111 protein-coding genes, 1 tRNA gene and 3 pseudogenes (2 of these 115 only partly in view) are annotated in these 111,333 nt (G+C 70.3%); 58 read left to right on the top strand and 57 right to left on the bottom strand.

The genetic code is table 11. The features are described 5' to 3' along the window. The 3 genes from OG446_RS15845 to OG446_RS15835 form a co-directional block, all read left to right on the top strand. A protein-coding gene (locus tag OG446_RS15845; protein ID WP_328894659.1) for a menaquinone biosynthesis decarboxylase crosses the window boundary here: on the top strand, positions 1 to 1,370 show its 3' portion. The gene continues 88 nt to the left of window position 1, outside the view; only the last 1,370 of its 1,458 coding nucleotides appear in the window; the start codon falls outside the window, past its left edge; its stop codon occupies positions 1,368 to 1,370. 97 nt (positions 1,371 to 1,467) lie between these two features. After that, a complete protein-coding gene (mqnP, locus tag OG446_RS15840; protein ID WP_328894658.1) occupies positions 1,468 to 2,373 on the top strand; it encodes a menaquinone biosynthesis prenyltransferase MqnP in 906 nt (301 codons plus the stop codon). A gap of 82 nt (positions 2,374 to 2,455) precedes the next feature. After that, a complete protein-coding gene (locus OG446_RS15835) occupies positions 2,456 to 3,118 on the top strand; it encodes a UbiX family flavin prenyltransferase (protein ID WP_328894657.1) in 663 nt (220 codons plus the stop codon). Between the two features lie 11 nt (positions 3,119 to 3,129). Here the strand turns inward: OG446_RS15835 and OG446_RS15830 are convergent, their stop codons facing one another. Then, positions 3,130 to 3,264: a hypothetical protein gene (locus OG446_RS15830; protein WP_328894656.1), complete on the bottom strand. Its 135-nt coding sequence runs from the start codon at positions 3,262 to 3,264 to the stop codon at positions 3,130 to 3,132. Between the two features lie 132 nt (positions 3,265 to 3,396). Here OG446_RS15830 and OG446_RS15825 point away from each other — a divergent pair, with 132 nt between their 5' ends. The 5 genes from OG446_RS15825 (at position 3,397) to OG446_RS15805 (ending at position 8,026) form a co-directional block, all read left to right on the top strand. Then, complete coding sequence (locus tag OG446_RS15825; protein WP_148020139.1) at positions 3,397 to 3,852, top strand: Lrp/AsnC family transcriptional regulator; 456 nt, start codon at positions 3,397 to 3,399, stop codon at positions 3,850 to 3,852. A 210-nt stretch (positions 3,853 to 4,062) separates the two neighbouring features. Next, the gene (mqnE, locus tag OG446_RS15820) at positions 4,063 to 5,226 is read left to right on the top strand and encodes an aminofutalosine synthase MqnE (RefSeq protein ID WP_326740653.1); all 1,164 of its coding nucleotides are present in this window, start codon (positions 4,063 to 4,065) and stop codon (positions 5,224 to 5,226) included. Between the two features lie 124 nt (positions 5,227 to 5,350). Next, positions 5,351 to 5,875: a GNAT family N-acetyltransferase gene (locus tag OG446_RS15815; protein WP_328894655.1), complete on the top strand. Its 525-nt coding sequence runs from the start codon at positions 5,351 to 5,353 to the stop codon at positions 5,873 to 5,875. Between the two features lie 145 nt (positions 5,876 to 6,020). Further along, on the top strand, positions 6,021 to 6,275 hold the full coding sequence (locus tag OG446_RS15810) for a DUF4229 domain-containing protein (protein ID WP_148022106.1): 255 nt from the start codon (positions 6,021 to 6,023) through the stop codon (positions 6,273 to 6,275). A gap of 413 nt (positions 6,276 to 6,688) precedes the next feature. Then, complete coding sequence (locus OG446_RS15805) at positions 6,689 to 8,026, top strand: dicarboxylate/amino acid:cation symporter (protein ID WP_328894654.1); 1,338 nt, start codon at positions 6,689 to 6,691, stop codon at positions 8,024 to 8,026. 175 nt (positions 8,027 to 8,201) lie between these two features. On the opposite strand, the gene OG446_RS15800 is transcribed toward OG446_RS15805, so the two are convergent. Continuing rightward, positions 8,202 to 9,638: a recombinase family protein gene (locus OG446_RS15800; protein WP_328894653.1), complete on the bottom strand. Its 1,437-nt coding sequence runs from the start codon at positions 9,636 to 9,638 to the stop codon at positions 8,202 to 8,204. Positions 9,639 to 9,684: 46 nt separating this feature from the next. Here OG446_RS15800 and OG446_RS37200 point away from each other — a divergent pair. Both OG446_RS37200 and OG446_RS15795 read left to right on the top strand, forming a co-directional pair. Continuing rightward, positions 9,685 to 9,906, top strand: a pseudogene (locus OG446_RS37200) (hypothetical protein); the annotation flags it as partial. A gap of 50 nt (positions 9,907 to 9,956) precedes the next feature. Then, the gene (locus tag OG446_RS15795; protein WP_328898314.1) at positions 9,957 to 10,595 is read left to right on the top strand and encodes a TetR/AcrR family transcriptional regulator; all 639 of its coding nucleotides are present in this window, start codon (positions 9,957 to 9,959) and stop codon (positions 10,593 to 10,595) included. Here OG446_RS15795 and OG446_RS15790 read toward each other — a convergent pair. Next, the gene (locus OG446_RS15790) at positions 10,540 to 11,385 is read right to left on the bottom strand and encodes a MaoC family dehydratase (RefSeq protein ID WP_328894652.1); all 846 of its coding nucleotides are present in this window, start codon (positions 11,383 to 11,385) and stop codon (positions 10,540 to 10,542) included. The genes OG446_RS15795 and OG446_RS15790 overlap by 56 nt on opposite strands. Positions 11,386 to 11,390: 5 nt before the next feature. Continuing rightward, positions 11,391 to 12,710: a 3-oxoacyl-ACP reductase gene (locus OG446_RS15785; protein WP_328894651.1), complete on the bottom strand. Its 1,320-nt coding sequence runs from the start codon at positions 12,708 to 12,710 to the stop codon at positions 11,391 to 11,393. A 76-nt stretch (positions 12,711 to 12,786) separates the two neighbouring features. On the opposite strand from OG446_RS15785, the gene OG446_RS15780 reads away from it, so the two are divergent. From OG446_RS15780 to OG446_RS15740, 9 genes are all read left to right on the top strand, one after another. Continuing rightward, positions 12,787 to 14,064, top strand: a complete 1,278-nt coding sequence (locus OG446_RS15780) for an acetyl-CoA C-acetyltransferase (RefSeq protein WP_328894650.1) — start codon at positions 12,787 to 12,789, stop codon at positions 14,062 to 14,064. Between the two features lie 96 nt (positions 14,065 to 14,160). Continuing rightward, positions 14,161 to 16,074, top strand: coding sequence for an AMP-dependent synthetase/ligase (locus OG446_RS15775; RefSeq protein WP_328894649.1), 1,914 nt, complete (start codon positions 14,161 to 14,163; stop codon positions 16,072 to 16,074). Positions 16,075 to 16,195: 121 nt separating this feature from the next. Continuing rightward, positions 16,196 to 16,501: a hypothetical protein gene (locus OG446_RS15770; RefSeq protein WP_328894648.1), complete on the top strand. Its 306-nt coding sequence runs from the start codon at positions 16,196 to 16,198 to the stop codon at positions 16,499 to 16,501. Between the two features lie 201 nt (positions 16,502 to 16,702). Beyond that, positions 16,703 to 17,665 carry an LLM class F420-dependent oxidoreductase gene (locus OG446_RS15765; RefSeq protein ID WP_328894647.1) on the top strand — a complete coding sequence of 321 codons (963 nt, stop codon included), beginning with the start codon at positions 16,703 to 16,705 and terminating at the stop codon, positions 17,663 to 17,665. A gap of 10 nt (positions 17,666 to 17,675) precedes the next feature. Then, positions 17,676 to 18,461: an SDR family NAD(P)-dependent oxidoreductase gene (locus OG446_RS15760; protein ID WP_328894646.1), complete on the top strand. Its 786-nt coding sequence runs from the start codon at positions 17,676 to 17,678 to the stop codon at positions 18,459 to 18,461. 127 nt (positions 18,462 to 18,588) lie between these two features. Continuing rightward, entirely contained in the window at positions 18,589 to 19,710 is a 1,122-nt protein-coding gene (locus OG446_RS15755) for an LLM class flavin-dependent oxidoreductase (RefSeq protein ID WP_328894645.1), read from the top strand. A 161-nt stretch (positions 19,711 to 19,871) separates the two neighbouring features. Continuing rightward, positions 19,872 to 21,611, top strand: coding sequence for an N-acyl-D-amino-acid deacylase family protein (locus OG446_RS15750; RefSeq protein ID WP_328894644.1), 1,740 nt, complete (start codon positions 19,872 to 19,874; stop codon positions 21,609 to 21,611). Next, positions 21,608 to 23,071 (top strand): aldehyde dehydrogenase family protein, encoded by a 1,464-nt coding sequence (locus OG446_RS15745; protein ID WP_328894643.1) that lies wholly within the window; start codon positions 21,608 to 21,610, stop codon positions 23,069 to 23,071. The genes OG446_RS15750 and OG446_RS15745 overlap by 4 nt, the downstream gene beginning before the upstream one ends. A 108-nt stretch (positions 23,072 to 23,179) precedes the next feature. Next, the gene (locus OG446_RS15740) at positions 23,180 to 24,019 is read left to right on the top strand and encodes a hypothetical protein (RefSeq protein ID WP_328894642.1); all 840 of its coding nucleotides are present in this window, start codon (positions 23,180 to 23,182) and stop codon (positions 24,017 to 24,019) included. A gap of 42 nt (positions 24,020 to 24,061) precedes the next feature. Here OG446_RS15740 and OG446_RS15735 read toward each other — a convergent pair whose 3' ends face one another. Continuing rightward, positions 24,062 to 24,415, bottom strand: coding sequence for a hypothetical protein (locus OG446_RS15735; protein WP_328894641.1), 354 nt, complete (start codon positions 24,413 to 24,415; stop codon positions 24,062 to 24,064). Positions 24,416 to 24,513: 98 nt separating this feature from the next. Between OG446_RS15735 and OG446_RS15730 the strand changes: the two genes are divergently transcribed. After that, positions 24,514 to 25,359, top strand: coding sequence for an LLM class F420-dependent oxidoreductase (locus tag OG446_RS15730; RefSeq protein ID WP_328894640.1), 846 nt, complete (start codon positions 24,514 to 24,516; stop codon positions 25,357 to 25,359). 30 nt (positions 25,360 to 25,389) lie between these two features. Here the strand turns inward: OG446_RS15730 and OG446_RS15725 are convergent, their stop codons facing one another. Beyond that, positions 25,390 to 26,892 carry a hypothetical protein gene (locus OG446_RS15725; protein WP_328894639.1) on the bottom strand — a complete coding sequence of 501 codons (1,503 nt, stop codon included), beginning with the start codon at positions 26,890 to 26,892 and terminating at the stop codon, positions 25,390 to 25,392. A 147-nt stretch (positions 26,893 to 27,039) separates the two neighbouring features. On the opposite strand from OG446_RS15725, the gene OG446_RS15720 reads away from it, so the two are divergent. Beyond that, positions 27,040 to 27,801 (top strand): MerR family transcriptional regulator, encoded by a 762-nt coding sequence (locus tag OG446_RS15720; protein ID WP_328898313.1) that lies wholly within the window; start codon positions 27,040 to 27,042, stop codon positions 27,799 to 27,801. A 341-nt stretch (positions 27,802 to 28,142) separates the two neighbouring features. On the opposite strand, the gene OG446_RS15715 is transcribed toward OG446_RS15720, so the two are convergent. Both OG446_RS15715 and OG446_RS15710 read right to left on the bottom strand, forming a co-directional pair. After that, complete coding sequence (locus OG446_RS15715) at positions 28,143 to 28,931, bottom strand: hypothetical protein (RefSeq protein ID WP_328894638.1); 789 nt, start codon at positions 28,929 to 28,931, stop codon at positions 28,143 to 28,145. Positions 28,932 to 29,046: 115 nt separating this feature from the next. Further along, positions 29,047 to 30,093: a hypothetical protein gene (locus tag OG446_RS15710; protein WP_328894637.1), complete on the bottom strand. Its 1,047-nt coding sequence runs from the start codon at positions 30,091 to 30,093 to the stop codon at positions 29,047 to 29,049. A 234-nt stretch (positions 30,094 to 30,327) separates the two neighbouring features. Between OG446_RS15710 and OG446_RS15705 the strand changes: the two genes are divergently transcribed. Continuing rightward, positions 30,328 to 31,005 (top strand): hypothetical protein, encoded by a 678-nt coding sequence (locus OG446_RS15705; protein WP_328894636.1) that lies wholly within the window; start codon positions 30,328 to 30,330, stop codon positions 31,003 to 31,005. A 10-nt stretch (positions 31,006 to 31,015) separates the two neighbouring features. Here the strand turns inward: OG446_RS15705 and OG446_RS15700 are convergent, their stop codons facing one another. Next, positions 31,016 to 31,594 carry a hypothetical protein gene (locus OG446_RS15700; RefSeq protein ID WP_328894635.1) on the bottom strand — a complete coding sequence of 193 codons (579 nt, stop codon included), beginning with the start codon at positions 31,592 to 31,594 and terminating at the stop codon, positions 31,016 to 31,018. An 8-nt stretch (positions 31,595 to 31,602) separates the two neighbouring features. After that, entirely contained in the window at positions 31,603 to 31,875 is a 273-nt protein-coding gene (locus OG446_RS15695) for a hypothetical protein (RefSeq protein WP_328894634.1), read from the bottom strand. 1,108 nt (positions 31,876 to 32,983) lie between these two features. On the opposite strand from OG446_RS15695, the gene OG446_RS15690 reads away from it, so the two are divergent. Beyond that, positions 32,984 to 33,652 (top strand): DUF6461 domain-containing protein, encoded by a 669-nt coding sequence (locus tag OG446_RS15690; protein ID WP_328894633.1) that lies wholly within the window; start codon positions 32,984 to 32,986, stop codon positions 33,650 to 33,652. 128 nt (positions 33,653 to 33,780) lie between these two features. On the opposite strand, the gene OG446_RS15685 is transcribed toward OG446_RS15690, so the two are convergent. Both OG446_RS15685 and OG446_RS15680 read right to left on the bottom strand, forming a co-directional pair. Then, positions 33,781 to 34,026 carry a DUF397 domain-containing protein gene (locus OG446_RS15685; protein WP_328894632.1) on the bottom strand — a complete coding sequence of 82 codons (246 nt, stop codon included), beginning with the start codon at positions 34,024 to 34,026 and terminating at the stop codon, positions 33,781 to 33,783. Then, positions 34,023 to 34,889, bottom strand: a complete 867-nt coding sequence (locus OG446_RS15680; RefSeq protein WP_328894631.1) for a helix-turn-helix domain-containing protein — start codon at positions 34,887 to 34,889, stop codon at positions 34,023 to 34,025. Before OG446_RS15680 ends, OG446_RS15685 begins: the two co-directional genes overlap by 4 nt. 132 nt (positions 34,890 to 35,021) lie before the next feature. Here OG446_RS15680 and OG446_RS15675 point away from each other — a divergent pair, with 132 nt between their 5' ends. From OG446_RS15675 to OG446_RS15660, 4 genes are all read left to right on the top strand, one after another. Further along, positions 35,022 to 35,495 carry an ATP-binding protein gene (locus OG446_RS15675; protein WP_328894630.1) on the top strand — a complete coding sequence of 158 codons (474 nt, stop codon included), beginning with the start codon at positions 35,022 to 35,024 and terminating at the stop codon, positions 35,493 to 35,495. An 11-nt stretch (positions 35,496 to 35,506) separates the two neighbouring features. After that, entirely contained in the window at positions 35,507 to 36,139 is a 633-nt protein-coding gene (locus tag OG446_RS15670) for a DUF4333 domain-containing protein (protein ID WP_328894629.1), read from the top strand. Positions 36,140 to 36,279: 140 nt separating this feature from the next. Then, complete coding sequence (locus OG446_RS15665) at positions 36,280 to 36,648, top strand: VOC family protein (protein ID WP_328894628.1); 369 nt, start codon at positions 36,280 to 36,282, stop codon at positions 36,646 to 36,648. 125 nt (positions 36,649 to 36,773) lie between these two features. Next, positions 36,774 to 37,982, top strand: coding sequence for a serine/threonine-protein kinase (locus OG446_RS15660; protein ID WP_328898312.1), 1,209 nt, complete (start codon positions 36,774 to 36,776; stop codon positions 37,980 to 37,982). Here OG446_RS15660 and OG446_RS15655 read toward each other — a convergent pair. From OG446_RS15655 to OG446_RS15640, 4 genes are all read right to left on the bottom strand, one after another. Next, a complete protein-coding gene (locus tag OG446_RS15655; protein WP_328894627.1) occupies positions 37,975 to 38,385 on the bottom strand; it encodes a hypothetical protein in 411 nt (136 codons plus the stop codon). The genes OG446_RS15660 and OG446_RS15655 overlap by 8 nt on opposite strands. A gap of 100 nt (positions 38,386 to 38,485) precedes the next feature. Further along, on the bottom strand, positions 38,486 to 39,313 hold the full coding sequence (locus tag OG446_RS15650; RefSeq protein ID WP_328894626.1) for a hypothetical protein: 828 nt from the start codon (positions 39,311 to 39,313) through the stop codon (positions 38,486 to 38,488). A 199-nt stretch (positions 39,314 to 39,512) separates the two neighbouring features. Further along, positions 39,513 to 39,968: a VOC family protein gene (locus tag OG446_RS15645; protein WP_328894625.1), complete on the bottom strand. Its 456-nt coding sequence runs from the start codon at positions 39,966 to 39,968 to the stop codon at positions 39,513 to 39,515. Positions 39,969 to 40,042: 74 nt separating this feature from the next. After that, on the bottom strand, positions 40,043 to 40,621 hold the full coding sequence (locus OG446_RS15640; RefSeq protein WP_328894624.1) for a dienelactone hydrolase family protein: 579 nt from the start codon (positions 40,619 to 40,621) through the stop codon (positions 40,043 to 40,045). Positions 40,622 to 40,693: 72 nt separating this feature from the next. On the opposite strand from OG446_RS15640, the gene OG446_RS15635 reads away from it, so the two are divergent. Continuing rightward, the gene (locus OG446_RS15635; RefSeq protein ID WP_328894623.1) at positions 40,694 to 41,281 is read left to right on the top strand and encodes an ArsR/SmtB family transcription factor; all 588 of its coding nucleotides are present in this window, start codon (positions 40,694 to 40,696) and stop codon (positions 41,279 to 41,281) included. Between the two features lie 31 nt (positions 41,282 to 41,312). Here the strand turns inward: OG446_RS15635 and OG446_RS15630 are convergent, their stop codons facing one another. Genes OG446_RS15630 through OG446_RS15620 form a run of 3 tightly spaced genes read right to left on the bottom strand, consistent with a single transcriptional unit; the run spans position 41,313 to position 43,809 of the window. After that, a complete protein-coding gene (locus OG446_RS15630) occupies positions 41,313 to 42,407 on the bottom strand; it encodes a sensor histidine kinase (RefSeq protein WP_328894622.1) in 1,095 nt (364 codons plus the stop codon). Beyond that, positions 42,400 to 43,095, bottom strand: a complete 696-nt coding sequence (locus tag OG446_RS15625; protein WP_328894621.1) for a response regulator transcription factor — start codon at positions 43,093 to 43,095, stop codon at positions 42,400 to 42,402. The genes OG446_RS15630 and OG446_RS15625 overlap by 8 nt, the downstream gene beginning before the upstream one ends. Before the next feature lie 9 nt (positions 43,096 to 43,104). Then, positions 43,105 to 43,809, bottom strand: coding sequence for a VanZ family protein (locus tag OG446_RS15620; protein WP_328894620.1), 705 nt, complete (start codon positions 43,807 to 43,809; stop codon positions 43,105 to 43,107). A 119-nt stretch (positions 43,810 to 43,928) separates the two neighbouring features. Here OG446_RS15620 and OG446_RS15615 point away from each other — a divergent pair, with 119 nt between their 5' ends. Then, positions 43,929 to 44,585: a maleylpyruvate isomerase N-terminal domain-containing protein gene (locus tag OG446_RS15615; RefSeq protein WP_328894619.1), complete on the top strand. Its 657-nt coding sequence runs from the start codon at positions 43,929 to 43,931 to the stop codon at positions 44,583 to 44,585. A gap of 28 nt (positions 44,586 to 44,613) precedes the next feature. On the opposite strand, the gene OG446_RS15610 is transcribed toward OG446_RS15615, so the two are convergent. Continuing rightward, positions 44,614 to 44,865 (bottom strand): type II toxin-antitoxin system RelE family toxin, encoded by a 252-nt coding sequence (locus OG446_RS15610; RefSeq protein WP_328894618.1) that lies wholly within the window; start codon positions 44,863 to 44,865, stop codon positions 44,614 to 44,616. Further along, on the bottom strand, positions 44,862 to 45,116 hold the full coding sequence (locus OG446_RS15605; protein WP_328894617.1) for a type II toxin-antitoxin system Phd/YefM family antitoxin: 255 nt from the start codon (positions 45,114 to 45,116) through the stop codon (positions 44,862 to 44,864). The genes OG446_RS15610 and OG446_RS15605 overlap by 4 nt, the downstream gene beginning before the upstream one ends. A 139-nt stretch (positions 45,117 to 45,255) precedes the next feature. Between OG446_RS15605 and OG446_RS15600 the strand changes: the two genes are divergently transcribed. Both OG446_RS15600 and OG446_RS15595 read left to right on the top strand, forming a co-directional pair. Further along, positions 45,256 to 45,867, top strand: coding sequence for a TetR/AcrR family transcriptional regulator (locus tag OG446_RS15600; RefSeq protein ID WP_328894616.1), 612 nt, complete (start codon positions 45,256 to 45,258; stop codon positions 45,865 to 45,867). Positions 45,868 to 45,918: 51 nt separating this feature from the next. Then, a complete protein-coding gene (locus OG446_RS15595) occupies positions 45,919 to 46,524 on the top strand; it encodes an SRPBCC domain-containing protein (protein WP_328894615.1) in 606 nt (201 codons plus the stop codon). Positions 46,525 to 46,564: 40 nt separating this feature from the next. Here the strand turns inward: OG446_RS15595 and OG446_RS15590 are convergent, their stop codons facing one another. The 7 genes from OG446_RS15590 to OG446_RS15560 form a co-directional block, all read right to left on the bottom strand. Next, entirely contained in the window at positions 46,565 to 47,383 is an 819-nt protein-coding gene (locus tag OG446_RS15590; protein ID WP_328894614.1) for an HAD family hydrolase, read from the bottom strand. Then, the gene (locus tag OG446_RS15585) at positions 47,380 to 48,210 is read right to left on the bottom strand and encodes an inositol monophosphatase family protein (RefSeq protein WP_328894613.1); all 831 of its coding nucleotides are present in this window, start codon (positions 48,208 to 48,210) and stop codon (positions 47,380 to 47,382) included. Before OG446_RS15585 ends, OG446_RS15590 begins: the two co-directional genes overlap by 4 nt. A 124-nt stretch (positions 48,211 to 48,334) precedes the next feature. Then, the gene (locus OG446_RS15580) at positions 48,335 to 49,144 is read right to left on the bottom strand and encodes an HAD family hydrolase (RefSeq protein WP_328894612.1); all 810 of its coding nucleotides are present in this window, start codon (positions 49,142 to 49,144) and stop codon (positions 48,335 to 48,337) included. Next, a complete protein-coding gene (locus tag OG446_RS15575; protein ID WP_328894611.1) occupies positions 49,134 to 49,931 on the bottom strand; it encodes an HAD family hydrolase in 798 nt (265 codons plus the stop codon). Before OG446_RS15575 ends, OG446_RS15580 begins: the two co-directional genes overlap by 11 nt. Next, on the bottom strand, positions 49,928 to 51,079 hold the full coding sequence (locus OG446_RS15570) for an ABC transporter ATP-binding protein (protein ID WP_328894610.1): 1,152 nt from the start codon (positions 51,077 to 51,079) through the stop codon (positions 49,928 to 49,930). The genes OG446_RS15575 and OG446_RS15570 overlap by 4 nt, the downstream gene beginning before the upstream one ends. Before the next feature lie 4 nt (positions 51,080 to 51,083). Further along, the gene (locus OG446_RS15565) at positions 51,084 to 52,982 is read right to left on the bottom strand and encodes an ABC transporter permease (RefSeq protein ID WP_328894609.1); all 1,899 of its coding nucleotides are present in this window, start codon (positions 52,980 to 52,982) and stop codon (positions 51,084 to 51,086) included. A gap of 94 nt (positions 52,983 to 53,076) precedes the next feature. After that, a complete protein-coding gene (locus tag OG446_RS15560) occupies positions 53,077 to 54,291 on the bottom strand; it encodes an ABC transporter substrate-binding protein (protein WP_328894608.1) in 1,215 nt (404 codons plus the stop codon). Between the two features lie 260 nt (positions 54,292 to 54,551). Between OG446_RS15560 and OG446_RS15555 the strand changes: the two genes are divergently transcribed. The 3 genes from OG446_RS15555 (at position 54,552) to OG446_RS15545 (ending at position 57,540) form a co-directional block, all read left to right on the top strand. After that, the gene (locus OG446_RS15555) at positions 54,552 to 55,859 is read left to right on the top strand and encodes a phytase (protein WP_328894607.1); all 1,308 of its coding nucleotides are present in this window, start codon (positions 54,552 to 54,554) and stop codon (positions 55,857 to 55,859) included. 71 nt (positions 55,860 to 55,930) lie between these two features. Further along, positions 55,931 to 56,908 carry an inorganic phosphate transporter gene (locus OG446_RS15550; RefSeq protein ID WP_328894606.1) on the top strand — a complete coding sequence of 326 codons (978 nt, stop codon included), beginning with the start codon at positions 55,931 to 55,933 and terminating at the stop codon, positions 56,906 to 56,908. Further along, on the top strand, positions 56,905 to 57,540 hold the full coding sequence (locus tag OG446_RS15545; protein ID WP_328894605.1) for a DUF47 domain-containing protein: 636 nt from the start codon (positions 56,905 to 56,907) through the stop codon (positions 57,538 to 57,540). The genes OG446_RS15550 and OG446_RS15545 overlap by 4 nt, the downstream gene beginning before the upstream one ends. A gap of 36 nt (positions 57,541 to 57,576) precedes the next feature. On the opposite strand, the gene OG446_RS15540 is transcribed toward OG446_RS15545, so the two are convergent. After that, positions 57,577 to 58,320 carry a GntR family transcriptional regulator gene (locus OG446_RS15540; RefSeq protein ID WP_328894604.1) on the bottom strand — a complete coding sequence of 248 codons (744 nt, stop codon included), beginning with the start codon at positions 58,318 to 58,320 and terminating at the stop codon, positions 57,577 to 57,579. Between the two features lie 173 nt (positions 58,321 to 58,493). Between OG446_RS15540 and OG446_RS15535 the strand changes: the two genes are divergently transcribed. From OG446_RS15535 to iolD, 6 genes are read left to right on the top strand one after another with little or no spacing between them, the layout of a single operon-like run. Next, positions 58,494 to 59,492, top strand: a complete 999-nt coding sequence (locus OG446_RS15535) for a Gfo/Idh/MocA family protein (protein WP_328894603.1) — start codon at positions 58,494 to 58,496, stop codon at positions 59,490 to 59,492. Then, positions 59,489 to 60,349: a TIM barrel protein gene (locus tag OG446_RS15530; protein ID WP_443050136.1), complete on the top strand. Its 861-nt coding sequence runs from the start codon at positions 59,489 to 59,491 to the stop codon at positions 60,347 to 60,349. The genes OG446_RS15535 and OG446_RS15530 overlap by 4 nt, the downstream gene beginning before the upstream one ends. Then, on the top strand, positions 60,346 to 61,326 hold the full coding sequence (iolC, locus tag OG446_RS15525; protein ID WP_443050135.1) for a 5-dehydro-2-deoxygluconokinase: 981 nt from the start codon (positions 60,346 to 60,348) through the stop codon (positions 61,324 to 61,326). Before OG446_RS15530 ends, iolC begins: the two co-directional genes overlap by 4 nt. Continuing rightward, positions 61,319 to 62,194 (top strand): Cgl0159 family (beta/alpha)8-fold protein, encoded by an 876-nt coding sequence (locus tag OG446_RS15520; protein ID WP_328894602.1) that lies wholly within the window; start codon positions 61,319 to 61,321, stop codon positions 62,192 to 62,194. The genes iolC and OG446_RS15520 overlap by 8 nt, the downstream gene beginning before the upstream one ends. 11 nt (positions 62,195 to 62,205) lie before the next feature. Then, the gene (iolB, locus tag OG446_RS15515) at positions 62,206 to 63,036 is read left to right on the top strand and encodes a 5-deoxy-glucuronate isomerase (protein ID WP_328894601.1); all 831 of its coding nucleotides are present in this window, start codon (positions 62,206 to 62,208) and stop codon (positions 63,034 to 63,036) included. Next, positions 63,033 to 64,889, top strand: coding sequence for a 3D-(3,5/4)-trihydroxycyclohexane-1,2-dione acylhydrolase (decyclizing) (iolD, locus tag OG446_RS15510; RefSeq protein WP_328894600.1), 1,857 nt, complete (start codon positions 63,033 to 63,035; stop codon positions 64,887 to 64,889). The genes iolB and iolD overlap by 4 nt, the downstream gene beginning before the upstream one ends. Before the next feature lie 64 nt (positions 64,890 to 64,953). Here iolD and OG446_RS15505 read toward each other — a convergent pair whose 3' ends face one another. Then, the gene (locus tag OG446_RS15505; protein ID WP_328898309.1) at positions 64,954 to 65,640 is read right to left on the bottom strand and encodes an HAD family hydrolase; all 687 of its coding nucleotides are present in this window, start codon (positions 65,638 to 65,640) and stop codon (positions 64,954 to 64,956) included. 116 nt (positions 65,641 to 65,756) lie between these two features. On the opposite strand from OG446_RS15505, the gene OG446_RS15500 reads away from it, so the two are divergent. After that, a complete protein-coding gene (locus OG446_RS15500; RefSeq protein ID WP_328894599.1) occupies positions 65,757 to 68,339 on the top strand; it encodes a bifunctional FO biosynthesis protein CofGH in 2,583 nt (860 codons plus the stop codon). A gap of 207 nt (positions 68,340 to 68,546) precedes the next feature. Beyond that, positions 68,547 to 69,443 carry a hypothetical protein gene (locus OG446_RS15495; RefSeq protein WP_328894598.1) on the top strand — a complete coding sequence of 299 codons (897 nt, stop codon included), beginning with the start codon at positions 68,547 to 68,549 and terminating at the stop codon, positions 69,441 to 69,443. A gap of 50 nt (positions 69,444 to 69,493) precedes the next feature. Here the strand turns inward: OG446_RS15495 and OG446_RS15490 are convergent, their stop codons facing one another. The 3 genes from OG446_RS15490 to OG446_RS37195 all read right to left on the bottom strand — a co-directional run bounded on the left by OG446_RS15490 (position 69,494) and on the right by OG446_RS37195 (position 71,114). Further along, positions 69,494 to 70,450 (bottom strand): SDR family oxidoreductase, encoded by a 957-nt coding sequence (locus OG446_RS15490; protein WP_328894597.1) that lies wholly within the window; start codon positions 70,448 to 70,450, stop codon positions 69,494 to 69,496. 245 nt (positions 70,451 to 70,695) lie between these two features. Then, positions 70,696 to 70,896 carry a DUF397 domain-containing protein gene (locus OG446_RS15485; protein ID WP_328894596.1) on the bottom strand — a complete coding sequence of 67 codons (201 nt, stop codon included), beginning with the start codon at positions 70,894 to 70,896 and terminating at the stop codon, positions 70,696 to 70,698. Beyond that, positions 70,893 to 71,114 (bottom strand): Scr1 family TA system antitoxin-like transcriptional regulator, encoded by a 222-nt coding sequence (locus tag OG446_RS37195; RefSeq protein WP_389258539.1) that lies wholly within the window; start codon positions 71,112 to 71,114, stop codon positions 70,893 to 70,895. The genes OG446_RS15485 and OG446_RS37195 overlap by 4 nt, the downstream gene beginning before the upstream one ends. Positions 71,115 to 71,219: 105 nt before the next feature. Between OG446_RS37195 and OG446_RS15475 the strand changes: the two genes are divergently transcribed. Then, a complete protein-coding gene (locus OG446_RS15475; RefSeq protein ID WP_328894595.1) occupies positions 71,220 to 72,335 on the top strand; it encodes an ADP-ribosylglycohydrolase family protein in 1,116 nt (371 codons plus the stop codon). Between the two features lie 81 nt (positions 72,336 to 72,416). Here the strand turns inward: OG446_RS15475 and OG446_RS15470 are convergent, their stop codons facing one another. Together OG446_RS15470 and OG446_RS15465 are read right to left on the bottom strand one after the other, a co-directional pair. Further along, positions 72,417 to 73,988 (bottom strand): sodium:solute symporter family protein, encoded by a 1,572-nt coding sequence (locus OG446_RS15470; RefSeq protein WP_328894594.1) that lies wholly within the window; start codon positions 73,986 to 73,988, stop codon positions 72,417 to 72,419. 381 nt (positions 73,989 to 74,369) lie between these two features. After that, entirely contained in the window at positions 74,370 to 75,152 is a 783-nt protein-coding gene (locus OG446_RS15465; RefSeq protein ID WP_328894593.1) for an SDR family oxidoreductase, read from the bottom strand. Between the two features lie 79 nt (positions 75,153 to 75,231). Here OG446_RS15465 and OG446_RS15460 point away from each other — a divergent pair, with 79 nt between their 5' ends. After that, a complete protein-coding gene (locus OG446_RS15460) occupies positions 75,232 to 76,101 on the top strand; it encodes a hypothetical protein (RefSeq protein ID WP_328894592.1) in 870 nt (289 codons plus the stop codon). Positions 76,102 to 76,245: 144 nt separating this feature from the next. Here the strand turns inward: OG446_RS15460 and OG446_RS15455 are convergent, their stop codons facing one another. The 3 genes from OG446_RS15455 to OG446_RS15445 all read right to left on the bottom strand — a co-directional run bounded on the left by OG446_RS15455 (position 76,246) and on the right by OG446_RS15445 (position 78,554). Beyond that, entirely contained in the window at positions 76,246 to 76,452 is a 207-nt protein-coding gene (locus tag OG446_RS15455) for a DUF397 domain-containing protein (protein WP_328894591.1), read from the bottom strand. Between the two features lie 243 nt (positions 76,453 to 76,695). Beyond that, positions 76,696 to 77,565, bottom strand: coding sequence for a helix-turn-helix domain-containing protein (locus OG446_RS15450; RefSeq protein ID WP_328894590.1), 870 nt, complete (start codon positions 77,563 to 77,565; stop codon positions 76,696 to 76,698). Between the two features lie 266 nt (positions 77,566 to 77,831). Then, on the bottom strand, positions 77,832 to 78,554 hold the full coding sequence (locus OG446_RS15445) for a GOLPH3/VPS74 family protein (RefSeq protein WP_148019213.1): 723 nt from the start codon (positions 78,552 to 78,554) through the stop codon (positions 77,832 to 77,834). Between the two features lie 193 nt (positions 78,555 to 78,747). Here OG446_RS15445 and OG446_RS15440 point away from each other — a divergent pair, with 193 nt between their 5' ends. From OG446_RS15440 to OG446_RS15420, 5 genes are all read left to right on the top strand, one after another. Continuing rightward, complete coding sequence (locus OG446_RS15440) at positions 78,748 to 81,327, top strand: serine hydrolase (protein ID WP_328898308.1); 2,580 nt, start codon at positions 78,748 to 78,750, stop codon at positions 81,325 to 81,327. A gap of 262 nt (positions 81,328 to 81,589) precedes the next feature. After that, positions 81,590 to 83,425 (top strand): MFS transporter, encoded by a 1,836-nt coding sequence (locus OG446_RS15435; RefSeq protein WP_328894589.1) that lies wholly within the window; start codon positions 81,590 to 81,592, stop codon positions 83,423 to 83,425. Positions 83,426 to 83,572: 147 nt separating this feature from the next. Then, positions 83,573 to 84,415 carry an adhesin gene (locus OG446_RS15430; protein WP_328894588.1) on the top strand — a complete coding sequence of 281 codons (843 nt, stop codon included), beginning with the start codon at positions 83,573 to 83,575 and terminating at the stop codon, positions 84,413 to 84,415. A 113-nt stretch (positions 84,416 to 84,528) separates the two neighbouring features. Continuing rightward, positions 84,529 to 84,768: a hypothetical protein gene (locus OG446_RS15425; RefSeq protein WP_328894587.1), complete on the top strand. Its 240-nt coding sequence runs from the start codon at positions 84,529 to 84,531 to the stop codon at positions 84,766 to 84,768. A 61-nt stretch (positions 84,769 to 84,829) separates the two neighbouring features. Further along, positions 84,830 to 85,570: a class I SAM-dependent methyltransferase gene (locus OG446_RS15420; protein WP_328894586.1), complete on the top strand. Its 741-nt coding sequence runs from the start codon at positions 84,830 to 84,832 to the stop codon at positions 85,568 to 85,570. A 101-nt stretch (positions 85,571 to 85,671) separates the two neighbouring features. On the opposite strand, the gene OG446_RS15415 is transcribed toward OG446_RS15420, so the two are convergent. Next, a complete protein-coding gene (locus tag OG446_RS15415) occupies positions 85,672 to 86,751 on the bottom strand; it encodes a GDSL-type esterase/lipase family protein (RefSeq protein WP_328894585.1) in 1,080 nt (359 codons plus the stop codon). A 133-nt stretch (positions 86,752 to 86,884) separates the two neighbouring features. Next, positions 86,885 to 87,550, bottom strand: a complete 666-nt coding sequence (lepB, locus tag OG446_RS15410; protein ID WP_328894584.1) for a signal peptidase I — start codon at positions 87,548 to 87,550, stop codon at positions 86,885 to 86,887. A 380-nt stretch (positions 87,551 to 87,930) separates the two neighbouring features. Here lepB and OG446_RS15405 point away from each other — a divergent pair, with 380 nt between their 5' ends. The 3 genes and pseudogenes from OG446_RS15405 to OG446_RS15395 all read left to right on the top strand — a co-directional run bounded on the left by OG446_RS15405 (position 87,931) and on the right by OG446_RS15395 (position 90,948). Then, entirely contained in the window at positions 87,931 to 88,689 is a 759-nt protein-coding gene (locus OG446_RS15405; RefSeq protein ID WP_328894583.1) for a DUF6928 family protein, read from the top strand. After that, a pseudogene (locus tag OG446_RS15400) lies at positions 88,622 to 88,921 on the top strand (tyrosine-type recombinase/integrase); the annotation flags it as partial. The gene OG446_RS15405 and the pseudogene OG446_RS15400, both read left to right, overlap by 68 nt. Positions 88,922 to 90,501: 1,580 nt before the next feature. Continuing rightward, positions 90,502 to 90,948 (top strand): SRPBCC family protein, encoded by a 447-nt coding sequence (locus OG446_RS15395; protein ID WP_328894582.1) that lies wholly within the window; start codon positions 90,502 to 90,504, stop codon positions 90,946 to 90,948. Positions 90,949 to 90,980: 32 nt separating this feature from the next. On the opposite strand, the gene OG446_RS37190 is transcribed toward OG446_RS15395, so the two are convergent. Further along, positions 90,981 to 91,370, bottom strand: a complete 390-nt coding sequence (locus OG446_RS37190) for a transposase (RefSeq protein ID WP_443050273.1) — start codon at positions 91,368 to 91,370, stop codon at positions 90,981 to 90,983. Continuing rightward, positions 91,370 to 91,675: a transposase gene (locus OG446_RS37185; protein WP_389258556.1), complete on the bottom strand. Its 306-nt coding sequence runs from the start codon at positions 91,673 to 91,675 to the stop codon at positions 91,370 to 91,372. The genes OG446_RS37190 and OG446_RS37185 overlap by 1 nt, the downstream gene beginning before the upstream one ends. A 237-nt stretch (positions 91,676 to 91,912) precedes the next feature. On the opposite strand from OG446_RS37185, the gene OG446_RS15385 reads away from it, so the two are divergent. Further along, complete coding sequence (locus tag OG446_RS15385; RefSeq protein ID WP_328894581.1) at positions 91,913 to 92,998, top strand: hypothetical protein; 1,086 nt, start codon at positions 91,913 to 91,915, stop codon at positions 92,996 to 92,998. A 166-nt stretch (positions 92,999 to 93,164) separates the two neighbouring features. Further along, positions 93,165 to 93,877, top strand: a pseudogene (locus tag OG446_RS15380) (transposase family protein). A gap of 198 nt (positions 93,878 to 94,075) precedes the next feature. On the opposite strand, the gene OG446_RS15375 reads toward OG446_RS15380, so the two are convergent. From OG446_RS15375 to OG446_RS15315, 14 genes are all read right to left on the bottom strand, one after another. Beyond that, the gene (locus OG446_RS15375) at positions 94,076 to 94,984 is read right to left on the bottom strand and encodes an RNA polymerase sigma factor (protein ID WP_328894580.1); all 909 of its coding nucleotides are present in this window, start codon (positions 94,982 to 94,984) and stop codon (positions 94,076 to 94,078) included. A gap of 126 nt (positions 94,985 to 95,110) precedes the next feature. Beyond that, complete coding sequence (locus tag OG446_RS37180; protein WP_389258558.1) at positions 95,111 to 96,115, bottom strand: integrase core domain-containing protein; 1,005 nt, start codon at positions 96,113 to 96,115, stop codon at positions 95,111 to 95,113. 63 nt (positions 96,116 to 96,178) lie between these two features. Beyond that, positions 96,179 to 96,511, bottom strand: coding sequence for a hypothetical protein (locus OG446_RS15370; RefSeq protein WP_328894579.1), 333 nt, complete (start codon positions 96,509 to 96,511; stop codon positions 96,179 to 96,181). A gap of 112 nt (positions 96,512 to 96,623) precedes the next feature. Further along, positions 96,624 to 96,696: transfer RNA gene (locus OG446_RS15365), tRNA-Arg, on the bottom strand. A gap of 142 nt (positions 96,697 to 96,838) precedes the next feature. After that, the gene (locus tag OG446_RS15360; RefSeq protein WP_328894578.1) at positions 96,839 to 98,356 is read right to left on the bottom strand and encodes an AMP-binding protein; all 1,518 of its coding nucleotides are present in this window, start codon (positions 98,354 to 98,356) and stop codon (positions 96,839 to 96,841) included. Further along, positions 98,353 to 98,778, bottom strand: a complete 426-nt coding sequence (locus tag OG446_RS15355) for an acyl-CoA thioesterase (RefSeq protein WP_328894577.1) — start codon at positions 98,776 to 98,778, stop codon at positions 98,353 to 98,355. The genes OG446_RS15360 and OG446_RS15355 overlap by 4 nt, the downstream gene beginning before the upstream one ends. Next, the gene (locus OG446_RS15350; protein ID WP_328894576.1) at positions 98,775 to 99,113 is read right to left on the bottom strand and encodes a holo-ACP synthase; all 339 of its coding nucleotides are present in this window, start codon (positions 99,111 to 99,113) and stop codon (positions 98,775 to 98,777) included. The genes OG446_RS15355 and OG446_RS15350 overlap by 4 nt, the downstream gene beginning before the upstream one ends. After that, positions 99,103 to 100,068 (bottom strand): hypothetical protein, encoded by a 966-nt coding sequence (locus OG446_RS15345; RefSeq protein ID WP_328894575.1) that lies wholly within the window; start codon positions 100,066 to 100,068, stop codon positions 99,103 to 99,105. The genes OG446_RS15350 and OG446_RS15345 overlap by 11 nt, the downstream gene beginning before the upstream one ends. 26 nt (positions 100,069 to 100,094) lie before the next feature. Next, positions 100,095 to 100,355 carry a hypothetical protein gene (locus tag OG446_RS15340; protein WP_219575382.1) on the bottom strand — a complete coding sequence of 87 codons (261 nt, stop codon included), beginning with the start codon at positions 100,353 to 100,355 and terminating at the stop codon, positions 100,095 to 100,097. A 122-nt stretch (positions 100,356 to 100,477) separates the two neighbouring features. Further along, positions 100,478 to 101,080, bottom strand: a complete 603-nt coding sequence (locus OG446_RS15335; RefSeq protein WP_328894574.1) for a TIGR03086 family metal-binding protein — start codon at positions 101,078 to 101,080, stop codon at positions 100,478 to 100,480. Between the two features lie 300 nt (positions 101,081 to 101,380). Next, positions 101,381 to 102,847 (bottom strand): cytochrome P450, encoded by a 1,467-nt coding sequence (locus OG446_RS15330; RefSeq protein ID WP_328894573.1) that lies wholly within the window; start codon positions 102,845 to 102,847, stop codon positions 101,381 to 101,383. Positions 102,848 to 103,071: 224 nt separating this feature from the next. Further along, entirely contained in the window at positions 103,072 to 104,406 is a 1,335-nt protein-coding gene (locus OG446_RS15325; RefSeq protein WP_328894572.1) for an aminotransferase-like domain-containing protein, read from the bottom strand. 3 nt (positions 104,407 to 104,409) lie between these two features. Further along, positions 104,410 to 105,360: an alpha/beta hydrolase gene (locus OG446_RS15320; RefSeq protein WP_328894571.1), complete on the bottom strand. Its 951-nt coding sequence runs from the start codon at positions 105,358 to 105,360 to the stop codon at positions 104,410 to 104,412. Between the two features lie 46 nt (positions 105,361 to 105,406). Beyond that, positions 105,407 to 106,051 carry a TetR/AcrR family transcriptional regulator gene (locus OG446_RS15315; protein ID WP_328894570.1) on the bottom strand — a complete coding sequence of 215 codons (645 nt, stop codon included), beginning with the start codon at positions 106,049 to 106,051 and terminating at the stop codon, positions 105,407 to 105,409. 144 nt (positions 106,052 to 106,195) lie between these two features. Between OG446_RS15315 and OG446_RS15310 the strand changes: the two genes are divergently transcribed. Together OG446_RS15310 and OG446_RS15305 are read left to right on the top strand one after the other, a co-directional pair. Further along, positions 106,196 to 107,275, top strand: a complete 1,080-nt coding sequence (locus OG446_RS15310; protein WP_328894569.1) for an alpha-hydroxy acid oxidase — start codon at positions 106,196 to 106,198, stop codon at positions 107,273 to 107,275. Positions 107,276 to 107,682: 407 nt separating this feature from the next. Further along, positions 107,683 to 108,987: a class I adenylate-forming enzyme family protein gene (locus tag OG446_RS15305; RefSeq protein ID WP_328894568.1), complete on the top strand. Its 1,305-nt coding sequence runs from the start codon at positions 107,683 to 107,685 to the stop codon at positions 108,985 to 108,987. 5 nt (positions 108,988 to 108,992) lie between these two features. Here OG446_RS15305 and OG446_RS15300 read toward each other — a convergent pair whose 3' ends face one another. Continuing rightward, the gene (locus tag OG446_RS15300) at positions 108,993 to 109,661 is read right to left on the bottom strand and encodes a 4'-phosphopantetheinyl transferase family protein (RefSeq protein WP_328894567.1); all 669 of its coding nucleotides are present in this window, start codon (positions 109,659 to 109,661) and stop codon (positions 108,993 to 108,995) included. 17 nt (positions 109,662 to 109,678) lie between these two features. On the opposite strand from OG446_RS15300, the gene OG446_RS15295 reads away from it, so the two are divergent. After that, positions 109,679 to 109,942, top strand: coding sequence for an acyl carrier protein (locus OG446_RS15295; RefSeq protein WP_326661071.1), 264 nt, complete (start codon positions 109,679 to 109,681; stop codon positions 109,940 to 109,942). 338 nt (positions 109,943 to 110,280) lie between these two features. After that, positions 110,281 to 111,333, top strand: the 5' portion of a protein-coding gene (locus tag OG446_RS15290) for a class I adenylate-forming enzyme family protein (protein ID WP_328894566.1). It continues 597 nt past the right edge of the window; only the first 1,053 of its 1,650 coding nucleotides appear in the window; it begins with the start codon at positions 110,281 to 110,283; the stop codon falls past the right edge of the window.

The following is a 111,333-nucleotide window of genomic DNA, read 5'->3' as shown; positions in this document are numbered from 1 at the left end:
TGGAGGTCGGTGAGATCGTCGACCGGGTGAACAAGGCCGGCGGGCCCGCGCTGCTCTTCGAGAACGTCAAGGGCTCATCCATGCCCCTGGCCATGAACGTCTTCGGCACCGACAAGCGCCTCCTCAAGGCCCTCGGGCTGAAGTCCTACGCCGACATCAGCGACAAGATCGGCGGACTGCTCAAGCCCGAACTGCCGCACGGCTTCGTCGGCGTCCGGGAGGCCTTCGGCAAGCTCGGCACGATGGTGCACGTACCGCCGAAGAAGGTGAAGTCCGAGAACGCCCCCGTCCAGGAGGTCGTCCTCACGGGCGACGACGTGGACCTGGACCGGCTGCCCGCGCTGTTCACCTGGCCCAAGGACGGCGGCTCCTTCTTCAACCTGGGGCTCACCCACACCAAGCACCCCGAGACCGGCGTCCGGAACCTGGGGCTCTACCGCCTCCAGCGCCACGACCGCCGCACCATCGGCATGCACTGGCAGATCCACAAGGACAGCCGCAACCACTACCAGGTCGCCGCCAAGCGCGGCGAGCGGCTGCCGGTCGCCATCGCCTTCGGCGCACCGCCCGCGGTCACGTACGCCTCCACCGCCCCGCTGCCCGGGGACATCGACGAGTACCTCTTCGCCGGGTTCATCCAGGGCAAGCGCATCGAGATGGTCGACTGCAAGACCGTGCCGCTCCAGGTCCCGGCCAACGCCGAGGTCGTCATCGAAGGCTGGCTGGAGCCCGGCCAGATGCTCCCCGAGGGGCCGTTCGGCGACCACACCGGCTTCTACACGCCGCAGGAACCGTTCCCCGCACTGACCATCGACTGCGTCACCATGCGCAAGCGGCCGCTGCTCCAGTCCATCGTCGTCGGCCGGCCGCCGACCGAGGACGGTCCGCTGGGGCGGGCCACCGAGCGGTTCTTCCTGCCGCTGCTCAAGATCATCGTGCCGGACATCGTGGACTACCACCTGCCCGAGTCCGGTGGTTTCCACAACTGTGCGATCGTCTCGATCGACAAGAAGTACCCCAAGCACGCCCAGAAGGTGATGAGCGCGATCTGGGGTGCGCACATGATGTCGCTGACGAAGCTGATCGTCGTCGTGGACTCCGACTGCGACGTCCACGATCTGCACGAGGTGTCCTGGCGGGCGCTGGGCAACACCGACTACGCACGTGACCTCACCGTCGCCGAGGGACCGGTCGATCACCTCGACCACGCCTCGTACCAGCAGTTCTGGGGCGGCAAAGCGGGCATCGACGCGACGAAGAAGTGGCCCGAGGAGGGCTACACCCGGGACGGGGGCTGGCCGGACATGGTCGAGTCCGACCCGGAGACAGCCGATCGGGTGACGCGGCGCTGGAAGGAATACGGACTGTGACGGCCAGGCTGATGCTGGAAGAAGACACAGCGGTGGCGGGGATTCTCCGCCGCTGCGGAGGTGAGCCGGCCGATCGCCGCCGGAAGGGATACGGCCTGTGAGCGCCTCGGCCGCCGCTGTGCCGCAACCCCGCGGGAAGTCCCGCGCGTTCCTGCGGCTCGTGATGATCGAGCACTCGGTCTTCGCGCTGCCCTTCGCCTACATCGCCGCGCTGACCGCGATGTTCCTGGATGACGGGTCGGTCCAGTGGGTGACGCTGCTGCTCGTCACCGTCGCGATGGTCGGACTGCGCACGTTCGCCATGGCCGCGAACCGGATCATCGACCGCGAGATCGACGCCCGTAACCCGCGCACCGCCGGGCGTGAGCTGGTGACCGGCGCGGTGTCGGTGAAGTCGGCGTGGACCGGCGCGCTCGTCGCCGTCGTCGTGTTCCTCGGGGCGGCGGCCCTGCTGAACCCGCTCTGTCTGGTGCTGGCGCCGGTCGCCGTGATCCCGATGGTCGTCTACCCGTACGGCAAGCGGTTCACGAACTACCCGCACGCGATCCTGGGCCTCGCCCAGGCCATCGGGCCCGTCGGCGCCTGGCTTGCGGTGGCGGGCAGCTGGTCGTGGGACGCGGTGATCCTGGGCCTCGCCGTCGGTGTCTGGATCGGCGGCTTCGACCTGATCTTCGCCTGCCAGGACGTCCAGGCCGACCGCGCCCACGGGGTGCTGTCCGTCCCGGCGCGCTTCGGTGTCCCGGCGGCGCTGTGGGGCGCGCGCGTCTGTCACGTGGTGACGACGGGCCTGCTGGCCTGGTTCGGACTGGCCACGGAGGCCGGGCTCTTCTACTGGGTGGGCATGGTGATCGTCGCCGTGGCCTTCGTGTACGAGCACCGGGTGGTGCGGCCGCACGACCTCTCCCGGCTGAACCGGGCGTTCTTCCAGGTCAACGGCTTCATCGGGATCGCACTCTTCGCGTGCGCGCTGCTGGACCTGCTGGTGCGCGGCCTAACGGTGTAGTACCCGTCAGGGCCTCGAACTCCTGACACATCGCCGGACCGGGGTGCCGGATAGGCTCGGGGGTGTGGATTCCAGGACTTCAGTGAGTCAGCAGCAGCGAAAGCCTTGGATTGTCGGGGTTTCAGGCGCTTCGGGCACCCCATTCGCCGCCTCCGTGCTGCGCGGCCTGCTGGCCGCGGGGGAGAGCGTCGATCTGGTGGTGAGCCGGGCCTCGCGCCTCACGCTGCTGGACGAGACCGGGATCGCGTTCCGCGACGCGCACTGGCGGGAGGACCTGGCCGGCTGGCTGGCGCGGGGGGCGGACGGGAAGCCGCACACCTTCGACGTGGACGTGTCCGGCGTACGGCACTGGGCGGCCGGCGATCTGGCCGCGGGGCCGTCCTCGGGGTCGTACCCGGCGAAGGGGATGCTGATCGTGCCCGCGTCGACGGCCTGCGTGGCCGGGGTGGCGCTCGGGCTCTCGAAGGACCTGCTGCAGCGGGCCGCGAGCGTGACGCTCAAGGAGCGGCGGAAGCTGGTCGTCGCGGTGCGCGAGACGCCGCTGAACGGCCAGACGCTGCGGCACATGGTGGCCCTGGACGAGGCGGGCGCGGTCGTGCTGCCCGCCTCTCCGGCGTTCTACGCGGGGGCGACGCACATCCAGGATCTGGTGGATTTCGTCGCGGGGCGGGTGCTGGACGCGGCAGGGGTGCCGCACCAGCTGTACCGCCGCTGGGAGGGAGAGCTGGGTGGCTCTCGTGGCTGACCCGGGTGGGGTCAGCGCTTCTTGGGGGCGCGCAGCTTGCGCGTCCGGCCGGCCCGGTGGGCCGTGGTGGGCTGGTGGGCACGCGAGCGGTTGGCCAGGTCCTGCAGCTCGCGCATCCGGGCGTAGGCCATCTCGATCGTGTACACGGTGTATCCACTCCTGAAGATTCGAAAGCATTTTTTGGAAGTTCGGAAAGATTTGCAGGCCCTGAAGCCTGCATGCCTTAGATTCTACACGTAGACTCGCGAAACTGCTGAACAATGGAAGGTTTCAGTCACATGGACGCGGTGGACAGGCAGCTCATTCAGGCCCTCAGGGAGAACGGCAGGGCCTCGTACGCCGAGCTGGGACGGCTCGTCGGGCTCTCCGGGCCCAGCGTCACCGACCGCATCAACCGGCTGGAAACCGCCGGTGTCATCACCGGTTACCGCGCCACCGTCGACGCGGCCTCGCTCGGCCTGGGGGTCACGGCCCTGATCGGCATCTCGCTCTCGGACGCCGCCGACCACGAGGACGTGGCCCACCGGCTGAAGGACCTCGCCGAGATCGAGGACGCCTGGTTCATCGCGGGCGACGACTCCTACATGCTCAAGGTCCGGGTCGGAGACGTGGACGGCCTGGAGAAGACCATCCGCCGGCTCAGCGGTACCAAGGGTGTCTCGCGGACGCGTACGACGATCGTGCTCTCCACCAAGTGGGAGAACCGGGTCGGAGACCTTCCCGAGGAAGGCTAGGGCCTCTCGTTCGGATCAGGCCGGGCTCGCGGGGTCCGGCACGCGCATCTGCGGCGTTGTCGTCCATCACCATGGCTCCGCCATGCCTCAGTCCTCCGCCTTGCAGCTGCACGCACCACACCCCGCTCCCTGACCCGCCCTGATCCGAACGAGAGACCCTAGGCGTACGGTGATCTGAGTCGGTTACGGAGAGAAATGGGAGGTGCCCTAGTGGACGCGGGACTCAAGCGCGAGCTGGAGCAGAAGGTCCGGGACGGCGAACGGCTGTCCCGCGAGGACGGGATCGCGCTCTACGAGTCCGACGACCTGGCCTGGCTGGGCGGACTGGCCCACGAGGTGCGTACGCGCAAGAACGGCGACGTCGTCCACTTCAACGTCAACCGCCACCTCAACATGACCAACGTGTGCACCGCCTCGTGCGCGTACTGCTCCTTCCAGCGCAAGCCGGGGGAGAAGGACGCGTACACGATGCGCATCGAGGAGGCCGTCCGCCTCGCGAAGGCGATGGAGGGCGAGAGCCTCACCGAGCTGCACATCGTCAACGGGCTGCACCCCACCCTGCCGTGGCGCTACTACCCGCGTTCGCTGAGCGCGCTGAAGGAAGCGCTGCCGGAGGTCTCCCTCAAGGCGTTCACCGCCACCGAGATCCACCACTTCGAGACCATCTCCGGGCTCTCCGCCTCCGAGATCCTCGACGAGCTCATCGAGGCCGGTCTGGAGTCGCTGACCGGTGGCGGCGCGGAGATCTTCGACTGGGAGGTCCGCCAGCACATCGTCGACCACGCCACCCACTGGGAGGACTGGTCGCGCATCCACCGGCTCGCGCACGAGAAGGGTCTCAAGACCCCGGCGACGATGCTGTACGGGCACATCGAGGAGCCCCGTCACCGCGTCGACCACGTGCTGCGGCTGCGTGAGCTCCAGGACGAGACCGGCGGCTTCCAGGTCTTCATTCCGCTCCGCTACCAGCACGACTTCGTGGACATGAAGGACGGCAAGGTCCGCAACAAGCTCCAGGCGCGGACGACGATGGCGACCGGCGCCGAGGCACTGAAGACCTTCGCGGTCTCCCGGCTGCTCTTCGACAACGTTCCGCACGTCAAGGTCTTCTGGGTGATGCACGGCGTGCAGACCGCCCAGCTCGCCCTCCAGCACGGTGCCGACGACATGGACGGCTCGGTCGTCGAGTACAAGATCACGCACGACGCGGACAACTACGGCACGCCGAACAAGCTGGGCCGTGAGGATCTGCTGGACCTGATCCGCGACGCCGGCTTCCGGCCCGTGGAGCGCAACACCCGGTACGAGATCATCCGCGAGTACCCGGGCCCGGACGCGGACCGGCGCGAGTCGCCGCAGCCGATGCGGGTCTGAACCGGCGCGCGCCCCGTCGCGCGCGCAGCGCTGAACGAAAGCTCCGGCCGCCGTCCCCGGCCGGAGCTTTCTCGCGTTCCGGACGGTGGTTGAGCAGGCGGCGGGTAATGGTTAATCTGCACTCATGGCGCTTACATTTGAGCTGGATCCGAAGTTCGACCGGTCGGTCCGGGACGGCATAGCCGAGCTCTGGTCCGATGTGTCCAACGCGGGCGGCGCGGTGGGCTTCGTGCCGCCCGTGACGGCCGAGGACGTACGGCCCGCACTGGTCAAGCACCTCGTGTCCATGGCCGAGGGCCGCACCCGGATCCTCGTCGGCTACGACGAGGAGGGCGCCATCGCCGCCACGGCCTTCCTCACCCACAACACGCACCGCCTGATGGCGCACTGGCTCTGGATCTACACCGTCATGGTCCACCCCCGCCACCAGGGCCGCGGCTACGGCCGCGACCTGATGGCGGCGGCCGCCGACGCCGCCCGCTCCATCGACGGCATCGAGGCGATCCGCCTCACCTGCCGCGGCGGCACGGGCGCCGACCGCTTCTACAGCGCCTGCGGATACAAGGAGGTCGGGCGGGTGCCGGGGGCGATCCGGGTGGCCGAAGGCGACGACCGCGACGACGTCATCATGCTCCTGCCGCTCGGCTGAGCGCGCCCCGGCGCGGTGGTAGCCGCAGCCCTCCGAACTGATCGATTGTGGGGCATGCTTCACTGGTCGGGCAGGACTGTCGTACGTAGAGAGAAGGCCAGCTGTGTCCGCTGCCAAGCCGAGCGCAACCGTCCGGTACACCGCGATGCGTCTGAGCATCTTCGTCGGCTGCCTCGTCGTCGCCGCCATCGCCGTCAACTTCGGGCTCATCCCCTCCGGCGCCGGGGGATCCAACATCGTCTGGGTCGTCCTGCTCGCGCTGGTGCTCTCCGCGCCGCTCAGCTACGTACTCCTGCGCAAGCAGCGTGACGAGATGTCCGAGCAGATCGTGTCCTCGGTCGACCGCGCCAAGGCGCGTCTTGAGGCGAACCGCACCCGCGAGGACAGCGTCACCCAGTGATGAGCGAGTGAGGGCGACGTAAGGACTTTGTAAGCTTCCTCACACCCCTCGCCTTTCTTCTCGAAACCCCAGCACCGGAGCGAGCGCTCCTGTACTGGGGTTTTCGCGTTCCCCGGGACCGGGAAGCGGGTCGTGGCCCACCCTTCGGGCCCAAAGAAGACCTTTGAGGTTCTCAAAGTTCAAGTGTTAACGTGTTCGACATGAAGACAGCTGTGCGCCTCCGACCTGCCACGAGCATCCCGCTCGTGGAGCGCCTGCATGTCGATCTCTGCCGCTGTATGTCCGCGGTCTGTTGCCGCAACGTCTGATACCGGCATCATGCAGCGGCGCCGCCCCTGACGCGGGCGCCGCACCCCCGTCCCCTCCGCACACCGTCCCCGTGCGTCCCGATGCGTCACATCTGGAGTGTGTCCGTGTCCGCGAACCCCGCGTCCACCACCACCGATGAGCCCTCCGGCTCCGGTTTCCGCATACCCAGGATCCCCTTCTGGGCCCAGATCGTCGCCGGCCTCGTGCTCGGCGTCCTGCTCGGCTGGCTCGCCCGCAGCCAGGACATCGACTGGCTCTACACCACGCTCGACAAGGTCGGCCACATCTTCGTCCAGCTGCTGAAGCTGGCCGTCGCGCCCCTCGTCTTCTTCGCGATCCTGGTGTCGATCACCAACCTGCGGAAGGTCAACAACGCCGCCAGGCTGGCCACCCGCACCCTGCTCTGGTTCATGATCACCTCGCTCATCGCGGTCGCCATCGGCCTCGCGATCGGCCTGATCACCAACCCGGGCTCCGGCACCGGCCTCACGCCCAAGGACGGCAAGCTCCCGGAGCACGCAGGCTCCTGGCTCGACTTCCTGACCGGCATCATCCCGGACAACGTGATCACGCCGTTCACCGAGCTGAACGTCCTCCAGATCGTCTTCATGGCCGCCGTCGCCGGCATCGCCGCCCTCCAGCTCGGCGAGAAGGCCCAGCCGATCCTCACCCTCAGCGAAGCCGTCCTGGAGCTCCTCCAGAAGGCGCTGTGGTGGGTCATCCGCCTCGCCCCCCTCGGCACCGTCGGCCTCATCGGCTACGCCATCGCCGACTACGGCTGGGACCTGATCGGCAAGTACGCCACGTTCACCGCCGACGTCTACATCGGCTGCGCCCTGGTGATGTTCGGCGTCTACCCGCTGCTGCTCGCCACCGTCGCCAAGGTCAGCCCGCTCCAGTTCTTCAAGGGCGCCTGGCCCGCGATCCAGCTCGCCTTCGTCTCCCGCTCCTCCGTCGGCACGATGCCGGTCACCCAGAAGGTCACCGAGCGCCTCGGCGTCCCGAAGGAGTACGCCTCCTTCGCGGTCCCGTTCGGCGCGACGACCAAGATGGACGGCTGCGCCGCGATCTACCCGGCGCTCGCCGCGATCTTCATCGCGCAGATCTTCGACGTGCAGCTGGGTGTCGGTGACTACATCCTCATCGCGTTCGTCTCGGTGATCGGCTCGGCGGCCACCGCCGGTCTGACCGGCGCCACGGTCATGCTGACCCTCACCCTGTCGACGCTGGGCCTCCCGCTGGAGGGTGTCGGTCTGCTGATGGCCATCGACCCGATCCTGGACATGATGCGGACCGCCACGAACGTGGCCGGCCAGGTCGTATCACCGTTGATCGTGGCAGCACGAGAGGGCATCCTCGACCGCGACAAGCTCAACTCGGCCTCGGCCTCCCCGGTCGAGGAGCCGTCCGAGCCGCGCGAAAAGGTTGCGGTCGCCGCGTAACGTCGGCGCGGAACACCTCGTTTCAACGCTGAAGAATCCCTCTGCCGCGCTGGTGGGGGGATTCTTCGTGTCTCGTCGATCGCAGAGTGTGTCCAATGATCGAGGTTCTGGGCCTGTGCCCTTCGTGGCGTGCCTCGTCCGCAGCGAGGGCCCTGCGTGGATCGGGCCACGGAAACTACTCTGCCTCCTCATCGGAATCCCCGACGGGGGTCACCTTGATCGAATCCAGTTCGGGTGGCCTTCGGCGTCCGCGGCCGATGCTGAAGACTTCGACCGTCTCGATCACCTGCGCAACGATCGCCCGTCGTCGGTCAAGGTTCTCGGCCGAGTCGTTCCACACAGCCAATGCGTCAACCACGCGGCGCGACTGCCTGACGACCGTTGCCGCCTCGCGGGTGCGTAGGGCCTGCAATTCGCCGCGAATGTGGCCGAGCGAGTCGAAGTAGTCCTCGTCTGTCATGTTGTCGTCCTTCCACCGCTGGCGCAGGTTCCTGATCCGCTCCTCCTGCACTGCAATCGGCCCGGACAAGTCCATGGCAGGTACCTCCTGCGGCTGCGGCCGCCGCGATGCCAAGGCTGCTTCGACCACCTCGTTCAACTGCTCCTCGATCCAGGCGTACGACCGGCTCACCTTCCCGCAGCCCAGTTCACCGTTGTGGCCCACCTGGCCCGAGTGGCAGAGCGTCCGTCGGAACGTCCGGCCCTGGATCGTCGCCCACTGAACACGCATGATCGACTGGCAGTGTCCGCACTTGAGGAAGCCCGAGTACAGGTGCTTGCGCTTGCCGGACCCCTGCGCGGCGGGAGTTGCCCGACCGTTCAGAACCGTTTGGACGTTGTCCCACTGTGTGCGGGTGAGCGGGTGGGGATAGATGCTGTCTCCGATGTCCTGCCCCTTGTACGTGATGATCCCGCCGATCCGTTCGGACCGGTACACCCGCTTGACCTTCTGGATCGACCAGGCGGTTCCGCCGGGAGATCGGGCGCCCGCCTCGTTCCAGAGACGCGCCACGTCTCCGGGCGTCTTTGCCGGGACGCTCATGAGCATGTCGTACCCTCGCACGATCAACTCCGCCTCCTCGGGAACGACCTGCTGAAAGCCCGAGTCCGGGACGAACCCGAAGACGCGGGGACCGCCTGCGTGTGGCTTGCCCTTTTCGCGCCGCTGAAGCAATGAGCCGTTAATGCGCTCCGACATGCGTTCTGTCTCCTGCTGAGCGACGGCACCCTTGATCGTCAGAATCATGCGCCCGTTGGCCGTATCGGTGTCTTCGCCCTCGGTCGTGGCGAAGGCGAAGCCGTGCTCCTTCTGATCTTCGAGGAAACTGGTCAATTCGGAGATGCGACGAGTCAGGCGGTCGATGGAGTAGACGACGATCGCGTCCACCAGCCCGTCACGGGCGTCGCGCAGCATCTCCGTGTACGCGGGGCGCTTGCGCTTGCTGGTGGTGGAGGCGGATGTGTCGTTCTCGGAGTAAACCTTGTAGAGGGTCCACCCGAGGCGGGCGCACAACTCCCGGCACGCGTTCTCCTGGCGGTTGATGCCGAGTTCCTGACCCTTGCGGTCCTTGCTGATCCGGACATAGATGGCCACACGTTGCGGCTTGGACATGGAACCCTCCGACTGTCATACCGCGCTGTACAACATGCATACATGTCAAACAGTTACGAATGGTGCCGGTCAAGCTGTTGTGCCGGTGCTCGTCTCGGCTCGCGAGAAGGTCCTCGACCGTGACGCCTGCAACCGGTCTCGGCTCGTCCGCTGTGGGCCGGGGGCGCTTCCGTGCGTCGTGGGGTACGACTTCCGGCCGCCCGGGCCGGGTGAACCCCGCTCCGTACGACGGCGAGGCGCCCCGCGCCGTACGCTTACCGAGGAGTAGCGCATCGGGGGTGGGAGGAAGTCGACGTGGGTGCTGTGAAGAGCAAACGGATGCCGCGCGCGGTGCGTGAGCAGCAGATGATGGACGCCGCGGTGCAGATCTTCGGGCAGCGTGGATTCCGTGCGGCCTCGATGGACGAGATCGCGGAGCTGGCCGGCGTGTCCAAGCCGTTGGTCTATCTCTATCTGAATTCCAAGGACGAACTCTTCTCCGCCTGTATCGGGCGTGAGGCGAAAGCGCTGGTCGCAGCCGTGCAGGCGGGTGTTCAGCCGGGGCTTCCGGCGGACCGGCAACTCTGGGAGGGGCTGCGGGCGTTCTTCACGCACACCGCGGAGAACCCGGACGGCTGGGCGGTGCTCTACCGGCAGGCGCGGACGCACGGGGAGCCGTTCGCCGGTGAGGTGAACGTGATGCGTGAGGAGATCGTTGCGTTCGTGACGGGTCTCATCGGCGCCGCGGCGCGCGAGGCGCACCATGATCCGGCGCTCCCCGACCGCGATGTGACGGGGCTGGCGCAGGCGTTGGTGGGCGCCGCGGAGGCGCTCGCCGGATGGGCGAACGAGACTCCGGGTGTCTCGGCCAAGGAGGCGGCGGCCACCTTGATGAACTTCTCCTGGGCCGGCCTGGAGAACCTCATGAACGGCCGTCCCTGGCAGCCTCCGGGACAGTCCTCGCCGTCGTCCCGGTGAGGTGGACGCGCCCGCCGTCGCCGCGCAGCTGGAAGGCGGTGCCGTCCGAGGCGTAGGTGACGGTGCCGGGCAGCAGGACGGGGGCCCTGAAGTCGGCGCGTACCGAGTGGGCCCCGTGCGGCTGCGGGGCTTCGGCGAGGCAGCGGGCGACGGTCCACATGCCGTGGGCGATGGCGCGGGGGAAGCCGAACAGCCGGGCGGTCAGCGGGTACAGGTGGATCGGGTTGCGGTCGCCGGAGGCGGCCCCGTAGCGCCGTCCGAGGCCGGCGGGCAGCCGCCAGTCGGTGACGGCGGGGAGTGCCGGTTCGGGCGCGGGTGCGGAAGTGGTCTCGGTACGTGTCGCATGGCGGGACAGGTAGCCGCTGCGGGACTCCCACACCAGCTCGTCCGCCAGCCTCGCCTCCGTGACCACGGTGACCTCGGTGCCGCGCCGGTGCGGCGTCAACCGCTCTGCGTACACCGTGAGTTCAAGAAGGTCGGTGGGGTGCAGCACCCGGTGGGCGGTGATCTCGATCCAGGTGTGGACGAGTCCGGTGACCGGCAGGGGGAAGCGCCGCCCGGTCATCAGCCGCATGGCGAGCGGGAAGGCCAGGACGTGCGGGTAGGTGGCCGGGAGGGGGCCGGTCTCCGGGAAGGCGCAGATCCTGCGGTACGCGGCCAGGGGCCCGGGGGCGATCGGTGCGGCCGGCCGGTGGTGGCGGTCGGGCGGCAGGGTGGCGTCCGGCCTGCCCGCGCGCTTGAACGGGGAGGTGACGGCGCCGCGCGCCAGGGACAGCAGCAGGCTCGGCATCCGGGTCACGCTCCCAGCAGGCTCTGGCCGCAGACCCGGACGATCTGGCCGTTGACGGCACTCGACGCGGGCTGGGCGAACCACGCTGTCGTCTCGGCGACGTCGACCGGGAGGCCGCCCTGAGAGAGGGAGTTCATGCGGCGGCCCGCCTCGCGGATGAAGAGCGGGACGGCCGCGGTCATCTTCGTCTCGATGAAGCCGGGGGCCACCGCGTTGACCGTGACGCCGTGGTCGGCGGCGGCGCGCGGGGCGAGTGAGCGGACGAGGCCGATGATGCCGGCCTTGCTGGCCGCGTAGTTCGTCTGGCCGTTGTTGCCGGCGATGCCCGCGATGGAGGCCGTGGCGACGATCCGGCCGCCGCGGTTGACGGTTCCGGCCTTGAGCAGCGCGTCGGTGGTGCGCAGGACGCTGTCGAGGTTGACGTCGATGACCGGGGCCCAGCGGTCGGCGGGCATGTTGGCGAGGCGGCGGTCGCGGGTGATGCCGGCGTTGTGGACGAGGATGTCGAGGCCGTCCGGGGCCGCGGCGGCGATCCGTTCGGCCGCGTCGGCGGCGGTGATGTCCAGCGGCAGGGCGGTGGCGCCGAGCCGGTCGGCGGTGCGGACGAGGTCTTCCCGGGCCTGCGGGATGTCCAGGCAGATGACGTGGGCGCCGTCCCGGGCGAGGACGGAGGCGACCGAGGCGCCGATGCCGCGGGCGGCGCCGGTGACCAGTGCGGTGCGGCCGGTGAGGGGGGCCGCCCAGTCGGCGACGGGGTCGGGAGCGGCGTCGGTCACCTCGATGACCTGGCCGCTGATGTACGCGGACCGGGGTGAGAGCAGGAAGCGCAGGGTGGACCCGGCACCGGCGACCGAGCCGGGGGCGATGCGCACCAGTTGCACCGTGGCGCCCTTGCCTATCTCCTTGCCCAGGGAGCGCACGAACCCTTCGAGGGCCTGCTGGGCGGCGGCCTGGTGGTGGTCGTCCGGGGACGGGCGCACCCCGAGGACGACGATGCGGCCGCCGGGTGCGAGCGAGCGGACGACCGGGTGGAGTGCGGCGTGCACGGCTGCGAGGCCGGCGGCGGTGTCGACGGCGGTCGCGTCCAGGACGATTCCGGCGGGCCGTTCGGCGTGGGCCACGATCTCGGGACCGCAGGCGGCGAGGACGGTGCCGAGTGCGTCCGTGACGGCGGAGTCCCCGGCGGTGAGGTGGAGGACCGGGCCGGGCAGTGTCGGCGTCTCCAGGGTCCAGCGGCGCAGCCGTGCGGGCTGGGGCAGGCCGAGTCTCCGGGTCAGGAATCGGCCGGTTGTCGTGCTGGTGAGGTGCAGATAGCGGTCGGCCATTGTCCAGACTCCCTGCTCGGTCGTAGATTTACTCTGGAGTAAGGTTACTCAAGAGTCAGGAGTTGGTCGAGATGAGTTGGTCGAGTTGATCCCCCTCGCACTCCCGCAGCCCCGCAGGGTCGCGGTCATCGGTGGCAGCCGTATCCCCTTCGCACGCTCCGACGGGCCGTACGCGCAGGCCTCCAACCAGCAGATGCTCACCGCCGCGCTGGACGGTCTGGTCGAGCGCTTCGGGCTCCAGGGACAGCGGGTCGGCGAGTTCGCCGCGGGCGCGGTCCTCAAGCACAGCCGGGACTTCAACCTGGCCCGGGAGACCGTGCTCGGCTCACGGCTCGACCCGCGCACCCCCGCGTACGACGTCCAGCAGGCGTGCGGCACCGGCCTCCAGGCCGTGATCGCCGCCGCCAACAAGATCATGCTCGGCGCGATCGACTCCGCGATCGCGGGCGGCGCGGACACCACGAGCGACGCGCCGCTCGGCGTCAACGACGAGCTGCGCAGGCTGCTGCTGTCCGCCCGGCGTGCGAAGTCGACGGGCGGGAAGGCCAAGGCCCTTGCGGGCGTACGTCCCCGGCACCTCGTCCCGGACATCCCGCGCAACGCCGAACCCCGCACCGGCCTCTCGATGGGCGACCACGCGGCGGTCACCGCCCGGCAGTGGGACATCGGCCGCGCGGAGCAGGACCTGCTCGCCGCCACCAGCCACCAGCGGCTCGCCGCCGCGTACGACCGGGGTTTCCTGGACGACCTCGTCGTCCCGTACCTGGGCCTGGAACGCGACCAGAACCTGCGCCCGGGCTCCACCGTGGAGAAACTCGCCACGCTGAAGCCGGTGTTCGGCGCGGACCACCCGGACGCGACGATGACCGCGGGCAACTCGACGCCGCTCACGGACGGCGCCGCGACCGTACTCCTGGCGAGCGAGGAGTGGGCCGAGCGCCACGGTCTGGAGCCGCAGGCGTACCTCTCGCTGTACGAGACGGCCGCGGTCGACTACGTGGGCGGCGAGGACGGGCTGCTGATGGCGCCCGCGTACGCCGTGCCGCGGATGCTGGAGCGGGCCGGGCTCGGCGTCCGGGACTTCGACCTCTTCGAGGTCCACGAGGCCTTCGCCTCCCAGGTGCTGGCCACGCTGGCCGCCTGGGAGAAGCAGGGGCTGGCGCCCGTCGACCGGGAGAAGCTCAATGTGGCCGGGTCCTCCCTCGCCACCGGGCACCCGTTCGCCGCGACGGGCGCGCGGATCGTCGCCACCCTGGCCAAGCTCCTCGCGGAGCGCGATGCCCCGGGCCGCGGGCTGATCTCGGTCTGTGCGGCGGGCGGCCAGGGGGTCACGGCGATCCTCGAACGCGTCTGACCGGTAGAGAAGTTGAGCACGGTCCGGCGCGGGCATCAGGGCCCGCCGCCGGACGGACCAGGTGAACCGCCCGACCCCGATGCCGAGGAGCCTCACGTGTCCACGCGATCCGCCCCATCCACCGCCCCGTCCACCCCCGTCCTGGTCGAGCCGACGAAGGTCAGGGCCGCCGACGGCACCGTCCAGCAGGTGTCCGTCCCGGCGTTCGCCCAGCCGGTGCGCCGTGGCTCCCTCGCCGAGATCCCGTTCGACAACGCCCGCGAGGCTCCCTCGGACGCCGTCCTCAGCCGTAAGCAGCCGGACGGCAGCTGGCAGGACGTGACGGCGACGGAGTTCGCGGCCGAGGTCCTCGCCGTCGCCAAGGGCCTGATCGCGGAGGGCCTGCGGGGCGGCGACCGCATCGCGATCATGGCGCGTACGACGTACGAGTGGACGCTGCTCGACTTCGCGTCCTGGGCCGCCGGTCTGGTCACCGTCCCCATTTACCCGACCTCGTCCGCCTTCCAGGCCCGTTGGATACTCCAGGACTCCGGTGCGGTCGCCTGCGCCGTCGAGACGGCCGAACAGGGCCGCATCATCAGCCAGGAACGCAAACAGCTCGGCGACCTCACGCATCTCTGGCAGTTCGACACGGGCGCGCTGGGCCGGCTGAAGAAGCTCGGCGAGAACATCCCCGACGACGCCGTGGCCGCGCGCCGCGCCACCCTGGAGCCGGAGACCCCGGCCACGCTCATCTACACCTCGGGCACCACGGGCCGCCCCAAGGGCTGTGTCCTGACGCACGGGAATTTCTTCGCCGAGGTCGACAACGCCATCGAGCTGCTGCACCCGGTCTTCAAATCCGTCAGCAAGTACCCCGCCTCCACCCTCCTGTTCCTGCCGCTGTCGCACGTCTTCGGCCGGATGGTCGCGATCGGGTGTCTGCGCGCCCGGGTCCGCCTCGGTCACGCCCCGTCGATCCGGACCGAGGACCTGCTCGCCGACCTGGCCGGCTTCAAACCGTCGTTCCTGCTGGCGATCCCGTACGTCCTGGAGAAGGTCTACAACACCGGCCGGGCCACCGCCGAGAAGATGGGCCGCGCCTCGTCCTTCGACCGGGCCGCCCGGATCGCCCAGCGCTACGGCCAGGCCGTCGAGGCAGCCGAACACGGCACGGGCCCCGGCCCCGGCCTCGGCCTGCGGGCGGCCCGCGCGCTCTACGACCCGCTGGTCTACCGCCGCATCCGGGCGGCGCTGGGCGGCCATGTCCGCTACGCGATCTGCGGCGGCTCCCCGCTGGGCCGCCGGCTCGCCGCCTTCTACGCGGGCGCGGGCATCGAGATCTTCGAGGGCTACGGCCTGACGGAGACCACGGCCGCGGCCACCGTCACCCCGCCGCTCAAGCCCCGCCTGGGGACGGTGGGCTGGCCGATGCCGGGCACCGCCGTACGCATCGGGGAGGACGGCGAGGTACTGCTCAGCGGCGGCCAGGTGTTCCAGGGCTACTGGGACACCGAACGCGGCGCGGCCGTTCCGGCCCTGGACGGCGGCTGGTTCGCCACCGGCGACCTGGGCGCGCTCGACGAGGACGGCTACCTCACGATCACCGGCCGCAAGAAGGACATCATCATCACGTCGGGCGGCAAGAACGTCACCCCGGCCCCGCTGGAGGACTGGCTGCGCGCGCACCCGCTGGTCAGCCAGTGCATGGTGGTCGGCGACAACCGCTCGTTCATCACCGCCCTGATCACCCTGGAGCCGGACGGCCTGTCCCACTGGCGGCAGATGAAGAAGAAGCAGGACGTCCCGATGCGCGAACTCGTCCACGACGAGGACTTGCGCGCGGCGCTCCAGCGCGCGGTGGACGAGGCCAACCGTCTGGTCTCGCGTGCGGAGTCGATCCGTAAGTTCACGGTCCTGCCGGTGGACTTCACGGAGGACGGCGGGCACCTGACGCCGTCCCTGAAGCTGAAGAGGGACGCGATCGCGCGGGACTTCGCGGGGGAGATCGAGGAGTTGTACCGGAGGTAGGGCGGGGCGGCGGCCGGGGCGGTGACTGCTGCCCGTCCTCCGCCGCCCGCCCGGGCGCGGACCGGTGCGAGTGAGTACCGCTACTCAGGCGCGGCGCCGTGAGGGAGAGCACGCTTCCTGTATGAAGGTAACGGGGGAAGACGCGGCGCTGGCGTTCCTGACGGCCTTGGTGGTCTGGATCTTCGGGACTCTGGTGAGCTGGCGGGTGGTCGGGGCGAGCCTCTCCGGAGGTGACTTCCCCCGGACGAGCCCGGGGGAGTGGGCGGTGACCCTGGGGGCGACAACCCTGGTGGTTGCCGCGCCGGCCCTGGTCATCCGGCCCGCCTGGAAACTGCGGCTCTGGCTCACGGTGGCGGTCAACACGGTGCTGTTCCTCACCCTGTCCGGTCTGGCGCTGTGGTGGTTCGCCGTGGTGCTCCCCGCCTGACCGCCGGGTCGGGTTCCCGTCGGCCGAGTCGAACGCGGGCCTGGAGGTCGGCGGTCCTCCGGTGATCCCCTGAGCCCCTTCTCTCCGGAAGCCCTTGCCTGATGGAGCGTCACGTACGACGATGACCCCGCTCGCAATATGACGATCCGTCAGATTCGGGCGCCGTCATGCCAGGCCGTTCCAGGGGAAGGAGGCCGTTCGGTGCCGATATCGCCCGCCGGACCGCTGTCGTACGGGATGCAGCTCCCGATCCAGTCGCAGAGCGCCATCTACGCAGAGCCGTGGGAGGCCGGGGCCACCCCGGCCGACCTCGCCGAGATCGCCCGCACCGCCGACCGGGCCGGGTTCACCTACCTGGCGAGCTGTGACCACGTCGCCATCCCCCGCAGGCTCGCGGGGGCGATGAGCACCGTCTGGTACGACCCCGTCGCCACGCTCGCCTTCCTCGCGGGGATCACCGAGCGCGTGCTGCTCATGAGCCATGTGGCCGTCGTCGGGCTGCGGCATCCGCTGGCGACCGCCAAGCAGTACGCCACCCTCGACCACCTCAGCGGCGGCCGGCTGATCCTAGGGGTCGGCGCCGGGCACGTGCGGGAGGAGTTCGAGGCGCTCGGGGCGGACTTCGACGGGCGGGGCGGGGTGCTCGACGAGAGCATCGACGCGCTCAAGGCCGCGCTCGGGCCCGAGGAGTACCCGGAGTTCGAGGGGGAACGGTTCTCCTTCAGCGGGCTCGGGCAGCTGCCCCGGCCCGCCCAGGAGCGGGTGCCGGTCTGGGTGGGCGGGTCGTCGCCCGCGGCGGTGCGCCGGGCCGCCGTGCGGGGGGACGGCTGGCTGCCGCAGGGGGACCCCCGGGAGAAGCTGCCCGCGCAGATCGGGCGGCTGCACGCACTCCGCGAGGCGGCGGGGGTGGACAGGCCGATCGTCGTCGGGGCCATCACCGAGCCGCTGTACGTGGGGGAGCCGGGCTGGTCCGTGGGGCGGCGCACGCTCAGCGGGAAGCCGGAGGCCCTCGCGGAGTCGCTGCGGGAGTACGGCGCGATGGGGGTGCACCAGATCCAGGTGCGCTTCCGCAGCCGCAGCAGAAGTGAACTGACCGATCAGATGGCGGCGTTCGCCGCCGAAGTCGCACCGCACCTCGGAAACCTCGACAACCTCGACAGGTAGGAGTCAGGCCATGGGCAAGCTGGACGGGCGGACCGTACTGATCAGCGGCGCGGCGCGCGGGCAGGGTGAGCAGGAGGCGCGGCTCTTCGTCGCCGAGGGTGCGCGGGTGGTGATCGCCGACGTGCTCGACGAGCAGGGCGAGGCCCTCGCCAAGGAGCTGGGGGAGGATGCCGCGCTCTTCGTGCACCTGGACGTGAGCCGGGAGGAGGACTGGCAGTCCGCCGTCGTCGCCGCCAAGGACGCGTTCGGGAAGATCGACGGGCTGGTCAACAACGCGGGCATCCTGCGCTTCAACGAGCTGGTGTCCACGCCGTTGGAGGAGTTCCAGCAGGTGGTGCAGGTCAACCAGGTGGGGGCCTTCCTGGGGATCAGGAACGTCGCGCCCGAGATCGAGGCGGCCGGTGGCGGGACCATCGTCAACACCTCCTCGTACACCGGTCTGACCGGCATGGCGTTCGTCGGCGCGTACGCGGCGACCAAGCACGCGGTGCTGGGGCTGACCAAGGTGGCGGCCGTGGAGCTGGCCGCGAAGGGCATCCGGGTCAACGCCATGTGCCCCGGCGCCGTGGACACCCCGATGACCAATCCGGCGGCGCTGGACCCGGACGCCGACCCGGTGGAGACGGCGGAGGCCGTGGGGGCCCTGTACAAGAAGCTGGTGCCGCTCGGGCGGATCGGCCGGCCCGAGGAGGTGGCGGCGCTCGCGCTCTTCCTGACCTCGGACGACTCCTCGTACATCACCGGTCAGCCGTTCGTCATCGACGGCGGGTGGCTGGCGGGAGTGAGCCTGTTCTGACTGTTCCGGGACCCGGGGATCGATCCTGACGGGGCATCAGGTATTGACGGGTCGGGGTGTCGGTGGAACAGTCGGACGCATCAGAATCTGACGGTGTGTCAGAAACGATTGAGGACGGTGAACCCCCTTGGAATTCGGGCTCTTTGTACAGGGGTACGTGCCCGCCGCGCGGGCCAAGGCCGACCCCGGGGCAGAGCACAAGGCGCTGATCGAGGAGACCGAGTACGTCATCCAGGCGGACAAGTCCGGCTTCAAGTACGCCTGGGCCTCCGAGCACCACTTCCTGGAGGAGTACTCGCATCTCTCGGCCAACGACGTGTACCTGGGCTATCTCGCACACGCCACGGACCGCATCCACCTCGGATCCGGCATCTTCAACCCGCTCGCCCCGGTCAACCACCCGGTGAAGGTGGCCGAGAAGGTCGCCATGATGGACCACCTCTCGGAGGGCCGCTTCGAGTTCGGCTCCGGCCGCGGGGCGGGCACCCACGAGATCCTCGGCTTCATGCCGGGCATCACCGACATGAACCACACCAAGGAACTCTGGGAAGAGACCATCGCCGAGTTCCCCAAGATGTGGCTCCAGGACGAGTACGTCGGCTTCCAGGGCAAGAGCTGGTCGCTGCCGCCGCGCAAGATCCTGCCCAAGCCGTACGGGAAGTCGCACCCGGCGATGTGGTACGCGGCCGGCTCGCCGTCCTCGTACGCCATGGCCGGGAAGAAGGGCCTCGGCGTGCTGGGCTTCAGCGTGCAGAAGGTCTCCGACATGGAGTGGGTCGTCGAGTCCTACAAGAACGCGGTCAAGGACGCCGAGCCGATCGGTGACTTCGTCAACGACAACGTGATGGTCACCTCGACGGCGATCTGCGCCGAGACCCACAAGAAGGCCGTCGAGATCGCGGTGGGCGGCGGGCTGAACTACCTCCAGTCGCTGCTGTTCCGCTACCACGACACGTTCCCGCGGCCGGAGGGCATCCCGGAGTGGCCCGAGCTGCTGCCGGAGTACTCCGAGGAGATCATCGAGCTCCTGATCGCCGAGGAGCTGATGATCTGCGGCGACCCGGACGAGGTGCTGGGGCAGTGCCGTCGCTGGGAGCAGGCGGGAGCGGACCAGCTGAGCTTCGGGCTGCCGATCGGTCTCAGCCCCGAGGACACGCTGAACTCGATCAAGCTGATCGGTGAGCACGTGATCCCGAAGATCGACACGGATCCGGTCCACCGGACGACCCGGTTCCGCGACGCGGCATGAAATCAGGCCCCTCCGGCGATTGAGGAGCGGGGGTCCGGGGGCAGCGCCCCCGGCCACACGGGCGGCGTCTTCCCGGACCGCCGCTCCGCGAGCCGGGGTGCGTACCGCGGCCGTACGCACCCCGGCGCAACAGAACCGACCATGGAGAAAGGGACCCCGTCATGCTCGACCACCTCATCCGCGGAGCGACCGTCGTGGACGGCACCGGCGGACCCTCCTACCGTGCGGACCTCGGCATCCGGGCCGGCCGCATCGCCGTCATCGCGGAGCCCGGGACCGTCGCGGAGGAGGCCGTGACCTCCGAGGACGCCACCGGTCTCGTCCTCGCGCCCGGGTTCGTCGACCCGCACACCCACTACGACGCCCAGCTCTTCTGGGACCCGTACGCCACCCCGTCGATGAACCACGGCGTCACCACCGTCGCCGGCGGCAACTGCGGGTTCACCCTCGCCCCGCTCCACCCGGACCGGCCCGAGGACGCCGACTACACCCGGCGCATGATGTCGCGGGTCGAGGGCATGGCCCTCAAGGCCCTGGAGGAGGGCGTCGACTGGAGCTGGTCCAGCTTCCGCGAGTACCTCGACGCGCTCGACGGGCGGATCGCCGTGAACGCCGGGTTCATGGTCGGCCACTGCGCCCTGCGCCGCCACGTCATGGGCGCCGACGCGGTCGGCGGCCAGCCCACACCCGCCCAACTCGACGCCATGCTGGCCCTGTTCCACGACGCGATGGACGCCGGGGCATGGGGCCTGTCCACCACCCAGTCCTCCACCCACTCCGACGGCAACGGACAGCCGGTCGCCTCCCGCCACGCACTCCCCGAAGAGCTCCTCGCGCTGTCCCGGGCCGTCGGCGAGCACGAGGGCACGCAGATCGAGGCGATCGTCGCCGGCTGCCTCGACCAGTTCTCCGACGACGAGATCGAGCTGTTCGTCGACATGACGGCCGCCGCCGGGCGCCCGCTCAACTGGAACGTCCTGACCATCGACGCCGCCGTCCCCGAACGCGTACCGCGCCAGCTGATCCCCAGCGAGCGCGCCCGTCGCGCGGGCGGCCGCATCGTGGCGCTGACGATGCCGATCCTCACCCCGATGAACATGTCGCTCGGCACGTTCTGCGCCCTCAACCTGATCCCCGGCTGGGGCGACATCCTCGCCCTGCCCGTCCCCGAACGCATCGAGCGGCTCCGGGACGCGGACACCCGTGCCGAGATGCTGCGCCGCGCCGACAGCAAGGAGGCGGGCGTCTTCCGCCGCCTCGCGAACTTCGGCCGGTACGTCATCGGTGACACGTACAGCGAGGCGAACGAGGGCCTCAGCGGCCGGGTCGTCAGGGACATCGCGGCCGAACGCGGCCAGGACGCCTTCCACTGCCTGGTCGAGATCTGCGCGGCCGACGGCCTGCGTACGGTGCTGTGGCCGATGCCCACCGACAACGACCCCGAATCCTGGGCGCTGCGGCAGCGCACCTGGGAGCACGAGGACGTCATGCTCGGCGGCTCCGACGCGGGCGCCCACCTGGACCGGATGTGCGGCGCCCCGTACACGACGCGCTTCCTCGGCGACTGCCTGCGCGGCCGCAGGCTCATGCCGCTGGAACGGGCCGTGAAGATGCTGACCGACGACCCGGCCCGCCTCTTCGGCCTCCGCGACCGCGGCCGCGTCGAGGAGGGCTTCCACGCCGACCTCGTGCTCTTCGACCCCGAACGCATCGACGCGGGCCCCGCCACCCTCGTCCACGACCTGCCCGGCGACAGCCCCCGGCTCGACTCCAAGGCCCTCGGCATCGTGTCGGTCCGCGTCAACGGGGTGGAGACCCTGCGCGACGACAAGGTGACCGGCGCGGTCCCCGGGACGGTGCTCCGTTCCGGCCGCGACACCCGGACGGTGAGCACGGTATGACCCCGACCCCGCAGCGCCTCTTCATCAACGGCGAGTGGACCGAACCCGCCGACGGCCACTACGAGGTGGTCGACCCGGCCACCGAGGAGACCGTCGGCCTCGCCCCCGAGGCGAGCCGCGCCCAGGTGTACGAGGCTGCTACCGCGGCCCGCGACGCCTTCGCCACCTGGTCCCGCACTCGCCCCGAGGAGCGCGCCGCGATCCTCGACCGCGCCGCCGACCTGATGCAGCGCGACTTCCTCGCCAACGCCGCCCTCGCGCAGGCGGAGAGCGGCGCCACCACCGGTACGGCCCGCGGCATGCAGGTCGCCGTGGGCGCGGCGCGCTACCGGCGGTACGCGAAGGGCGCGCTGGAACCGGTCGAGGAGGCCATCGCGCCGCAGATCAACGAGGCGGGCCCGATGGGCCGGGCCGGGATCTTCGGGGCGCTCGCCGTCCGCCAGCCGGTCGGCGTCGTCACCTGCATCACCTCGTACAACAACCCCTGGGCCAACCCGGCCGGCAAGATCGCGCCCGCGCTCGCCATGGGCAACACGGTCGTCGTGAAACCGGCTCCGCAGGACCCGCTCTCCGTCTACCGGATGGCCGAGGCCCTCGCGGAGGCGGGCGTACCGGCCGGGGTCGTCAACGTCGTCAGCGGTTCGGCCCCCGGAGTGGGCGAGGCCGCCGTCGACTCGCCCGCTGTCGACATGGTCAGCTTCACCGGCTCCACCGCGGTCGGGCAGCGCATCGCGGAGGTCTGCGGCCGTTCGATGAAACGGCAGCTGATGGAGCTGGGCGGGAAGGGCGCCGCCGTCGTCCTCGACGACGCCGACCTCGACTCGGCGGTCGCGGGCATCGGGACGACGTTCTCGTTCTACAGCGGTCAGATCTGTACGGCTCCGACCCGCGTCCTGGTCCAACGGGCCGTGCACGACGCGCTGATCGAGAAGCTCACCGCGTACGCCGGGTATCTGACGGTGGGCGATCCGACGGCGAAGGGCACGGTCGTCGGCCCGGTCATCTCCGCCGCGCACCGCGACCGCATCGAGTCGTACGTGGAACTGGGCCGCAAGGAAGGGGCCCGCGTCGTCACGGGCGGCGAACGCCCCGACCCGACCGGCCGCGGCTTCTACGTCGCGCCGACACTGCTGGCCGACTGCACCAACGACATGCGGGTCGTAAGGGAGGAGATCTTCGGCCCGGTCGTGGTCGTCGTCCCCTTCGACGACGAGGAGGAGGGCATCGCGCTGGCCAACGACAGCGACTACGGACTGATCGACTACGTCTGGTCCGGCGACGTGGCCCGCGCCTTCCGCGTCGCCCGCCGGCTGCGCGCGGGCGGGGTCGGCGTGAACACCATCGGCCGCAACATGGAGGCCCCGTTCGGCGGGTTCAAGCGGAGCGGGGTCGGGCGGGACGTCGGCTCGTACGCGCTGCACGCGTACAGCGAACTCCAGTCGATCGTCTGGCCGGGCTGAGGGCTGCCGAGCGGCCCGGTCCCCGCACACGAGCCCCCTGGGGGCCGGTTCTACTCTGTGCCCACGCGTCCGCGCCGGATCCGGTGCGGACGGTGAGGAGGAGGGGACATGCGAAGACATGTGCTGTGGGGCACGGTGGCCGCTTCGGTGGTCATGGCCGTGCTGGGGGCGTCACCGGCGCACGCAGAGGGGCGGGGCGACATCAGGGTCGTCAAGGCGGTGGCCAACAACGGCAGGAGCGTCGTCGTCGGCATCCGCGGAGCGGTGACCTTCCCGGTCAAGCTGACGATCAAGGACAACTCGGGCGTCAAGGGGGTGGGGGATCTCGACGCGCACAGCGCGAACACCGCCTACGGCGCTCCGGCCGAGACGGTCGGGGTCACCTGCAAGAAGCTGAGCAGCACCACCTCGGACTGCACGGGGACGCTGCGCTTCGATCCCGCCTGGTTTCCCGGGTACAGCGAGCGCAATGCCAACGAGGGGGCCGGTGGCTGGGACGTCTACGGCATCGTCAACGCCAACGACAGGGACTACTGGATCTACGATGCGCTCGCCCCGTTCACGTTGAAGCGAGCGGCGACGCTGAAGGTGTCCGCGACGCGGCCCGACCTGTTCGGCACCAGCAAGCAGGTCAAGGTCACCGGAGCGCTGGCCCGCGCCGACTGGGAGGCGCTGAAGTACCGCGGCTACGGCGGCCAGAGCCTGAAGCTGCAGTTCAGGAAGGCCGGGGCCGCCTCGTACACGACGGTGAAGACGGTGAAGACGAACAGCGCGGGCCAGGTCAGTACGACGGTGACCGCGTCCGCTTCGGGCACCTGGCGCTGGTTCTACCCGGGCACGTCCACCACCGCGCAGACCGCGTCCGCGGGCGACACCGTCGCCTTCGGGCCCATGGTCATGCGCTCCAGTGCGGCCAAGTCGCCCCTGCACAACGTCTCGGCAGGGTGAGGGACCGCGCCGCTCGCCGCCCGGCCGGGGTGGCGAGCGGCGCTAGTTGCGCCGTGCGCGGGCGATGAGCACGAACGCGATGACGCCGACCACGATCACGGCCAGCACGATCCCCACGATCAGCCCGCCGCCGAACCCGCCGGAGCTGTGCTTCCGCTTGCTCCTGCTCTTGCCCTTTGTCTTGTTCTTGCTCTTGTACATGTGCACGGCCTGGCGCACACCGGTGTGCGCGGACGCCGCCCCGTCCACATGCCCCGGGGCCTGTACCGAAGCGGTACGGGAGGCGGCGGACACGGAAGCGGGCGTGGCGGCGGATGCCGCAACGGGTGCGCCGCCTACGAGCACGCCCGTCAGGAACAGAGCGGTGAGAGTGGCGCGGGTGCGGTTGCGGACCATGGTGAATGACCTCCCCCGAAGTCGCCGAAGTCTCGGCTTTGCGCACGGTACGGCATACGTTTGAGCCGCCACCAGACAACGACGGAGGTGTCTTTCGTATGCGGATCGCCACGACGATCTTCCTCACCGACGAAACGATCACACCGGTGCGGCTCGCGCACCAGCTTGAGCAGCGGGGATTCGCCGGGCTCTACCTTCCGGAGCACACACACATCCCGGTGAGCCGGGAAACTCTTTACCCGGGAGGCGGCGAGCTGCCGCCCGAGTACGGCCGCACCCTGGACCCGTTCGTCGCCCTCGCGCAGGCCGCCGCGGTGACCGAACGGCTGGAACTGGGCACCGGGATCACGCTGGTCACCCAGCACGACCCGATCGATCTGGCCAAGCAGATCGCGACCCTCGACCACGTCTCGGGCGGCCGCTTCACGCTGGGTCTCGGGTTCGGATGGAACGTGGAGGAGGCGGCGGACCACGGGGTGAACTGGTCGACGCGCCGGGAGCTCGGCCGTGACCGGATGGCACTGATGCGTGCGCTGTGGTCTGCCGAACCCACGGCGTACGAGGGCGAGTTCGGCTCGGTCCGGGCGAGCCATGCCTACCCGAAGCCGGTCCAGAAGCCGCGCGGTCCGGTCGTGGGCCCGCGCACCCTGATCGGCGGCGCGGCGGGCCCGAAGCTGTTCGCGCACATCGCGGAGTACGCGGACGGCTGGATGCCGATCGGCGGCCGGGGCCTCACGGAGTCGGTGCCCGTCCTCCGTACGGCCTGGGAGTCGGCGGGCCGCGACCCCAAGGACCTTCAGGTGATCCCGTACGCGGTCCTGCCGAGCCCGGGCAAGCTGGCGCACTACGCGGACCTGGGCATCGAGGAGGTCGTCCTCCAGTTGCCGCCTGCTGCCGAACCGGAGGTCCTGCGGACGCTCGACGCGTTCGCGGAGTACCTCTGAGAGCCGCGTACCTCTGAGAGCCGCGTACCTCTAGGGCACCGGCTCCCCGGCCGCGGCGATCAGCTCGTACATCGTCGCGACCGGCAGCGCCGGATTCGCGGCAGCCCGGTGGGCGAGCTCGGGGTCGTCGAGGAGCGCCGCGATGCGGTCCTGTGGCAGTCGCGGGTGGCGGGCCGCATCCTCGCGGACCTGCGGGTCGGGGTCACGGGTGAGCCGGTCGGCGGTCTCCGCCGGGATCGCCGGGTCGAGCAGGGCCAGCCGCCGGACCGCCGGATCCTCGTCGCCGGCGAAGCGGGTGAGCCCGGAACGGGGGAAGTTGCCGTCACGGGTCACATGCCACCGGTCGCGGCCGGTGTGCTCCAGGAAGCAGCGGAGCAACAGCGCGGCCGGGGCGTCCGGATGGTTCTGGCCGAGCAGGACCCGTACGCCGAGGTCGGTGTCGTCGGCCAGGAGCGCGACGAGATCGGCGGGGAGACGCGGCTCGCCGGCGGCCCGTCGACGCAGGAGCGGGTGTGCGGACAGCGCGTGGGCGCGGACGAGCTCCAGGTCGGGCACCGACTCCGGGTCGTACACCGGCCAGAGGCAGTACGCCTCGTCCTGTTCCACCTCGTAGTCGATCGCAGCCCGTTCCGCCTCACTCAGCGCCGGATGCACGGAGAGCGCGAGCCGCACCCCCGGGTCGGGGTCCACAGCGAGTGCGCGGCGCTCGGCCGTCCCCAGGTCGGACCGGACGGCGACCTGGGCACGCACCTCGGGGTCCGGGTGGGCGGCCAGCAGGGCCACGGTCTCCGGCGGCGTGCTGTCGTTGAAGGCGATCGACCACGCATTCTGCGACAGCGCCTCCGCCACGACATCCGGGGCGAGCGCTCCGTACAGCAACAGGTGAGTACGCGCATGGCAGTGGTGCGCGGGAAGGTCCTCCCGCACCGCGTCCGGATCGCGGAGCCGTTCGTGCGAGCGTCTGTTCGCCTCGGCTGCCTTCCGTACCCCCGGGTCCGGGTCGGCCAGCAGGGCGGCCCGGATGTTGGGTGTCAGGGACGTCCAGGAGAGGCGGCTGATCCCCATGCGGCGGACCTTCGGTGACGGGTGAGTGGTCATCGCACGTTGCAGACCGGGTGAGACCAGGCGGTTGAGCTCCCACAGGTGGTCGCTCTCGTACGTCTCGATGATCCGTACGACGGTCCGGTCCGGCAACGGCCGGGGCGCGCACACATCGTCGGCGGCCCGGGGCTCCCGGGCCAGCCGCCCCCGTACGTGATACTCCGGATCGTCCACCAGCCGGGCCCGCTGCTCCGGATCCGCGTACGGGTTCTCGGCGAAGTAGCCGCGCGTCCACTTGTCCGGGTGTGCCACGACCGCGTCCACCACGGGACCGGGCAGCGCCCGGTCCCGGCACAGCGCCGCCCGCACGGCAGCGGACTCGCTCGCGAGCAGCCGCAGCAGGACGTCGACGGGCGCGGCCGGGTTGAGTGCCAGGCCGGCCAGCCGCCGTTCGTCCGGTCCCGCTGATGCGGATATCTGTTCAGAAGTCACGGCGGAATGCTCGCATGTGCTTCCACTCAGGCGCGGCCTCTGTCGCGGGCCCTTTTCGGCCGCGTCCGGCTTGCGCTTTACGTTGCGTCAACTCCTACGGTCATGTGTGTGGCCGGAGGAACCGGCCCGGTGAAGGGAGTCGCGGCCATGGCCTGGTCGATCGCGGAGGTGGTGCGGATGTCCGGGGTGACGTCCCGGACGCTGCGGCACTACGACGAGATCGGCCTGCTGCCGCCCGCGGGGATCGGGAGCAACGGGCACCGCTACTACGAGGAGGCCGGACTGCTGCGCCTGCAGCGGATCCTGCTGATGCGGGAACTGGGCCTGGGGCTGCGGGAGATCCGTCGCGTACTGGACGAGCACACCGACCCGGTGAGCGCCCTGCGCGAGCACCACAGGCGGCTGCGCGAGGAGCGTGACCGGCTGGACACGCTCGTCCGCACGGTCGAGCGGACCATCGCCGAACTGGAGGAAGGAAAGGACGACGACATGGCGAAGATCAACAGGCCGGAGAACCTGTTCGAGGGCCTGGAGCACACCGCTGAGGAGGATTCCGAGGTACGCGAGCGCTGGCCGGAGGCGTGGGAGGAGTCCCGCCGGGCCAGGGACACGATGACCGATGCCGACCAGGAGGCGTGGCAGCGCGAGGCCACCGCGCAGATGATCCGGCTCGCGGAGTTCATGGTGGCGGGCACACCGGCCGACGACCCCGCGGTGCAGGCCGAGACGGAAGCGCACTACCGGGGCGTCTGCCGGTTCTGGACGCCGAACGCGGAGGCGTACAGGGGCCTGGCCCGGACCTACGTGGACGACCCGCGGATGCGCGCCAACTTCGACCGGATCGCCGAGGGCCTGGCCGCGTACCAGCACGACGCGATGGTGGCCTACGCCGCGGCCCGCCTGAGCTGACCGGCCAGCCGGCACGGCCGGGGCGACCCGGGGGGCTGCAGACCCCCGACGTCCTACTTGGCCCTCGCTCCGTCCCACGCCTCGCGCCCGGGGAGTAAGTGCCGTACACCTCCTGTGCCTCCCAGCGGTGGGAGTTCTCCGAGCGTTCGGCTCCCGGCGTGACGCGCTCCGATATCGGCTATCGGCCCGGCAACGGCAACGGCAACGGCAACGGCCCCGACAACGGCCCCGGTCCCGGCGTACCGCTCCCGTGGGGATCGCCTGCCCGGGCGACGATGCCCGTCCGCACCCGCTCAGCCGCTCACCCGCTCAGCCGCTCACCCGCTCAGCCGCTCACCCGCTCAGCCGGCCGAGGTGTTCCGTGTCGCCTCGCGTGCCTCGGCGAGGGCGCGCTGTCTGATGTTGACGAACAACCGCATCCTGGTGGCGGCCATGACGTCATCCCGGCCGACGGTCCGCCGGGGCCCACTGCGGACGGACAGGGCCCGGAGGGATTCATCGAGCAACGGGAGCGGGGGCGAGGTCTGTTCGCCCGGCATCACGAGGGCGACCGTGCCGAATCGTCTGGCCCCGTCCTCGCGGACGACCATGACCGCGTCCCGGGCGAGGTCAGTCAGGAACGCGCTCGCGATCCCGTCCAGGTCGCGCACCATCGCCGGGACGGCCGTCACCCCCTGGCTCCGCAGCAGCTTCCTGACCCCGGCCTCGAACCGGTGGGAGCCGGCCACGGCACTCGGTCGGCGCGACCTGCTGCGCCTGGGCACAGGCACGATGGCGCCCGTGGCGTCGTGCACGACACCGTTCAGGCCCTTGAACGTCGGGCTGTAGCCGAACCACACGCCACCCACCTCGAGCTCGACGTTCCGGTCGATCGCCGAGATGAAATCCCTGGGCAGCAACTTCTTCCGGACCTCCTCCGCCGCCGCCTTCCTCGCGGCGGCGATGATCTCCGACAGCACGGTCCGCGTCACCGCCCCGGCGGCTATCGCGGCCGACCGGGAGACGTGCATCGTGGTTACGTCCCTGAACACCGCTTTGACGAGAGAGGGCGTGAACGGCAAGTCGTTCACCGAGGCGGGTTCGCGATCGCTGCGCTCAGGGCGTGCAGGGCTTGCGGGCTGTGCGGGCATCGGTAGGGACGCTCCCTGTTGACGGAGTTGGCGGAGTTTCCGGGAGCCTGGCCGCGGCTGCACAGCCGCCTCTGGGAGCGAGACGGCGACACACTTCGCGGACGGCAGTGAGTGCTCACTGTGCGAGTTCGATGTGGGGGTGGGAAGGGTCGGCGGGGCAGGTGTGGAGTTGGAGGGTGGAGCCGTCGGCGATGTTGATCCTTGTGAAGTTCGCCGGGGGGTAGCCCGCGGGGAGAGGCGTGGGGTTGGTTCGTTCCTCCTCCGGGGCCCAGCTCTTGCTGCCGTGGTCCCATTCGGTCGTGGCGATCGACAGGAGCGGGAGTGCCTCGGTGCCGCATGCGGGGCAGGGACGGGGCCTGGGGTCGCTGAGGCCCCAGGTGGACCAGCCGCCGGTCTTCCAGCCAGGGGCGTAGGCGAGTTCGTTGCGGTAGAACTCCTGGAGGTCGGCCGCGTCCGAGGTGTCCAGGGCCCATCCGGCTGCGTGCCACTGGCCCGGGTCGCCCAGCTCCTGTCGCAGCTCCTCGTCCAGCTCCATGTAGTGGGGGTATTCCGTGATCCGCTCGGGTGCGAGCAGGCACGGCTCCGGAAGATAGCTCTGGGACCGGATCGCGGTCGGCTCGGGGGGCGTGTCGAGTACATCGGTGACGGCGGCGGCGGAGCGCCAAAAGAGGGCGGTGCGGGGGTCGGCAGGGTGGTTGAAGGGGCACCACAGGACCTGGAGGAGGTCGGCGCCGTCAGGACCGGCCGGAGAGTGGCCATCGCGGGCGTAGAGCTGGGCGACGGGGAGCAGGGGGATGGGGCCCTCGGGCCAGGGGCGGCCCTGGAGGACCCGCTCCGCGTCCGCCAGCTCCTCGGGCGTGGGACGAGAGGCCGGGCGGCCGAGGTGCCGCCGGGCCGCGATCGCTACGCGGTTGCGGCGGAGGAGGCGGACGTCGTCCGGTGAGAGGACTGCCGAATCCGTGTGCCTGTCGTGCGGTTCGTCGCAGTGGGGCCACGGCTCGTCGGCGGGCCACAGGAGCGGTCCGCCGACGGAGCTGTCGTGCACGGTCGGCGACCCGGGCCGCGGGTGCAGCCGGGTCGCCGTACGGGCCAGTGGGGCCAGTTGAGGAAAGAGCGCAGTCACGTCGAACGGCCGTGGCGGGGTGGTGAAGGTGGCGTCCATGGTGGTGATGCTGCCAGTGACGTCTGACAACGGGCAGGTCAGCCCGTCGCGGTTCGTTGTACTGCGCCAACCAGCAGCCGTGCCCGGCGTGGCAGTTTCTGGCGGGAGCGCCCGACCCCGAACGCAGCGTGCTGCGGCGAGACTTGACGCCTGAGTGATGCGAGTCAGCTCCTTCGTATCGAGAGGAGTACACGTACTCATGGGCGTGTCGGCGCGCGGCTCTACGTTGACGGCATGCCTCGAATCGCGCACGCCACAGCCGCCCTTGCCCTGGGCGCACTCACCCTCACCGCCTGCTCCAGCACCACCCAGGCCACCACCTTGAAGGCGGACAAGGCCGCCTCCGTGCCCGGGGGCACAGGCTCCGACGAGCCGTTGGTCGACTTCATGAAGCTGTCCCTGAGGATCACCGCCGCCTGCCCACCGCTGGACGAGAGCAAAGTCGGCGAGCCCCTCGGCCCCGACGACGTCCCCACCGATCCTCAAGGCTCCTCCAGCAGACCCACCGGTAAGCCCGGCGACCGCCTTCCCGTGCCCGCCGATCCGCCCGCCACCGACGACTCTGCGGCGCCCACACCTGACGGGAACCTCCTGGAGCCCGTCACGCTCACCAAGCCCGAGAACTGCTACGCGGACAAGTTCGCCGCGCACGTCACCACCGCCCTCAAGGGCACGGGCGACAACGCCACCGAGGTGCGAACGGCACTCAACCGCGCCGGATACCCGGACGAGTTGATCGTGGGCATGAAGCCCGAGGGTGGCTCCCCCCGCGTGCGGATCGACCTGCGCGAATGGGACACCCGCGTCGCCCTCCAGGTGGTGCACGCAGGCACCGGGGGCACCGTCGTGGACAAGTTCGGTGCACAGTCCGGGGCGCCTCTCGCGGGCGTCCGGTACACCCCGCAGAGGTGATCCGCGCTCCTCAGGGGCGCAAGGCATCGAGTTCGGTCGCCCGGCGGAGATCCTTGGGGCGCCCGAGGGCCCGCCTCATACGGATCAGGTCGTCCAAGTCGACGTACCTGACATCGAATCCGGCCGGGTCACGGGTGCTCACGGCCCCCGCGAGGCAGGCCGTGACATCCATGTCGCCCCAGGGGAGAGCGGGCGTGCACAGATCGCCGCTGACACCGGGCACCCGGTAGGCCACCTGCGGTTGGTCCAGAGCGGGCAGGGCGGCCGTGCAGCCTGTGGCGGCCAGGGCGGCATGAAGGGCGCGCCCCTCTTCTGGCGAGCCGTCCCACAGGAGGTCGAGGTCGCCCGTCAGCTCGGTCGAGCCGTGCATGATCCCGGCGACCTGGCCGATGACCACCGCGTGCGAACCGGCCTCATGCAGGGCCCGCAGAAGAGGAAGCGGATCGAATCCGAGCGCACCGTCCGTGGAGTACGTGCCGGCGACGTCATCGGCATCCTCCGGACCGCGCCCCGTGGCCGCACGGTCACGGGTTCCCTCCTGAGTACGGCGGACGGCCTGGCGGAGGAGGAGCGCTGCGGTCTGGTTCACCGGCCCATTCAAGCGCAGCTGTTCGGCCGCTTCGCATGCGCGGCCTCATTGCACTCCTCGCAGTTGCCCGGCTCCGGCGCCCTGAACGCCCGGTCGCAGCCGTCGCAGTTCTGCATCGGCACGGGCCGGAAGGCGGCAGGCAGGGCGCGTCCGGAAGGCAGCGAGACGGTGAGCCGGTGCCTCACCAGCTGTGCCGGGAACCGTACGGGCCGGGGCAGGTCCTCGGTGAGCGCTTTGCGTACGGCGGCGGGCGACGCGTCCCGCTCGAACCATGCCGCCACACCGGGAGCGAGGAAGTCGATCTGCTCCTCGGTCAGGACGAGTTCGGCGTCTTGATTCTGGAGCCCGACGAGGAGGAGCGCGGCGGCCCGGAGAAGCTGCGGCCGGGGATGGACCGGCTGGGGCAGGGGTGGACGCGGGGGCTTCTTGGCGGTGGGCGCGGGGGAGGGGTGCGGGGTCGGGCTCGGGCTGTGCAGGGGGCGGGGGCGCCGGTGCGGGAGTGGGCGCCGGTGTCCGGGCCGGGCGGGGCTTGCGGGGCTTGGCGCCCTGCGGCCGGGCCCGCGTCTGCGTCCGCGCCTTGTCGAGGGCGGCCGGGTCCGGGTGGTTGTACGAGACCGTGCGCGTGTAGACCCTGCCCTCCGGCGAACGTACTCGCGTGCGCTTGAGGTACCCGTGCTCCTCCAGCTCCCGCAGGGCCTCGGCGATGCGGTGTTCGCTGTCGGCGGGCAGACGGGCGGCGAGGACCTTGATGCCGACTTTGGCGCCGGGCGGCAGCGACTGGATGTGGAGGGCGAGACCCCGTGCGGCAAGCGAGAGTTCGGGGTGCTGGCTGAGGTGATTGCCCACGACGGTGAAGCGTTCGGTGTGGCGGACGTTGACATGCTCGACGCCAGAGGGCGGGACGTAGGGGCCCGCGATATTCTGCGAGGTAGCCATCAGGAAGGGGTTCACTTCCGTGTTGGTCAGGCCCCCGCTCGGGATTGTCGTCCCGGCGGGGGCCGTCAAAGTCTGAAGTTTGGTGCGGCGAGCATATGCCACGCAACCGGGGGCAAATCCAGCCCAGTTGGCGAACCTCACCCGTGCGGGTGACGAGGGCTCCGGGCGGGTTGGGTGGGTATTTAGTCCTCTTCCAAGAGGCTTTAAAAGCCTTTACGTCGTGCGCCACCGGGACGCGGAAATCCACGACGTGGGTACCGGGTCGCGCATTCCCGCGACCCGGTGACCCACGTCGGGGCGAGCTGATTGCGTCGCTGTGGCCCAGGCCGCAAGCGCTGGGAGGCGACCAACGGAACGCCGAGCCATCGGCGCCGGTTGAGGACCCCCGGGGATGTCGGTGTCTGGTGACAGGATCACCGTGGCGATGACAGGTGTGAACGGCGGAGGTAGCTCATGGCGGCAGACGCGAACGCGGGTTCGCTGGACTGGGCGAGGGCCTGGATGTGCGTCACCTTCACCCGCGGTCTCGCCCCCGGGGAGGTGTTTGCCCGCTACGGGGCCGATCCGGAACAGGCGCGCCTGCTCGGCTGGGATGCAGCCTCGGATCTGACCTCGGGTGAGTCCGGTGACGGGACGGTCTCGCTGCTGCGGGCCGGCAGGATTGGTGAATGGGCCTTCTGCGTCGAGGAGGACGGCGGCATCGGCTTCGGGGAGCTCGCGGAGTTGTCTCGGGGAACCGAGACGTACAGCGTGGCGACGACCGAGGGGATCGACGTCTTCCAGCACTGGCGCGACGGCGGATGCATCGAGTACTTCGAGCCAGGCCTGGAGCACACCCGGTCCGAACCGCTCGGCCCCTGGTGGGATCGAGTGGAAGAGGCGCTCGCCGCACACGAGGGCGAGGGCGAGGGCGAGGGTGCCGGGATGGCGCCGGTGGTGGCCCTCGTCCTCGATCACCTCGGCATCACTCTGAGCGATGCAACTCTCGCGGGGCCTTGGCCCAGCCTGACGCTCGCCGAGGACGAGGCACCAGCGGCACCGCTGGGCAATACGTATGCGGGTGAGGGGCCACTCCCGCCCGCGGTCGTCCTGGACTTCGGACCTTCAGGCGGACCGTCCTGAATGGCGGCCGTGCAGGGTGAACGAGCAGGTGCTTGGTGCAGTGGTGGCGACGAGTTGAGAGCGAAGTGGGTGTGGTGCATGGGGCCAGGGGCCGCATGCTGCACCCACACCGCTCTCAACTCTCGCGATCAGGCCCGGGAGGCGTGGGCGACGAAGGCGGACCAGGCTGCGGGGGCCACGTCTACGTGGGGGGCCTGGAGGTTCTTGGAGTCGCGGATGTGGACGGTGGCGGGGGAGGTGGCTACCTCGACGCACTCGCCGCCGCCGCCGCTGCTGTAGCTGGACTTGCGCCAGTCGTAGGCGACCTCGACGCAGGTTCCGCCCTCGCCGCCGCTGTAGCTGCTCTTGAACCAGTGCAGTTGCTCGGTGTTCATAGCTCTCCCAGCATCTTCTCGATTGCGGCCAGCGACTCCGTCGGTGTGAGGGCTGCGGATTGGATGATCCCATAGCGCACAGACAGCACACGGACCTCCTCCAAGTCCGTGATCAGCCGTGGGTAGGTGTGGATCTCCAGGTACGCCACCTGCTGCCGCCCCTTGGGGGTTACCAGGGTGAATGGCCCGTCCAGGCTCGGCTGTTCCGTCCGGTTCAGGGGCATCAGTTGAAGCTGAACCGTTCGGAGGCCACCGATGTGCAGGAGCTTCTGCAACTGCTCCCGGTGCACGTCGCGTCCGCCGATAGGGCGGAGCAGGACACTCTCGTCCAGGATGAAGTGGAACGTGGGTGACGGCCAAGGGGCGAAGATCTGCTGGCGGGCGAGCCTGTCGGCAATCCTCTTGTCGATGGTCCCCTCGCCCAGGAGCGGCTGCCATTGGGTGAACAGCGCGCGTGCGTAGGCCTCGGTCTGAAGCAGCCCAGGGACGGACTGGTTGGTGTAGACGTAGATCTGAACCGCTTCTGCCTCCAGTCGCGCATAGTCGCGATACCACTTCGGATGTCGAGTGCGAGCCGCCTTTTGCGCCTCAAGGACATCGGGAATGGCCGCTTTGAGTACTCCCTTTGCGTCCAGAATCTCGTCCACACGCTCAAGGAAGTCCGGCTGAGGCGTCCGTACCCCCCGTTCCACCGCCGACACCAGGTCCTCGCCGCAATGCGTCGCGAGGCCCAGCTCCCGCTGGCTCATGCCTGCCCGCTCGCGCAGGACCTTGATCTGTCTGCCCAGCGCCCTGAACAGGTGCGCCGTACCGTCCGACTCGGCCGGCCGCTCGGGCCGTTCCTCGCGTTCTGCGTTCGCCATCTTCCCCGTACCGCCTCTGTCCGTCCGGTCGCGGCCCGACACACCCGTACAGCCGCCAGGGAGGACCCGTACAGCTTCACGGCGTCGTGGTGTCACTCCTGAGCGTACGAGTACGCGGACACGCTGAGTCACATGAACACCGAAATCACCCTTGCGGACGCCGAGTTCGTCCAACGCTTCAGCTCCACCCGCCGCGGCGCCCGGCTGGCACGTCGGCTCGCGGTGCATCAGCTGGACGCGTGGGGAGTTCCGTACGGGAGTGAGCTGTCCGACGACGTGGCGCTGATCGTGGCCGAGCTGGCGGCGAACGCGGTGGTGCACGGATACGTACCGGGGCGGGACTTCGAGCTGCGGTTGAAGGCCCTCGGCGCGGATGGGCTCCGGATCGAGGTGTCGGACGCGCGGGGGGAACGGTGGCCGGAACTGTGTGCGAAGGCGATCGACGCGGAGGCGGGGCGCGGACTCCGGATGGTCGAGGCGCTGGCGGCGAAGTGGGGCGTGGCCGAGCGGGTGGTCGGGAAGACGGTGTGGGCGGAGATTGCAATCGGGAACCGTCGCGACGCGTTCGTGCGTCCCGGTGGTTGCCGTGAACATTTCTTGACCTAGGGGGAGCCTCCATGAAGCAGTCCAGCGGAAGTCGGATCGTCGTGCGAGCAGCGGGGGCGTTGCTGGCGGTGGCGTTCGCGGCGGGTTGTTCGGCGAGCGTGGGCTCGAAGGAAGTGAAAAAGGACGAGGTCGCGAAGCAGGCGTCGACAGCCCTGGGCAAGCAGGTCGGGCGGGAGCCGGATGACGTCACGTGCGAGGACGACCTCAAGGCCGAGGTGGGCGCGACCGTTCGCTGCGAGCTCACCGCCGACGGCAAGAAGTACGGCGTGACGGTCACCGCGAAGTCGGTCGACGGCGACAAGGTCAACATGGACTTCAAGGTCGACGACGCCGCGGGTGCGGGTAGCTCCGCGGATCCGGAGCCGACCGACGCGGCGAGCACCGGCAGCGACACCGGTGCCGCCGGTCAGTCCGTGGGCAAGGCGGAGGTCGCCCGGCAGGGCAAGGCCGCGCTGACGGCCCAGGTCGGCAAGGCGCCCGACGCCTTCTCCTGCGCCGAGGACCTTCCGGCCGAGGTGGGTGCGACTGTCCGCTGCCAGCTGGCGTCGGAGGGCAAGCTGTACGGAGTGACGGTGACCGCGAAGTCGGTCGTCAACGGCAAGGTCAGCATGGACTTCAAGGTCGACGACACCGCGACCGGCTGATTCCGGGGCGTTCGCGCCGGTCGGGGGCGGCAGGCCGTGCCGCCCCCGACCGACCGACCAAGCGGCCGGGTGTTCCGCCGATGAGTTCACCGTCCTCGAACGGTCTACCCAGCGACACGACCGTTCTTGACAGGAGTGCCATGTCGACCATCCAGCCCGTGATCCTGACTGCCGACCAAGACGTTCTGCTCGGCTTCTACACGAAGTTGTTCGGCGCTGAGGAGATCTTCCGCGTACCGGCGAAGGGCCCGGCCTTCTACCGAGGCCTGCGCATCGGCGACACCGACCTCGGGCTGGTGACCAAGAAGGATGCGGGGGACGGGGCGGCTCCGCGGATCCTGCTCAGCATCGGTGTCGACGACGTCGACGAGACGCTCGCCCGGGTGGAGGCGCTCGGTGGCTCGGTCGGCGGAGGCGCCAACGACATGCCGTGGGGGCAGCGCGTCGCCCACATCAAGGACCCCGACGGCAACGCGGTGAACCTCACTCAGCCGATCCCGGCCCGGTGACGCGGGGTACCGTCGCGCCTGCCGTCGGCAGGGCATGCCTGACTCGGAGTGCGTGGTCCCGTCCCCTCCGTCCACCCGCGCCTGCGTCATACTGAGCCGCTGGAACACAGGGGGGCGTGCGGCGCATGGGGTACGGGGCGGACGGTGTGGACCTGCCGGCGAGTGTCGGCGGGTACGCCGTGGAGCGGCAGTTGGGCGCCGGCGGGATGGGCGTCGTCTATCTGGCGCGTTCACGCGGCGGGCGTGCGGTGGCCGTGAAGGTGGCGCGTCCCGAGCTCGCGACCGACCCCCACTTCCGGGAGCGGTTCCGCGCCGAGGTCGAGGCCGCGCGCAGCGTGGGCGGCTTCCACACGGCGCAGGTCGTGGACGCGGACCCGGCAGCGGCGGCGCCCTGGCTGGCCACGGCGTACATCCCCGGGCCCACGCTCGGCGCGCTGATCGAGGCCGAGGGGCCGATGGGTGAGGCGCGGCTGCGGCAGCTGGGTGCGGCGCTCGCCGAGGCGTTGGCGGCGATCCACGGTTGCGGGCTGGTCCACCGTGACCTGAAGCCCGGGAACATCATCATGGCCCCGGACGGGCCGAGGGTCCTGGACTTCGGCATCGCGCGGGCACTGGAGTCGACCCGCCTGACGGCCACCGGAGTCGCGTTCGGGACGCCTGGGTTCCTGGCGCCCGAGCAGGCGCAGGGTCTCGAAGTCGGGGGCACGGCCGATGTGTTCGCGCTGGGGTCCGTGCTCGTCGCGGCGGCGGGCGGCAGTGCGTTCGGGGCGGGTACGCCGATGGGGCTGATGTACCGGTCGGTGCACGAGGCGCCGGATCTGGCCGTGGTGCCGGAGGGCCTGCGGCCGATCGTGGCGTCGTGCCTGGCCAAGGAGCCCGGCGAACGGCCCACACCGGAAAGGCTGTTGGACCTGTTCGTGCCGGGTGGAGCGATGCACTCCCCGACGTACACCCCCACGGTGGCGGTACCGCCTCCACCCTCCTACGCGCCGGCCGCCGCCGTCCCCTTCCACCAGGCTCCGACCGGCTTCGGGCCGCCGAACTACGTGGAGCCCGACACCCGGGCCGACGTGGACTTCATGGCGGTCAGCGCGGACAGCTTCGTCCTGGTCGATGCCGTGGGGGTCGAGCTCGGGACGCCGCTCGGTGAAGTGCGGTTCACCTGGGCCGACATCAGTACGGTCGAGTACGCGGCCACGAGCCCGAAACACCTCGGGGTGACCGTGCGGCTGCGCAACGGTGCCGCCTATCCGTGCGTGATCGCCGCCCGGAAGCGGGCCCGGCTGCGTGAGTGGCTGGAGGACCTGCCGCTGGTCCTGGAGTGCTTCAGGTAGGGCGGAGAGCCTCGGTCACGTAGCGCATGTGCACGGGATCGCAGGCGATCAGGACGTCAGCCTGCCCGTCGCGGCATTCGGCGAGCTGCCAGTACGGGCGGATGGTGCGCGGATCCGTCCGTGCCCGGCCGCGTATCCGCTGTACGGCGATCCGCTCGGCCGGCAGCGCGCGGCGGCGGAGATCCTTCACCTCGGTGGGCGACACGTGCAGCGCGGTCCGGGAGGCGGAGAGGAAGACGGGTACGGGACGGCAGTACGGGCGGTCGCCCAGGACGTACGCCTCGAAGGTCACCTCGCCGCCGTCCGCGAAGGCGCGCTCCTGTGCCCGCTCCCGGCGTCGTCGGCCGGGGAGCGCCGGGGTCAGTAGCTGGTCGGCGAGGAACGAGGTCAGGAACGTGATCATTTCTGTGCGGGCTCCCACCCACGTAGGCAAGCGAGGTGTCTGAGCGTGCTCCCCGGCCGGTCCGGCCGGGGAGCACGCGTCGAGGAGCAGGCTCGGAGTTCTACATCGAGTGCATCACTCGCGGGAACGCCGAGTGCAGCACGCGGGGTTGAGTGGCGACATGGTCCCCGCCCGACGACGACGCCCCGGAGGTGGAGTTGCCGTAGTACGTCCACCGCCACGTCCCCGGCCCGGTGGCCTTGACCGTGGTCCTGAGGGACCCGGTCGTACTCGATACCGCGGTCCTGACCGTCTTGTACGAGGAGGCGCCCACCGGCTTGAACTGCAGGCTGACGGTACGGCCCGCGTACCCCTGGTACGTGTGGGTGTCCCAGTTCGCCCGGGTGAGACGGCCGGACACGGTGATCGTCTTCCCTGTCGCAACGGGCTCCGGCGAGGCGTTGACGGTGAGGCGTGTGGCGCGCTGGATCTGCACCGGGATATTCACGTCGTCGACGTCCTGGGAGTCGCCGGGGAAAGAGACTCGCCCAGCAGTTCGCCAGGTGCCTGCGTCCTCGTTCCCGACGTCGATGTGCCGCGGGTCGAAGTACAGCCACTCGTCGAAGTCGCAGATCCCCTTCGCCCTGTCCACGACCTTGCAGTCGCTGCCGATCATGGCGTTCTGCATGGTGTCCATATTCTCCGTCGTCCCCCGGTAGGGGAACACCCACACCCCGGAGTCGTATCGGAGCGTGGTCGTCATCCGGAAGGTCGCATGCACCTCCACCACGTCCTTGACCCCGATCACGATCGGCTTCCCGCCGTTCACGGAGACCCTGCTGAAGGCGACCCCGCCCTCCGCCGCCCCGGCCGGCACCGCGGCCATGCCCGTGAACACGAGCGCGGCTCCAGCGGCGACCACCGCTTTCCACATCGTTGTCCTGGCCATCCGTGAGCCCACCCCTTCCCCTGAGGCCCGGGCCGAACGCGTAGCGCACCGGCCGGAGGCCTGTCCTCTCGGCTGACTGTGGGACAAGAGAGGGCCGTGATCGGTTGTACGCGGTGCGGCAACGATTCGATCACCACCGGCTTCGCCGGGGGCTGCTGTCAGCCGGCCGTGACGCGTACCTCCGCCGGCCCAACTTCCGTCAGACGACGTCGAATTCGTTGCCCTCGGGATCCTGCAGGGCGGCGGCGTAGAGCCCCGTGCCCGGCTCGTTGCTGATCCGCAGCACGGTGGCACCGGCGGTGACCAGCCGCTCCACCGTGGCGTCGACCCGCTGGGCGCGGACGTCCAGCGGGACGTCACGGCCCCCGCCGACCTTGAGGTCGAAGTGCCAGCGGTTCTTGGCGGACTTCGCCTCCGGGACCTGCTGGAACCACACCCTCGGGCCCCGCCCCTCGGGATCGATGATCGACTCCGGGATGTCCCCGGCGCCGGCCGGCAACTCCGCCTCGGGCACGCCCATCGCGGCCCAGTAGGCGCGCCACGTGGTGTGCCCGGCCGGCGGAGGCTCGGGAACGTACCCCAGGGCCTCGGCCCAGAAGGTCACCATCCTCTGCGGATCGGAGCAGTCGATCGTCAGCTGTACGGTCATCTCCATGCGCGGAGCATCCCAGGCAGGTCTGACAGACGGTCCGCTTGCGCAGCCGGACCGGCCGAGTCAGGGCCCGCCGGCTACCGCACGCCGTTCAGGAACGCGATGACTCGCCCGGTCAGCAGCTCCGCCGCCGCCCGGTCGTAGGACGGCAGCGAGGAGTCCACGAACAGGTGCTGCTTGCCGGGGTAGAGGAACAGCTCGGCCCGGTCGGTGGCGGCGGTCAGCTCCCTGGCCGCGTCGAGGTCTCCGCCGTCGGCGAAGAACGGGTCCTCGTCCATTCCGTGCACCTGCGCCGGGACATCGGCCGGCCATGCCTCGCTGAACTCGGAGACCGGCATGCAGGCGTCGACGAGCAGCGCGCCCTTGGCGCCGGGACGGGTCTGGGCCAGGCGCTGGGCCGGTATGACGCCGAGGGAGAAGCCCGCGTAGACCACCTCGTCACCGAGCGACCGGGCAGCGGCGATCCCGCGCTCCGCGATGGTGCCGAAGCCCGTCTCGCTCGCGTAGCCGATGCCCTGATCCAGGGTCTCGAAGGTGCGCCCCTCGTAGAGGTCCGGCACGTGAACGGTGTGGCCTGCCCTGCGGAGTTCGGCCGCGAAGGCCTCGACTCCGAGGGTCAGTCCCTGAGCGTGATGGAACAGCACAACCTCGGCCATCGTCTGCCCGCCTTCATCTCGCTGAACGATCCAAAGTTTTGGAACAATCGGCGATGCTAGTCTAATCCAATTATGTCGAGCAATACTCCGGACTACGAACTCGACGAAACGATCGAGCTCACCACCGCCGAGCAGGTGCGGGCCATCGGCGACCCCCTGCGCACCACCCTCCTGGGTCTGCTGCACGAGCGCGCCGCGACGGTCACGGAGCTCGCCGCCGCGGTCAAGCGGCCGAAGAGCACCGTCGCGCATCATGTCGGGGTCCTGACCAAGGCAGGTCTGCTGCGCGTGGTGCGGACCCGCAAGGTGCGGGCGATCGAGGAGCGCTACTACGGCCGTACCGCGCGGATGTTCTTCGTCGGCCTCGGCCGGCAGGCGCCCGGCGGCGGAGCGCTGCCGCCCGACTTCAACGACTTCGAGGTGGCGGCGAGGGAGTCAGCCACGGCGTACGAGCTCGGTCAGCTGCGTGGGTTCATCCGGCGGGCCCGGATCTCCGAGGAACAGGCGGCCGCGTTCTGGGAGCGCATCGAGCAGGTGATCCACGAGTTCGACACGCTGCCGCGCACCGGTGACACGGTCCACGGCTTCGCCGTCGGTGTCTATCCGATCCCCGACTACCCGACCCTGCCGCCCACCCCGCCCGCCGGGGAACAGGACTGACGTCTCCGCTCGCCCCTCCCGTCGGATGCGATCAGGCGGCTGCCCGAGGCCCTGTGCCCGGGAGCCGGACCGTGACGAGGAGGCCGCCCGCGGGGCGGGCGACGAGGTCGAGGGTTCCGGCGTGGGCGCGGACGATGCTGTGCACGATGGCCAGACCGAGCCCGACGCCCGCGTGTTCGTCCGTGCGGACGCGTTCCGTACCGCGCTGGAAGGGTTCGGTCAGGGTCGGTACGAGTTCCGGGGGCAGCCGGCGGCCCGTGTTCTCGACCCGCAGCACGCTCGTGGCGCCGCGCGTCTCCGTGTGGACCGTGACCGTGCCGCCCGTGGGGAGGTTGTGGACGACGGCGTTCTGGACGAGGTTCGTCACCATCCGCAGCAGGAGCTCCGCGGAGCCGCTGGTCCGGGCCGCCGTACCGGTGACGTCGAGGGCGATCCCGCGCCCTTCGGCGAGCGGGAGCAGGGTCTCGGCGGTTTCCTCGGCGAGGAGGGAGAGGTCGACGCTCTCCTTCGTGAAGGTGGAGCGGTCGCCTCGGCTGAGGAGCAGGAGCGCCTCGGTGAGGCCGATGGCCCGCGTGTTCACCTCGTGCAGGCGGTCGATGAGTTCGTCCCGGTCCCGTGTGGGGTCCTTGCGGGCGACGTCGAGGAGCGTGCGCGAGATCGCCAGGGGGGTGCGCAGTTCGTGGGAGGCGTTGGCGGCGAACCGTTGCTGCTCGGCGACGTGGGACTCGAGTTGTCCGAGCATCGCGTCGAACGTGTCGGAGAGCTCGCGGAACTCGTCCTGCCGCCCCTCCATACGGATTCGGTGCGACAAGGACCCGGACCCGGCCAGCCGTGCCGCGTCCGTGATCTGCGTGAGCGGGGCGAGCATCCGGCCCGCCAGGAGCCATCCCCCCACGAGGCCGAACACGAGCAGCGCGGCCATCGCGATGGCGGCGGGCGGCGCGAACGTGTGGATGAGGAGGTAGCGGTTGGGCGAGATCCCGAGAAGGCCCTGCGGATTGTCGGGTACGTAGCGCAGCAGGTAGACCCACACCACGGCCAGCAGAAGGGCGCCGGCGACGGCGAGGAACGCGGCGTAGCTGAGGGTGAGTTTCAGGCGGACGCTGAGCCCCGGGCGTCTACGCATGCGGGTTGCCGGGGGCGGGAGCGGGGGTGCCCGTGTCGATCCGGTAGCCGACACCGGGCACCGTGGCGATGAGCCACGGTTCGCCGAGCCGTTTGCGCAGGGCGGAGACGGTGATGCGTACGGCGTTGGTGAACGGGTCCGCGTTCTCGTCCCAGGCCCGTTCCAGCAGTTCCTCCGCGCTGACGATGCCGCCCCCGGCGGCGACGAGGACCTCCAGCACGGCGAACTGCTTACGGGTCAGCGCGACGTACCGGCCGTCGCGGAAGACCTCCCGGCGGAACGGGTCCAGCCGGAGGCCCGCGATCTCGCTGACCGGGGGCCGGGCGTACGCGCGCCTGCGGTCGAGCGCCCTCAGCCGCAGGACCAGCTCCCGCAGCTCGAACGGCTTGGTGAGGTAGTCGTCGGCGCCGAGCCCGAACCCGGACGCCTTGTCGTCGATCCGGTCGGCAGCGGTCAGCATGAGGATCGGGATGCCGCTGCCGGAGGCGACGATGCGCCGGGCGACCTCGTCGCCGGAGGGGCCGGGGATGTCGCGGTCGAGGACCGCGAGGTCGTAGGAGTTGACGCCGAGCAGTTCCAGGGCCGTGTCGCCGTCGCCCGCGATGTCGGCGGCGATCGCCTCCAGCCGCAGCCCGTCACGGACGGCCTCGGCCAGATAGGGCTCGTCCTCCACGATCAGTACGCGCATGGCTGAAGCCTAGGACCGGCCGGCCATGGCGGGGTGCAGCCGGTCCGCGGGCGCCTGGGCCGCCGTACGCCACCAGCGGCGCGAGGCCAGCCCGGCCAGTACGGCGCCGGTGGCGTTGACCAGGACGTCGTCCACGGAGGACACCCGGTCCAGCCGGCAGACGTACTGCGCGATCTCGACCAGGGCCGAGCAGCCCGCCCCGAGCGCCAGGATCCGCGGCACGGACGCCAGTGCCGCGAACCGCATCGGGGCGAAGAAGCCCAGCGACGCGAAGACCAGCAGGTTGCCGGTGATCCCGAGCGGCCCCATCGTGACCAGGTCCCGCAGCGGCACCAGGCTCACCGCGCCGGCCGCAGTGCCGGGCTCGGCCCCCGGCATCAGGGTCATCCACAGGAACGGCGCCGTCCCGTGGACCATGCCCACCTCGGCCAGCGACATCCGCCACGGCGAGGTTCCGTCGGCGGCACGCCGGGTCCGTGCCAGCACCCACACCACGAGCAGGGACAGCGGCAGCGCGACCAGCGTCATGAGCACGAGGCCGTTGAACGTGTCGTAGCAGCCGTGCCACCGCCCCGCCATGCACCGCGGCGCGGCCATCATGAGCATCCGCCGCACGGGGAACAGGGCGCCCGCCAGGGCGAGGACCGCGAGGCCGGTGAGCACGATCCCGCGCACGCGACGGGGCGGCGCGGGTGGGGAGACGTTGTGGGTCATGGCTCCATTGGGGACGGGGCGCGGTTGCGAGGGCGTATGCGGATTTCGATACGCCCGCGATACACGGCATCCCGGCGGAGCGAGGGAGCGCCGGCGCCGGGCGCTGCTAGCTTGCGGCGATGGATCTCTTCTCCCGCTCATGGGCAGCGCTCCGTACCGCGGTCGCCGACCTTCCGGACGAGGCCTTCGCCCGCCCGTCCGGCTGCACCGGCTGGCTCGTACGGGACCTCGTGTGCCACCTGGTCATCGACGCCCAGGACGTCCTGATCACGCTCGCCACGCCCGCCGCTGCGGAGCCGACGCGGGACGCGGTCACGTACTGGGAGGTCTCCACGACCCCGCCCACCGGCGACGACCCGCTCGACGCGCTGACCGTGCGTCTCGCGGCGGCGTACGAGGAGCCTTGGCTGCTCCGGTTCCACCTCGACGACGTGGGCTCGGCGGCGGGCCGGGCCGCGGCTCTCGCGGATCCCGCGGCCCGGGTCGGCACCCGCGACGAGGTGTTCACGGTCGACGCGTACCTCACCACGTACGTCCTGGAGTGGACGCTGCACCACCTCGACCTCATCGCCCACCTCCCGGACGCGGTGGACCCGCCGCCGGAGGGCCTCGCCCGCTCGCGGGAGCTCCTGGAGTCGATCGTCGAGGCGGCGTTCCCCGCGTCGCTCTCCGACCGGGACGCCCTGCTCATCGGAACCGGGCGACGGGCCCCGACCGCGGCGGAGACGGCCGAACTCGGCACCCTGGCCGGGCGCCTGCCGCTCTTCCTCGGGTGAGGGGTCTCGCGTGACCGGGCGGTGACGGTCAGCCGACGCGACCCAGGTGGATCACGATGACGGTGACTTGGGCGTTCTGGATTTCGTACATCACGCGGTAGCGGCCGACGTGGATCCGTCGAAGCGTGGGGGAGCCATACGGCGTGGAGCCTTTGGGGAGCGGGTTCTCGGCGAGCAGGTCGACGGCGTCCATCAGGAGCCGCAAGCCGTCGGGGTCGTCCTTGAGGAACCGGGCCGCCTGATCGATGGCGTGCTCGTCCCAGGTGATCAGATACGTCAACGCTGCTCCAGGCCGAGACGCGCGCGCACCTGGTCATGGGGAATCGTTACGACGGTGCCGGATGCCTGCCGTGCCTGGTATTGGGCGAGGGCCAGTGCGTCTTCGAGTTCAGCGAGTTCCTGCGGGTTGATCAGTATGGCCGCGGGCTGGCCGTGGTCGGTGATCGTGATGCGCTCCCGCGCGTTCGAGGCTCTGCGGACAAGGGAGCCGAAGCGTGCGCGGGCCTCGGTGATCGGCAGTGTGTCACTCATGTAATGAAGTGTACACTTGATCACCATTCTGTGCGGTGCGCGCTTTTGGTTGGGAACTTTTCGCTACGGCCGTTGCGTAATGCCTGTGGCGGCGCTACCTTCGTTTTACGAAACGGTCGTAGCGAAAAGGGGTGGGTCCGTGGAACCGGCAGTCCGGCGTGGTCGGCCGCGCAGTGAGGAGGCGGACGCCCGCCTCACCGGCGCGGCCCTGGAGTTGCTGCTCGAACGCGGCTACGACGCCTTCTCGGTCGACGAAGTGGCGGTGAGGGCCGGGGTCGCCAAGACCACGCTGTACCGGCGGTGGCCCACCAAGGACCACCTCGTCGTCGCCGTCGTGGCGCGGATGCAGGACGAGGTCCCCGTCGAGTACCGGGGCGACGTACGCACCGATCTCACGCGCTACCTCAACGCGATCGTCGACGGCCTCGACCGGATGCGGCTGGCCGGGCGCCCTGCGGCGTCGGGTGACGCGTCCGCCGGGCTCGTCGCGGAGGTCGCCGCCGCTGCCGCGCGCCACGCGGACATCGGCGCTGCGGTGCAGGCCATGTTCGTCCGGCGCAACGCACTGGTGCTCCGACTCATCGAACAGGCCCGGGACGCGGGGGAGTTGCGTGAGGACATCGAGCCCGAGGTGCTCTTCGACCAGTTGGCCGGCGCCCTGTACTACCGGCTGCTCATCACCGGCCGCCCCCTCGGCACCGTGTACGTCGACCGGCTCGTGACCAGTGTGCTGCGGGGCGCCGCCGCCTGAGGCGGGCCGGGCCCCGGACCGAGTAACCCCCTGACGAGAGGAAGTACGACGATGACCCGCGCCTTACCGTCCGCTCCGACCGCTGGACCCACGGATCCGGCTCCCGTTCCCCCCCGGCGCCGCAGGCGTCGCGTACTCCTCGGAGCGGGGGCGGCGCTCGTCGCCCTGCTCGGCGGGTACACGGTGTGGAGCAACACCCACCCCGTCCGGCTGACCACCTCCATCGAGATGGAGGCGTCACCCGACGAGGTCTGGCAGGTGCTGACCGACCTGCCCGCCTATCCGCAGTGGAACCCGTTCCTCATCTCGGCGCGGGTGACGTCGGAGGGCGGCCGCCTCGAAGAGGGCGCGACCCTGCGCAACGTGATGCGCGACAGGACCGGGGACAGCACCTTCACCCCGGAAGTCCTGACCCTGGAGCCGGGCCGGGAGCTGCGGTGGCTCGGGAAGATGGGGCCCGGCTGGATCGCGGACGGGGAGCACCGGTTCGTGATCGAGGAGATCGGGGGCGGCCGGGTCCGCCTCACCCAGAGCGAGTCCTTCACCGGGGTCGCGGTGCCGTTCTACGAGGGGAGGTTGAGGAACGACACGCTGCCGCAGTTCCGTGCGATGAACGAGGCGCTGGCCCGGCGGGTCGAGGCGTTGGGGCGTGAGTGACGTGCGCCCCGGTCCGCCCCGACGCGCGGGGCCGGGATCGTCATGGCAGTGGGCCGTCCAGGATGCGCCCCACCAGGTCGGCCACCGCCCCCTCGGAGCAGGGTGCCACCACGATGTCCGCGGCTTTCAGGACCTGGGGATGGCCGTCGCCGACCGCCGCGCCGAGGCCCGCGAGGCGGATCATGCCGGTGTCGTTGGGGTTGTCCCCGATGGCGGCGATCCGGGCGAGGTCCATGCCGTAGCGGGCGGCCAGTTCCCGTAGCGCGGCCTCCTTGCCGGCGCCGGGGGGCAGGACCTCCAGGTACGTGTCCTCCGACTGGACGAGCAGGGCGTCCGGGCAGTGGCGGAGCACCGAGTCGGCCAGGGGCGCCGGGTCCCGGCCGTCGGAGATCAGCATCACCTTCGTGGGCGGTCCGTCCGGCGGGCCGGGCAGCAGCGCGATGCGGTCGCGGCGGGCGTAGTCCGTCAGGGCGGGGGCGTCGCGCAGGATGTGGGCGTCGCTGCCGCTGAAGGCGACCGCGCCCACGCCCTCGGGGAGCGCGGGCACCACCAGGTCCCGGAGATGGGGCCAGAGGGGGCCCAGGTCCAGGTCCAGGAGGTGGTCGCCGGTGCGGGGGCCGGTGATGCGGGCACCGTTGTAGAGGATCATCGGGGTGTCCAGGCCGAGTTCCCGGTGGTACGGGGTGGCGGACTGCTCGTTGCGGCCGGTGGCGATGAAGACCGTGCCGCCGCGGTCCCGGTAGCGGTTGAGCGCCTCGACGCTGCGGGGGACGAGGCGGAGGTCGCGGTCGACGAGGGTGCCGTCCAGGTCGGTGACGATCCAGGAGTGGCTCAGGCCGGCGGCGCGGGGGGCGGTCATCCGTTCGCCCCGGAGGCGGCCCGGCCGGTGTACCAGGTGGTGAACTCCCTTAGCGCGGTGGGCTCCAGGTCGCGGGTGTGCGCCACGTAGCAGGGCTGGTCCCAGCCGGGGGCCCCGCCGAACGGGACGTACGTGCCGCCCGCCCGGTCGACGAGCATATGGGCGGCGCAGATGTCCCACGCGTTGACCGTCGTGCCGAGCGCCGCGTCGCACCAGCCCGCGGCCACGTGGGCGAGGGTGAGGGCGGCGCTGCCCGTGCGGCGGACGGTGCCGTAGCGGGAGACGAGGCCGGCGAACCGCACCGGAGACTCGGGGTCACCGGACGCGAGCTCCCTGCTGTTGGGGAAGCCCGTGATGAGCAGGGCCCGGGACTCGTCCGTCGTGCCCGTCGACTCCAGCGGGCGGTCGCCCAGCCAGGCGCCGGAGAGGTCGGCGGAGAAGACGTGGCCCGCGATCGGGTCCACCACGGCGGCGGCCACCGGGCGGCCGTCGATGACGGCGCCGATCGCGGTGCAGAAGAACGCCAGGCCGTGGGCGAAGTTCGCGGTGCCGTCGATCGGGTCGACGTACCAGGAGACGCTGCCGCTGCCGTCCTCGCGGCCGCCCTCCTCGCCGATGACCGTGCTGTCGGGCACCTTGCCGAGCAGGGCGTGCCGGATGCGTTCCTCGGCGCGCCGGTCGTGCTCGGTCACGGGGTCGTGCTCGTCGCGCTTGAACTCCACGTCCATCCGGCCGCGGAACGCCGCCCGCAGGTCGGGTGCGACGGCGAGCGCGGCCTCCACCGCCACCGTGCGCAGGTGGGCGGAGAGTTCTTCGGTCTCGGTCATGCGAGGTCCCCTCGGTCGGCGGTCTCGTTCACGTGTGGTCCCGTCGCTCGGCGGTCTCGTTCATGTGCGGTCCCGCTGCTCGGCCCGGTCGTGCGTGTGCGGTTGCGCTGCTCGGCCGTGTCGTTCATGTGTGGTCCCGTCGCTCGGTCGTGTCGGGCCCGGTCAGTGCGGAACGGAGGAGTTCCAGGAGCCCTTCGCCGTCGTGGACGACGGTGTCGGGCTGCGGGTGGGCGGTGGGGTCGAGGCGGTCCTCGGGGCGCATCAGGACCGTGCGTCCGACCCCCGCCCGGATTCCGCACACCACGTCGCGGTCGTAGTTGTCGCCCACGTACCAGCAGTCCGCCGGGTCCGTGCCGAGCGCCCGGGCCGCCAGCAGGAGCAACTCCGGGCCGGGTTTGCGGTGTCCGGTCTCGTCCGAGTAGACCTGCACGCCGAGGTGGGGTGCGATGCCCGCGGCCGCCGCCATCTCACGGTTGAGCGCGCCGACCAGGGTGTTGCTGACGATGCCGGTGCGGATGCCGTGCGCCTTGCAGAGGAGGAGCACGTCGGTCATGGCGGGGGCGTGGGCCTTGTCGCTCTCGGCGAGGACCAGGGCGCGGCACAGCCCGGTCGCCTCGGCCGTCACGGCCGCGCGGGCCGGGCCCGGCCAGTCCGCCGCGATGAACTCCGCCCACAGCTCCCGGTGGGTGACCTCGCGCGGGGCGGTGGAGCGGGCGCTGCCGTTCTTCCAGTTCCCGTACGCGGCCCGGCCGGCCCGGATGTCGTGGAGCACGCGCTCCCGGTCGAGGCCGGTCAGCCCGCCGGCGAGGGCGAGTACCTGGTCGGCGAAGGCGGGCAGCCGCTCGGGGCGTTTGACCGAACGGACCAGGACGCCGCCGTGGTCCAGGAGCAGGGCGCGGGGCGGGCCGCCGCGCGTGCCGGGGCTACGCTCCATCGTCCGGCCCCGGCTGTGCACACGCGGAGGTCAGCAGGTCGCGGAGTCCGTACGGGTCGGCGACCACGGCATCCGGCTCGGCCCGGACCACGTACGGGCGCTCGTACGTGCCGCGGGCCTCCATCAGGACGGTCGCGCCGACGCCCGCCCGGCGCCCGCAGAGCACGTCCCGGTCGAAGTTGTCGCCGACGTACCAGGTCCGGGCGGCGGGGACGTCCAGGGCCCTGGCCGCGAGGTGGATCATCTCCGGGTTGGGCTTACGGACGCCCGCCTCGTCGCTGTAGACCTGGAGGGCCAGCCGCTTGTCCAGGCCGGTGTTCCGCAGGTAGTCGCGGTGCACGGAGCCGCTCAGCGCGTTGGAGACGACGGCGGCCGGAATCCCGAACCGGTCGGCGGCGTCCAGGAGTTCGACCGTGCCGGCCCGTGTCTCGCGGTCCTGGCGAAGCTCTCCCTGGCGGTGGCAGAGCACCTGGGCGTGGGCGGTGACGAAGGCGCGGGCGGCCGGGGGCCAGTCGGCGGCGACGAACTCCGTCCAGTAGCGGTGGGCGGTCATCTCGACGGGCGCGGCCGGCCGGGACATCGCGTTCTTCCAGTGCGAGTCGGCCACGGCCGCCGCCTTGAGGTCGCTGACGATGTCGTCGTGCGTCAGCTCGTGGCAGCCCGCGGCCATGAGGTCGTGGTGCAGCTCGCCGGCCAGCTCCTGCGGCCAGGACGGGCGGTTGGTGGTGGCGACGACGACTCCACCGAAGTCGAGCAGCAGGGCTGCGGGGCGGATCAGCTGGTTCACGGTGCGGTGTACTCCTTGGAGGGCGCGGGGACGGCCGAGGGCTCCGGGAGCCTGGCCCCGTCGCTGTCGAACAGATGCAGGTCGCTCAGGTCCACGGAGCAGCGGACGGTGTCACCGGGGGCGGCGGTCACGGCCTTGAAGGACACCAGGTACAGCTCGGTGTCCGCCGCGTCCAGCGACACCGTGGTGCTGGAGCCGGTCGGCAGCACGGTGGTGACGGTGGCGTCGAACTCCAGGACGCCGTCCGGCGCGGGGCCGGGGGACGCGGGCCGGGCGGCGAGACGTATCGCCTCCGGGCGGACGCCCACGGTGCGCAACCGCCGGTTGAGTGCGGGGCGTTCGGCCACGATGCGGTCGTGGACGCCACCGCGGAACGGGCCGTCGTCGTCGGTCCCGACGTCGAAGAGGTTCATCGGAGGGCTGCCGACGAACTGGGCCACGAACGTGTTGGCCGGGCGGTGGTAGACCTCCAGGGGCGGGGCGAGCTGCTGTACCTCCCCCTTGTTCATCACGACCACGTGGGTGGCCATCGTCATGGCCTCCAGCTGGTCGTGGGTGACGAAGACGATGGTGTGGCCCGTCTCGTCGTGGAGCCGTTTCAGCTCGGCCCGCATCTCCAGCCGGAGCTGGGCGTCCAGATTGGACAACGGCTCGTCCAGGAGCAGCACTTCGGGGTTGATGACGAGCATGCGGGCCAGCGACACGCGTTGCTGCTGGCCACCGGAGAGCTGGGCGGGATAGCGGTCGGCGGCCCAGTCGATCTGCATCATCTTCAGGGCCTTCAGCGTGCGTTCGGCCCGCTCGGCCGGGCGGACCTTGCGGACCCGCAGGCCGAACTCGACGTTCTTCGCCACCGTCAGATGCGGCCACAGGGCGTAGTTCTGGAAGACCAGTCCCATGCCCCGTTCCTCGGGCGGCACGAACACGCCCTGTTCCACGCTGTCCCGGACCCGGCCACCGACCTCGATGGAGCCGGCGTCGAGGTGCTCCAGGCCCGCGATCATGCGCAGTGTCGTGGTCTTTCCGCAGCCGGACGGGCCGAGCAGACAGGTGAAGGACCCGTCGGGGATCTCCAGGTCGAGATTGTCGATGGCGGGGGGATGGGAGCCGTAGCTCTTCCGCACCGCGGTGAGCGCAATGGTGGGCATGGCGTCAGCCTCCGAGTCCCGAGGACAGGTTCGTCCTGGTCAGGCGTTGGGTCAGGTACGTGGCGAGGAAGGAGATCAGCGAGATGACGAGCACCACCGCGTTCGCCATCTGGTCGTAGGCGTAGTCCACGAGGTTGATGGAGAGCGTGGTGAGCAGCTGGGTGCCCGTCGTGGTCAGCATGATCACGATGCTGAGCTCCTTGAGCCCGGAGATGAACGGGAGCACCACGCCGGTCACCAGGGCCCCGCGCTGGATGGGGATGACCACCTTGCGCATGCGGGTGAACCAGCCGGCGCCGGTCACCTGCGCGGCCTCCTCCGGCTCCGGTCCGAGCTGCATCATGGCGCTGATGCCCGACCGCGAGGAGTACGGGAGATGGGTCACGGCGAGCACGATGACGAGCAGGGTGATCGAGCCGTACAGGGCCGGAACGGGCCCCCGCTGTACGGCGAACAGGGTGAGGAACGCGGCGGCGAAGGCGATGCCGGGGACCATGTAGGGCAGGAAGCTGATCTGGCGCAGCGCGGTGCCCATCCTGCTGCCGCCCGAGCGGACGACGACGTAACCGATCAGCAGCCCGACGGCCCCGCAGATCAGCGAGGCCAGCCCGACGATGCGCAGGCTGTTCCAGGCGGCGTCCCACAGCTGGGTGCCGCGCAGTACTCCGTGCGGGAAGCCGGGGGCGCCCGCGATGTGCTCGCCGATCCAGTACTTGAGCGTGAAGTTGTCGAGGCTGAACACCCCGGGCGTCTTGCTGACGGTGGACAGCGCCAGGGTGGCGACGGGGACCACCACACCCACGGCGAAGATGGAGAGCGCGACGCCCAGCGCGGCCGGGCGCCAGCGGCCCAGCGGACTGATCCGGTCCATCGCCCCCTTGCCGCCGACGGTCACGAACCGGCGCTGCTCACGCACCAGCCGGGTGTCGATGATGATCACGACGATGCCGATCGCCACGATGACGCCGGCGAGCACGGCGGTGACGCCCTGCTGGTGGTCGTGGACGGCGCGGAACAGGGAGGTCGACAGCAACTCGTAGTTGACCGGCAGCCCCAGGATGTACGGCGTACCGAACGTGCCCAGGATGCGGCCGAAGACCAGCAGCACGGACGAGGACATGGCCGGCAGCATCAGGGGGAGCGTGATCCGCCCCAGCACGGTGGCGCGTTTTGCTCCCAGGACCCGTGCGGAGTCCTCCAGTTGACTGTCGATGCGCCGCAGTGCGTTGCCGAACAGCAGGAGGACGAACGGGTAGTAGTGCAGCCCGAGACAGATGATGATCGGGACGGCGCCGTAGGCGAGCCAGTCGGGCGTGTGGACGCCCCAGGCCTCCAGCAGGCCGATCTGGCCGCCCGAGCTGTCGTTCTTGAACAGGGCCAGCCAGGCCAGCGCGAACGTCCAGGACGGCAGCATGTAGGGGACGACCAGCGCGGTCGACAGCCACTTGCGGCCGGGTATGTCGGTACGGGTGAGCAGCCAGGCCGCTGCGCCGCCGAGGATCACCGCGAGCAGCGTGACGCCGAGGGCGACGACCACGGTGTGCCGCAGCGGCTCCCAGAAGAGGATGTCGCTGACGGGCGAGCGGAAGACGCGCCAGAAGTAGTACCCGGTGAGCGCGCCGATCGACTGCCCGGACTTGCCGTCGTCGCCGACCTGGACCCGTGCGGCGTCGGAGAGCACGGCGACGAGCGGTGCCACCACGAGGTAGGCGAGCAGCAGGACGAGCACGCCCCCGACCAGGTAGGTCGGCTCGTGGCGCAGCACGTTCAGTCGGTAGCGCAGTCGGTTCAGCCGTCCGGAGCCGCGCTTCCCGTTCGGGCCGCCTCCCCCGGCGGGGTCGGGGGAGGGGCGGGGCGGATCGGCTGACGGGGCGGGGGCGGAGTCGGGGTCGGCCACGGCCATGGGCGTTCTCCAGGAGAGGTGTGCGCGGTCCGGCCGGCCCGTCGGGGGAGGCCGGGCCGGCCGGAGGAGGGGTACGGGAGAGGGGCCGGGGAGGTCAGCTGTGGCTGATGCGCCACAGGTCCTGCATGGCCTCGGTGTCGGCGAAGTCCTTCGCCAGGTACTTGGGGTCGAAGGTGAACAGCTCCTTCTTCCAGTCGGTCAGACCGGGCGGGCTGAAGGAGCCCTGCTTGACCGCCGTGCTGCCGGGAATCCCGCCGGCACCCATCTCGTGGCTGATGCCCTCCTCGGTGAGGACGAAGTGGGTGAAGAGCTTCGCGGCGTTGGGGTGCTTGCTCTTGGTGGCGATCGCCGAGTACTTCGGGTAGAGGTATCCGCTCCACGGCTTGAGCGTGTCGCAGACCCGCATCGAGTAGTTCTTCTCCTCGACGTCACGGAACTTGGCGTTGGAGACGAGCCCGATGCGCGGCTGCTTCTGGTTGGGCGAGGCCACGGCTGCCGCCACGTCGTCATCGGCGGAGGTGAGGACGGGGGAGTTCTTCGCCAGTTGGACGACCCATTCCTCGGCGGCCGTCTTCTGCGTGGTCTTCAGCTCCTGGCCGGGGTGCGCGGCCTCGTGGGCATCGCGCAGGGCCTGATCGGCGCCGTTGGACAGCTGGTTGAACCACTCGATGATGTTCGGCTTGCCCAGCGGGTCCTGGAGGGCGACCTTGCCCTTCCACTCGGGTCCCACGAGGTCCCAGACGTTGTCGACCGGGCAGCCCTTGGGGAAGAGCTTCGGGTTGTACACCCAGACGTTGGCCTTCTGCAGGACGAGCAGCGGGCTGCGGTTCGCCTCCGGGACGCCGTCCGCCAGGTCCGCGGGTATCCAGGTGTGGACGACCTTCTGCGGCAGCAGCTCGCCGACGAGGCTGGGGCCGTCCTCGTACAGGGTCATGTCGATGGTGACGTTGTCGGCCTGTGCCTCCCTGGTCATCTTCTCCAGGGTGTCGCCGACCTTGTTCTTCACGCCGGTCGCCTTGATGCCGTACTTGGCGGTGAAGGCCGTGGCGACCTTGGTGATGTCGCCCGAGCTGTCGTAGACGGTGATCGACCCCTCCTTCTTCGCGGCCGCCACCAGGGCGTCCAGATCGAAGTCGGCCGCGGGGTCGATGACGGCGGACGGGGCGGCGCTGCCGGGGGCGGCGTCGTCACCGGTCTGGCTCGACGGTGCGCAGGCCGCTGCGCCGGCGAGTACGGCAATTGCGGCTGTGAGAGCGATTCTTCGGGCCGGCCGCTGTGCGCCACCGGTGCCACGAGTGCTGCTGGACAATGCCTGACCTCCTGCGTGGGCCCGGCGGAGCCGGGCTGCTCCTGAGTGGGTCGGCCTTCTCCACAACGGGTCGGGGCGACTTGGGGAGCAGCTTCCGCCCGCCTTCTTCACTATGTCAAGACATGCTGATGTAACTCTGTGGAAAAGCATGGAGGTTGGCGCATCCGTGAAGCGCTCATGTCCGCAGCCTTTTATGTCAGCACATACTTATGTACTGTCCTGGCCATCCCGCACCGCCCAGCCCACTTCCGGGAGGCACGATGCACCTGTCCAGACGTTTCACCACGGTCTGTCTGGCGGCGGCGACCGCCGCACTGATGGCGACACCGGCCAACCCCGCGGCCGCCGCGAACACCCCCTCCGTGTACGCCGTCAGCGAGACCCCCGCCCAGTTCGACGACGCGGCCGGCGGCGACGCCAACGCGGACGACCCGGCGATCTGGTTCAACGCGGCGGACCCCGAAGCCAGCCTCGTCATCGCCACCGCCAAGCAGGGTGGCCTGCGCGTCAATGACCTCGGCGGCAACGAGATCCAGTCGATCCAGGCGCCCGCCGCCCCCGGCCCGGACAACGAGCCCGGCCGGTACAACAACGTCGACCTGCTGTCCGGCCTGAAGATCAACGGCAGCCGCACCGACATCGCCGTCGTCTCCGACCGGGGACGCGACCGGCTGCGGATCTACGGCATCGACCGTCACCACCCCGACGCGCCGCTCACCGATCTCACCGACCCCGCCGCGCCCCGGGTCTTCAGCGCCACCGAGGCCGACGTGGACGAACAGCAGACCGCCTACGGGCTCGCCACCTGGCGCAACGCCGCCAACGGGCGCTACTACGCGCTCGCCAGTCAGCGCCACACGACGGGCCTGGCGCTGATGGAGCTCACCGCGACCGCCTCCGGCACCGTCACCTACCACCGGATCCGGACCCTGGACCTGCCCTCCTCGTTCGACATCGGCAACGGCACCGTCTGGACCCCCTGCGACGAGCCGGGCCGCACCCCCCAGGTCGAAGGCATGGTCGTGGACGCCGAACGAGGCGTCCTCTACGCGGCCCAGGAGGACGTCGGCATCTGGCGGATGCGCGCCGACCTCACCGGAACGCCCCGCATCGTCGACAAGGTCCGCGAGTTCGGGATCCCCGGTACCTACGACCCGGTGGCCGACGAGTGCACCGCAGGCGCGGACCCGGGCGTGGGCGGCAAGCGCATCACCGCCGACGTCGAGGGACTGACGATCTACCGCGAGGACGACGGCGAGGGGTACCTGCTCGCCTCCAGTCAGGGTGACAACACCTTCGTCGCCTACGAGCGCGAGGACGACAACGACTACGTCGGCAACTTCCGGGTCGCCCCGGCGGCCGGCGCCGGCGCGATCGACGGCTCCGAGGAGTGCGACGGCGCGGCGGTGCTCAACGCTCCGCTGGGCGACGGGTATCCGCACGGTCTGCTGGTGGTCCACGACGGCTTCAACGCCCCGGACGTGACCGGCGAGGACGGAGAGGTCCGCACCAACACGAACTTCAAGTTCGTCGACTGGGACGACGTGGCCGACGCGCTGGACGACTGACGGCCCACGGGGCGGCGTGCACACCGGTCACCGGGTGCGCGTCGCCCCCACCACGTGAGGTAGTACCTTCCTTGACCACCACTGTCGCGCTCTTCATCACCGCCGTCGCCTTCGTTCTCGTCTGCGGTGCCAACGACGGTGCCTCGCTGCTGGCCATGGCCGTACGCCACAGCAGCGGTTCGGCCGTTCCCGTACTGCTGATGCTGACCGCCGCGGTGGCGGCCGGGCCCGCCCTGTTCGGGGTGCGGGTGGCCCGCACCTTCACCGAGGGGCTGATACCCGGGGACGCCGCTCACCCCGCGCTCATCTTCCTGTGCGGCGCCGCCGCCGCCCTCGTACTCGTCCTCCTGCTCACCTGGCGGGGCATCCCGACCTCGATCACGCTGGCCGTACTCGGCGGCCTGGCCGGCGCCGGTTCAGGACTGGGCGAACGGCCGCACTGGGCCCGGCTCGGTCTGGTGCTCGGGATCGCCGCGGCGGCCCCGCTGATCGGCGCCGCCGCCGGGTTCGCCCTGGGCCGGGGCGCCCGCCGGATGCCGACGACGCCCGGGATGCCGCGCCTGGTGCACGGCGCTCACGTCGCCGCCTTCGGCTGCCAGTGCCTGGCCTACGCGGCCAACGACGGCCAGAAGATGTTCGCCGTCGCGGCCGTGGCGTCGGCCGGCCGCGTCGGCGGCAGCCTGGACACCCCGCCCGGCCTCGCACCGGCCGTCCTGGTGGCGCTCCTCTTCGGGGCGGGGGCCGTCCTCAGCCTGCGGAGGGTGTCCGGCGGGGCATCGGTCCGGCTGCTGGCCGCCCGCCCCTGGCAGGTCGCCTCGGCGGAGATGGCCTCGTCCGCCACGGTGCTCTCCAGCGCGGCGCTCGGCGCACCCGTGAGCATGACCCAGACGGTGATCGGCGGACTGGTGGGCGCGGGGGCCAGCGAGGGCGGCCGCCGGGTGCGCTGGCAGTTCGCCGTCCCGCTGGTCACCGCATGGGGTGTGACCCTGCCCGCCGCCTACGCGGCCGGCCTGCTGGCCGGCCTTCTCGCCAGAGGAGTGACCGCATGACCTTCCGCAGAATCGTCGACGACCTCACCGGCCGGTCCCACCATCAGCTGACGGACCTGCTCGCCACCCAACTCGACGCGGCCATCGAGGGGGTGGGGCTGGCATCCGCGATGTCCGAGGGCACGCTCACGCCCGCCGAGGCCCGTGAGGCCATGGTCGACGTCGAGCACCGGGGCGACACCGGACGGGCCCGACTGGTCGCGGAACTCGCCGTCGCCCTGACCACGCCGATCGACCGCGAGGACCTCTACCGGTTCTCCCGCTGCGTCGACGACGTACTGGACAACATCCGCGACCTGGTGCGGGAGACCGACCTCTACGGTGCCGAGGGGCAGCCCGCCGACCTGCCCGCGCTGGCCGGGGTGGCGGAGGGCCTGGCCGCCCTGCGCGGCGCGGTCCGGGGGCTGGCGGACCGGCCGGGGGAGGTGGACGCGGCCACCTCGGAGGCCCGCAAGGCCGCCGGGCAGGTGCGCAGGCACTACCAGTTGGCGATGGCCGAACTGCTGCGGCAGGACGTCGGCGCCGACACCCTGACCCGGCGCGAACTGCTGCGCCGGCTGGACGTCGTGGGGCTGCGGCTGGGGGAGTCCGTGGCCGCGCTGTCGGACGCCATGCTCAAGCGCAGCCACTGAGCGGACGGGCCGGCGCGCGTCCGCCCGCCGGGCCGTTCAGTGTGCGGTCAGCGTCATCTCGAAGGAGTACCGGGACGCGCGGTAGAGGTGCGAGCCGAACTCCACCGGACGGCCCGCGTCGCCCTGGACCGTACGTTCCATGGTGAGCAGGGTGCCGCTGCGGCCCTCGCCCAGCAGCCGTGCCTCCGCCGCCGTGGCCCTGCGGGCCCCGATGTTCTGGCGGGCGGTGCGCAGCGAGACGCCGGCCCGCTTGAGGAGTTCGTAGAGCCCGAACTCGGTGAGGTCGTCCACGGTGAGGGGCAGCAGGTCCGCCGGCAGGTGGTTGTGCATGACGGCTATGGGTTCGTCGTTCGCGTAACGCAGCCTGCGCAGCTCCACGGTGGGCGTGCCGGGTTCGAGTTCGAGTGCGACCGCGACGGGTCCCGCGGCGGGCACGGTCTCCAGGGAGAGCACCTCGGTACGGGGCCGGCGGTCGTCCCGCTTCAGGTCCTCGAAGAGGCTGGTCAGCTCGATCTGCCTGCGCACCCGGTTGTTGACGACCTGCGTGCCGACGCCGCGCTTGCGTGCGAGGAGCCCCTTGTCGACGAGATGCTGCATGGCCTGGCGCATCGTCGGGCGCGAGAGGCCGAACTTGTCCGCCAGCGCGATCTCGTTCTCCAGCCGGGTTCCGGGCGCCAACGTGCCCGATTCGATGAGCTGTTGGAGCTGCTGCGCGACCTGGAAGTACAGCGGCACGGGACTGCTGCGGTCGATGCTTATCAGCCTGGTGATCGATTCCATGGGGACTCCTCGATGCGTAGAACCAGGCGTTCAGTATGCCGCACAGTTCGACTCAAGCTCTGTACGTATATATGTCAGAACAAATGCTTGACTCGTTGTGAGTGCCGAGGATACAAATCAGGGGCAGGGATCAGACAGGAATCCACTCCTCCTCGAACCGGAGGCATTCGCGCATGCGCATCGGACTCATCGGTACCGGCCGGATCGGCACGTTCCACGCCGAGACCCTGATCGGACTGCCCGCCGTGAAGCGGGTCGTCCTCCACGACGCCGTCGAACGCCAGGCGCACGAACTGGCCGTCAAACTCGGTGCCGAGCACGACCCCGACCTCGACAACCTGCTGGGATCCGGCCTGGACGGCGTCGTGATCGCCGCCCCCACCGCGGCCCACGCGGACCTCGTACGGGCCGCGGCCGGCGCCGGAGTGCCCGTCTTCTGCGAGAAGCCGATCGCCGACAGCCTCGCCGGTACCCGGGCCCTGCTGGCCGAGCTCGACTCCACCGGCGTCCCGCTCCAGGTCGGCTTCCAGCGCCGCTTCGACGCGGGTTACACCGCGCTGCGCGACACCGTGGCCGCCGGCGAACTGGGCTGGCTGCACACCGTCCGGGCCTGCACCGCCGACCCGGCACCGCCACCGGCCGGATACCTGCCCGCGTCGGGCGGCATCTTCCGCGACTGCGCCGTGCACGACTTCGACATCGTGCGCTGGGTCACCGGCCGTGAGGTCGTCGAGGTCAGCGCCACCGGCTCCAACCGCGGCGATCCCTGCTTCACCGCCGCCGGGGACGTCGACACCGCCGTCACCGTCCTCACCCTCGACGACGGCACGCTGGTGACGTGCACCGCCACCCGGTACAACGGCGCCGGTTACGACGTACGGATGGAAGTGGCCGGCTCCACCGGCACCCTGGCCACCGGCCTCGACCCGCACGCCCCCCTCCGCTTCACCGCCGGCGGGCCGCAGCCGGGGGCCGTCTCCCACGACGGGTTCCTCAGCCGTTTCCACGACGCGTACGTCGCCGAGCTGACCGCCTTCACCGAAGTCGCCGCGGGCACCCGCCCCAGCCCCTGCACCGGGGACGACGCGCTGGCCGCCCTGCTGGTCGCCGAGGCCGCCGACCGTTCGTGCCGCACCGGCCGACCCGTACGAGTAGAGGAGGCGGGCCGATGATCCGCGTCGCCGGAGCACCCATCTCCTGGGGTGTGTGCGAAGTCCCCGGCTGGGGACACCAGATGGCCCCCGAGCGGGTCCTCGACGAGATGGCCGCCGCCGGTCTCGCCGCCACCGAGTTCGGGCCCGAGGGGTTCCTGCCGCCCGACCCCGACGCCCGCGCGGAACTGCTCGCCGGGCACGGACTGGCAGCCGTCGGCGGGTTCGTGCCCGTCGTCCTCCACGACCCCGGCCGCGACCCGCTCCCCGAAGTGCGGCGGGCGCTGGCCGGATTCGGCTCCGCACGGACCCTGGTCCTCGCCGCCGCCACCGGATCCGAGGGCTACGACGCCCGTCCGGAACTCGACGACCGGCAATGGGACGCCCTGCTGGCCAACCTCGACCGGATCGCCGCCCACGCCGGCGCCGAAGGCGTCACCGCCACCCTGCACCCGCACATCGGCACGATGGTCGAGGGCCCGGACGAGGTCGAACGCGTCCTCACCGGCAGCTCCGTCCCCCTCTGCCTGGACACCGGCCACCTGCTGGCCGGCGGCAACGACCCCGTGGAACTGGCCCGCCGGGCCGCCGGCCGCATCGCCCACGTCCACCTCAAGGACGTCGACGCGGCGCTCGCCGCCCGGGTCCGGGCCGGGCACGTCACGTACACGGACGCCGTCCGCACCGGCCTCTACCAGCCGCTCGGCCAGGGCGACGTGGACATCTCCGCGATCACCACCGCACTGGACGCGGCCGGCTACACCGGGTGGTACGTACTCGAACAGGACACCGTCCTCGACGCCGAACCAGCGGTGGGCGAGGGCCCGTTGGCCGATGTCGTCGCCTCCCTCGCCCATCTGCGCAAGGTGACGTCGTGAGCGCCCCCGCACCCGCCCCCGAGGTCCTGGTCATGGGACGACTCGGCGTGGACCTCTACCCGCTCCAGCAGGGGGTGGGCCTGGCCGACGTCGACACCTTCGGCAAGCACCTGGGCGGCAGCGCCGCCAACGTATCCGTCGCCGCCGCCCGGCACGGCCGCCGCACCGCCCTGATCAGCCGCACCGGACAGGACCCCTTCGGCGACTACCTCAGGACCGAGCTGCGCGGTTACGGAGTCGACGCCGCCCGGGTCCTCCCCGTCGCCGGACCCCCGACCCCGGTCACCTTCTGCGAGGTCTTCCCGCCCGACGACTTCCCCATCTGGTTCTACCGCCCGCCCGGCACCCCCGACCTGCGGATCCACCCCGGCGAACTGGACCTGGACGAGGTGCGCGCGGCCGGCCTGCTCTGGATCACCGGCACCGGGCTGTCCGCCGAACCCAGCGCGGCCGCCCACCTCACCGCCCTGAACGCCCGCGACCGGTCGGGGATCACCGTGCTCGACCTCGACTACCGGCCCGGACTCTGGCCCTCCCCGCAGGCCGCCGGACCCGCACTGCGGGCCGCCCTCGCGGGGGCCACCGTGGCCGTCGGCAACCTCGACGAGTGCGAGGCCGCCGTCGGCGAACGCGACCCCGACGCGGCGGCCGAGGCGCTGCTGGCCACCGGCATCGGACTGGCCGTGGTCAAACAGGGACCCGCGGGGGTGCTGGCACGCACCGCCGAGGAGCGGGTCGAGGTCGCTCCCCACCCCGTCGAGGTCGTCAACGGCCTCGGAGCCGGCGACGCCTTCGGCGGCGCCCTGTGCCACGGCCTGCTCGCGGGCTGGCCACTGGAACGGACCCTCCGCTTCGCCAACGCCGCAGGCGCCTTCGTCGCGGGGCGGCTCTTCTGCGCCCCCGACATGCCGACAACCCTCCAGGTGGAAGACATGATGGAACACCCCCACATCCCCGAAGCGGCTCCGCATGCGTGACGGAGCACTGCAGACCCTGAGGGAGACCCGGGCCCGGCGGCCCGAGGCGATCCTGGAGGCGGCCCAGCGGCGCAGCCGGCGCCCGATGATCCAGCCGTCCGGCCGGCTGATGCTGGTGGCCGCCGACCATCCGGCCCGCGGCGCCCTCGCCGTCCGAGGCCGGCCCGACGCCATGGCGAACCGCGCCGAACTCCTCGACCGCCTGCTGACCGCGCTGGAACGCCCCGGCGTGGACGGAGTGCTCGGCACCCCCGACGTACTGGAGGACCTCCTGCTGCTCGGCGCCCTGGAGGACAAGGTCGTCATCGGCTCGATGAACCGCGGCGGCGTACCCGAGACCGTCTTCGAGATGGACGACCGGTTCACCGCGTACGACGCGGCCACGATCGAGGAGATGGGCTTCGACGCCGGGAAGATGCTCCTGCGCATCGATCCGACCGACGCCGCCACCGCCTCCACCCTGGCGGGCTGCGCGGACGCCGTGTCCGCGCTCGCGGACCGCCGGCTGACGGCCCTGGTCGAACCGTTCTGGGTCAGGCGCGGGCCGGACGGACGAGCCGTCAACGACCTGCGCCCCGAGGCCATGATGCGCGCACTGTCCATCGCCCAGGGCCTCGGCCGCACCTCCGCCTACACCTGGCTGAAGGTTCCGGTGGTCGACCACATGGAAGCGGTGATGGAGGCGTCGACGCTGCCCGCGCTGCTGCTCGGCGGGGACCCTCCGGGCACCCCCGACGAGACGTACGCCTCCTGGGAGAAGGCGCTCCGGCTCCCCACCGTGCGCGGCCTGGTCGTCGGCCGGTCGCTGCTCTACCCGCCCGACGACGATGTGGCCGCAGCGGTGGACACCGCCGTCGGCCTGCTGTGAGAGGAGACGCCATGGACGGCCATCAGCCCGCGGGCAGCACCGCACACGGCCCCTGGACCGTGGACACCGGCATGCGCCACACCGGACTGCGGGTGCTGGAACTCGGCCCCGGCGGCTCGCAGTCCTTCGGTACGGAGGAACGCGAGGTGATCGTGCTGCCGCTGTCCGGCTCCTGTTCCGTGCGCTGCGGAGCCGAGGAGTTCGAACTGGCGGGGCGCCCCGGGGTCTTCGAGGGCGTGAGCGACTTCGCGTACGTCCCCCGGCGCAGCGACGCCGTGATCAGCAGCACCGGCGGCGGCCGGTTCGCGCTGGCGAGCGGCACCGCGCGGCGGGACCTGCCGTTCCGCCGCGGTGATGCCGGGGGAGTCCCGGTCGAGACGCGCGGCGCGGGTTCCTGTCTGCGTCAGGTCCACAACCTGGCCAGTGCCGACGGCTTCGCGTGCGACCGGCTGATCGTGGTGGAGGTCCTCACCCCGGACGGGAACTGGTCCAGCTATCCGCCGCACAAGCACGACGAGCACACCGCGACGGAGTCGGAGCTGGAGGAGGTCTACTACTTCGAGATCGGCCGCGGCGGCTTCGGCCACCACCGGCTCGGCGGCAGCCCGCCGGGCCCCGCCGGTGAGACGGCCGAAGTCCGCACCGGGGACGTCGTGCTGGTGCCGGACGGCTGGCACGGCCCCTCCGCCGCCCTGCCCGGCTACCCGATGTACTACCTCAACGTGATGGCCGGCCCGCACGACGAACGCGCCTGGCGGATCACCGACGACCCGGCGCACGCCTGGATCCGCGAAACCTGGAGCTCCACTCCGGCCACACCGCCCGAGGAAGGGACATCATGATCCGGCTCACTGTCGCCCAGGCGCTGGTGCGCTTCCTGGTCGCCCAGCACACCGAACGGGACGGGGAGAGCCGGCGCCTGTTCGCCGGCTGTTTCGGCATCTTCGGCCACGGCAACGTGGCCGGCCTGGGACAGGCGCTCTGGGAGAACCGCGACCTGACGTACTACCAGGCGCGCAACGAGCAGGCGATGGTGCACACCGCCGCCGCGTACGCCCGGATGACCGACCGGCTCTCGACGTTCGCCTGCACGGCGTCGGTCGGACCCGGCGCCACCAACATGATCACCGCCGCCGCCGGGGCCACCATCAACCGGCTCCCCGTCCTGCTCCTGCCCGGGGACACCTTCGCCACCCGCGTCGCCGAACCGGTGCTCCAGCAGCTGGAGACATCGTGGGCGGGCGATGTGACGGTCAACGACGCCTTCCGGCCGGTCTCCCGGTACTTCGACCGGATCGCGCGCCCCGAGCAGCTGATCGGTGCCGCCCTGGCGGCCGTGCGCACGCTCACCGACCCGGTGGACACCGGCGCGGTGACGCTCGCGCTGCCCCAGGACGTGCAGGCGGAGGCGTACGACTGGCCCGAGGAGTTCCTGGCCCACCGGGTGTGGCGCATCGACCGGCCGGCCCCGCAGGCCGAGGTGCTGGCCGACGCCGTCCGGATGATCCGCGCCGCCCGCCGCCCGCTCGTCGTGGCCGGGGGCGGCGTCGTCTACGCGGGCGCCACCGAGGCGCTGGACGCCTTCGCCCGCGCCACCGGAATCCCGGTCGCGGAGACCCAGGCGGGCAAGGGCTCGCTGCGGCACGGCCACCCGTCCTCGGCCGGTGCGATCGGGCACACCGGCACCACGGCGGCCGACGCGCTGGCCCGCGAGGCCGACCTGGTGATCGGCATCGGCACCCGCTACAGCGACTTCACGACCGCCTCGCACACCCAGTTCGCCGACCCCGGTGTCCGGTTCCTCAACATCAACGTGGCCCGGCTCGACGCGGTGAAGCACGCCGGACTGGCGATGGTCGCCGACGCCCGTACCGCCCTGGAGGCGCTGACCGCCGCACTGGCGGACTGGCAGGTGCCCGGGGAGCACCGCGCGCGGACCGTCGCCCTGGCCCGCGACTGGGACACGGCCGTGGACGCGGCGTACCACCTGCAACACACCCCGAAGCCGGCCCAGTCCGAGGTGGTCGGCGCCGTCAACGAGGCGGCCGGCGAGGACGGTGTGGTGATCTGCGCGGCCGGTTCGCTCCCGGGCGACCTGCACAAGCTCTGGCGGGCGGCGGACCCGAAGCAGTACCACGTCGAGTACGGGTACTCCTGCATGGGTTACGAGATCGCCGGCGGGCTCGGCGTGAAACTCGCCGCCCCGGAGCGCGAGGTCTTCGTCATGGTCGGCGACGGCTCCTACCTGATGATGGCGCAGGAACTGGTGACGGCCGTGTCCGAAGGGGTCAAGCTCATCGTGGTCCTGGTCCAGAACCACGGCTTCGCGTCGATCGGCGCGCTCTCCGAGACGGTCGGCGCGCCGCGCTTCGGCACCTGGTACCGCTACCGCGACCAGGACAGCGGGGCGCTGGAGGGCGACCGGCTGCCCGTCGACCTGGCGGCCAACGCGGCGAGCCTGGGCGCGGACGTCCTGCGGGTCGCCACGACCGCCGAACTCCGCAAGGCACTTGCCGAGGCCCGGGCCTCCGACCGGTGCACGGTGATCCACATCGAGACGGACCCGCTGGCCCCCTCGCCCTCCTCCGGAGCCTGGTGGGACGTGCCGGTCGCGGAGGTCTCCGACGCCCCGGAGACCAGGGCCGCCCGGGACGCGTACGTGAAGGCCAAGGCCGCCCAGCGACCGTACCTCTGAGGGGAGCGCCGACGGCCGGGCACCCCGCTCGTGGCGGGGCCCGGCCCGGACGCGCCGGACACCCCTACAACGCCCGCAACGCCCTCGGCCGCCGCGGCTCCGGCGCGTCCGGCACCTTGCTCAGCAGGCCCGGGAGCTCCGTCAGCGCGTTGATGCGGAAGTCGGCGGTCTCCACCACGTCCGGGTGGTCCGCCCACCAGTACCCGCACGCGCCCCGCCGGATGTGCGCCGCCCGCAGCCCCGAGGACTTGGCCGGGAACAGATCGCCCGCCGGATGGTCGCCCACGTACAGCGTCCCCTTCGGGTCCGAGCCGGACACCTCCAGGACGCGGGCGAAGAACTCCGGGTCCGGTTTGGCGACGCCCCACTCGTCCGAGGTGACGATCACATCCGCGGGCAGGTCCAGCGCCCGCAGCAGTTCCCCGGCCCGCACCGTCCCGTTGCCCGCGACCACCACCCGTACGCCCAGCGCACGCAGTTCGGCCAGGGCCGGGCGGACGTCCGGGTAGAGGTCCGACTCGTCCAGGTGCTCGCCGCGTCCGGCGGCGGCGCGTGCCTGCGAGGCCTCCGCGACGTCCATGTCGGGGCGCAGCATGCTCAGCGCGTCCGCGCTGTCCCGGCCCTGGACGACCGCGGCCCCGACCAGCGCACTCAGCGTGTGCGGCGGGACGCCGAGCCAGTTGGCCCAGGACGCCCAGTAGCGGTCGTCGCGGATGAGTGTCTCGCCGATGTCGAAGACGATCGTTTCCATCACCGGGCCGAGCCTACGGGTCGGGGACCCTTGCGCGGCCGAGGCGCCAGGGGCGGGGGTGACCTGCGGGAGATCCGGCCGGTCACCGGGCGACTACTCGCTCGTATGCTCGGGTCATGACCGATCCTCAGCGCGGACGCCCCACCACCAACTCCATGCGACGTGCCCTCAAGCGTGCCAGAGACGGGGTCGCCCTCGACATGGCCGAGGCCGCCGTCCTGCTCCAGGCGCGCGGCGACGATCTGACGGATCTCGCCGCCTCCGCCGCCCGGGTGCGGGACGCGGGTCTCGCGGCGGCGGGGCGGCCCGGTGTCATCACCTACTCCCGCAAGGTCTTCATCCCGCTGACCCGGCTCTGCCGCGACAAGTGCCACTACTGCACCTTCGTCACCGTCCCCGGCAAGCTGCGGCGCGAGGGCCACGGCATGTTCCTGTCGCCGGACGAGGTCCTCACCATCGCCCGTGAGGGTGCGGCCATGGGCTGCAAGGAAGCGCTGTTCACGCTGGGCGACCGGCCGGAGGACCGCTGGCCGGAGGCCCGGGAGTGGCTGGAGGCCGAGGGGTACGACGACACCCTCGCGTACGTACGCGCCATGGCGATCCGCGTCCTGGAGGAGACCGGTCTCCTCCCGCACCTCAACCCGGGCGTGATGACCTGGACCGACCTCCAGCGCCTCAAGCCGGTCGCCCCGTCCATGGGCATGATGCTGGAGACGACCGCGACCCGCCTGTGGTCCGAGCCCGGCGGCCCGCACCACGGCTCCCCGGACAAGGAACCGGCCGTCCGCCTGCGGGTCCTGGAGGACGCGGGCCGCTCGAACGTCCCCTTCACCACCGGCATCCTCATCGGTATCGGCGAGTCCTACGAGGAGCGCGCCGACTCCCTCTTCGAGCTGCGCAGGACCGCCCGCGCCTACCACGGCATCCAGGAAGTCATCATCCAGAACTTCCGCGCCAAGCCCGACACGGCGATGCGCGCCATGCCGGACGCGGAGCTGGAGGAACTGGCCGCCGCGATCGCCGTCGCCCGCCACATCCTCGGCCCGTCCGCCCGCATCCAGGCCCCGCCGAACCTCGTCGACGCGGAGTACGCGCTGATCGTCGGCGCCGGGATCGACGACTGGGGCGGCGTCTCCCCGCTCACCCCGGACCATGTGAACCCCGAGCGCCCCTGGCCGCACATCGACGACCTCGCCGCTCGAACCGCCGAGTCGGGCTTCGACCTCCGCGAACGCCTCACCATCTACCCGGAGTTCATCCAGCGCGGCGAGCCCTGGCTCGACCCCCGCCTCGTCCCGCACGTCCGCGCCCTCGCCGACCCGGAGACCGGGCTCGCGAAGGAAGGCGCCGTCCCGGTCGGCCTGCCCTGGCAGGAGCCCGACGAGGGCTTCAACGCCTCCGGCCGCACCGACCTGCACCGCACCATCGACACCGAGGGCCGCACCGGCGACCGCCGCGACGACTTCGACGAGGTGTACGGGGACTGGGAGGCACTCCGCGAGGCGGCGGTACCCGGCATGGTCCCGTCCCGCATCGACACCGATGTGAAGGGCGCCCTCAGCCAGGCCGCCGCCGACCCGACGAAGTTGACCGACGCCCAGGCGCTCACCCTGCTGCACGCGGACGGACCGGCCCTCGACGAGCTGTGCCGGATCGCGGACACCCTGCGCCGTGACGTCGTCGGCGACGACGTCACGTACATCGTCACGCGCAACATCAACTTCACCAACGTCTGCTACACCGGCTGCCGCTTCTGCGCCTTCGCCCAGCGGCGCACCGACGCCGACGCGTACACCCTCTCCCTCGACCAGGTCGCCGACCGGGCCGCGCAGGCCTGGGACGTCGGCGCGGTCGAGGTCTGCATGCAGGGCGGCATCCACCCGGACCTGCCCGGCACCGCGTACTTCGACATCGCGCGGGCGGTGAAGGAGCGCGTGCCCGGCATGCACGTCCACGCCTTCTCGCCGATGGAGGTCGTCAACGGGGCCACCCGCACCGGCATGTCCATCCGCGACTGGCTCGTCGCCGCGAAGGAGGCCGGGCTCGACTCGATCCCCGGCACGGCGGCGGAGATCCTGGACGACGAGGTCCGCTGGATCCTCACCAAGGGCAAGCTGCCGACGGCGGACTGGCTGGAGGTCATCAGGACCGCCCACGAGGTGGGCCTGCGCTCGTCCTCCACGATGATGTACGGCCACGTCGACCAGCCCCGCCACTGGCTGGGCCACCTGCGCACGCTGGCCGACCTCCAGCAGGAGACGGGCGGCTTCACGGAGTTCGTGACGCTGCCCTTCATCCACACCAACGCGCCCGTCTACCTGGCCGGCATCGCCCGCCCCGGCCCGACCGACCGCGACAACAGGGCGGTGACGGCAATGGCCCGCCTGCTCCTCCACCCGCACATCACCAACATCCAGACCAGCTGGGTGAAGCTGGGCACGGAGGGTGCGGCGGAGATGCTCCGCTCGGGTGCGAACGACCTGGGCGGCACGCTGATGGAGGAGACCATCTCCCGGATGGCCGGGTCGAGTTACGGCTCCTACAAGTCCGTGCAGGACCTGGTCGCGGTGGCCGAGGCGGCGGGCCGGCCGGCGAAGCCGCGTACGACGCTGTACGGGGAGGTGCCGCAGGAGCGCGTCGCCGCCGCGGCGGCCTCGGACGGGCATCTGCCGGAGCTGCTGCCGGTGTTGCCGCAGTAGGGGGAGGGCGGGCCGCCTCCGGAGCCGTGCGGTCGGGCTCCGGAGCGGCCGCTCGCGGCTGCCGTTCCGCCTGCGTCACCCACATGGGTGAAGCGGCTCTTCGAGCCAGTCCGGGCAGCCCCTGCGGACATATGCTCCTGGCAATAACGACCCCGAGTTCGGGGGATGTTCGGGCGCCACCCGTCAGGTCCCTCGCAGGAGTTCCGCATGGTCAGTGCGCCGCATGAGGCGATGCACCGCATCTTCCAGGAGTACCCGGGCCTGTTCTCCCGTGTCTCGGAAGTGCTGGGGATCACGATCCCCCCACCCGTCTCGGTCACCGTGATGCCCACCGACCTGACCGAGAGCCGTCCCGTCGAACGGCGGGTGGACACCCTGCTGCGCCTGGACACGGAGGACGACCAGCCGTTCCTCCTGGCCATCGAAGCCCAGGGCAAGAAGGACCCGGACAAACCGGCGAGCTGGGCCTACTACCTGTCCTACCTGTACACGAAATACCGGCTCCCGCCGCTGCTGCTGGTCGTCTGTCAGGACCGCGCGACTGCGGAATGGGCCTCCCGTCCGGTCTCCATCGGGCCCCGTCAGTGGCCCGCAATGACCCAGCGCCCGCTCGTCGCGGGCCCGCACAACATGCCGGTGATCACCAACGTCGCAGACGCGCGCAAGGACCTGGCACTCACCACTCTGGCGGCGATCACACATGCCGCCGATCCGGACATCGGTGCCATACTGAAGACGCTGTCGACCGCTCTGCGGGACGTACCGGAAACCATCGCCGATCCCCTTGTCGAACTCACCGCACAGGGCCTGGGCAACCGCCCGGCCGCACAACAGTGGAGGAACCTGGTGGCCGTGGACCTCTCTTTCTACAAGTCCTTCATGGCGGAGGAAATCCGGGACGAGGGCCGGACCGAAGGCCGGACCGAAGGCCGGACGAAAGGCATCGCGCAGGGCATCCTGCTCTTCCTCGCTCAGGCGGGCGTCGACGTATCGGACGAGGCCCGCGAGCGGATCACCACGTGCGGCGATATCGACACTTTGAACCGCTGGCTCCTGCGCGCCCCCGCCGCGCGGTCGGCCGAGGACGTCTTCGCCGGGGAGTAGGCGGCTCTTCGGCCGGGGCGTCCTTCCCGGGCGGCTTCACGAACTGACCGTCACCGGTACCCCGTCGCATCCGCCGGCTTCCCGGCGGCGTCGACCTCGACCAGGTAGCGCCAGCAGTCGGGCCGGGAGCCGTCCAGATCGGTGAAGCCGTACTCCAGGGCGAGCTGTCCGCTGGACAGCGACTGGCCGTTCCGGCGCGCGAGGCCCGCGTCACCGGCCAGAGCCGCCACTGCGCGCCCGACGTACGCCGGACTCTCCGAAATGCAGAAGTGCGGCACCGTGCTCAGCGCGTCGCGCCAGTTCTCCTCGGTCACACCGAAGGCGTCCAGCATCATCTCCGAGCGCAGCCAGCCGGGCGTGAGCGCCACCGCCGTACCGCCGTGCGGCTTCAGTTCATGGGCCTGCACGAACGCCATGCGCAGCACACTGTTCTTCACCAGGTCGTAGAAGTAGGAGTTGCGGTAGTTCGCGCTGTTGTACGCGGCGGTCCCGTCGGTCATCTCGACCACGAGCCCACCCGGCTGCCGCACCAGCAGCGGCAGCAGGAAGTGGCTGGTGATCGCGTGCGTCTCCACACCCAGCCGGAGCAGCCGCAGCCCGTCGTCGAGGTCGTGCTCCCACACCGGCTTGTCGAACGCGAACAGCCGCTCGCCGCCCCAGATGTCGTTGACGAGCACGTCGAGCCGCCCCTGTTCGGCGTCGATGCGCTGGGCCAGCGCACGGACCTGCTCGGGCACCAGATGGTCGGTCGGCACTGCGATACCGGTTCCGCCCGCGGCGGTGACGAGCTCCGCGGTCTCCTCGATCGTCTCCGGCCGGTCGTACTCCGAGCGCCGCTCCCGTGTCGTGCGGCCGGTGACGTAGACGGTCGCACCCGCCGCGCCGAGCTGGACGGCGATGCCGCGCCCGGCGCCGCGGGTGGCGCCCGCGACCAGGGCGATCTTTCCGCGGAGTGCCGGTGCGGGTGCCGGTGTCGGTGCCGGTGCGGGTGTCGATGTGTCGGGCATGCGTCCCCTTGAGAGTCGTGGCTGTTCCGTGGCCCCCGGCCCCCGCATGGCATCGCGATGGCCGGTGGCTCCATGCTCGACGCGAATCCAGACACCTCGTGTCGTGTTTCCTCATCCGACACCAGGTGGGGAGTGATGTGTGGCTTGCCGACGCCTCCGAATGCGCCTCAGCCGTACCCGTAGCGCGCCCATCGCTCTCAACTTCCACGAAACAGTGAGAAGGCGGAAGCGCTCGTCGGCCGGTGTCAGTGCCTGGCCGCGTACTCCACGAACGCGGACCAGGAATCCGCCCCGAAGACGAGCGCGGGCCCGGTGGGGACCTCGCTGTCGCGTACGGGGACGAGGATGGGGAAGGTGTCCGAGACCTCGACGCAGTTGTTGTCGCCCCCGTCGCTGTAGCTGGACTTGCGCCAGGTCGCGGTGGCGAGGTCGGGGATTCGGCTCATGATCTGTGTTCCTCCAGGACACCCCTGATGAACGCGGTGGACTCCGGCGGGGGCAGCGCCAGATCCCGGAGCCGATCGTAGGACAGCCGATAACGCGTCACAGCGGCCGGATCCTCGATCGATCTGCTGCGGATCGCGCACGGCCGGGGGCACCGGATGCAGCGGCAATCTCCGGAGAATGCCGCGCAAAACTGAACCGAACCAGCTACTTCGTACATACCGTTCTGCCCCGTTGGCAGCCCGCTCCGTTCGATTACAGTGCTGCGCAGTTACCGCGCAGTCGCACACGGGAACAGACCGGACGACCGACGGGAAGGGGCACGGTGAGCTCAGCGACCACAGCTGTCTGGGGCCGTGCCGAGCAGCAGGACTTCCGCAGCCGGGTACGCGGAGCACTGCTCGGCGGAGCCATCGGTGACGCGCTCGGCGCGGGTGTCAGCGGGCTCACGCTGGAGGAGATCCGCGAGGCCCACGGGGCCGACGCCGTCACCGACCTCGTCCCCGCGCACGGCGGGCGGGGCTGCGTCACCGCCGTCACCCAACTCACCCTGTTCACCGTCGACGGGCTGATCCGCGCCCAGGTCCGCCGCGACACCGGCGCCTGGCACCCGCCCACCGATGTGCACCAGGCTCACCTGCGCTGGGCCGCCACCCAGCACGACTGGGGGCCCGACGAGCGGCGCAAGGACAACGGCTGGCTCGCCGCGCAGGAGTGGCTCTACAGCCGCCGCGCCCCCACCCGGGAGTGTCTCGGCGGCTTCGGTGACACCGTCATGGGGACCCTCGACCGGCCCAAGAACCCCACCGCGCACGACTCGGCCGCGCTCACCCGCTCCGCCCCGTTCGGGCTGCTCGTCGGCTGGGAGCCGCAGCTCGTGTTCCAGCTGGCCGTCGAGTGCGCCGCCCAGTCCCACGGCCACCCCACCGCCCTGCTCTCCGCCGGCGCCCTCGCCGTGATCGTGCACGGGCTGGCGCGCGGCGAGACGCTGGACGGGGCCGTGCAGCACGGGCTGGCCCTGCTCGCCGAGCGGCCGGGCCACGAGCCCGTCACCGAGGCGCTCCAGCAGGCCCTCGGCACCGTGCGCCAGGGCATCCCGGGCCCCGCCCTGATCGAGTCGCTGGGGGCCACGGACTCCGCCGAGGAGGTCCTCGCGGTGGCCGTGTACTGCGCCCTGGTCGGCGAGGACATCCGGCACGGCTTGCGGCTGGCCGTGAACCACGGCGGGCCGTCCGCTGCCACCGGGGCCCTGTGCGGGGCGCTGCTCGGCGCGCTGCACGGCGAGACCGCGCTGCCGCCCGCCTGGCTGGCCGAGCTGGAGGGCCGCGCCACCCTCCTGGAGCTCGCCGACGACTTCGCCATGGAGATGACGCAGGGGCCCGCCCTGCACAGTCCCGCCGCCGCCGCGCCGGGCTGGCTGGCCCGCTACCCGCGCGGCTGAGTCCGCGAACGGACGCGGGGCGTGGTCACGGAAGCCGCCGCATCCGTGACCCCGCCCCGCGTCTGCGTACAGCCGCAGGCGTCAGTCCTTCACGCCCTCCACGGCTGCCACGTCCTCGGGGCCACGCTGGGGCGGCAGGGGCGCACCGGTCGCCGAGTCCCCGCCGTCCGTGTTGATCCGCTCGATGATCGCGTCGCGCTCCGGGGTGTCCTCCGGCTTGATGAAGCCGATGACGACGTAGAGCACCAGCGAGATCGCCAGCGGCAACGCCACCTGGTACTGCAGGGCGACGTCCGTCTTCACCGAACCGTCGAAGTTGTAGTTGGTGAAGTAGAACGCCAGCAGACCCGCCGCCCAGCTGGTGAGCGCCGCCGTCGGTCCCGACTTACGGAACCTGCGCAGCAGACCCAGCATGAACGGGATCGCGATCGGACCCATCAGACCGGCGACCCACTTGATGACGACCGAGATGATGTCCTTGAACGTCGGCGAGTTGATCTGGGTCGCCAGCGCCATGGACAGGCCGAGGAAGCCGAGCGTGGAGAGCCGCGCGGCCAGCAGGCCGGCCCGGGCGTTCCAGTTGCGGGCCGACTTGGAGAGGACCGGGGCGATGTCGCGGGTGAAGACCGCAGCGATGGCGTTGGCGTCGGAGGAGCACATCGCCATCGTGTGCGAGAAGAAGCCGACGACGACCAGGCCCAGCAGACCGTGCGGCAGCAACTGCTCGGTCATCAGCGCGTAGCTGTCCGAGGCGTCCGGCTTCTGCGCGTCGACGAGCAGCGGCGCGCACCACATCGGGAAGAACAGGACCGTCGGCCAGACCAGCCACAGGATGGCGGAGAGCCGCGCCGAGCGGGTCGCGGAGGCGGGGGAGTCCGTGGCCATGTAGCGCTGGGCCTGGTTCCACATGCCGCCGTTGTACTCGAAGGTCTTGATGAACAGGTACGCCAGCAGGAAGGTCACGGTGTACGGACCGGCCGTCGGTTCCGTGTGGCCCTCGGGCAGCTTGTCCCAGACCGTCCACAGGGTGCTGAAGCCGTCGAGCTTGCTCATCGCGGTGACGAGCATCGCGATGCCGGCGAACAGCTGGATGATGAACTGCCCCAGCTCGGTCAGCGCGTCGGCCCACAGGCCGCCGACCGTGCAGTAGACGGCCGTGATGAGGCCGGTGATGAAGATGCCCTGGGTCAGGCTGATGCCCGTGAAGACGGAGAGCAGGGTGGCGATGGCCGCCCACTTGGCGCCGACGTCCACGATCTTCAGCAGCAGACCGGACCAGGCGAGCGCCTGCTGGGTCGGGACGTTGTAGCGGTTCTTCAGGTATTCGAGCGGTGAGGCGACGTGCAGTCGCGAGCGCAGCCGGTTGAGCCGCGGGGCGAAGAGCTTGGCGCCGATCCCGATGCCGATGGCGATGGGGAGCGACCACGTCACGAAGGACGTGACGCCGTACTGGTACGCGATGCCGGCGTAGCCGGTGAACATCACGGCGCTGTAGCCGGACATGTGGTGCGAGATGCCGGAAAGCCACCACGGCATCTTGCCGCCGGCCGTGAAGAAGTCGCTGACGTTGTCGACACGCTTGTGGGACCAGAGTCCGATCGCGATCATCACGCCGAAGTAGCCGATGAGCACGACCCAGTCGAGACTGTTCATGTGCCCCCTCCTGGGGTCCGCCTTGTGAACGGGGTACGCACTTCGTCAGTACGGCCGTTCAGCGGCGCCCCCGTGCGGGAACGGGGACTTCGGGGATTGAACCGCCTGTTCGGTACCTCGGTCAAGGTCTTCAGCGGTCAGGGATGTGAACGCGGATCAGTAAGCCGAACGATTTTACTTGTTCTTGACCCACGAAAGCGTTGTCGTGCACGTGACGGGGGCCACACGATGAGCGGGCACTTCGTCAGGCTGTGCAGAGAAACAAAGGAACGTCCAGGAGCGCCGAAGAGCAACGACAAGACCGCACGGGATGCGGGTCCCGTGCGGCCGAGAAGGAGGAGAACTGACCTTGCCGAACTCCCTGCGGAGCGCGCCCGCGCGTCAGCGCATCAGCTCGCCGGCGTTGACGAGCAGGGACTGCCCGGTGATCGCCCGTGCCCGGTCGGAGGCCAGGAAGACCGCGGCCTCCGCCACATCGCCGTCCGTCGCCAGCTCGGGCAGCGCCATGCGATCCGAGAGCCTTCCCAGCACCTCGGACTCGGGCACCGCCTCGGTGTGCGCGGTGAACTGTACGTAGGCCTGCACCGGCGGTCCCCACATCCAGCCCGGCAGCACGGTGTTCACCCGGATCCGGTGCGGTCCGAACTCCCAGGCCATGGAGTACATCGCCGAGGTGAGCGCACCCTTGGAGGCCGCGTACGCCGCCTGCCGCACCTGGGACGGTGCCGCCACCGCGGACTGCGTGCCGATGACGACGACCGAGCCGCCGCGCTCCTTGAGGGCGGGCAGGCAGGCGCGCGTCATCCGCAGGGTGCCGAGCAGATTGACGTCGACGACCGCCTTCCAGGTGTCCAGATCGGCGTCCTCGACCCCGCCGAAGTAGCTGTCCCAGGCGGCGACATGGACCACCGCGTCGATCCGTCCGAACCGCTCGACGGCCAGCGCCGCGAGTGCCTCGCACTGCGCCTCGTCGGTGATGTCGGTGGCCAGGTGTGCGGTGTGCAGCCCCGCCGGGTCGATCTCCGCGGCCGACTTGGCGAGATTGGCCGCGGTCCGCGCCCCGAGGACGGCGTTGCCCCCGTCGCGCACGACCGTGGCCGCGATCTGATGCCCGAGCCCGGCGCCCACCCCGGACACGATGACGGTCTTCCCCGCGAGCAACATCGACGCCTCCCGGCTCTGGAACTTCTTCTGACGGGGCGTCAGAGTAGGTCCCTCCGGCGGAGTACGGAAGGGGAACGGCATGGGTGAGGGAACGAGGCCCGGACAGGAGCGGGGCGGCGGGACGCGGAGTGACACGTACGCCGAACTGGCCGCGCTGGGGCCGTACGGAGTCCATCCCGGGCACGCGCTGATCACCATGGTGGAACCGCACCCGGGTCATGAGTTCGCGTACAACCGATGGTACGAAGATGATCATTACTATGCGGGCGCGATGGCGATGCCCTGGATGTTCTCCGGCCGGCGCTGGGTGGCCACCCGGGAGCTTCAGGAGCTGCGCTACCCGGACAAGTCCGCGATCGCACAGCCGGTCGGCGCCGGGTGCTATCTGTCCACGTACTGGGTGACGGACGGGCGCTACGACGACCACATGAAGTGGACCGTCGGCATCAACAAGCGGCTGAACCGCGACGGCCGGGTCTACCAGGACCGCACCCATGTCTTCACGGCGTTCCAGGACCACGAGGCGACGGTCTACCGGGACGGGGCCGCGGGGCCCCGGGACTTCCACGCCCTCGATCATCCCTATCGCGGACTGGTGCTGGAGGTGATCGACGCCGAAGGGCCCGGACAGCGGGCCGAGTTGCTGGAGTGGCTGCGCTCCCGGCATCTGCCGAAGCGGCTGAGCGGGTCGCCCGCGGCGATGGTGACCGTGTTCCGTCCCACGCCGTTGCCGGGCGACCGGATGACCTATGTGAAGCAGGTGGAGGGCGTCGACACCCGGCTGACCCTGCTCTGGTTCCTCCAGGAGGATCCGCGAGCGTGCTGGGCGGAGCACTTCGCCGGGCTCGACGCGACGGTGGCGGAGTCGGGTCTGGGACGGGTGGAACTGGTGGCGCCGTTCATCCCGACCGTGCCGGGCACGGACCGGTACGTCGATCAGCTGCGCTGAATCGGGCGGCGGGTGGTGCCGTGCGGCGGCCGGGCTCCCCGCATTCGTGCGAGGAGCCCTCTCGGCCAGGACGGCGAACCGGACGAGAGGGCTACCGGCTGCACTTGCGTCGGTGCGGCGGTACGGCGCGCAAGGGAAACACGGTCAGGCGGTGATGGAGCCCTTGGCGACATCACGCACGAACGTGTTCCAGGCGCCGGGGACGAAGGTGAGCGAAGGGCCTTCGGGGGCCTTCGAGTCACGCACCGCAATCGCCTGCACAAGAGGGGACTTGACTTCGACGCAGGCGCCGTTGCCCCCGGAATACGACGACTTCGTCCAGTTTTCCGTAGCACCCTGACGAATGGCCATGTTCACTCCGGTTCAGAGAGTTGTGTGAGCGCCAGCGGATTACCCGGTGGCGTGATCGACGCTACTCGCCAAGCTCCCCGAGTGAAGGGGCCGTTCACTCGACCGGATGGTATATACCATGCAGGTCTTCCGCTGCGAGGTGGCGACGGTGTACCGTGCCGTCGCCTCACTCGTAACATCACTTCATTTCTCTCATACCGGACTTTGCGCTCTGGCTGGTTTACATGCCCCTCCAGCCGGAGTTCACCCCGTGTTCAGGCGGGTGTACTCCTTCGCGATCCCGTCGATGAAATGCCGGGTCTGCTCCACATTCAGCGCCTGTGCCCTCAGGTGCTCGTACATGACGCTGTACCGCTGCACGTCATTCGCCTTCTCCAGATAGAGGTCGCTGGTGACGCCCTCGATATAGACGACGCTGGAATCCGCGGCGTCCGGGAATTCCAGAATGGCGTACTGCCCGTTGATGCCCGGGTGCGCCCCCATGTCGAACGGCAGCACCTGGACGGTCACATGCGGCAGGTGCGACAGCTCCACCAGCCGCTCCAGCTGCTCGATCATCACCTGCTTGCCGCCGACCAGCCGGCGCAGCGCGGACTCGTCGATGACCGCCCACAGCCGCAGCGGGTGCTCGGGGGCGGTGATCCGGTCCTGGCGGCGCGAACGGACGCTGACGCGCTTGTCGATGTCCGAGGGCGGGGCCTCCGGCAACGCGCCGTTGATCAGCGCCTCGGCGTACTGCCGCGTCTGCAGCAGTCCGGGGACCACCTGGGGTTCGTACACCCGCAGCGACTCGGCATCTGTCTCCAGGCCGATGTAGACGCTGTACGGGATGTCGCCGAAGGCGTGCCACCAGCCCTGCTGGCGGGAGTCCTTGGCCATCTGCATGAGCGAGTCGACGATCCTGACGTCCTCGACCTCGTACACCCCGCAGAGGTCGCGTACGTCGCGCTGGCTGATCGAGCGGCGGCCGTTCTCCAGGCGGCTGATCTTGGACTGCGAGACCAGCAGCCGCTCCGCCACCTCCTCGGCCGTCATGCCCTTGATCTCGCGCAGTCGGCGCAATTCCTGACCCAACCGGCGTCGCCTGACGGTGGGATTGACGTTGGACGGCACGGAAACGGCACCTCCGGCTATGTAGCTGTGCGTATCTACTGCTCAGCAGATTGCCACCCGTGGGCCCGGCCGCGCTGGGAAACGGCCACACGCAGCAACGCGGGGCAGCCGGTGGTACCGGCTGCCCCGCGCTTGGTGCGGCTCCCGAACCGGGTCTTTGGGGACGACGGTGCGGCGGTATTCGGTTGTTGCGGTGGTGCGTTGTGGTGCTCGGTGGTGCGCGTGATGCCGGGTGGTGCGGGTGCTGCCTCGACGCCCGTGCGGCCCTAATGAGCCACGGTGTGCGCCATGCTGTCGCGGCGTGACTGCGACTGCACTTGCTGTTGCAACGGAACGCCGGCCGCCTGGTTGCGGCGCGGTTGTGCGACGGCCCCGTTCTGGACGTCCATGACGGCGTGCGCCACGAGACCGCCCATGGGGTCGTGTCTGATCAGGTCCCGGAGCCGGGAGCGCGACGAGCGCCCCTCGTTCCCGGGGTACAGGTGCTTGCCGAGTCCGACCGCGTGGGCCAGTGCGGCGAGCGCCGCGGTCCGCGGGTCCGGCGGTACGCCGGTGCGGATCGCACTGTCCAGCCTGGCTCTGATGTCCCGGCTGATTGCCGTGTCCGTCGCCTGGTAGCGAGTCGTCGGCAGCACTCCGCACATCTGGCCCGCCACGGCATGCACCATGCCGCACCGCTCCAGATGAGCGAGGTAAATCTGGCGGAGCCCCAGCCGGGGTCCGCCTATCCAGTGGACGGCCCGGACCGGGCTGCCGCGTCTGCGCAGCAGTTCCAGTGCGGAGTCCAGGGTCGGATCTCCTGTCGGCCGTGGCATCACCACGGCGATACGATCCCCATCAGGGGCTATCCGTCCTGCCAGAGCCAGCTCTACTAGCTGTGCCCCGGCCAGGCCGAGGTCGAGCGACTGCGGCTGCGCTGTGGTACCCGTGGTCGGGTCCAGAGCGAGCAGCAGAAGCTCCTCCGGAATTGTTCTGCGGCTCCTGCCCATCCATGCCTCCCCGCGTGGATGAGTGACAGGGTGACCCCTCTCACATCTGTCTGTCGAGGGTGCCTGGGTGCTTTATACGGGAACCAGTAGGTATGTCGTTCTCGTCTAGCAGCCCGGCCGAGGGTTCACACGGGACACTGGTAGATGGTTCGGACAGCGCGGGGATGTCCCGCGCCGCATGGAGGAGGCATCGGTGGCGGGCGAGTCCCCCGACAAGTCGGAGCAGCAGAAGTCGTCGGGAACGACTCGGAGCGAGACCGATCCGCGTCTTGCTGTGTTCCGCGAACCCGCCTCTCCGGCGGAGTCCGGAAGCGGTTCGGACACGGCGACAGCAGTTTTCCGCACGCAGCGGACCGAGCCGGCGGAGCCGGACGGCGCCGACGGCGGTGACGGCGGTGACGGCGGTGACGGCGGTGACGGCCGTGATGGCGGCGATGTGGATGAGGCCGGTGTCGCCGGTGGTGGTGCCGGAGCCGACGAGTCCGCTGACACGTCCGCTGGCGCGTCCGTTTCGGATGGCTCCGTTTCGGACGGCCCCGAGGATGCGGACGACTCCGTTTCGGACGACGCTGAGGATGCGGATGACTCCGTTTCGGACGACTCCGGGGAATCGGATGCGGTGCCTCCACAGGAGCCCGAGGCAGGCGAGGCCGCCGAAGGGGCCCCGGAGGCCGTAGGAGGCCCTGAGAGCCCTGCGGAGGCCCCCGAGGCCGGTGCGGACGCCGCGGAGGCGCGGGCGGAGACCGTGGAGCCCGTGGAGCCTTCGGAGGACGCGCCCGTCGAGCCTGTGGAGGCCGCGAAGGGCAAGTCCGACGAGCAGCCGGCTGAGGCCGCCGGGCCCGTGGAGGGCGATGCGCGGCTGCGTGCCGCCGTCGCCGCGTGGGTGTCCAAGGACGAGGACGCGGCCGATGGCGCTGCGGAGTCGAAGGAGTCGAAGAAGCCGGACGGGTCGGAGGAGCCGAAGGCGCCTGCGGCGCCGGACGGTGAAGACGCTGCGCCCGAAGACGACGGGACGCCGACCGACACCGACACTGACGACGCTGCCGACACCGATGGCGACGCCGACGCAGCCACCGACGACGCTGCCGACACCACCTCCGACGTGCGCGTTCCCCGGACCCGTGAGGAGTCCGGCAAGGAGTCCGACGACGAGGCACAGCCCGCCGCGGACACGCGCGGAATCGACCAGGCGACGGCCGTCTTCAAGGCGCCGAGGCTGCCCCGCGTCGACCAGCCGACGACCGCGCTGAAGATCACCCCGCCGCCGGCGGAGCAGAAGCCGAAGCCCGGTCCGGAGACCGGGTCGAGGCCGGAGGCCCCTGCCGAGCGGACCAGCAAGTTCGTGAAGCTGCGTGCGGACGACGTACGCCCGGCGCCCGCACCCCGCACCCCGGAGGCACCCGCCCCCGCGGCCCCCGGCGCCGCTCGGCAGCAGCCCGCCGCGTCGCTCAGCGGTGCCGAGCGGACCCGGCAGCAGCCGATGCCGCCCCGGCCGCCGCTCGACCTGCTGGCGGAGCTGACGAACACCCCGCCGCCGCCGGAGACGCCGGTCCGCACCGCCGTGCGCCGGGTCAAGATCTGGACCCCGCTGGTCCTTCTGCTGCTGATCATCTTTGCAGTCGTGCAGATGGTGCGTCCGTTGCCGGCCCCGGTGCTGACGATGACGGCGCAGTCCGCGTACACCTTCGAGGGTGGCGACCTGAACCTCTCCTGGCCCGAACAGGGGCAGTCGGCGGTCACCGTGGACGGTGTCGGCTCGCTCGGTTCGGCGGGTGCGCAGAAGCCGGCGCCCATCGCCAGCGTCGCCAAGATCATGACGGCGTACGTGGTGCTCAAGGAGCACCCGCTCACCGGCAAGGAGCAGGGCGAGAAGATCACCGTCGACCAGCAGGCGGAGGACGAGTCCAAGCTGGGCGACGAGTCCACGGCCCCGATCAGCAAGGGGCAGCAGTTCACCGAGAAGCAGATGCTGCAGCTCCTGATGATCCCGTCGGGCAACAACGCCGCACGCCTCTTCGCCCGCTGGGACTCGTCCGAGGCGGAGTTCATCGCGAAGATGAACGCCGCGGCCAAGAACCTCGGCATGACCGGCACCACGTACACGGACCCGAGCGGGCTGAAGAAGACGACGGTGTCCACCGCCGCCGACCAGCTCAAGCTCGCCAGGGCCGTGATGCAGAACGAGGTGTTCCGGGAGATCGTCGACACCCCGCAGATCAACATCGACGGGGTCGACGGAACGATCTACAACAACAACACGATCCTGCTGGAGCCGGGTGTGAGCGGCATCAAGACCGGCTCCTCCACACCGGCCGGCGGCAACCTGGTCTGGTCCGCCAACACGGTCGTGGACGGCAAGACGCTCTGGATCTACGGCGCGGTCATGGGCCAGCAGGCGGGTACCGGCCAGCCGTACGACAGCCTCGTGATGTCGCTGAACAACAGCCTCAAGCTGATCAAGGACGCGCAGAAGGCCGTGACGTCCGCCACGGTCGTGAAGAAGGGCGATGTCGTCGGGTACGTCGACGACGGGTTCGGCGGCCACACTCCGCTGGTCGCGACCGGTGACCTCAAGGCGAAGGGCTGGGCGGGTCTCAAGATCGAACTGTCCGTGAAGGGCAACGGCGAGGAGATCTCGCGCAGCATGAAGGCGGGCACGAAGGTCGGCGTGGTGACCGTGGGGACGGGCCCCGGAAAGGTCAGCACCCCGGTCGCCCTCCAGGCGGACCTGAAGGACCCGGGCTTCGGCCAGAAGCTGACCCGCATCGGCTGACGCTCCGCCGCCCCCGGCCCGGAGAGGGCCGGGGGCGGCGGGGAGAGCCAGGACCGGGGAAGCGCCAGGGAACGCCCGGGTGCGAGGCATCTCACGGGCCTTCCCGGACCTTCCCCGGCCCCTTTCCGGGCGGTGACGAGAAGGTGCGTGTTAGCGTCCCGGGGGCAACGCGTGGACCCTGGAACGCGTCTTCCCGCCCATGAGACCCGAGCAGGCAAGCCGGCGGTTCCAACGCGTCCGGGGAGGGACGGGGAGAGTCGCAGTGACCACTGCCGAGCCGACACGGGCGAGCAGCACGGCTTCCGCGAGCGCCGCGGGGAGCACCGGCGGGGCGGACGGGCCGGGTGGACCGGACGGCGCCGGAGGGCCCACCGGGAGGTTCGACGCTCTCAAGGAGCGGTGCCTGAGGCATCCGGTCCTGCTGACGACCGCGGTCGCGGCCGTCGCCCACATTCTCTGGTTCCTCTTCTTCGCCAACAGCGGCGGTGACATCGCGGCCCAGGACGCCTGGGCCGAGTTCGTCGGCCGGCATCCCGGGACGGCGTACAACCTGGCCTGGTACGGGGGCATGCACCCCGTCTCGTACAGCGTCGTCTCGCCGTATCTGATGTCGCTGGTCGGCGTACGCACGACGATGATGATCGCCGGAACGGTCTCGGCGGGCCTGACCTCCCTGATCCTTTACCGGGTGAAGGCGGTGCGCAATCCGCTGGCCTGCTCGATGGCGGGTGTCTTCGCGTATCTGTGCAACGCGCTGTCGGGCCGGGTGACGTTCGGGCTCGGCATGATGTTCGCGATCGGCGCGACGGCGGCGGTGTTCTGCTGGCCGTACCGCTGGCGGTACAAGCGCTGGGCGAAGGCGGCCGTCGCCGCACCGCTCGCCGCCCTCGCGACGGCGAGCAGTCCGGTGGCCGGGCTCTTCCTCGGAGTGATCGCGGCCGCGCTGTTCCTGAACAAGCGGCGCCCCGGTGCGTACGCCCTCGGGCTGGCGCCGGTCGTGGTGGTGGCGCTGTCCGCGTGGCTGTTCCCGTTCTCCGGTACGCAGCCGATGTCGGTCGCGACGCTGTCGGGGCCGTTCGTCTTCGCCTGGCTCGTCTTCTTCCTGGTGCCGCGCGACTGGCGCACGGTGCGCACCGCGGCCGCCGTGTACGGGACCGGGACGCTGCTGACGTATGTGATCGACTCGCAGATCGGCTCGAACGTCTCGCGGATGGCGATGCTGTTCGCCGGGGTGGTGCTGCTGGCCGCGCTGCCGTACACCGTGCCCCGTTCCCGTAAGTGGTACGCACTGGTCCTCGCGTTCGTCGGACTGAACTTCTGGATCGGGTTCAAGGGCGTCGACGACATCGTCCGGACCGCCCCCACCGCGTCCTGGACGCGGGCGCTGGCGCCGCTGGTCGATCAGCTCCAGCAGGTCGGGGCCGACCGGGGCAGGGTCGAGGTGGTCCCGCCGAGCAGCCACCGGGAATCGGCCGCGATGCTGCAGCACGTCAACCTGGCCCGCGGCTGGAACCGGCAGGCCGACATGGAGCGCAACCCGCTCTTCTACGACGACACCCTGAACCCCGTCAACTACCGCCAGTGGCTCGATCGCTGGGCCGTCCACTACGTGGTGCTGCCGAAGGGCGACCCGGACTCCAGCGGCGCCGCCCAGGAGACGGAGCTGGTCGACAAGGGGCTGCCGTACCTCAAGGCGATCTGGTCCGACGAGAACTGGCGGCTCTTCGCGGTCGAGGGCCCCGTGCCGATGGCCGATCCGCCGGCGACGGTCGACAAGGCCGAGGCCGGGGAGCTGACCATCCACGTGAAGGAGGCGGGCCGGGTGCTGATCCGTATCCCGTACTCGCCCTGGCTCGCCGTCGTGGACGAGAAGGGCAAGAGCCTGGAGCGGCCGCAGGAGACCGAGGCGTCCAAGGAGCGTGCGGACAAGGACACCCCGAAGTCCTTCGTCAACACGAACGGCTGCCTGATCAAGATGGACGAGGACGAGTACGGCGACGAGTGGACGGAACTGCTCGCCCCGCGCCCCGGCGTGTACCGGCTCGGCGCCCCGTATCAACTGCAGCCCGGGACTCCGTGCCCGGACGAACTGCGCTGACGCCCGCCGCCGGTCCCGCGCAGCGGTGGGGGACCGGCGGCGGGCCAATTCCGTACGATCCCTCCCTGCGGGGACGCGGCACTGGCATGGTGTGCTGCCATGAGGTGCCAACAGTGCGGCGGTCAGCGACGTGGTGCGCTGCCCGGTATGAGCTGTCCCGACTGTGACTCGGTGACGCGGGCGGGCGGCGGTGACGGTGCGTGGATCGCCCGGGAGACGCTCGCGGGCCGGATGTCGACCCTGCCGGCGAGCCGTAAGGCCTGGCTGGCGGCGGGGGTGGTGGTACTGACGGGCGCGCTCGTGACGGCGGTGTCGTTCCTCGCCTCGGCGGGCGGTGAGACCCGGACCGGGGCGGTCGGCCGCCCGGGCCCCGGCGCCGGCGACCGGGCCGGCGGCGCCCCCACCCGCATCAGCCCCTCGGCTCCCGCCTCCTCCGCGGCCTCCCCCACCACGCCTCCCACCGCGTCGGCCCGGCCCGGCTACCGCTTCACGGCGTGGGCGGGCCCCGGCTGCTCGACGGGGGAGTACCGCGAGTACGGGCGCTTCGAGAACGGGGACGCGGGCTGGTACACGGTCGACTCGGGCGGCTTCCAGGGCAGTTCGTGCGACGGCCGGTTCAGCGCCGTCCCGATGTCCGGCAGCCCGGACGAGGACCGGGGCTCCACCGCCACCTGGTCCTGGCACCTGGGATCCGGGTTCCGGGAGTGCGCCCTGACCGTCTTCGTCCCGCGCTCGGACCGGGACCGGGACGTCGCCGGAAACCCCACCGTGTACCGGGTGCTCTCCGACCCCTTCGACTCCGACTCGGCGTACACGGGCTTCGCCGTACGCCAGACCGTGCACCGGGGCAGCGCGGTCGACGTGCACAGCTACCCGGTCAAGGGCGACATCTTCGCGGTCCAGCTGATCGACCGGGGCCGGGACTGGGGCAGCACCCAGTTGGTCGGCGCGCATCATGCGGCGGCGCAGCTGAGGGCTTCCTGCCGCTGAGGTGACGGCGGCCGGGCACAGCGGACACATCTCGTTCCAGCCACGACCTACGAGCTAGAAGCTAAGAGCTGCGACCCACGAGCTACGACCTACGACAGAAGGCAGATACGCCCATGCCGGCACCTTCCGGCTTCAGCTACGCGGTCCGGGCCGACGGCACCGTTGTCATCACCCACCGCGACCGCAGGGCCACCACGTTGCGCGGCGACCGGGCGGCCAAGTTCCTGGCCGAGGCGGAGTCCGGCGATGCCCAGGCCGTGATGGCCCGCTGGACGGGCGCGTACAAGTTCGGCAACGAGCGGACGGCCCGCAACCACCCCCGGAACAAGGGCGGGACACCCGGGAACCGGTGAGCCTTCCCGGTCGCGGCACAATCGTGTTGACCGCCCCGGAGGGCGGTGCTTGAGTCGGCGTGTGGACAGCATTCCCGCCAACCGGCGGTTCTGGAACCGGATCAGCGGCGACTACCAGCGGAAGCACGACCCGCAGATCGGCGCGACGCCCCGGCTGTGGGGGACGTACGCCATCCCCGACGCGCACCTGAACGCCCTGGGTGACGTCACCGGCAAGCGCATCCTCGAACTCGGCTGCGGCGCCGGCCAGTGGTCCAGGGCGCTCGCCGCTGAGGGCGCCACCGCGGTCGGGATCGACCTGTCCGAAGCCCAGCTCGCCGCGGCGGCTCGCGCGATGGGAGCGGCCCGCTACCCGCTGGTGCAAGGCGCCGCCGAACAGCTCCCGTTCGCCGACGACAGCTTCGACGTGGTGTTCTGCGACTACGGCGGACTCAGCTGGGCGCCCCCGCGCCTGGCCGTCCCACAGGCCGCACGCGTCCTGCGTCGCGGCGGGCGTCTGGTGTTCAACGTCGCCAGCCCATGGTTCGAAGCCTGCTACGACGAAGCCGCCGGCCACGCAACCACGACGATGCGGCAGGACTACTTCGGGCTGGACGCCATCGCCGAGGGTCAGGACGCGGTCAGCTACCAGCTCACCTACGGCGACTGGGTCAGGGTCCTGCGCGGCGCGGGTCTCGTGATCGACGACCTCATCGAGCCGCGGCCCGACCCCGGAACGGCCAACGGCTACAACCGGACCGACCCGCCCGACTGGGCACACCGCTGGCCGGCGGAAATGCTCTGGGTGACCCACAAACCGTAGGCGCCGCCGCACCGTCTGTGCGCCGCACAGGCATGGCACGGCAGGATGCCCTGCCGCCTTCTCCGACGGCAGGGCATCCGACCCCTACCAGGGGCCGGGGATCAGGACGCCGCACACGAGGCCGTCGGAGGAGGCGTGCCCGCCGCCTCCGACGTGCTCGCGAGGAAGCCGAACGTGGTGCTCGCCCCCGCCGTCAGCGTGCCGTTCCACCCGGCGTCGCGCACCGTCGTCCCGGTCAGCGCACCGTTCCAGACCTGGGTGAGCCGGCTGCCCGCCGGGAGCCCGAGGGTCACCGTCCAGGCGGAAGTCGCCTTCGTGGCCGAGGTGTTGGTGACCTTCACCTCACCCTGGTACCCGCCCTGCCACGCCGACACCGTCCGGAGGACCGCCGAACACCCCTGGTCCCCGGGCTCCCCGGGCTCCTCGGGATCCACCGGGCCTCCCGGGGTGAGCAGGGCCGACAGGGCCGGATACCAACGGGCCGCCATCTTGGCGTCCCCGGAGGCGTTGGGGTGGACGCCGTCGTAGGTGTCGGTGGCCGTGTCGAAGCCCGTCCACTGGTCGACGACGGTGACCGGCGACTGCGCGGTGGTGATGCCCTGGGCCCAGGCCGGGATGCGCTGGTTGAAGGCGACCGTACGGGCGGCGCACTCGGCGCAACTGCTCGGATTGACCGGGATGATCTGGGCGACCAGCACCTTCATCGCCGGGTTGTGGGCCCGCATCTGGCCGACCAGCTTGGTGTACGCGGCGAGAACGGTGTCCGGCGCGATGCTGCTCCAGACGTCGTTGGTCCCGAAGTGCATCACCACGATGTCCGGCGCGGTCGCCGCCAGCCACCCGGGCAGCAGGTTCTGGTCGGCGGTGGTGGTGGCCAGGAAGCCGCCGTGGCCCTCGTTGTCGGCGTCGTGCGTGAGGGCGCAGCTCTGGGCGTTCAGGGTGCCGACGAAGTCGATGTCGGTGTAACCGGCGTTCTCCAGCTGGTCCCAGAGGAGGGAACGCCAGCAGCCCGGGGAGCCGGTGATGGAGTCGCCGAGCGGCATGATCCGTACCGGATCCGCGGCGGCAGCGGTGGTCGCGGCTGCGGTGGCGGACGGGGCGCCGGCGAGACCCAAGCCGGCTACGAGGACGAACAGGGCGGCCAGGAAAGCGGCGAGGCGGGGACGGTGTCTGCTGCGCACGGGGTGTCCTTCCCTAGGTGGGGCGGAAGCTGAAGTGCGGGTACGCGTGGGACGTGGGAGCGCTCCCATGCCCGCGTACCGCTCATCAAGCCACGGTTGGCGCTGACACGTCAATACCGGATTCGCTGGTGCCTCACTGGACCGCGGGCCACGGCGGCACAGCCGCGAGCGGCCGTCGGGAGCTCCGCCCGGCGACGTATCCCCCGATCCCCAAGCCGGTCCCGATCAGTGTCAGCAGGATCCCCAGGGCTCCGAGCGCCCCCGTCGCCGCCGGCACGGCGAGCCCCTGCACTCGCCCGCGCACCCCGGAGACCGCGACGCTGCCCGACTGCTCGTCGAGGTGGAAGCGCGAGTCGTTCGAGTTCCCTCGGTGATCGCCCAGGAGGAACAACCGCCCGTCCGGCACCCGCACGTCGTACGGTTCGGCCGCCGGGTTCACCTCGCCGCGCATCACGTACGGTTCGTCGACCGGCTTCCCGTTCACGGTGATCCGATTCCCGTCGCAGACCACGTGATCGCCGCCCATCCCGAGGACCCGTTGCAGGACCGGACGGCCTTCGTAGCGGCTGGGCACCGCGACGAGTACGACATCACCCCTGCGGAGCTCGTCCGCGTCGATGTCCTCGACGATCAGCCGCTGGCCCTGACGGAACGTCGGCTCCATCGCCTCGCTCATGACGGTGACCCCTTGGTAATGCGTGAAGAAGTACCCGATGCCGCCCACCGCCAGGATCAGCCCGAGCGGTACCAGCACCCAGCCCGCGAACCTCAGTCCGCTGCCCGCTCCCCGCTGCCTCATGAACACCCTCTCCCGAAACGCCCGAGGCCGGGCGGACCAGCAGAGACTAATCGGTCGCGCGTTGGAAGCGCAGCGCACTTCACCATCGAGGCTGGCCGCCCCCGCTCCCGCGACGCGTGGAGGAGTCGGCGAGCTGCCCAGTGACACATGACCACCCCCCCCCAGCGCTCTTCCACCGGGAAATCGAGAGCGGCCTTCCGAATTGAGGAGGTCTGTTCCCTTGCGCATCCATAAACGCACCGCCATCACGTTGGCAGCGGCACTGATCGGCGCACGGCCCGGAGACGGCCCAGAGCGGCGGCGCTGACGACGCCGCCCCTGTGTCGGAGCGGGGGGATACGGTGCAGCGACCAATTGAGCATTGCGTTTGAGGAGGGGCCTTGGGAGCCAAGACCGGTCTGCTCGTGTACGCCGACGACGATGTGCCCGGCCTGCTGCAGCAAGTGGGAGCGGCGGACTTGGAGCAGACGTCCGTCATGATGCGGCGGCTTTATCCGAGCTGCGAGATCGAGGACACGGATGGCTCCGACCTGTATGAGGGCGTGTATCCCCCGGATGGAACAGCCTATGCCGGGAGCTGGCCCGGCGTGGAGATCATCTGTGATCAGCGCGTGATGATCGATTTCCCGTCACAGCTCCCCCGGCATCTCGTCGCGGCGAGCGCCGGCCGACGGTTGGTCCTGCACGCCATGCACAGCGTGGTCGACTGGTTGGCGTTCGCTGTATGGGAGGACGGACGTCTCATTCGGTCTCTGAGCCTGTCGCCGGACCACGGGATCATCGAGAACATCGGGGAACCGCTTGCCTTTGAACTTCCCTACTGGGCTGGGGGCCGTCCGGCGGACGTCATTCCGTGGTCAGGTGAAGAGGAGGAACCGTACGCCCTGCCCTTTCATCCTCTTGAGCTCGGCGAAGACGCACTGCGTGCACTCTGCGGCTTCATCAAGGAGGGCATGCCGGAGCCAGGGGACGTCGATGCGGAGAACATCGAACTCCGTGGCTTTCGCGTGAGGGACCCCAACGGTTCTGATCTCGCCGAGAAGGAAGCGGAGCTGCGGAGGGCCATGGAGGCGATGGGGCCGCCCCGGTTCTTCACGATGGGCCCAGACGGCTTGTTGGTCGAACAGGGCGGCTTCTAGCTCCCGCAGGGCTCGAGTGAGGCCAGGCCGCTACTTCCGGCTTCACGACGCCCGGCACGGTCCGGCCACCCTCTTCACGGCAGCCGGGGTCGCCCCTCGCGTCGTGATGGAGATCCTTGGGCACTCCCAGACCAGCATCACCATGGACGTCTATACGCACGTCGTGCAGGACACGCAGCGGGAGGCCATGAGCCACAGGGACCGCCTGTTGAGGAGTCGCCGCCGTCAGTAGCCACCTCAGATGTCCGCTGTGAAGCCCCCGGCCCTTTCAGGCTGGGGGCTTCCGCTTGTGCCCGTCGAGGTTTAGACGCACGATCTCGTAGAGCGCAAAAGCTGTGGGCGGATGATCAACGAACGAACCAGTTCCACGCTCCCAGTGCATAAGCCGATGCGGTGCTGACGAGCGCCAGCAGCCCGTACGGGATGCGCTCCACAGTCACACGGACGCCACCGCAGCGGAGATCGAAGATGGGCCTTGTCGAGACAGCCGCATCAGAGATCGGATGCTGACCACCAGCTGGTGTCATGTGGTGTTCGTCTACGTGGCTAGCCACGAGACCTCCTCTTCATCGAAACGCATGACGTAGCGCCGCACCCATGGGGGTGGTGTGCGCTTCTGGTTGTGCTGACTTTGAGGGAGGAACTACTTAGCCACGCAAGTTGGTTCGCGGGTCAGCGCTACTTGCTACAACAGGGGAACCAGGGCCAACCGGTGGAGTCATGCCTGACTGACCTGCGGCTACGCTCCTCTTTCTCGGGGTTGGAAGAGAGAAACCGACTGCCATCCAGCCGCGGGCGTTTGATCGCTAGTTCCGAACCGGCAACCCTGGTTTCCGTCGAGTGACAACTATGATTGTCACTGTGGAGCGACAGGAACCCGTTGGTGACGATGCGCCGGTAGGCGACGTCGACAGGCTGCGTGACCCGGCATGGCGCGAACTTGACGATCGTGAAAGCGCTGAGCTGTGGGATCAGATGCGCTCCGTGGCCCATGCTCTGGCACGGCGTATCTCTGCGCGGAGTCGAGAGTGTATGGACAACGGCCACACTGCTCCGGCCGCCGTGACTCAATACGCTGACTGGCAGCTTGCCCAACTGCGTGTGCTGCGGTACATGCAAGAAACCGTTCAGGAGCTTGCAGCGGACACTGTGCAGACTGCTGGCGAAATGGGGGCTAGCTACGGTCGAGTTGGAGAGGCCTGGGGGATTTCACGGCAGGCTGCTCGGAAGAAGTGGCCCCAAGCGGGTGACAACGGTGATCCCTCGTCGGGGACGTTCTCTGTGGAGAGGTATGGAGGAAGCGCGGAAGTCAGCCGCGTGCCAGGGCAATCTTCGTGGACGTGGACGGGGCATGGCTGCGATGGCACCGATCAGCAGGCAGCTCAGAGCTACGACAGTTCGTGGGCGGCCCTGACCGCAGCTGACGCTTTCCTGCGAGACCACTTCGTGGCGCTTGGGTGGCGTGACGGCGTCGACGTGCCGTTCGCCCTGGCGGTCGCTGATCGTGAGACTTGCTGGTGTGCCGACACGACGACTGATGCTTGCCGTGAGTGTCATGGGTGACTCGGCTCGACCCTGTTCTGGGGCCTCTAGTGCACAGCGCGAGCCCATGAGCCACGTGGAACGGTTCTTGCGGGGATGCCTAGGTCGTCAGTGACCGCCGCCGTTGATGTCGGACGTGGATGTCAAAGGCCCCGGACCATGATCGGTCCGGGGCCTCTTCGCTTGTGCCCCCGGCAGGATTCGAACCTGCGACACCCGCTTTAGAGCTCATAACACGATCATGGCGAGACGCGGTCTACCCTTGTTGGGGTGTCGTCCCTCGCTGTTACTGCTTCTTCGCACACGTCGGCGTCTGCCGCCATCGTCTACGCGGCGCTCCTGGATGCAGAATCCTGGCCGTTGTGGTCTGCCTACACCGACGTCGAGTGGGATGTGCCTGCGGGAATCGACCGACCGGCACGCGTGAATGACCTGCGCACCATCCGTTCCCGCGCTGGACGTGTGTGCTGTCGCCAGCGCGTCGTCGAGATGGTCCCCGACCAGCGGTTCAGCTACGAACAGGCCGCAGGGCTGTTCACATCTCATCGAGGGTCTGTGGACCTGGCCCTAGCCCCCCATGGCGGCACCGACATCACCTGGTCAGCGACCTATCGGCACACCCTCCCTCTCTTGAACATGCTCAGGAGACGGCGCCTGCAGGTTTTGGTCCACGATCTCGCGTCATACGCCAACTCGATCGTGAGCCGTAACGCCTAGGACTGCAGCGCAGGTTCAAGATCCAACCTTCTTCAGGCGTCTCCAGTAAATGAGGCTGCAGCCCAATGAGACCAAGGCGTCGTGGAGTTCAAGGCGTCGTTCCCATCGCACGGCGAGGCGTTTGAACTGGTGGAGCAGGGCGAAGGCCTGCTCGACGACGTAGCGGATCTTGCCCAGGCCCTTGATGTTCGGGGCGCCCTTGCGCGAGATGACCGGCAGGATCCTGCGCGCCGCAGTTCCCGGCGTACGGCCTTCGAGTCGTACGCCTTGTCGCCCAGGACGGACTCGGGGCGCCGTCGCGGTCGGCCGGGCTGGCCGACGACGGGCGGGATGCCGTCAACCAAATTTAGGGTCTGGGTGATGTCGTTGACGTTCGCCGCGGTGGTGATGACTTTGAGCGGGGTGCCGCGTCCGTCGCAGATCAGGTGATGGTTGCTGCCCGTTTTCCGCCGGTCGACCGGCGACGGACCGGTGTCGGCGCCCCCTTTTTCGCGCGGATGTGGGAACCATCCATGCAGGCCCGTGACCAGTCGAGCTCGCCGACCGCGTTCAGCTCTGCGAGCAGGACCTGGTGCAGACGGTCGAAGACCCCCGCCTCCTGCCACCGGTCCAGACGCCGCCAGCACGTCTGACCCGAGCCGAACCCCAGCTCCAGTGGGAGGAGCTGCCACGCTATGTCGTTGTAGAGGACGAACAGGATGCCCTGGAGACAGGGCCGGTCCGGCACCGGTCTCGGCCCCGGCGACCGCTCCGGCCAAGGCGGCAGGAGTGGCTCAATCAATGAGCTTTTTCAGAGTGGCCACTGATCGAGTGATAGCTGGCCGAAGCACGCTGGTTGTCACATAGGCAGGCTTGCTGTCGCTGTGGCCGGGCTGCATGCGTTGGAACTTGACCAGTTGAACACCGTTGTCACCGAAGCTGAGGCGGCCAGGGGTTGTCAGTGGCTGGTGACAGGATCACCGGCATGGTTTTCGTACGTACTACTCCGCCGCGGCCCGTGGACGTGACCGCGGTCTTTCCCGAGCTGGCGCCGTTGGCACGTCCTGCGATTCGGCTGCACCCGCGTCCCGGGTCGCCTTCGGTCGGGGAGAGCTCGGTCGGGGGGCCGTTGCTGTGGCCGGCGGAAGAGCCATGGCCACACTGCGAAGCCTCGCACCTGCACGTGGACAGCGGGTTCCGCCAGTCGCCAGCCGACGTGCGGCTCATGAGACGCATGCAGGCCCGGCGGCACCGCGATCACAATGGCCACGGCGGGATGACGCCCGAGGAGGCGGCGATCAAGGAGCGGAACGCCGCGAGGCTCGCGGAGCGATTCGCCGCTGGCCCGCCGCCCGCGGACTGCCCGGTCCCCATGCTGCCCGTGGCCCAGCTGTATCTGCGCGACATACCCCTGCTGCAGCCGCCCGGACAGGCCGATCTGCTCCAGGTTCTGTGGTGCCCCTACGACCACGATCCGCATCACAAACCGTCTACCGCACTGTTCTGGCGGTCCGCCGCCGAGGTCGTCGACATCCTCGCCACGCCGCCCGAACCGTACGAGGTGAACGATGACGGCTATCTGCCGGAGCCGTGCGTGCTGGCACCGGAAGCGATCACCGAATACCCCAACAGCCTCGAACTGAGCCCGCAGATGCTGCTGATCGTGGAGGACTGGAGCAGATGGCAGGCAGCCGGCGCCGACGTGGACAGCTCCTACGCGGACTATCCGCGCGACTTCTATGACCCCCATCTGGCAGGCGCGCCCGGATGGAAGGTCGGCGGCTGGCCTCCGTGGGGCCGCACCGACCCCAACCCCCGATACTGCACTGTCTGTGATGTGCGGATGGTCCCGCTGCTGACCATCGCCTCATCCGAATGGGACGGTGGTGAGGGACACAGTTGGGCGCCTTGCGAAGAACAGGCCGCCGCCTACGCCGCCAACACCGTCGGTAGCTGCTGTGGCCAGGGCCCCTCGCAGCCGACCAAGGTCGAAGTCGGCAGCACCGACAACATGCAGCTCTACATCTGCCCAGCCTCCCCCGAGCATCCGCACACCGACCTGATCCAATGAGCTGCCGGGCCTGTCACACACCCTCCCGCAGTCGCTGGCAGAAGTGCCGCCGCGTCAGGGTGTGTGACAAGCCGTTTGCCCCACGGCGACGGGACCCGCAACGCACAAAGCTCCTGTGTAGTTGGGGAGGTGTTCGAAGTCCCAACCCGTCGGCGCAGGAGCCTTGTTGGTTCCCCACCCTGCCGCACTCGACCTGCCGCACGCGCTGGTCGAGTGGGTCACCATGCTCATCGTCACCCGTGAGGGTGACCGCCGCTGCAAGCTCCCACCGCACCAGCGCGCGCTGGTCGCCTTGGTGTACCTGCGCAAACACGACACCCTCGCGCAGATCGCCGCCGGCTTCGGCATCTCGGTGGGCACCGCCCACGCCTACACCCGCGCCGTAGTCGACATGCTCGCAGCCAGAGCACCGGGCCTGCTCAAAGTCCTGCGTGAAGCTGACCCGGACTTCGTCCTGCTCGACGGAACGCTTGCCGCGTGCGACCACCTTGGCGACGGCCGGGCGGACTACTCCGCCAAGCACCGCCGCCACGGCGTGAACGTCCAGGTGGTGACAGACCCGGCCGGACCCATGACCTGACCGCGGCCCGCACGCACGGGATCATCCGCATCTGCGAACGCCAGGGCGTCCCGGTCCTCGCCGACCGCGCCTAAACCGGCGCCGGCCCCTGGGTCACCACCCCGGCCAGACGCCCGCCCCGCCGCGACCTGTCACCAACCCAGCGCACCCTCAACCGCGCGCTCTCGGCAACACGGGCACCGGTCGAGCGGGGCGTGGCCCGCCTGAAGTCCTGGCGGATCTTCCACCAGGCACGCTGCAGCCCGAATCGAATGTCGTCAATCGCCGCTGCCGTCCTCACCCTGGAGCGGCAACGCTGAAAGAGCTCAATGCCCAAAAGTCGTCGTCCACGATCCACGGCCGAGTACTCACACCGTCACAAACGGCTCAATCCTCACACTGGTCACGGCCAACCAACACGTGTAGCCAAGATCGTGTTACGAGCTCTTAGGAGTGGGGGCTTGCTGCCTCGGCACGGTCGAGAGTATTTCCGGCTCGACGCGAGCGTGTAGTCGAACCTATCTGCCGGGTAGGCGCGTCCGCGTAAACCCGGATACATAGTCGCTCTCCGATAGTTCCTCTTCTGGCACCGATTTCCGGCGCGGTGGTCCGGGACGGACCGCACGGTTGAAACGGTATGCGCCGAAAGATTCTCGGATTTGGTCGGTGATGGGACGAGGTGCGAACGTCCCACCTTCTTCGATGGCCTGGCGGCGGCGTGTCCACCACTTGGACACCCAACGGGCCAAGCCGGCTACGAGGAGAAAACTCACGGCCAGATAGATCAATGTCGAGGTTGATGGGGCCTGTGGCAGGGGACCTCGTGGGCTGCCTGCTGGGAGCTGCACCTTCCTGAGGGCGCGACTTCCCGCCATGCAGAAGACCGTGACGCCCACTACCAACAAGGCAGCCAGATGGACCCGGAGTGCCGCTACCGCGCGCACTACATGAGTAGCGACCGTCCCCGGCTTCTTCCTCATCACCTCGGCTGTCTCGGCTTGCGTGTACTCCAACGCTTTGGCTGCCCACACAGCCGTCCGCTGCTGCGACGGCAGGTCTTGCAAGGCTTTGTACACGGCCAGGCGATTGGCGATCAGGTCGCTGAAGTCCGCGACGTGCCCATCTGCTGGCTGGGCCTGGCAAGCAGCCGTCGAGGCCAAGACCGCTCGCCTTCTGTCTTGTCGGCTTGCGGCTCGTACGTCGTTGCGTATCACGGCATAGAGATAGGCACGGGGATCGCGAATCTGAGAAGGGGCGCGAAGAACCTTGGCGAAGGCGCTTTGCACCACGTCGTCGGCGGATAGCGCGGACTCTGGCAGCCGCTCGTCGGCCAGCAGTCGGCGCGCGAACCCTTCCATTTCCCGATGATGATCCCTGTACAGCGCGCCCAGGGCCTCAGTTGCCAAGGCGTCGGATGTCTCAGCCACGAGTCTGACCCCTCATGCCGGTGTGCTGCGTGCTTCCATCGCCATCCTCTTGGCCACGCCGGGCCCGAATTAGGGCTGCTCTGGCCTGCGCCCGATTGCGGTAGGACACGCTGTCCACCCACCCTTTCAGACTTGGAGCCAGGACGACGATGATGGACAACAATGCGCCCGCGATCTCCACGGAGCACCTCCCCATAGTTGGCGGCCTTCCGCCCTGCGATCCAGGGCAGAGGCTGTATACGTCTGAAGAGGCGCGGCAGGCTCGATCTCATGACAAGGCCGAAGAATCTTTCCACTTGATCGGCTATGAGCTGCCCTGAGTTTCCTAGCGGCGGGTCTGCGGTTGCAGGCGGTGTTTGTGGTCGCCTGGGATCGGTGGTGCTGGTCCTCGAGTTCTTCGGGTGGGAGGTAGTCGAGGGCGAAGTGCAGGCGTTCGGTGTTGTACCAGCCGACCCACTGGACGACTGCCCGTTTGACCTGGTCAGCGTCAGGCCAGGGGCCGTGGTGCTCGATCAGTACGGCTTTGAAGGAGCCGTTGAGGGCCTCGGCCATCGCGTTGTCATAGCTGTCGGCGACGGAGCCGACGGACGCGGTCGCGCCGGCCTCGAGCAGGCGCTTGCCGTAGCGGATGGACACGTATTGGGCAGAGTTCCCCGCAAGAGTTGGACAAGATCCGCCCGATGAGTGAACAGGTGTGGGTCGTCGAGAAGCGGGATACAAGCGGCTATGGCCGCTTCTCGTGCGTGCGGATCGGGGTCGCTGAGGCAGCGGGAGACCCCGGCGAAGAGCAGGGGGCGAATCTCGCGGGTCTGGACGAACGGCGGATAGTCCTCGGGTGGGAACCCGTACTGGCGGCTGATCGCTGCGGCTTCGTCGGTGACCTCGTTGGCGGCCGAGTTCAGCCAGCTCAACAGTTCGGCGCGCAATGGCCTGGGAGAGGTGCGGGGCGTTGCAGCGACGGGCACAGCGGTACGTAGGTTGGCGAGGATGCCGGCCACGTAGAGGGCGGCAGGTGCCCCTGGTGGAGGACTGCGTAGTCGAGGTGATCCAAAGCCCCTGATCGCACGCCCTGGTCGGGATCCAACAGTGCGACGAGCTGGGCGGGCGTGTCCTCCGCCGTCCCGTAAGCATGCTCCAGGGCGCTCCAGTCGGTCGCGGCCAGCACCACGGTGGGGTCGGGGAGGGAAGTCAGGCTCACTGGTGCTCTCGCCAGGCTTGCTCCGTGGCCTCGGCTGTCGCGTCCTCGGCAAGCTGCTCGATCTCCGAGGGCACATCCCGCTCGTCGAGGACGAAGAGCCGGCCGCCCGCGAGCGTGGTGGTCGGATTCCATCCGAGGCGGCGGCCCGCCTCGCGAGCAGCACGCCGGACGTCCTTCAGCTCGCCCATCTCTTCGAGGTCGCTGCTGCTCAGGACGAGCTGCCCGTAGTACCCCTTGTACTGGGGCTTGAGGCCGGCCTTCATCAACGATTCCAGGCGGTCGACCATGTTCTGGTACCGGCGCCGGGCCAGTTCGTCCTTTATGGGCATCGACTGCCGCTTCCCAACGCCCGCGCGGGCCATGTGTGCCATATATGTGCTGCGAGACCAGAGGCCCTGCCGCCCATTAGGACGACAGGGCCTCTGACCTGCTGCTTCTCTGTGCCCCCGGCAGGATTCGAACCTGCGACACCCGCTTTAGGAGAGCGGTGCTCTATCCCCTGAGCTACGAAGGCGGGGCTTAACCGCTGACAGCCTAGCGGATAGGGGTTACGGAGGTCGCCCCCGTTGGCGTCGAGCGCCGGCGGGGTTCGTCTCAGGCCGTCTGACCTGGGGCGTTTCCCCTGGGATGTATGGGTCCGACCGGCCTCGGGCCGGTCATCCCAGCGTGCCCTGTGCCAGCTGCGCGGCCATGTGGGTGCGGGCGGGCTTGCCGCTTGCCGTTCGGGCGACCGCGCTGTGCGGCACCTCCAGTACGCGGTCCGGGGCCATGCCGAAGTCGGCGGCGATGCGGGTGGCTACCTGGGCCGTGTCGATGTGCCGGGACCGTTCCGGTACGACGACCACGGCGAAGGATTCGGCGGACGGCAGGACCACGCACTCGGCGACGCCGGGGACCGTTGCCGCGATCTGTTCGATGTCCGTGGCGAAGACGTTCACGCCGCTGACGGAGATGCGGTCGCCCCTGCGGCCGCTCAGGTGGAGGCGGCCCGAGCGCAGGCCTCCCAGGTCGCCCGTGTCGAACCAGGTGGTGCGGTGGTCGGTGGTTCCGTCGTAGCCGTCGAACAGGGTGGCGCCGCGCAGTTGCACCGCGCCGACCTCCGCCTCCGCGCAGTCGAGGCCCGACTCGTCCACGATGCGCAGGTCCAGGCCGGGCATGGTGCGGCCGAGGCAGGCGGATGTGGTGGGGCCGTCCGTCCGGAAGCTGGTGGCGGCGTCCACGTAGCGGTGCGAGGTGGCCATCAGGGCCGCCTCGGCGAGTCCGTAGCAGAACACCAGGGCCGTGGAGTCGAATCCCCAGGGGCCCGCGGCGTCCAGGAAGGTGCGCACGGACTGTTGGCGGATGGGTTCGGCTCCGCAGAACACGGTGCGCCAGACGCCGAGCAGCTGCGGGTCGACCGATTCCTGGGCCGCGGCCGCCTCGTCGATCCTGGCCGCGAGGTAGCGCAGCATGAAGTCGGGCAGGGCGCTGTGCACGCTTTCCGCGTCGCGCATCAGCCGCAGAGCCGCCATGGGTCTGCGCAGGAAGGTGCCCGGGTCCTCGACCACCAGGTCGATGCCCTGGACCAGGGAGGTCAGTACGCCGATGAGGCCCATGTCGTGGTGGAGCGGCAGGGCGATCAGGCCGGCGTGGCCCGGCTTCATGCCCGCGACGATGCGGATGGCCTGGATGTTGCCGAGCACGGCCCGGTGGCTGAGCGGGATGGGGCGGGGCATTCCGGTGGAGCCGCTGGTGTACTGGATGAACGCGAGGCCGTCACGGTCCCCGGGGGCGGGTTCGGGCGTCGCGCCGGGGCGGAGGACCAACTGGAGCTCGTTCAGGCCATGTCCGGCGATGCGGAAGGCGTGGCGCACGTGCTGCTGGTGCGTCACCCGCGCGAAGTACTGGGCGGTGATCGCGCCCGGGACGCGCGGCTTCACGGAGACGGGGATCGCGCCCATGTGCATGAGGCCCAGGAGGGCGAGTACGCCCTCGCGGGAACTGCCGATGCGGATCATCACCCGGTCCCCGGGGCGTACCCCCTGCTGGACGAAGCCGCCGGCGGCGGCCGCGATCTGTTCGGCGAACGCGGGATAGGTCAGGCGCTCCCGCTTGGCGGAGGTGCCGAAGGTGACGGTCGCGTCGTGCCGGTGGGCCTGTCCGGCGACGGCTTCCTGCAGCGTGTTCGTGGTCATGCCACCCTCCCGGGCGTTCTCAGCAGTGCCTGGAGGTCCGCCCGGTGGATCTGCTTGGTGTCGCGGTCGACGAGCCCCAGCCGGACCTGGCCCCGGGCGACCACCGTGCCGTCGGTCCGTTCGATGTCCTGGCTCAGCGTGAAGCTGTACGAGGACTGGCCCGCCAGGGACGTACGGACGACGAGGCGGCCCACCGGGTCCCAGTCGACCGTCTTCAGGTAGTCCAGCTGGAGCTGGAGCACGACGGCCACCAGGGAGCTGTCCCGCAGGTCGGCGCCCAGGGCGAGCCCCCACTGCCAGCGGCCCGACTCCAGGAGCTGGACGTGCACGCTGTTGTTCAGGTGCCCGGCCCAGTCGAAGTCGTTGGGGCGCAGGGCGACTTCGCAGGTGTGCTCGAACTCCTGCGGTGTGACGGCGTTCATGGGGTCCGGTCTCCACTCCGTGCCGGTCCGGCCAGGAGGACGACCACCGCACCGGCGAGATCGCCGGTGTGGCTGATCGACACTTCCACGGCGAGGTCATGCTGCAGGCGCCACTGGGCGATCGGGCCGTGCAGCTGGATCCGGGGCTGCCCGGAGGGGCCGTGTACCACCTCGACCTCGGGAAAGGTGTGGGCCGGTGCGCCGCCCAGGGAGCTGACGGCCTTGATGAACGCCTCCTTGGCCGAGAACAGCCCGGCCAAGGACGCGTACGGGTCGGGCCGGGAGTGGCAGTGCGCCAGCTCGCCGGCCGTGAACAGCGCGCCGCTACTGAGCAAGTGCCGCTTCGCGCGCAGCTCCGTTACGGACTGCAGATCGAATCCGGTCGACATCGTTCGTGCGGAGACTGGCGAAGTAGGCACGCTTCAAGTCCTCATACGATTGGGTCTGGATGCCGGTCACCTCGCGGACCAGGGCGAACACGCTGGTCAGCTTCTTCGCGTGCACCGACCCCTCGTGCAGCGCGTCGTCGGCGAGGGCGAACTCCTCGTCGCCGGAGCGGGTCCGCTCCCACCAGTTGACGTGGCCCTGGCGCTCGGTCTGGGCCTCACGTGCCGCGCCGAAGGTCTCGCCCCCGTCGGGGCGGACCCAGGTGTACGCCATCGACAGGACGTCCTTCACGGGATAGACGCCGGTGTCCACCAGGGCCTTGGCGAAGGACGCGAAGTACTGCCGGTGCTGCACCTCGTCCTTCATGACCGTGTGGAAGACGTCGCGCACCAGGGCGTCCTCGGTGGCGCGGGACTGCCAGCCGTACGACACACAGGCTTCGATCTCCACGCAGGCCTGGAGCATGCAGACGCGCACGTAGTTGTCCATCGGGAGCTCGCCCCGGCACTCGATCACTTCGTCCTCGTCGATGGGGTCGATGCCCGCCATCTCCATGAGCCGGCCGAAGGCGATCTCGTGGTGAGCCTCCTCCTCCAGCCAGTAGCGGGCCGACCAGGCCGCGGCGATGTGCAGGACGTCGGCGCCGAGCGGGTTGGACTCGCGGATCTCGTTGGCCAGTTTGACGCCGTCGACGGCCAGCCGGAGGCCGGCCGGCTGGGTGGTCAGTTCGGCGCGGGAGGCGTGCCACAGCGCGGCCTTGTCGCCGGCGCGCGGCCGGTCGAGGCGGCGGCCGTCGAAGAGGCTGTCCGTTCCCCAGCGGCGCTGCTCGTGGTAGCTCTGCTGCACGCGCAGCACATCGGTGATGGTGGCCCCGGCGCGGAGCTCCTTGACTATGTCGGTCATGATCAGCACGGTTCGCGCCTTCCGGTTCAGGAGGAGGTGGTGGCGAGCTGCTTACCGAGGGCCGACACGACTTCCTCGGCGGTGTGATCGAGGGTCATCGTCGGCAGTTCGACGTCGTCGTCGACACCGACGTCGGCGAGCGCTCCGGCGAACGCGTCCAGCAGGTCGATGGAGTTGATCGCACTCGGCGAGGCGACCAGGACGGCGGAGAGCGGCTGACCGGCGAACACCTCTTCCTCGGTCAGGCCGAGCCGGCGTGCGACATGCGTTCTGAGGTCGGCGAGCATGCGTGTCTCCCTGTGGATGTCGGGGCGGGTGCGGGGCGGGGCTCGATCGGGGTTCGGTCCGCCGTGCCGCTGAAGGGTGCGTGCCAGGCGTCGCCGAGCAGGCGGGACTTTCGGAACACGCCCTAGCGGGGAGCCGGGGCGGACCAGTCGGGCGAGCGCCCGAGCGTGGTCAGGACCAGGTCGAGCGAGTGCGCGCCGGGCGCGGTGGGCAGGGCCGGGCGGAACTGTGCGTCCGGGCCGAGCCGTCGTTCGTCGTCCGGCACGCGCAGGGCGATCACCAGCGCGGCCTCGGTGGTCCCCTCGTCCAGGTCGAGGCTCACGCCGAGGGTCCGGGCCAGGTCCCAGCCGTGGACCACGTGGTCGAGGAAGTGGAACCCGATGGCGACCGTGGCGGGGAAGCGCCGCGTCTCGCTGATTTCGGGGAGGCTGAACTCCCGGGTGAGTACGGCCTGTTCGGCGAAGGCTTCGAGAGCTGCCTCGGCCGCGGTGCGGTAGGTCTTCAGCGGATCGTCGCCGAGTTCGCCGGGGTGCCAGGCGGCGAGGCGGGTCCTGATTCCCGCGGCGGCGGCCGCGAAGCCATGGTGCTGGGCCGTCATGTGGGCCACCAGCTGATGCAGCGTCCAGCCGGCGCACGGGGTGGGGCGGTCCCAGTCCTCGGGTTCTGCCTGCTCCAGGATGCGCAGGGTCTCCAGCACGGCCGCTCGGTCCAGCTTCCGGATGTCCATACGGATCCTTTCGGCGAGTGTGGGCACACGCAGCCGCCTCCCCCGGTGGAGTGCGCGAGCAGAAAAACAATAGCACGACCGTACGTTTAGTTAGTGTGTTCGGGGACGGGAAGGGAAGCGCGTGTGCCGTGGTGCCGGGGGCGAGGGGGAGCGCCTGCCGGGAGAGGGCTTCGGGCCGGGGGCGGGTGCCGCCGGCGCCGAGGGGGAGGGGCTCCCGCCCGGTGGGGAGAGGAGCGGCCGGTGCCGGGAGTGCCCGGCCGCTCCCGGATGCGGTGCCGGGGAGAGGTCTGTCGGAAGAGGTCAGGAAGCCACGGGGCGGATCCGGCAGCGCGCCGTACCGTCGACGCGGAGGCTGATCCCTGCGGCGACCGCGAGATCGGTGTCCACGGCCTCGAACTCGTACGCCCGCAGGACCATCGCCAGCGCGATGACCGCCTCCAGCATCGAGAAGTGCTGTCCGATGCAGGCGCGCGGGCCCCCGCCGAAGGGGAAGTAGGCGTAGCGCGGGCGGGTCGCCTCCGCTTCCGGGGTGAACCGGTCGGGGTCGAAGCGCTCCGGGTCCGGCCAGTACCGCGGGTGGCGGTGGGTGGCCCAGGGGACCAGCATGATGTCGGCGCCCGCCGGGACGGTGTGGCCGTCGATCTCGCTCGCTGCGACCGCGCGCCGGCCGGTGACGGGAGCCGCCGGGTAGAGCCGCATCGCCTCCTTGAGTACGCGCATGAGGTACGGGAGGCGGTCGAAGTCGGCGGCGTCGGGCGTCCGGTCGCCGAGGACGCGGCCGATCTCGTCGCGGGCCCGGGCCTGGATCTCGGGGTGGGTGGCCAGCAGATGCAGGGTGAAGGCCATCGAGGTGGCGGTCGACTCGTGCCCGGCGAGCAGGAAGATCAGCATCTGGTCGCGCAGTTCGGTGGCGTCGAGCTCCCCGTCCTCCTCGTTCGTGGCGGCGGCGAGCAGCGACAGCAGATCCTCGCCCTGGGGGGCCGCGGTGCTGCGCCGCTCGGCCACGATCCGGTCGCACACCCCGTACAGCTCGTTCACCGCGGCGGCGGCCCGCCGGTTGCCCGGGGTGGGCCACTCGCGGGGGAGGTTCGCGGGGGAGTAGCCGCGGCGCATGGTGTATTCGGTGATGACCGGGAAGCACCGGTCCACCACGTCGATGGTGGCCTCGACATCGGTGCCGAACAGGATCCGGGCCACCGCACGCAGTGCGAGGCGCATCATCTCGTGGGAGAGCTCGACGACGCCGTCCGGCGCCTGTTCCCAGGAGGCGAGGGTCGCCTCGGTCTCGGTGACGACGGCGCCCGCGTACCCGTCGACCCGACGCTTGGTGAACAGTGGTTGAACCAGGCGCCGTTGGCGCAGGTAGTCGTCGTCCTGGCTGGTCAGCAGGCCATTGCCGAAGGAGTCCCTGATCTCCTGGTAGAAGTGGTTGTCCTTGCGGAAGTTGGCCGCATCGGACCCCAGTACCTGGTGGACGCCTTCCGCCGAGAACACGCTCGTCATCTCGGCGCGGAGGCCGGGCGGGCCCGCGGTGATCCGGACGACGTCGCCGTGCGCGTGCATCGCGCGTACGTACGTGCCGAGCGAGTCCGACCGCATGTCGAAGAGCGAGCCGAGCAGCGGGACCCCGGCGAGCTGGGGGATCCCCGCGGGGAGGTTCGCACCGGCGGCGGTGGGCGGCTCCGGCGTCCTGGGAGGTTCCGGCGTCCTGGGAGGTTCCGGGCGGGGACGGGCGTCCGACGCGTCGGAGTGCTGTCGTTGTCTCATACCGATTCGGCTCCTTGTCTCAGGTGATTCCGTCGTCGGTGCTGTCTCTGTCGTGGTCGGGCCGGTGAAGGGAGAGGGGGGCAGGCCGGCGCAGGGAGGGCGGGAAGGCGAATGTGGGGGCCGGAGCGGCGGAGGGAGGGGCCGGGCCGGCTCGTGGGGCATGGCGGACCGCCCCCTCCCTCCGCCTCGGTCCCGCCCCCTCCTCCGCCTGGGTCCGCCGGTCCCTACCGGCCCGCCTGGCCGGTGATGAACGCGGCCAGCCTGCGTACGCCCTCCGAGATCTGATCCGGAGTCAGAGCGCTGCATGACAGCCGGAGCTGGGTGCTCCCGCCGCCGTCGAGGTAGAAGTCGCTCATCGGCGTCCAGAGCACCCCGAAGTTCCGTGCCGAGTGTTCGAGTGCCTTGGTGTCGGCGAGGAACGGGACGGTGACGACGAGGAAGAACCCGCCGTCCGGCCGGTTCCAGCTGACACCGAGCTCGCTCCGGCGCGCCGCCGGGAAGTGCCGCTCCAGCTCGTCCAGGAGGGTGTCCAGATTGGTGCGGTAGAAGGCGATGGCATCGGCGTTCGCCGCGCGGAGCCGGCAGTCGGACTCGATGAGCAGCCCGCCGATGACGGCCTGGCTGATGGCCGAGGTGTTGACCGTCGTCATGCTCTTGATCTTGGACAACTGGTCGGCCAGTAACGTGCGTTCGCCGGCCGGCCCGATGACCTCCTGATCGGCGACGACATAGCCGACACGTGCGCCGGGCAGCGCGGTCTTCGCGAACGATCCGAGGTGCAGGACCCGCCTCTCGCGATCCAGGGCCTTGAGCGTGGGACGCGAGGACCCTTCGCGTACGAAGAACCCGTAGGGATCGTCCTCCAGGATCAGCAGATCCTCCTGTGCGGCGATCTCCAGGAGCTGTTCGCGGGCGGCGACGGTCATGCTCGCGCCCGACGGGTTGGCGAAGTCCGGCACCACGTACAGGGCACGGGGCCGCCCGCCTGCCGCCCGTGTCCGGCGTACGCCGGCCAGGATCGCCTGCGGGTCCGGTCCGGCGGCTCCTTCCTGGACGGGGCAGAGCGCGATGTCCAGCAGCCGGGCCGCACCGGTGACCCCGACGTAGCAGGGAGAGCTGACGAGCAGGGTGTCCTCGGGCCGGGCGAACAGGGCGCGCAGGGTGAGCAGCATCGCCTCCTGGCAGCCGGTCGTCACGACGACCGACTCCGGACTGACGTGAATGCCCTCGTCGTTGGCCAGGGTGCGGGCGATGAGGTCGTGGATGATGCCGTTGGTCCGGCCGTACTGGAACAGCTGAGTGCGCACCCGGTCGTCGGACCAGCCGAGTCCGTACTTCAGATGGTCGGTGTAGGTCTGGAGGTAGCGCGCCGGATCGTCCGTGGCGAACGTGCCCTCGGACGGCCTGCCGGGGGCGAAGGAGAGGGCGTCGGGGAAGCGGGAGACGACCTCGTTCAGGAAGTTCATCGCGTCGAGCACCGGGTCGGTGAGGGACGCGTGCAGTTCGGTGAGGTCGAGGGCCCGGGCAGTCCGGGTGGCCGGGGCGGTGCTGTCGCCCATGGGTCAGCCTCCCGTCGGGGCGTCGGCGAAGGCCCTGCGCAGGTAGGCGGCGGCCTGTCCGATGGCGCGGCGTCCCGCGTCCAGGCTGCCGGCCATGGCGAAGAAGCCGTGGGCCATGCCCGGGTAGCGGGTCGACTCGACGAGGACGCCGGAGTCGCGCAGCCGCGCGGCGTACTGCTCGCCCTCGTCGCGCAGCGGGTCGTACTCGGCGGTGATCACCAGAGCGGGCGGCAGACCCGAGTGGTCGGGTGCCCGCAGCGGTGAGACGAGGGGGTGGGCGCCGTCCTCGGGGGAAGCGAGGTAGTTGTCCCAGTACCACTGCACGGACTTGTCGTTGAAGAGCAGCGGGTCGGTGTTCTCCCGGCGCGAGAGGGTGTCCGCGAGGTGGTCCGTGTTGGGGTAGACGAGCAGCTGGGCCAGCAGGTCCGGGCCCTGCGCGTCCTTGGCCATCAGGGTCACCGCGGCGGCGAGGTTGCCTCCCGCGCTGTCGCCGCCGACGGCCACGCGGGTGGTGTCGCCGCCGAACCGGCCGCCGTGCTCGACGGCCCAGCGCACCCCAGCGAAGCAGTCGTCGGGGGCTGCGGGGAAGGTGTGCTCCGGTGCGAGCCGGTAGCCCACCGCGATGGTGAGGCAGCCGGCGGCGTTGGCCAGGCTCCGGCAGATCGCGTCACTGGTCTCGATGGATCCCAGCGTCCAGCCGCCGCCGAAGAAGTAGACGAGGATGGGCAACGGGCCCTCGCCGGCGGGGCGGTAGATCCGGACGGGAAGCGGCCCGGCCGGACCGGGTATCGACTCGTCGATCACCTCCCGCACCGGTTCGGGGGTGCCCGCGTCGGCCTGGATGGCGGCGAGGTCGGCTGCCCGGGCCTCGTCGAGCGTCATCGTGTAGAGCGGCCGGACGCCCTGCGCCGCGCGCTGGTCGTACAGGGCCTGGAGCTGTGGGTCGAATGGCATGGTGCCTCCGGGACATGGTTCACGGTCCGCGGGACCGCGGACGGTGTCAGGGTCTGTCGGGCAGCAGCGAGGGGTCCGTCGTCACGCCGTGCAGGCGGGTCAGGATGCCGTTGGCTGCCCTGCTGTAACAGGCGAAGTTGTTGTGCAGTACGGATTCGGCGTTGGCCATCTCCAGGAGCGCGACGAGCTCGAAGGCGAGCTGGGGAATGTCCGTGTCGTCCCGGACCTCGCCCACCTGCCGGGCGTCGTCGATCGTCTGCTCGACGAAGGAGAACCAGTTGCTGTGTGCTGCGGCGACCGTGTCATGCACCCTGCCCTCGCGGGCGTCGTACTCGGCCGAGACCGAGTAGAAGAAGCAGCCTCCGGGAAAGACGCGCTGCTCCGAGTAGGTGAGCCACCTGCGGCAGAGCAGCAGGAGCCGGCCGAGACCCGCGGGCAGTTCGCGGGTCGGCTGCACCACGTGCTCGATGAGGACCTTGATGGCGGCGTGCACGGTGGCGACCTGCAGCTCCTCCTTCGAGCCGAACAGGGCGAACACCCCGCTCTTGCTCAGCTTCAGTTCATTGGCCAGTCGTCCCAGGGACAGCCCTTCGAGACCTTCGACCGATGCGATGCCGACGGCGTGCTGCAGGATCAACTGCCGTGTCTGGTTGCCGCGTTCGATCCGTCCATCGGGGCGCGCCAGAGTCACGCGACACCTCCTCATCTCCCCTGCGGGGGTCACATCCCCGTGCGGCGGGCCCGCCCACTGTACTAAGTGGACGACCGTGCGGTCATTGTGCAAGAGTACATTTACCGTACGGCCGTGCGGTTAGTTGTAACGGGGGGATGCAGAGTGGCGGCGTTGGCGTTACGCGACTACGAGGCTTCGGCCAGGGAGCGACTGTCCGGCCCGGTGTGGGACTTCCTGGAGGGTGGCAGCGGCACCGAGTCGATGCTGTCCGCGGGGCGTGACGCGCTCGACCGGCTGCGGCTGCGCCCCCGGTGCCTCGTCGATGTCTCGGCGTGCGAGCCCGGAACGACGCTGCTCGGGGCGCGGTTGGCGGCTCCGCTGGGCATCGCGCCCGTGGCCTACCATCAACTCGCGCATCCCGAGGGCGAGGTGGCGACCGCACGTGCCGCCGGCGCCGTGGGGGCGCTCTTCACGGTCAGCATGTTCGCCAGCCGCAGCATCGAGGACATCGCGGCGGCGGCGACCGGCCCGCTCTGGTTGCAGCTCTACTGGCTGAAGCGGCGCGCGCTGCTGGTCGACCTGATCCGGCGCGCGGAGGACGCGGGCTATCGGGCGCTGGTGCTCACGGTCGACGCTCCGCTGGTGGCGCATCGCCCGAGGGACGCGCGGAACGGTTTCGCCGTTCCGGCGGGAATTCGTGCGGTGAACGTAGACTCTTCCGTGATGTCCGTCTCGTACGAGGCGGAGGCGGGGGAGTCCGCTATCGCGCGGCATTCGAAGGAACAATTTGATCCTTCTATTACCTGGGCGGATCTTGAATGGCTCCGTGAGCGCACCTCGCTGCCCGTGGTATTGAAGGGTGTCCTCTCGGGCGAGGACGCCGGCCGGGCCGTCGAGTGTGGAATCGACGGGATTGTCGTCTCGAACCACGGTGGGCGGCAGTTGGACTTTGCGCAACCTGCCGCCGACGCCCTCCCGGAGATCGCCGAAGCCGTCGGGGGGCGCTGTCAGATCGTCCTGGACGGGGCGGTTCGGTATGGCGCCGATATCGCGAAGGGTCTGTGCCTGGGGGCGGACGCCGTCTTCGTCGGGCGACCGGCTATCTGGGGACTTGCGCATTCCGGAAGTGACGGGGTCGAGTCCGTTCTCCGGACTCTGATGGACGAGTTCTCCGAGGTCATGGCGCTGATGGGCGCCCCCCGGGTCGGCGATTTCCAGGGTTCGGGAATTGTTCGTCACTGAACCGGTTTGAGCCGGTCCGAATCACACGCATATGGCGATCACGTCGAACCCCATTCATTTATTGTTCATCAATGAATGGGGACTTTCGGCGTACCCGGAAAGGGCTTTCCGGGGCCGTGACCGGGCTACCCATGAGTATTAATTCACATCAGGCTTTGCTTGATTACTCACTGGTAATCCGCAAGCATGAATGTGTCGCCGAGGAAATGCGGTGGCACCGCACGTCCGCTATGCCGATGGACAGAGTCGTCCGATCGCAAGTCGGGTCGTTCCGCAATCTGTGATAGGTGGGGATTCCTGTGGGGGGAACGGTGCCCAGCGGGCCCGTTTGCGCCGAGGGCGCCTGGGTCGATGAAATATTACTTCAGGGGGATGGGCGGGATATCGCCCTCCATCTGGGTGAACCCGTGAGCCGGGCGGAGCTTCGGCGGCTGGTCGAGGAGCAGCAGCAGCGCCTCGAAGCGGCCGGCCTGGTCGCCGGAGGCACCGTCGCCGTACGGCTGCCGCCCTCGCTCGGCTGTATCGTCGCGATGCTTTCCGGGTGGCGTGCCGGCGCCCAAGTGGTTCTGCTCGACTACCGGTTGACGACGCATGAAGTCGGCAAGGCGGTCGCCCGTCTGGCGCCGCAGCTGGTCGTCGAGCCGGTTACCGACGTCAGCGGGACACTGCGCGGATTCTTCGAGGTCGACACCCGTGTCACCCCGCTGCGCGGTGGCCGGCCGGCCGCCACGGATCATGTGCTGCTGCAGCTGAGTTCGGGCTCCACCGGACCGTCCAAGGTCATCGGCCGAACCGCCGGCAGTCTCCTCGCGGAGATCGACCGGTACGGACGGCTGGAGGGATTCCCGCGCCGGGGCGAACGCACCGTGGTGCTGGCCTCGATCGTCCATGTGCTCGGCCTGGTCGGCGGGTTGCTCTACGGACTCGCCAGCGGAACGCAGGTCGTGCTGCCCAGGCGGCAGACCGTCGACGGCATCCTCAAGGCCGTCGCGGCGGGCAGCGAGCCGACGACCGTCCTCGGCGTCCCGTCCCAGGCGGCCGTGCTCGCCGCGGCGCAGACGCCGCCACAACTGCCCCAGCTGCGGCGCATGATCACCGGAGGCGAGCTGGTCAAGACGGCTGTCCGGGACCGGTTCACCCAGGGCTACGGCGCCGAACTGGGCGTCATGTACGGCATGACCGAGGTCGGCGTCATCGCCACGGACCTCACCGGGGCCACCCGTCCCGGGCTGACTCCGGCGCCCGGTGTGCGGGTACGGGTCGAGGACGGCGAGATCCTGCTCGGCCTGCCGGCCACACCGTACGTCGGACTGACCGACCCGAGCCGGTACGTGGACGGCTGGCTGCGCACCAAGGACGCGGGGAGCTTCGACGAGGCGACGGGCCTGCTGACGGTCCATGGCCGGCTCGACTCCCAGGTGTCCATCGGCGGACTCAAGGTGGACCTCTCCGAGATCGAGGCGTCCATCTCCGCGCTGCCCGGCGTCACCGATGCCGTGGTCGTGCACGGCACCGGGATCGAGGCGTTCGTGACGGTCACCGAGCAGGCCGCGTTCGACGGCCTCGCCGCCTGTCTCGCGACCCGCCTGGCGCCGTACAAGCGGCCGCGCTCGCTCAACCTGCTGCCGGAACTCCCGCGCACCGCGACGGGGAAGCCGGTGCGGAACACCGAGATCCTCCGAGCCGCCGTACGGTCGGCGGCCGCTGTGTGACCAGGTCAGCTGTACGCGACGGGGGAGACCTGATGAACCCTGAGATGTACGGCACCGGGGCGCGGCCCGCTCCCGGTGCCACCGTGCCGGGCGACACCGATGACAAGGCGTCCGCCCCCGACGACGGCGGCCGCGGACGTGATCCCCGGATCGCCGGGCAGCGGCCGCAGTACCGGCGGTCCACCCGCGACGGGAGGCCAGGGCTCCGGCAGCGGAACCCGGCGGCTCATGCCTCCCCGGCGCAGCCCCCGGCCGAGCGCCTTGCCGACCGACTCCTTCTGCGTCCACAACCACAGGAAGGCGGCTGACCGGTCCTCCTCGGGCAGACCCGCCACCCAGGCCGCCTCGACCGGGGCGAGCCAGGCCCGCGCCATCGCCTCGGCCCGTAGCCGGCGGACGACTTCCACATCCACACCCACAGGGGACCCGCCGGTCAGTGCGACGGCCAGTGCCCCGCGCGCATGAGTGACGCTGACCCGCAGCGCCCCGCCGGCGCCGCCGAGAACCGGGCGGCCGTCCTCCCTGTGCGTCAACCAGAGCTCGGATAGCGGGACATCGAGCATGTCGGCTGCGGTCCGCACCAGCAAGGTGTGCGCCTTCCGACGCTCGTCCCCATCCGTGGTGCACCACAGCACCGTCACCGTGTCCGGGGCCAGTCCCGGGTGCATGTCCATGAAGAGGAGTCAATCAAATGTCCACTGAGGTCGAGAAGTTCATCATCGAGGCCCTGGCGAACATGAACTACGACGTTTCGGATGTCACCGGCGACACCCCGCTGGGCCCGGCCGGGCTGGACCTGGAGTCGCTCTCCGTCGCCGAGGTCGCCATCCAGGTCGAGGACACGTACGGCGTGAAGTTCGAAGAGGACGAGATGGAGACCGTCGCGCTGCTGACGGTCGCCGGCCTGGTCAAGGAGATCGTCGACCGGGTGTCCGCCGCCGCCGCGGCCAAGTGAGTCCACGGCCGGTCCCGGCGCGGGAGCCGATCCCTCCCTGCCCGCTCGCCTCCGGGCACGGGTGGGAGGGGGCGGCACGGGATCGGCAGGCGCGGCAGCAGGGCGCGGGCTAGCCCACCCAGGGCCTCTCGTTCGGATCAGGCCGGGCTCCCGGGCCCCGGCACGCGCATCTGCCGCGTTGCCGTCGGTCGCCCATGCTCCGCAGCGACTCCCTCCTCCGCCTTGCAGCCGCACGCACCGGAACCCGCTCCCGTAGCCGGCCACACCCGAACGAAAGTCCCCGTCCCGCAGCGCGTCGTACGCGAAGAGTCCGATTCAGAAAGTGGAGACACCGAGGAATGAATCCGAAGAACGAGCGCGTGGAATTCGCGGCCGATCAGAGGCTGGGCGTCGGCAACGTCGTGACCACACTCCTTGAGCGGGGCACCGGCCTCGACGCGCCGACCCTGACCTTCGACACCGATGTGGACGGGCACCCGGCCTGGCAGGCCCTGTCGCTGGCCGAGCTGGGCGACCGGGTGGCGGCCCGGGCGGCCGCGCTGCACGCACTCGGCATCAAGCCCAGGGACCCGGTCGCGGTCTTCGTGACGACCGCCGCCGACCAGGTGCTCAGCTATCTGGCGCTGGCGCGCCTCGGCGCGATCCCCGCCCTCGTCAACGGCAGGGTGCCCGCCGAGCTCGCCGTCGAGTACATCAAGCGGCTGCGCGCGGTCGGCGTCATCGCCGACACCGCGCACGGGGACGCACTGTCGTCGGCCGGGTCCACGACCCCGCTGCTCGCGGACCCGGCCGACCTCGGCAAGGGCGACCCGAGCGCGGCCCCGAAGCCCTACCGGCACCACGGCAGCGAGCCCGTCGTCATCACCCACTCCTCCGGAACCACGGGCCTGCCCAAGGCGGTGACCCACACCCACCACAGCCTCTTCGCGGCCATCCGGCACCGTCTGACGCTGCCCAAGGGCCAGGGTGTCGACCGGATGCTGGGCGTCCTCCCGTCCGCACACGCGGCCACGGTCATCGCCGTGAACCTGGCGCTGACCAACCGTGCCCAGCTGGCCGTCCTGTCGCAGCAGACCGCGGGTCCGGTACTCGACGCCATCGAGTCCTGGCAGCCGCACAGCGTGCTGGGCTTCGCCACCACCTGGTCCGAACTGGCCGGCATCGACCTGTCGGCGCGCAAGCTGGACTCCGTCAGCACCTGGTGGAACACCGGTGACTGCGCGCACGAGGCGCACATCCGCAAGCTCATCGCCGTGGGCAGCCGGGAGTCCGTCACCTCGCAGGGCCGCGTCCGCCGCCCCGGTTCGTTCTTCGTGGACGGTCTCGGCTCCTCGGAGATGGGGCACTCCCAGTTCTTCATCACCCACACGTCCGACACCGCCCGGTACGGA

This window comes from Streptomyces sp. NBC_00236 (assembly GCF_036195045.1).
GTDB lineage: Bacteria > Actinomycetota > Actinomycetes > Streptomycetales > Streptomycetaceae > Streptomyces.
This window is presented reverse-complemented; position numbering and strand designations above follow the sequence as displayed.

What these genes read in the sequence shown, in the direction of transcription:
- OG446_RS15320 (WP_328894571.1), bottom strand. Translation starts at nt 105,360, where the DNA reads ATGCCATTCGACCCACAGCTCCAGGCCCTGTACGACCAGCGCGCGGCG.
- OG446_RS15800 (WP_328894653.1), bottom strand. Translation starts at nt 9,638, where the DNA reads ATGTCCAAGCCGCAACGTGTGGCCATCTATGTCCGGATCAGCAAGGAC.
- OG446_RS15730 (WP_328894640.1), top strand. Translation starts at nt 24,514, where the DNA reads ATGCGGATCGCCACGACGATCTTCCTCACCGACGAAACGATCACACCG.
- OG446_RS15555 (WP_328894607.1), top strand. Translation starts at nt 54,552, where the DNA reads ATGCACCTGTCCAGACGTTTCACCACGGTCTGTCTGGCGGCGGCGACC.
- lepB (WP_328894584.1), bottom strand. Translation starts at nt 87,550, where the DNA reads ATGAGGCAGCGGGGAGCGGGCAGCGGACTGAGGTTCGCGGGCTGGGTG.
- OG446_RS15490 (WP_328894597.1), bottom strand. Translation starts at nt 70,450, where the DNA reads ATGCCCGACACATCGACACCCGCACCGGCACCGACACCGGCACCCGCA.
- OG446_RS15500 (WP_328894599.1), top strand. Translation starts at nt 65,757, where the DNA reads ATGACCGATCCTCAGCGCGGACGCCCCACCACCAACTCCATGCGACGT.
- OG446_RS15740 (WP_328894642.1), top strand. Translation starts at nt 23,180, where the DNA reads ATGCGAAGACATGTGCTGTGGGGCACGGTGGCCGCTTCGGTGGTCATG.
- OG446_RS15445 (WP_148019213.1), bottom strand. Translation starts at nt 78,554, where the DNA reads ATGGGCAGGAGCCGCAGAACAATTCCGGAGGAGCTTCTGCTGCTCGCT.
- OG446_RS15810 (WP_148022106.1), top strand. Translation starts at nt 6,021, where the DNA reads ATGCGTCTGAGCATCTTCGTCGGCTGCCTCGTCGTCGCCGCCATCGCC.
- OG446_RS15675 (WP_328894630.1), top strand. Translation starts at nt 35,022, where the DNA reads ATGAACACCGAAATCACCCTTGCGGACGCCGAGTTCGTCCAACGCTTC.
- OG446_RS15795 (WP_328898314.1), top strand. Translation starts at nt 9,957, where the DNA reads ATGCCGCGCGCGGTGCGTGAGCAGCAGATGATGGACGCCGCGGTGCAG.
- OG446_RS15825 (WP_148020139.1), top strand. Translation starts at nt 3,397, where the DNA reads ATGGACGCGGTGGACAGGCAGCTCATTCAGGCCCTCAGGGAGAACGGC.
- OG446_RS15335 (WP_328894574.1), bottom strand. Translation starts at nt 101,080, where the DNA reads ATGGACATCCGGAAGCTGGACCGAGCGGCCGTGCTGGAGACCCTGCGC.
- OG446_RS15680 (WP_328894631.1), bottom strand. Translation starts at nt 34,889, where the DNA reads ATGGCGAACGCAGAACGCGAGGAACGGCCCGAGCGGCCGGCCGAGTCG.
- OG446_RS15530 (WP_443050136.1), top strand. Translation starts at nt 59,489, where the DNA reads ATGATCCGCGTCGCCGGAGCACCCATCTCCTGGGGTGTGTGCGAAGTC.
- OG446_RS15650 (WP_328894626.1), bottom strand. Translation starts at nt 39,313, where the DNA reads ATGGCCAGGACAACGATGTGGAAAGCGGTGGTCGCCGCTGGAGCCGCG.
- OG446_RS15815 (WP_328894655.1), top strand. Translation starts at nt 5,351, where the DNA reads ATGGCGCTTACATTTGAGCTGGATCCGAAGTTCGACCGGTCGGTCCGG.
- OG446_RS15580 (WP_328894612.1), bottom strand. Translation starts at nt 49,144, where the DNA reads ATGGAGCGTAGCCCCGGCACGCGCGGCGGCCCGCCCCGCGCCCTGCTC.
- OG446_RS15300 (WP_328894567.1), bottom strand. Translation starts at nt 109,661, where the DNA reads ATGGACATGCACCCGGGACTGGCCCCGGACACGGTGACGGTGCTGTGG.
- OG446_RS15465 (WP_328894593.1), bottom strand. Translation starts at nt 75,152, where the DNA reads ATGTTGCTCGCGGGGAAGACCGTCATCGTGTCCGGGGTGGGCGCCGGG.
- OG446_RS15750 (WP_328894644.1), top strand. Translation starts at nt 19,872, where the DNA reads ATGCTCGACCACCTCATCCGCGGAGCGACCGTCGTGGACGGCACCGGC.
- OG446_RS15665 (WP_328894628.1), top strand. Translation starts at nt 36,280, where the DNA reads ATGTCGACCATCCAGCCCGTGATCCTGACTGCCGACCAAGACGTTCTG.
- OG446_RS15785 (WP_328894651.1), bottom strand. Translation starts at nt 12,710, where the DNA reads ATGGCCGACCGCTATCTGCACCTCACCAGCACGACAACCGGCCGATTC.
- OG446_RS15715 (WP_328894638.1), bottom strand. Translation starts at nt 28,931, where the DNA reads ATGCCCGCACAGCCCGCAAGCCCTGCACGCCCTGAGCGCAGCGATCGC.
- OG446_RS15535 (WP_328894603.1), top strand. Translation starts at nt 58,494, where the DNA reads ATGCGCATCGGACTCATCGGTACCGGCCGGATCGGCACGTTCCACGCC.
- OG446_RS15460 (WP_328894592.1), top strand. Translation starts at nt 75,232, where the DNA reads ATGGGTGAGGGAACGAGGCCCGGACAGGAGCGGGGCGGCGGGACGCGG.
- OG446_RS15330 (WP_328894573.1), bottom strand. Translation starts at nt 102,847, where the DNA reads ATGAGACAACGACAGCACTCCGACGCGTCGGACGCCCGTCCCCGCCCG.
- OG446_RS15585 (WP_328894613.1), bottom strand. Translation starts at nt 48,210, where the DNA reads ATGACCGAGACCGAAGAACTCTCCGCCCACCTGCGCACGGTGGCGGTG.
- OG446_RS15455 (WP_328894591.1), bottom strand. Translation starts at nt 76,452, where the DNA reads ATGGCCATTCGTCAGGGTGCTACGGAAAACTGGACGAAGTCGTCGTAT.
- OG446_RS15595 (WP_328894615.1), top strand. Translation starts at nt 45,919, where the DNA reads ATGACCCGCGCCTTACCGTCCGCTCCGACCGCTGGACCCACGGATCCG.
- OG446_RS15295 (WP_326661071.1), top strand. Translation starts at nt 109,679, where the DNA reads ATGTCCACTGAGGTCGAGAAGTTCATCATCGAGGCCCTGGCGAACATG.
- OG446_RS15485 (WP_328894596.1), bottom strand. Translation starts at nt 70,896, where the DNA reads ATGAGCCGAATCCCCGACCTCGCCACCGCGACCTGGCGCAAGTCCAGC.
- OG446_RS15385 (WP_328894581.1), top strand. Translation starts at nt 91,913, where the DNA reads ATGGTTTTCGTACGTACTACTCCGCCGCGGCCCGTGGACGTGACCGCG.
- OG446_RS37180 (WP_389258558.1), bottom strand. Translation starts at nt 96,115, where the DNA reads ATGCTTACGGGACGGCGGAGGACACGCCCGCCCAGCTCGTCGCACTGT.
- OG446_RS15670 (WP_328894629.1), top strand. Translation starts at nt 35,507, where the DNA reads ATGAAGCAGTCCAGCGGAAGTCGGATCGTCGTGCGAGCAGCGGGGGCG.
- OG446_RS15710 (WP_328894637.1), bottom strand. Translation starts at nt 30,093, where the DNA reads ATGGACGCCACCTTCACCACCCCGCCACGGCCGTTCGACGTGACTGCG.
- OG446_RS15425 (WP_328894587.1), top strand. Translation starts at nt 84,529, where the DNA reads ATGCCGGCACCTTCCGGCTTCAGCTACGCGGTCCGGGCCGACGGCACC.
- OG446_RS15370 (WP_328894579.1), bottom strand. Translation starts at nt 96,511, where the DNA reads ATGCCCATAAAGGACGAACTGGCCCGGCGCCGGTACCAGAACATGGTC.
- OG446_RS15605 (WP_328894617.1), bottom strand. Translation starts at nt 45,116, where the DNA reads ATGAGTGACACACTGCCGATCACCGAGGCCCGCGCACGCTTCGGCTCC.
- OG446_RS15735 (WP_328894641.1), bottom strand. Translation starts at nt 24,415, where the DNA reads ATGGTCCGCAACCGCACCCGCGCCACTCTCACCGCTCTGTTCCTGACG.
- iolD (WP_328894600.1), top strand. Translation starts at nt 63,033, where the DNA reads ATGATCCGGCTCACTGTCGCCCAGGCGCTGGTGCGCTTCCTGGTCGCC.
- OG446_RS15720 (WP_328898313.1), top strand. Translation starts at nt 27,040, where the DNA reads ATGGCCTGGTCGATCGCGGAGGTGGTGCGGATGTCCGGGGTGACGTCC.
- OG446_RS15430 (WP_328894588.1), top strand. Translation starts at nt 83,573, where the DNA reads ATGAGCTGTCCCGACTGTGACTCGGTGACGCGGGCGGGCGGCGGTGAC.
- OG446_RS15520 (WP_328894602.1), top strand. Translation starts at nt 61,319, where the DNA reads ATGCGTGACGGAGCACTGCAGACCCTGAGGGAGACCCGGGCCCGGCGG.
- OG446_RS15645 (WP_328894625.1), bottom strand. Translation starts at nt 39,968, where the DNA reads ATGGAGATGACCGTACAGCTGACGATCGACTGCTCCGATCCGCAGAGG.
- OG446_RS15325 (WP_328894572.1), bottom strand. Translation starts at nt 104,406, where the DNA reads ATGGGCGACAGCACCGCCCCGGCCACCCGGACTGCCCGGGCCCTCGAC.
- OG446_RS15345 (WP_328894575.1), bottom strand. Translation starts at nt 100,068, where the DNA reads ATGACCGACATAGTCAAGGAGCTCCGCGCCGGGGCCACCATCACCGAT.
- OG446_RS15570 (WP_328894610.1), bottom strand. Translation starts at nt 51,079, where the DNA reads ATGCCCACCATTGCGCTCACCGCGGTGCGGAAGAGCTACGGCTCCCAT.
- OG446_RS15770 (WP_328894648.1), top strand. Translation starts at nt 16,196, where the DNA reads ATGAAGGTAACGGGGGAAGACGCGGCGCTGGCGTTCCTGACGGCCTTG.
- OG446_RS15540 (WP_328894604.1), bottom strand. Translation starts at nt 58,320, where the DNA reads ATGGAATCGATCACCAGGCTGATAAGCATCGACCGCAGCAGTCCCGTG.
- OG446_RS15615 (WP_328894619.1), top strand. Translation starts at nt 43,929, where the DNA reads ATGGATCTCTTCTCCCGCTCATGGGCAGCGCTCCGTACCGCGGTCGCC.
- OG446_RS15620 (WP_328894620.1), bottom strand. Translation starts at nt 43,809, where the DNA reads ATGACCCACAACGTCTCCCCACCCGCGCCGCCCCGTCGCGTGCGCGGG.
- OG446_RS15685 (WP_328894632.1), bottom strand. Translation starts at nt 34,026, where the DNA reads ATGAACACCGAGCAACTGCACTGGTTCAAGAGCAGCTACAGCGGCGGC.
- OG446_RS37195 (WP_389258539.1), bottom strand. Translation starts at nt 71,114, where the DNA reads ATGTACGAAGTAGCTGGTTCGGTTCAGTTTTGCGCGGCATTCTCCGGA.
- OG446_RS15470 (WP_328894594.1), bottom strand. Translation starts at nt 73,988, where the DNA reads ATGAACAGTCTCGACTGGGTCGTGCTCATCGGCTACTTCGGCGTGATG.
- OG446_RS15630 (WP_328894622.1), bottom strand. Translation starts at nt 42,407, where the DNA reads ATGCGTAGACGCCCGGGGCTCAGCGTCCGCCTGAAACTCACCCTCAGC.
- OG446_RS15505 (WP_328898309.1), bottom strand. Translation starts at nt 65,640, where the DNA reads ATGGAAACGATCGTCTTCGACATCGGCGAGACACTCATCCGCGACGAC.
- OG446_RS15705 (WP_328894636.1), top strand. Translation starts at nt 30,328, where the DNA reads ATGCCTCGAATCGCGCACGCCACAGCCGCCCTTGCCCTGGGCGCACTC.
- OG446_RS15640 (WP_328894624.1), bottom strand. Translation starts at nt 40,621, where the DNA reads ATGGCCGAGGTTGTGCTGTTCCATCACGCTCAGGGACTGACCCTCGGA.
- OG446_RS15625 (WP_328894621.1), bottom strand. Translation starts at nt 43,095, where the DNA reads ATGCGCGTACTGATCGTGGAGGACGAGCCCTATCTGGCCGAGGCCGTC.
- OG446_RS15745 (WP_328894643.1), top strand. Translation starts at nt 21,608, where the DNA reads ATGACCCCGACCCCGCAGCGCCTCTTCATCAACGGCGAGTGGACCGAA.
- OG446_RS15760 (WP_328894646.1), top strand. Translation starts at nt 17,676, where the DNA reads ATGGGCAAGCTGGACGGGCGGACCGTACTGATCAGCGGCGCGGCGCGC.
- OG446_RS15545 (WP_328894605.1), top strand. Translation starts at nt 56,905, where the DNA reads ATGACCTTCCGCAGAATCGTCGACGACCTCACCGGCCGGTCCCACCAT.
- OG446_RS15340 (WP_219575382.1), bottom strand. Translation starts at nt 100,355, where the DNA reads ATGCTCGCCGACCTCAGAACGCATGTCGCACGCCGGCTCGGCCTGACC.
- OG446_RS15355 (WP_328894577.1), bottom strand. Translation starts at nt 98,778, where the DNA reads ATGAACGCCGTCACACCGCAGGAGTTCGAGCACACCTGCGAAGTCGCC.
- OG446_RS15590 (WP_328894614.1), bottom strand. Translation starts at nt 47,383, where the DNA reads ATGACCGCCCCCCGCGCCGCCGGCCTGAGCCACTCCTGGATCGTCACC.
- OG446_RS15360 (WP_328894578.1), bottom strand. Translation starts at nt 98,356, where the DNA reads ATGACCACGAACACGCTGCAGGAAGCCGTCGCCGGACAGGCCCACCGG.
- OG446_RS15790 (WP_328894652.1), bottom strand. Translation starts at nt 11,385, where the DNA reads ATGCCGAGCCTGCTGCTGTCCCTGGCGCGCGGCGCCGTCACCTCCCCG.
- OG446_RS15565 (WP_328894609.1), bottom strand. Translation starts at nt 52,982, where the DNA reads ATGGCCGTGGCCGACCCCGACTCCGCCCCCGCCCCGTCAGCCGATCCG.
- iolB (WP_328894601.1), top strand. Translation starts at nt 62,206, where the DNA reads ATGGACGGCCATCAGCCCGCGGGCAGCACCGCACACGGCCCCTGGACC.
- OG446_RS15660 (WP_328898312.1), top strand. Translation starts at nt 36,774, where the DNA reads ATGGGGTACGGGGCGGACGGTGTGGACCTGCCGGCGAGTGTCGGCGGG.
- OG446_RS15635 (WP_328894623.1), top strand. Translation starts at nt 40,694, where the DNA reads ATGTCGAGCAATACTCCGGACTACGAACTCGACGAAACGATCGAGCTC.
- OG446_RS15690 (WP_328894633.1), top strand. Translation starts at nt 32,984, where the DNA reads ATGGCGGCAGACGCGAACGCGGGTTCGCTGGACTGGGCGAGGGCCTGG.
- OG446_RS15495 (WP_328894598.1), top strand. Translation starts at nt 68,547, where the DNA reads ATGGTCAGTGCGCCGCATGAGGCGATGCACCGCATCTTCCAGGAGTAC.
- OG446_RS15655 (WP_328894627.1), bottom strand. Translation starts at nt 38,385, where the DNA reads ATGATCACGTTCCTGACCTCGTTCCTCGCCGACCAGCTACTGACCCCG.